Source organism: Aeromicrobium sp. P5_D10 (assembly GCF_054049535.1).
In genome coordinates this window covers 1-111,469 of sequence record NZ_JBFUME010000007.1, presented here as the reverse complement: position 1 = coordinate 111,469, position 111,469 = coordinate 1, and the positions used below count along the sequence as shown (strand labels likewise).

The 111,469-nt window shown below is 64.2% G+C and carries 116 protein-coding genes, 2 tRNA genes, 1 other RNA gene and 1 pseudogene (1 of these 120 cut by a window edge); 73 read left to right on the top strand and 47 right to left on the bottom strand.

Annotated features, from left to right (window positions below; all coding sequences use genetic code 11):
* The 8 genes from ACXJKC_RS15390 to ACXJKC_RS15355 all read left to right on the top strand — a co-directional run.
* Positions 1-494: the 3' portion of a GMC family oxidoreductase gene (locus ACXJKC_RS15390; protein ID WP_456697616.1), read on the top strand. The gene continues 1,141 nt to the left of window position 1, outside the view; only the last 494 of its 1,635 coding nucleotides appear in the window; the start codon falls outside the window, past its left edge; it ends in the stop codon at positions 492-494.
* Positions 491-925 carry a hypothetical protein gene (locus ACXJKC_RS15385; RefSeq protein ID WP_456697615.1) on the top strand — a complete coding sequence of 145 codons (435 nt, stop codon included), beginning with the start codon at positions 491-493 and terminating at the stop codon, positions 923-925. The genes ACXJKC_RS15390 and ACXJKC_RS15385 overlap by 4 nt, the downstream gene beginning before the upstream one ends.
* A gap of 34 nt (positions 926-959) precedes the next feature.
* On the top strand, positions 960-1,364 hold the full coding sequence (locus ACXJKC_RS15380) for a GlcG/HbpS family heme-binding protein (protein WP_456697614.1): 405 nt from the start codon (positions 960-962) through the stop codon (positions 1,362-1,364).
* A complete protein-coding gene (locus tag ACXJKC_RS15375) occupies positions 1,361-2,707 on the top strand; it encodes a hydroxyacid-oxoacid transhydrogenase (RefSeq protein WP_456697613.1) in 1,347 nt (448 codons plus the stop codon). Before ACXJKC_RS15380 ends, ACXJKC_RS15375 begins: the two co-directional genes overlap by 4 nt.
* Positions 2,708-2,722: 15 nt before the next feature.
* Positions 2,723-3,469, top strand: coding sequence for an RraA family protein (locus ACXJKC_RS15370; protein WP_456697612.1), 747 nt, complete (start codon positions 2,723-2,725; stop codon positions 3,467-3,469).
* A 78-nt stretch (positions 3,470-3,547) separates the two neighbouring features.
* Positions 3,548-4,774 (top strand): ATP-binding protein, encoded by a 1,227-nt coding sequence (locus ACXJKC_RS15365; RefSeq protein WP_456697611.1) that lies wholly within the window; start codon positions 3,548-3,550, stop codon positions 4,772-4,774.
* A 136-nt stretch (positions 4,775-4,910) separates the two neighbouring features.
* Complete coding sequence (locus ACXJKC_RS15360) at positions 4,911-6,014, top strand: hypothetical protein (protein ID WP_456697610.1); 1,104 nt, start codon at positions 4,911-4,913, stop codon at positions 6,012-6,014.
* A gap of 100 nt (positions 6,015-6,114) precedes the next feature.
* Positions 6,115-6,405, top strand: a complete 291-nt coding sequence (locus ACXJKC_RS15355; RefSeq protein ID WP_456697609.1) for a hypothetical protein — start codon at positions 6,115-6,117, stop codon at positions 6,403-6,405.
* Between the two features lie 59 nt (positions 6,406-6,464).
* On the opposite strand, the gene ACXJKC_RS15350 is transcribed toward ACXJKC_RS15355, so the two are convergent.
* Both ACXJKC_RS15350 and ACXJKC_RS15345 read right to left on the bottom strand, forming a co-directional pair.
* Complete coding sequence (locus ACXJKC_RS15350; protein ID WP_456697608.1) at positions 6,465-8,153, bottom strand: ELWxxDGT repeat protein; 1,689 nt, start codon at positions 8,151-8,153, stop codon at positions 6,465-6,467.
* 1 nt (position 8,154) lies between these two features.
* Entirely contained in the window at positions 8,155-9,795 is a 1,641-nt protein-coding gene (locus ACXJKC_RS15345) for an ELWxxDGT repeat protein (protein WP_456697607.1), read from the bottom strand.
* A 196-nt stretch (positions 9,796-9,991) separates the two neighbouring features.
* Here ACXJKC_RS15345 and ACXJKC_RS15340 point away from each other — a divergent pair, with 196 nt between their 5' ends.
* From ACXJKC_RS15340 to ACXJKC_RS15325, 4 genes are read left to right on the top strand one after another with little or no spacing between them, the layout of a single operon-like run.
* Complete coding sequence (locus ACXJKC_RS15340; RefSeq protein ID WP_456697606.1) at positions 9,992-10,579, top strand: TetR/AcrR family transcriptional regulator; 588 nt, start codon at positions 9,992-9,994, stop codon at positions 10,577-10,579.
* Between the two features lie 32 nt (positions 10,580-10,611).
* Positions 10,612-11,610, top strand: coding sequence for an ABC transporter substrate-binding protein (locus tag ACXJKC_RS15335; RefSeq protein ID WP_456697605.1), 999 nt, complete (start codon positions 10,612-10,614; stop codon positions 11,608-11,610).
* Positions 11,607-13,334: an ABC transporter ATP-binding protein gene (locus ACXJKC_RS15330; protein WP_456697604.1), complete on the top strand. Its 1,728-nt coding sequence runs from the start codon at positions 11,607-11,609 to the stop codon at positions 13,332-13,334. The genes ACXJKC_RS15335 and ACXJKC_RS15330 overlap by 4 nt, the downstream gene beginning before the upstream one ends.
* The gene (locus tag ACXJKC_RS15325) at positions 13,331-15,070 is read left to right on the top strand and encodes an ABC transporter ATP-binding protein (RefSeq protein ID WP_456697603.1); all 1,740 of its coding nucleotides are present in this window, start codon (positions 13,331-13,333) and stop codon (positions 15,068-15,070) included. Before ACXJKC_RS15330 ends, ACXJKC_RS15325 begins: the two co-directional genes overlap by 4 nt.
* Positions 15,071-15,078: 8 nt before the next feature.
* On the opposite strand, the gene ACXJKC_RS15320 is transcribed toward ACXJKC_RS15325, so the two are convergent.
* Both ACXJKC_RS15320 and ACXJKC_RS15315 read right to left on the bottom strand, forming a co-directional pair.
* The gene (locus ACXJKC_RS15320) at positions 15,079-15,819 is read right to left on the bottom strand and encodes a PIG-L deacetylase family protein (protein WP_456697602.1); all 741 of its coding nucleotides are present in this window, start codon (positions 15,817-15,819) and stop codon (positions 15,079-15,081) included.
* Positions 15,820-15,860: 41 nt separating this feature from the next.
* Complete coding sequence (locus ACXJKC_RS15315; RefSeq protein ID WP_456697601.1) at positions 15,861-16,442, bottom strand: pentapeptide repeat-containing protein; 582 nt, start codon at positions 16,440-16,442, stop codon at positions 15,861-15,863.
* A gap of 164 nt (positions 16,443-16,606) precedes the next feature.
* Here ACXJKC_RS15315 and ACXJKC_RS15310 point away from each other — a divergent pair, with 164 nt between their 5' ends.
* The 4 genes from ACXJKC_RS15310 to ACXJKC_RS15295 all read left to right on the top strand — a co-directional run bounded on the left by ACXJKC_RS15310 (position 16,607) and on the right by ACXJKC_RS15295 (position 17,885).
* A complete protein-coding gene (locus tag ACXJKC_RS15310; RefSeq protein WP_456697600.1) occupies positions 16,607-16,753 on the top strand; it encodes a hypothetical protein in 147 nt (48 codons plus the stop codon).
* Positions 16,754-16,791: 38 nt separating this feature from the next.
* Positions 16,792-17,502, top strand: coding sequence for an FkbM family methyltransferase (locus ACXJKC_RS15305; RefSeq protein WP_456697599.1), 711 nt, complete (start codon positions 16,792-16,794; stop codon positions 17,500-17,502).
* Between the two features lie 99 nt (positions 17,503-17,601).
* Positions 17,602-17,675 (top strand) — tRNA-Ile (locus ACXJKC_RS15300).
* A gap of 69 nt (positions 17,676-17,744) precedes the next feature.
* Positions 17,745-17,885 carry a hypothetical protein gene (locus ACXJKC_RS15295; protein WP_456697598.1) on the top strand — a complete coding sequence of 47 codons (141 nt, stop codon included), beginning with the start codon at positions 17,745-17,747 and terminating at the stop codon, positions 17,883-17,885.
* Here the strand turns inward: ACXJKC_RS15295 and ACXJKC_RS15290 are convergent.
* Positions 17,882-18,262, bottom strand: coding sequence for a hypothetical protein (locus tag ACXJKC_RS15290; RefSeq protein ID WP_456697597.1), 381 nt, complete (start codon positions 18,260-18,262; stop codon positions 17,882-17,884). The two genes, ACXJKC_RS15295 and ACXJKC_RS15290, sit on opposite strands and share 4 nt — an antisense overlap.
* A gap of 115 nt (positions 18,263-18,377) precedes the next feature.
* Between ACXJKC_RS15290 and ACXJKC_RS15285 the strand changes: the two genes are divergently transcribed.
* Positions 18,378-18,827: a phosphatase domain-containing protein gene (locus ACXJKC_RS15285; RefSeq protein ID WP_456697596.1), complete on the top strand. Its 450-nt coding sequence runs from the start codon at positions 18,378-18,380 to the stop codon at positions 18,825-18,827.
* Positions 18,828-18,843: 16 nt separating this feature from the next.
* Here ACXJKC_RS15285 and ACXJKC_RS15280 read toward each other — a convergent pair whose 3' ends face one another.
* Complete coding sequence (locus tag ACXJKC_RS15280) at positions 18,844-19,149, bottom strand: GNAT family N-acetyltransferase (RefSeq protein ID WP_456697595.1); 306 nt, start codon at positions 19,147-19,149, stop codon at positions 18,844-18,846.
* 126 nt (positions 19,150-19,275) lie between these two features.
* On the opposite strand from ACXJKC_RS15280, the gene ACXJKC_RS15275 reads away from it, so the two are divergent.
* The gene (locus ACXJKC_RS15275; protein WP_456697594.1) at positions 19,276-19,785 is read left to right on the top strand and encodes a DUF3145 domain-containing protein; all 510 of its coding nucleotides are present in this window, start codon (positions 19,276-19,278) and stop codon (positions 19,783-19,785) included.
* A 4-nt stretch (positions 19,786-19,789) separates the two neighbouring features.
* On the opposite strand, the gene ACXJKC_RS15270 is transcribed toward ACXJKC_RS15275, so the two are convergent.
* Entirely contained in the window at positions 19,790-20,617 is an 828-nt protein-coding gene (locus ACXJKC_RS15270) for a phosphopantetheine-binding protein (RefSeq protein ID WP_456697593.1), read from the bottom strand.
* A gap of 37 nt (positions 20,618-20,654) precedes the next feature.
* Between ACXJKC_RS15270 and ACXJKC_RS15265 the strand changes: the two genes are divergently transcribed.
* Positions 20,655-21,611, top strand: coding sequence for an alpha/beta fold hydrolase (locus ACXJKC_RS15265; protein ID WP_456697592.1), 957 nt, complete (start codon positions 20,655-20,657; stop codon positions 21,609-21,611).
* Here the strand turns inward: ACXJKC_RS15265 and ACXJKC_RS15260 are convergent.
* Both ACXJKC_RS15260 and aceE read right to left on the bottom strand, forming a co-directional pair.
* Positions 21,548-22,684 carry a phosphatase PAP2 family protein gene (locus ACXJKC_RS15260; protein WP_456697591.1) on the bottom strand — a complete coding sequence of 379 codons (1,137 nt, stop codon included), beginning with the start codon at positions 22,682-22,684 and terminating at the stop codon, positions 21,548-21,550. The two genes, ACXJKC_RS15265 and ACXJKC_RS15260, sit on opposite strands and share 64 nt — an antisense overlap.
* 50 nt (positions 22,685-22,734) lie before the next feature.
* A complete protein-coding gene (gene aceE / locus ACXJKC_RS15255; protein ID WP_456697590.1) occupies positions 22,735-25,491 on the bottom strand; it encodes a pyruvate dehydrogenase (acetyl-transferring), homodimeric type in 2,757 nt (918 codons plus the stop codon).
* 127 nt (positions 25,492-25,618) lie between these two features.
* On the opposite strand from aceE, the gene ACXJKC_RS15250 reads away from it, so the two are divergent.
* From ACXJKC_RS15250 to ACXJKC_RS15240, 3 genes are all read left to right on the top strand, one after another.
* Entirely contained in the window at positions 25,619-26,005 is a 387-nt protein-coding gene (locus tag ACXJKC_RS15250) for a DUF3052 domain-containing protein (protein ID WP_456697589.1), read from the top strand.
* A 24-nt stretch (positions 26,006-26,029) separates the two neighbouring features.
* Complete coding sequence (locus ACXJKC_RS15245; RefSeq protein ID WP_456697588.1) at positions 26,030-26,491, top strand: peroxiredoxin; 462 nt, start codon at positions 26,030-26,032, stop codon at positions 26,489-26,491.
* A gap of 181 nt (positions 26,492-26,672) precedes the next feature.
* Positions 26,673-26,749 (top strand) — tRNA-Val (locus tag ACXJKC_RS15240).
* Positions 26,750-26,805: 56 nt separating this feature from the next.
* Here ACXJKC_RS15240 and ACXJKC_RS15235 read toward each other — a convergent pair.
* Entirely contained in the window at positions 26,806-27,258 is a 453-nt protein-coding gene (locus ACXJKC_RS15235; protein ID WP_456697587.1) for a hypothetical protein, read from the bottom strand.
* 52 nt (positions 27,259-27,310) lie between these two features.
* Here ACXJKC_RS15235 and ACXJKC_RS15230 point away from each other — a divergent pair, with 52 nt between their 5' ends.
* Together ACXJKC_RS15230 and ACXJKC_RS15225 are read left to right on the top strand one after the other, a co-directional pair.
* Positions 27,311-27,997, top strand: a complete 687-nt coding sequence (locus ACXJKC_RS15230; RefSeq protein ID WP_456697586.1) for a HEAT repeat domain-containing protein — start codon at positions 27,311-27,313, stop codon at positions 27,995-27,997.
* 471 nt (positions 27,998-28,468) lie between these two features.
* A complete protein-coding gene (locus ACXJKC_RS15225; protein WP_456697585.1) occupies positions 28,469-28,765 on the top strand; it encodes a putative quinol monooxygenase in 297 nt (98 codons plus the stop codon).
* 45 nt (positions 28,766-28,810) lie between these two features.
* Here ACXJKC_RS15225 and ACXJKC_RS15220 read toward each other — a convergent pair whose 3' ends face one another.
* Positions 28,811-29,107, bottom strand: a complete 297-nt coding sequence (locus ACXJKC_RS15220) for a hypothetical protein (RefSeq protein WP_456697584.1) — start codon at positions 29,105-29,107, stop codon at positions 28,811-28,813.
* Between the two features lie 99 nt (positions 29,108-29,206).
* On the opposite strand from ACXJKC_RS15220, the gene ACXJKC_RS15215 reads away from it, so the two are divergent.
* Complete coding sequence (locus ACXJKC_RS15215) at positions 29,207-29,437, top strand: DUF2283 domain-containing protein (protein WP_456697583.1); 231 nt, start codon at positions 29,207-29,209, stop codon at positions 29,435-29,437.
* Between the two features lie 85 nt (positions 29,438-29,522).
* Here ACXJKC_RS15215 and ACXJKC_RS15210 read toward each other — a convergent pair whose 3' ends face one another.
* The gene (locus ACXJKC_RS15210; RefSeq protein ID WP_456697582.1) at positions 29,523-30,698 is read right to left on the bottom strand and encodes an MFS transporter; all 1,176 of its coding nucleotides are present in this window, start codon (positions 30,696-30,698) and stop codon (positions 29,523-29,525) included.
* Positions 30,699-30,860: 162 nt separating this feature from the next.
* Between ACXJKC_RS15210 and ACXJKC_RS15205 the strand changes: the two genes are divergently transcribed.
* From ACXJKC_RS15205 to ACXJKC_RS15155, 11 genes are all read left to right on the top strand, one after another.
* On the top strand, positions 30,861-31,544 hold the full coding sequence (locus ACXJKC_RS15205; RefSeq protein ID WP_456697581.1) for a FadR/GntR family transcriptional regulator: 684 nt from the start codon (positions 30,861-30,863) through the stop codon (positions 31,542-31,544).
* Between the two features lie 94 nt (positions 31,545-31,638).
* The gene (locus tag ACXJKC_RS15200; protein WP_456697580.1) at positions 31,639-32,433 is read left to right on the top strand and encodes an adenylate/guanylate cyclase domain-containing protein; all 795 of its coding nucleotides are present in this window, start codon (positions 31,639-31,641) and stop codon (positions 32,431-32,433) included.
* Positions 32,434-32,454: 21 nt separating this feature from the next.
* Entirely contained in the window at positions 32,455-33,975 is a 1,521-nt protein-coding gene (locus ACXJKC_RS15195) for an ABC1 kinase family protein (RefSeq protein WP_456697579.1), read from the top strand.
* A 65-nt stretch (positions 33,976-34,040) separates the two neighbouring features.
* Positions 34,041-34,829, top strand: coding sequence for a putative protein N(5)-glutamine methyltransferase (locus tag ACXJKC_RS15190; RefSeq protein WP_456697578.1), 789 nt, complete (start codon positions 34,041-34,043; stop codon positions 34,827-34,829).
* A 2-nt stretch (positions 34,830-34,831) separates the two neighbouring features.
* Positions 34,832-35,341, top strand: coding sequence for a ClbS/DfsB family four-helix bundle protein (locus ACXJKC_RS15185; protein ID WP_456697577.1), 510 nt, complete (start codon positions 34,832-34,834; stop codon positions 35,339-35,341).
* A gap of 37 nt (positions 35,342-35,378) precedes the next feature.
* Positions 35,379-36,515 (top strand): hypothetical protein, encoded by a 1,137-nt coding sequence (locus ACXJKC_RS15180; protein WP_456697576.1) that lies wholly within the window; start codon positions 35,379-35,381, stop codon positions 36,513-36,515.
* Between the two features lie 42 nt (positions 36,516-36,557).
* Positions 36,558-38,669 (top strand): RecQ family ATP-dependent DNA helicase, encoded by a 2,112-nt coding sequence (locus ACXJKC_RS15175; RefSeq protein ID WP_456697575.1) that lies wholly within the window; start codon positions 36,558-36,560, stop codon positions 38,667-38,669.
* Positions 38,670-38,692: 23 nt separating this feature from the next.
* Positions 38,693-39,703 carry an aldo/keto reductase family protein gene (locus ACXJKC_RS15170; RefSeq protein WP_456697574.1) on the top strand — a complete coding sequence of 337 codons (1,011 nt, stop codon included), beginning with the start codon at positions 38,693-38,695 and terminating at the stop codon, positions 39,701-39,703.
* A gap of 13 nt (positions 39,704-39,716) precedes the next feature.
* Positions 39,717-40,853, top strand: coding sequence for a Nif3-like dinuclear metal center hexameric protein (locus tag ACXJKC_RS15165; RefSeq protein WP_456697573.1), 1,137 nt, complete (start codon positions 39,717-39,719; stop codon positions 40,851-40,853).
* Complete coding sequence (locus tag ACXJKC_RS15160) at positions 40,850-41,593, top strand: zinc ribbon domain-containing protein (RefSeq protein ID WP_456697572.1); 744 nt, start codon at positions 40,850-40,852, stop codon at positions 41,591-41,593. The genes ACXJKC_RS15165 and ACXJKC_RS15160 overlap by 4 nt, the downstream gene beginning before the upstream one ends.
* The gene (locus ACXJKC_RS15155) at positions 41,590-42,639 is read left to right on the top strand and encodes a histidine phosphatase family protein (protein WP_456697571.1); all 1,050 of its coding nucleotides are present in this window, start codon (positions 41,590-41,592) and stop codon (positions 42,637-42,639) included. Before ACXJKC_RS15160 ends, ACXJKC_RS15155 begins: the two co-directional genes overlap by 4 nt.
* 14 nt (positions 42,640-42,653) lie before the next feature.
* Here the strand turns inward: ACXJKC_RS15155 and ACXJKC_RS15150 are convergent, their stop codons facing one another.
* The gene (locus ACXJKC_RS15150) at positions 42,654-43,427 is read right to left on the bottom strand and encodes a YaaA family protein (RefSeq protein ID WP_456697570.1); all 774 of its coding nucleotides are present in this window, start codon (positions 43,425-43,427) and stop codon (positions 42,654-42,656) included.
* Between the two features lie 9 nt (positions 43,428-43,436).
* A complete protein-coding gene (locus tag ACXJKC_RS15145) occupies positions 43,437-44,018 on the bottom strand; it encodes a TMEM165/GDT1 family protein (RefSeq protein WP_456697569.1) in 582 nt (193 codons plus the stop codon).
* Between the two features lie 257 nt (positions 44,019-44,275).
* Here ACXJKC_RS15145 and rnpB point away from each other — a divergent pair.
* The 5 genes from rnpB (at position 44,276) to ACXJKC_RS15120 (ending at position 47,358) form a co-directional block, all read left to right on the top strand.
* An RNA gene (gene rnpB, locus ACXJKC_RS15140) (RNase P RNA component class A) lies at positions 44,276-44,696 on the top strand.
* A gap of 52 nt (positions 44,697-44,748) precedes the next feature.
* Positions 44,749-44,979 (top strand): DUF433 domain-containing protein, encoded by a 231-nt coding sequence (locus tag ACXJKC_RS15135; RefSeq protein WP_456697568.1) that lies wholly within the window; start codon positions 44,749-44,751, stop codon positions 44,977-44,979.
* Positions 44,976-45,353, top strand: coding sequence for a DUF5615 family PIN-like protein (locus ACXJKC_RS15130; RefSeq protein WP_456697567.1), 378 nt, complete (start codon positions 44,976-44,978; stop codon positions 45,351-45,353). Before ACXJKC_RS15135 ends, ACXJKC_RS15130 begins: the two co-directional genes overlap by 4 nt.
* Positions 45,304-46,242, top strand: a complete 939-nt coding sequence (locus ACXJKC_RS15125; protein WP_456697566.1) for a potassium channel family protein — start codon at positions 45,304-45,306, stop codon at positions 46,240-46,242. Before ACXJKC_RS15130 ends, ACXJKC_RS15125 begins: the two co-directional genes overlap by 50 nt.
* Before the next feature lie 630 nt (positions 46,243-46,872).
* Positions 46,873-47,358, top strand: coding sequence for a hypothetical protein (locus tag ACXJKC_RS15120; RefSeq protein WP_456697565.1), 486 nt, complete (start codon positions 46,873-46,875; stop codon positions 47,356-47,358).
* A gap of 3 nt (positions 47,359-47,361) precedes the next feature.
* Here the strand turns inward: ACXJKC_RS15120 and ACXJKC_RS15115 are convergent, their stop codons facing one another.
* Positions 47,362-47,574, bottom strand: coding sequence for a hypothetical protein (locus tag ACXJKC_RS15115; RefSeq protein ID WP_456697564.1), 213 nt, complete (start codon positions 47,572-47,574; stop codon positions 47,362-47,364).
* A 117-nt stretch (positions 47,575-47,691) separates the two neighbouring features.
* On the opposite strand from ACXJKC_RS15115, the gene ACXJKC_RS15110 reads away from it, so the two are divergent.
* Positions 47,692-48,525, top strand: coding sequence for an aldo/keto reductase (locus ACXJKC_RS15110; protein WP_456697563.1), 834 nt, complete (start codon positions 47,692-47,694; stop codon positions 48,523-48,525).
* Positions 48,526-48,540: 15 nt separating this feature from the next.
* Here ACXJKC_RS15110 and map read toward each other — a convergent pair whose 3' ends face one another.
* Positions 48,541-49,389 (bottom strand): type I methionyl aminopeptidase, encoded by an 849-nt coding sequence (gene map / locus ACXJKC_RS15105; RefSeq protein WP_456697562.1) that lies wholly within the window; start codon positions 49,387-49,389, stop codon positions 48,541-48,543.
* 51 nt (positions 49,390-49,440) lie between these two features.
* On the opposite strand from map, the gene ACXJKC_RS15100 reads away from it, so the two are divergent.
* Both ACXJKC_RS15100 and ACXJKC_RS15095 read left to right on the top strand, forming a co-directional pair.
* Positions 49,441-49,632: a hypothetical protein gene (locus ACXJKC_RS15100; RefSeq protein WP_456697561.1), complete on the top strand. Its 192-nt coding sequence runs from the start codon at positions 49,441-49,443 to the stop codon at positions 49,630-49,632.
* Complete coding sequence (locus ACXJKC_RS15095; protein ID WP_456697560.1) at positions 49,629-49,913, top strand: hypothetical protein; 285 nt, start codon at positions 49,629-49,631, stop codon at positions 49,911-49,913. Before ACXJKC_RS15100 ends, ACXJKC_RS15095 begins: the two co-directional genes overlap by 4 nt.
* A gap of 7 nt (positions 49,914-49,920) precedes the next feature.
* Here the strand turns inward: ACXJKC_RS15095 and panB are convergent, their stop codons facing one another.
* A complete protein-coding gene (gene panB, locus ACXJKC_RS15090; protein WP_456697559.1) occupies positions 49,921-50,790 on the bottom strand; it encodes a 3-methyl-2-oxobutanoate hydroxymethyltransferase in 870 nt (289 codons plus the stop codon).
* A gap of 100 nt (positions 50,791-50,890) precedes the next feature.
* Positions 50,891-52,642: an NAD+ synthase gene (locus ACXJKC_RS15085; RefSeq protein WP_456697558.1), complete on the bottom strand. Its 1,752-nt coding sequence runs from the start codon at positions 52,640-52,642 to the stop codon at positions 50,891-50,893.
* A gap of 64 nt (positions 52,643-52,706) precedes the next feature.
* On the opposite strand from ACXJKC_RS15085, the gene glnA reads away from it, so the two are divergent.
* Entirely contained in the window at positions 52,707-54,044 is a 1,338-nt protein-coding gene (gene glnA / locus ACXJKC_RS15080; protein WP_456697557.1) for a type I glutamate--ammonia ligase, read from the top strand.
* Here the strand turns inward: glnA and ACXJKC_RS15075 are convergent.
* Both ACXJKC_RS15075 and ACXJKC_RS15070 read right to left on the bottom strand, forming a co-directional pair.
* Positions 54,028-55,311, bottom strand: coding sequence for an RNA polymerase sigma factor (locus ACXJKC_RS15075; protein WP_456697556.1), 1,284 nt, complete (start codon positions 55,309-55,311; stop codon positions 54,028-54,030). The two genes, glnA and ACXJKC_RS15075, sit on opposite strands and share 17 nt — an antisense overlap.
* Positions 55,289-55,702, bottom strand: coding sequence for a YciI family protein (locus ACXJKC_RS15070; protein ID WP_456697555.1), 414 nt, complete (start codon positions 55,700-55,702; stop codon positions 55,289-55,291). The genes ACXJKC_RS15075 and ACXJKC_RS15070 overlap by 23 nt, the downstream gene beginning before the upstream one ends.
* A 120-nt stretch (positions 55,703-55,822) precedes the next feature.
* Between ACXJKC_RS15070 and ACXJKC_RS15065 the strand changes: the two genes are divergently transcribed.
* Genes ACXJKC_RS15065 through ACXJKC_RS15055 form a run of 3 tightly spaced genes read left to right on the top strand, consistent with a single transcriptional unit; the run spans position 55,823 to position 60,217 of the window.
* Entirely contained in the window at positions 55,823-58,744 is a 2,922-nt protein-coding gene (locus ACXJKC_RS15065; protein WP_456697554.1) for a bifunctional [glutamine synthetase] adenylyltransferase/[glutamine synthetase]-adenylyl-L-tyrosine phosphorylase, read from the top strand.
* On the top strand, positions 58,737-59,879 hold the full coding sequence (locus tag ACXJKC_RS15060; RefSeq protein WP_456697553.1) for a DUF3152 domain-containing protein: 1,143 nt from the start codon (positions 58,737-58,739) through the stop codon (positions 59,877-59,879). Before ACXJKC_RS15065 ends, ACXJKC_RS15060 begins: the two co-directional genes overlap by 8 nt.
* Positions 59,834-60,217 carry a hypothetical protein gene (locus ACXJKC_RS15055; protein ID WP_456697552.1) on the top strand — a complete coding sequence of 128 codons (384 nt, stop codon included), beginning with the start codon at positions 59,834-59,836 and terminating at the stop codon, positions 60,215-60,217. The genes ACXJKC_RS15060 and ACXJKC_RS15055 overlap by 46 nt, the downstream gene beginning before the upstream one ends.
* Positions 60,218-60,298: 81 nt before the next feature.
* On the opposite strand, the gene ACXJKC_RS15050 is transcribed toward ACXJKC_RS15055, so the two are convergent.
* The 6 genes from ACXJKC_RS15050 to ACXJKC_RS15025 all read right to left on the bottom strand — a co-directional run bounded on the left by ACXJKC_RS15050 (position 60,299) and on the right by ACXJKC_RS15025 (position 66,325).
* Positions 60,299-60,583 carry a WhiB family transcriptional regulator gene (locus ACXJKC_RS15050; protein WP_456697551.1) on the bottom strand — a complete coding sequence of 95 codons (285 nt, stop codon included), beginning with the start codon at positions 60,581-60,583 and terminating at the stop codon, positions 60,299-60,301.
* Between the two features lie 3 nt (positions 60,584-60,586).
* Positions 60,587-61,816, bottom strand: coding sequence for a class I SAM-dependent methyltransferase (locus tag ACXJKC_RS15045; protein ID WP_456697550.1), 1,230 nt, complete (start codon positions 61,814-61,816; stop codon positions 60,587-60,589).
* The gene (locus ACXJKC_RS15040) at positions 61,813-62,556 is read right to left on the bottom strand and encodes a DUF1365 domain-containing protein (protein ID WP_456697549.1); all 744 of its coding nucleotides are present in this window, start codon (positions 62,554-62,556) and stop codon (positions 61,813-61,815) included. Before ACXJKC_RS15040 ends, ACXJKC_RS15045 begins: the two co-directional genes overlap by 4 nt.
* Positions 62,553-63,860, bottom strand: a complete 1,308-nt coding sequence (locus ACXJKC_RS15035; protein WP_456697548.1) for an NAD(P)/FAD-dependent oxidoreductase — start codon at positions 63,858-63,860, stop codon at positions 62,553-62,555. Before ACXJKC_RS15035 ends, ACXJKC_RS15040 begins: the two co-directional genes overlap by 4 nt.
* Before the next feature lie 70 nt (positions 63,861-63,930).
* The gene (locus ACXJKC_RS15030; protein WP_456697547.1) at positions 63,931-65,223 is read right to left on the bottom strand and encodes a fatty acid desaturase family protein; all 1,293 of its coding nucleotides are present in this window, start codon (positions 65,221-65,223) and stop codon (positions 63,931-63,933) included.
* 16 nt (positions 65,224-65,239) lie between these two features.
* Positions 65,240-66,325 (bottom strand): ferredoxin reductase, encoded by a 1,086-nt coding sequence (locus tag ACXJKC_RS15025; RefSeq protein ID WP_456697546.1) that lies wholly within the window; start codon positions 66,323-66,325, stop codon positions 65,240-65,242.
* A 155-nt stretch (positions 66,326-66,480) separates the two neighbouring features.
* Here ACXJKC_RS15025 and ACXJKC_RS15020 point away from each other — a divergent pair, with 155 nt between their 5' ends.
* Positions 66,481-67,113: a TetR family transcriptional regulator gene (locus tag ACXJKC_RS15020; protein ID WP_456697545.1), complete on the top strand. Its 633-nt coding sequence runs from the start codon at positions 66,481-66,483 to the stop codon at positions 67,111-67,113.
* Positions 67,114-67,211: 98 nt separating this feature from the next.
* Here the strand turns inward: ACXJKC_RS15020 and ACXJKC_RS15015 are convergent, their stop codons facing one another.
* Positions 67,212-67,625: an SRPBCC family protein gene (locus tag ACXJKC_RS15015; RefSeq protein ID WP_456697544.1), complete on the bottom strand. Its 414-nt coding sequence runs from the start codon at positions 67,623-67,625 to the stop codon at positions 67,212-67,214.
* 93 nt (positions 67,626-67,718) lie between these two features.
* Positions 67,719-68,438 (bottom strand): TetR/AcrR family transcriptional regulator, encoded by a 720-nt coding sequence (locus ACXJKC_RS15010; RefSeq protein ID WP_456697543.1) that lies wholly within the window; start codon positions 68,436-68,438, stop codon positions 67,719-67,721.
* A gap of 132 nt (positions 68,439-68,570) precedes the next feature.
* On the opposite strand from ACXJKC_RS15010, the gene ACXJKC_RS15005 reads away from it, so the two are divergent.
* The gene (locus ACXJKC_RS15005; protein WP_456697542.1) at positions 68,571-69,491 is read left to right on the top strand and encodes an NAD-dependent epimerase/dehydratase family protein; all 921 of its coding nucleotides are present in this window, start codon (positions 68,571-68,573) and stop codon (positions 69,489-69,491) included.
* Position 69,492: 1 nt separating this feature from the next.
* Here the strand turns inward: ACXJKC_RS15005 and ACXJKC_RS15000 are convergent, their stop codons facing one another.
* The 5 genes from ACXJKC_RS15000 to ACXJKC_RS14980 form a co-directional block, all read right to left on the bottom strand.
* Positions 69,493-70,131 (bottom strand): GNAT family N-acetyltransferase, encoded by a 639-nt coding sequence (locus ACXJKC_RS15000; RefSeq protein WP_456697541.1) that lies wholly within the window; start codon positions 70,129-70,131, stop codon positions 69,493-69,495.
* Positions 70,128-71,642 (bottom strand): acetyl-CoA hydrolase/transferase family protein, encoded by a 1,515-nt coding sequence (locus ACXJKC_RS14995; RefSeq protein WP_456697540.1) that lies wholly within the window; start codon positions 71,640-71,642, stop codon positions 70,128-70,130. The genes ACXJKC_RS15000 and ACXJKC_RS14995 overlap by 4 nt, the downstream gene beginning before the upstream one ends.
* 67 nt (positions 71,643-71,709) lie before the next feature.
* On the bottom strand, positions 71,710-73,299 hold the full coding sequence (locus tag ACXJKC_RS14990) for an ABC transporter permease (RefSeq protein WP_456697539.1): 1,590 nt from the start codon (positions 73,297-73,299) through the stop codon (positions 71,710-71,712).
* Complete coding sequence (locus tag ACXJKC_RS14985) at positions 73,296-74,207, bottom strand: ABC transporter ATP-binding protein (RefSeq protein ID WP_456697623.1); 912 nt, start codon at positions 74,205-74,207, stop codon at positions 73,296-73,298. Before ACXJKC_RS14985 ends, ACXJKC_RS14990 begins: the two co-directional genes overlap by 4 nt.
* Positions 74,208-74,245: 38 nt before the next feature.
* Positions 74,246-75,724: a PucR family transcriptional regulator gene (locus ACXJKC_RS14980; RefSeq protein WP_456697538.1), complete on the bottom strand. Its 1,479-nt coding sequence runs from the start codon at positions 75,722-75,724 to the stop codon at positions 74,246-74,248.
* Between the two features lie 108 nt (positions 75,725-75,832).
* Between ACXJKC_RS14980 and ACXJKC_RS14975 the strand changes: the two genes are divergently transcribed.
* Genes ACXJKC_RS14975 through speB form a run of 4 tightly spaced genes read left to right on the top strand, consistent with a single transcriptional unit; the run spans position 75,833 to position 80,230 of the window.
* Entirely contained in the window at positions 75,833-77,266 is a 1,434-nt protein-coding gene (locus ACXJKC_RS14975) for an APC family permease (RefSeq protein ID WP_456697537.1), read from the top strand.
* Positions 77,263-78,897, top strand: a complete 1,635-nt coding sequence (locus ACXJKC_RS14970; RefSeq protein ID WP_456697536.1) for a N,N-dimethylformamidase beta subunit family domain-containing protein — start codon at positions 77,263-77,265, stop codon at positions 78,895-78,897. Before ACXJKC_RS14975 ends, ACXJKC_RS14970 begins: the two co-directional genes overlap by 4 nt.
* Positions 78,894-79,271 (top strand): cupin domain-containing protein, encoded by a 378-nt coding sequence (locus tag ACXJKC_RS14965; RefSeq protein WP_456697535.1) that lies wholly within the window; start codon positions 78,894-78,896, stop codon positions 79,269-79,271. Before ACXJKC_RS14970 ends, ACXJKC_RS14965 begins: the two co-directional genes overlap by 4 nt.
* A complete protein-coding gene (gene speB / locus ACXJKC_RS14960) occupies positions 79,268-80,230 on the top strand; it encodes an agmatinase (RefSeq protein ID WP_456697534.1) in 963 nt (320 codons plus the stop codon). Before ACXJKC_RS14965 ends, speB begins: the two co-directional genes overlap by 4 nt.
* Positions 80,231-80,637: 407 nt before the next feature.
* On the opposite strand, the gene ACXJKC_RS14955 is transcribed toward speB, so the two are convergent.
* Positions 80,638-81,234, bottom strand: coding sequence for a helix-turn-helix domain-containing protein (locus tag ACXJKC_RS14955; RefSeq protein ID WP_456697533.1), 597 nt, complete (start codon positions 81,232-81,234; stop codon positions 80,638-80,640).
* 109 nt (positions 81,235-81,343) lie between these two features.
* Between ACXJKC_RS14955 and ACXJKC_RS14950 the strand changes: the two genes are divergently transcribed.
* The 6 genes and pseudogenes from ACXJKC_RS14950 (at position 81,344) to ACXJKC_RS14925 (ending at position 87,011) form a co-directional block, all read left to right on the top strand.
* Positions 81,344-81,715 carry an FAD-dependent oxidoreductase gene (locus tag ACXJKC_RS14950; RefSeq protein WP_456697532.1) on the top strand — a complete coding sequence of 124 codons (372 nt, stop codon included), beginning with the start codon at positions 81,344-81,346 and terminating at the stop codon, positions 81,713-81,715.
* Entirely contained in the window at positions 81,652-81,951 is a 300-nt protein-coding gene (locus ACXJKC_RS14945) for a hypothetical protein (protein ID WP_456697625.1), read from the top strand. Before ACXJKC_RS14950 ends, ACXJKC_RS14945 begins: the two co-directional genes overlap by 64 nt.
* Before the next feature lie 75 nt (positions 81,952-82,026).
* Positions 82,027-83,622 carry an MFS transporter gene (locus ACXJKC_RS14940; RefSeq protein WP_456697531.1) on the top strand — a complete coding sequence of 532 codons (1,596 nt, stop codon included), beginning with the start codon at positions 82,027-82,029 and terminating at the stop codon, positions 83,620-83,622.
* A 6-nt stretch (positions 83,623-83,628) separates the two neighbouring features.
* A pseudogene (locus ACXJKC_RS14935) lies at positions 83,629-84,934 on the top strand (ISL3 family transposase).
* Positions 84,935-85,019: 85 nt separating this feature from the next.
* The gene (locus tag ACXJKC_RS14930) at positions 85,020-86,315 is read left to right on the top strand and encodes a DUF1801 domain-containing protein (protein ID WP_456697530.1); all 1,296 of its coding nucleotides are present in this window, start codon (positions 85,020-85,022) and stop codon (positions 86,313-86,315) included.
* Between the two features lie 6 nt (positions 86,316-86,321).
* Positions 86,322-87,011 carry a YqeB family protein gene (locus ACXJKC_RS14925; RefSeq protein WP_456697529.1) on the top strand — a complete coding sequence of 230 codons (690 nt, stop codon included), beginning with the start codon at positions 86,322-86,324 and terminating at the stop codon, positions 87,009-87,011.
* A 9-nt stretch (positions 87,012-87,020) separates the two neighbouring features.
* Here the strand turns inward: ACXJKC_RS14925 and ACXJKC_RS14920 are convergent, their stop codons facing one another.
* The gene (locus ACXJKC_RS14920) at positions 87,021-87,149 is read right to left on the bottom strand and encodes a hypothetical protein (protein WP_456697528.1); all 129 of its coding nucleotides are present in this window, start codon (positions 87,147-87,149) and stop codon (positions 87,021-87,023) included.
* A 178-nt stretch (positions 87,150-87,327) separates the two neighbouring features.
* On the opposite strand from ACXJKC_RS14920, the gene ACXJKC_RS14915 reads away from it, so the two are divergent.
* The 11 genes from ACXJKC_RS14915 to ACXJKC_RS14865 all read left to right on the top strand — a co-directional run bounded on the left by ACXJKC_RS14915 (position 87,328) and on the right by ACXJKC_RS14865 (position 99,668).
* Entirely contained in the window at positions 87,328-87,981 is a 654-nt protein-coding gene (locus ACXJKC_RS14915; protein WP_456697527.1) for a cutinase family protein, read from the top strand.
* 101 nt (positions 87,982-88,082) lie between these two features.
* On the top strand, positions 88,083-88,460 hold the full coding sequence (locus ACXJKC_RS14910) for a TetR/AcrR family transcriptional regulator (protein WP_456697526.1): 378 nt from the start codon (positions 88,083-88,085) through the stop codon (positions 88,458-88,460).
* A gap of 9 nt (positions 88,461-88,469) precedes the next feature.
* Complete coding sequence (locus ACXJKC_RS14905; RefSeq protein WP_456697525.1) at positions 88,470-88,940, top strand: TspO/MBR family protein; 471 nt, start codon at positions 88,470-88,472, stop codon at positions 88,938-88,940.
* Positions 88,941-88,948: 8 nt separating this feature from the next.
* A complete protein-coding gene (locus ACXJKC_RS14900; protein WP_456697524.1) occupies positions 88,949-89,452 on the top strand; it encodes a DUF3253 domain-containing protein in 504 nt (167 codons plus the stop codon).
* 142 nt (positions 89,453-89,594) lie between these two features.
* The gene (locus ACXJKC_RS14895) at positions 89,595-90,824 is read left to right on the top strand and encodes an amidohydrolase family protein (RefSeq protein ID WP_456697523.1); all 1,230 of its coding nucleotides are present in this window, start codon (positions 89,595-89,597) and stop codon (positions 90,822-90,824) included.
* A gap of 402 nt (positions 90,825-91,226) precedes the next feature.
* Positions 91,227-92,687: an ABC transporter substrate-binding protein gene (locus ACXJKC_RS14890; protein WP_456697522.1), complete on the top strand. Its 1,461-nt coding sequence runs from the start codon at positions 91,227-91,229 to the stop codon at positions 92,685-92,687.
* A gap of 24 nt (positions 92,688-92,711) precedes the next feature.
* Positions 92,712-93,665 (top strand): ABC transporter permease, encoded by a 954-nt coding sequence (locus ACXJKC_RS14885; protein WP_456697521.1) that lies wholly within the window; start codon positions 92,712-92,714, stop codon positions 93,663-93,665.
* Positions 93,662-94,525 carry an ABC transporter permease gene (locus tag ACXJKC_RS14880; protein WP_456697520.1) on the top strand — a complete coding sequence of 288 codons (864 nt, stop codon included), beginning with the start codon at positions 93,662-93,664 and terminating at the stop codon, positions 94,523-94,525. The genes ACXJKC_RS14885 and ACXJKC_RS14880 overlap by 4 nt, the downstream gene beginning before the upstream one ends.
* Entirely contained in the window at positions 94,518-96,239 is a 1,722-nt protein-coding gene (locus ACXJKC_RS14875) for an ATP-binding cassette domain-containing protein (RefSeq protein ID WP_456697519.1), read from the top strand. The genes ACXJKC_RS14880 and ACXJKC_RS14875 overlap by 8 nt, the downstream gene beginning before the upstream one ends.
* On the top strand, positions 96,239-98,332 hold the full coding sequence (locus tag ACXJKC_RS14870; protein WP_456697518.1) for a prolyl oligopeptidase family serine peptidase: 2,094 nt from the start codon (positions 96,239-96,241) through the stop codon (positions 98,330-98,332). The genes ACXJKC_RS14875 and ACXJKC_RS14870 overlap by 1 nt, the downstream gene beginning before the upstream one ends.
* A gap of 121 nt (positions 98,333-98,453) precedes the next feature.
* Positions 98,454-99,668, top strand: coding sequence for a PucR family transcriptional regulator (locus ACXJKC_RS14865; RefSeq protein WP_456697517.1), 1,215 nt, complete (start codon positions 98,454-98,456; stop codon positions 99,666-99,668).
* Between the two features lie 4 nt (positions 99,669-99,672).
* Here the strand turns inward: ACXJKC_RS14865 and ACXJKC_RS14860 are convergent, their stop codons facing one another.
* From ACXJKC_RS14860 to ACXJKC_RS14840, 5 genes are all read right to left on the bottom strand, one after another.
* Positions 99,673-101,238, bottom strand: a complete 1,566-nt coding sequence (locus ACXJKC_RS14860) for a peptide chain release factor 3 (RefSeq protein WP_456697516.1) — start codon at positions 101,236-101,238, stop codon at positions 99,673-99,675.
* A 46-nt stretch (positions 101,239-101,284) separates the two neighbouring features.
* A complete protein-coding gene (locus ACXJKC_RS14855) occupies positions 101,285-101,599 on the bottom strand; it encodes a hypothetical protein (RefSeq protein WP_456697515.1) in 315 nt (104 codons plus the stop codon).
* A 2-nt stretch (positions 101,600-101,601) separates the two neighbouring features.
* Positions 101,602-102,183 carry a nucleotidyltransferase domain-containing protein gene (locus tag ACXJKC_RS14850; RefSeq protein WP_456697514.1) on the bottom strand — a complete coding sequence of 194 codons (582 nt, stop codon included), beginning with the start codon at positions 102,181-102,183 and terminating at the stop codon, positions 101,602-101,604.
* 59 nt (positions 102,184-102,242) lie between these two features.
* Positions 102,243-103,247 carry a 5'-3' exonuclease gene (locus tag ACXJKC_RS14845; RefSeq protein WP_456697513.1) on the bottom strand — a complete coding sequence of 335 codons (1,005 nt, stop codon included), beginning with the start codon at positions 103,245-103,247 and terminating at the stop codon, positions 102,243-102,245.
* A 79-nt stretch (positions 103,248-103,326) separates the two neighbouring features.
* Entirely contained in the window at positions 103,327-103,995 is a 669-nt protein-coding gene (locus ACXJKC_RS14840) for a 7-cyano-7-deazaguanine synthase (RefSeq protein WP_456697512.1), read from the bottom strand.
* A gap of 129 nt (positions 103,996-104,124) precedes the next feature.
* Here ACXJKC_RS14840 and ACXJKC_RS14835 point away from each other — a divergent pair, with 129 nt between their 5' ends.
* Complete coding sequence (locus ACXJKC_RS14835) at positions 104,125-104,508, top strand: VOC family protein (RefSeq protein WP_456697511.1); 384 nt, start codon at positions 104,125-104,127, stop codon at positions 104,506-104,508.
* A 370-nt stretch (positions 104,509-104,878) separates the two neighbouring features.
* On the opposite strand, the gene ACXJKC_RS14830 is transcribed toward ACXJKC_RS14835, so the two are convergent.
* The 7 genes from ACXJKC_RS14830 to ACXJKC_RS14800 all read right to left on the bottom strand — a co-directional run bounded on the left by ACXJKC_RS14830 (position 104,879) and on the right by ACXJKC_RS14800 (position 110,685).
* Complete coding sequence (locus ACXJKC_RS14830) at positions 104,879-105,910, bottom strand: arsenic resistance protein (protein ID WP_456697510.1); 1,032 nt, start codon at positions 105,908-105,910, stop codon at positions 104,879-104,881.
* An 81-nt stretch (positions 105,911-105,991) separates the two neighbouring features.
* Positions 105,992-106,300 carry a hypothetical protein gene (locus tag ACXJKC_RS14825; RefSeq protein WP_456697509.1) on the bottom strand — a complete coding sequence of 103 codons (309 nt, stop codon included), beginning with the start codon at positions 106,298-106,300 and terminating at the stop codon, positions 105,992-105,994.
* Positions 106,297-106,773, bottom strand: coding sequence for a MerR family transcriptional regulator (locus ACXJKC_RS14820; protein ID WP_456697508.1), 477 nt, complete (start codon positions 106,771-106,773; stop codon positions 106,297-106,299). Before ACXJKC_RS14820 ends, ACXJKC_RS14825 begins: the two co-directional genes overlap by 4 nt.
* A complete protein-coding gene (locus ACXJKC_RS14815; RefSeq protein ID WP_456697507.1) occupies positions 106,770-107,162 on the bottom strand; it encodes a hypothetical protein in 393 nt (130 codons plus the stop codon). The genes ACXJKC_RS14820 and ACXJKC_RS14815 overlap by 4 nt, the downstream gene beginning before the upstream one ends.
* Before the next feature lie 639 nt (positions 107,163-107,801).
* Positions 107,802-108,068, bottom strand: coding sequence for a tyrosine-type recombinase/integrase (locus tag ACXJKC_RS14810; RefSeq protein ID WP_456697622.1), 267 nt, complete (start codon positions 108,066-108,068; stop codon positions 107,802-107,804).
* 73 nt (positions 108,069-108,141) lie between these two features.
* A complete protein-coding gene (locus ACXJKC_RS14805; RefSeq protein ID WP_456697506.1) occupies positions 108,142-109,164 on the bottom strand; it encodes an NADP-dependent oxidoreductase in 1,023 nt (340 codons plus the stop codon).
* A gap of 99 nt (positions 109,165-109,263) precedes the next feature.
* On the bottom strand, positions 109,264-110,685 hold the full coding sequence (locus ACXJKC_RS14800; RefSeq protein WP_456697505.1) for an amidase: 1,422 nt from the start codon (positions 110,683-110,685) through the stop codon (positions 109,264-109,266).
* 575 nt (positions 110,686-111,260) lie between these two features.
* Here ACXJKC_RS14800 and ACXJKC_RS14795 point away from each other — a divergent pair.
* A partial coding sequence (locus ACXJKC_RS14795) for an alcohol dehydrogenase catalytic domain-containing protein (protein ID WP_456697504.1) occupies positions 111,261-111,469 on the top strand: 209 nt, incomplete at its 3' end.

Genomic DNA, 111,469 nt, shown 5'->3' with positions numbered 1-111,469 from the left:
CGTGGGGAGCGAACTTCCACCGTCGCATCCGCAAGACGGTCGGCCGTTCGTTCGAATGGGGTATTACGGCCGAGGACCTGCCCGACTCCGAGAACCGGGTCGCCATCGACGGCGAACTGACCGACTCCGACGGTGTTCCGTCGCCCAAGATCATCTACAAGTCGTCCGAGAACACCACGAAGCTGATGGCCTTCAACCTCGAACGTGCCAAGGAGGCCCATGAGGCGGCCGGCGCGACCGAGGTGCACCTGACGCCGCTCATGCGGGACTGCGGCTGGCACATCATGGGCACGGCCCGCATGGGGCTGGATCCGAAGGACTCCGTGATCGACGAGTGGCACCAGTCCCACGATGTTCCCAACCTCTACGTCATCGACGGCAGCGCGTTCGTCACCTCGGCCTCGGCGAATCCGACCGCCACCATCACGGCACTCACTCTTCGGGCGATGGAACACCTCATCGCCAACCGTTCCAGTCAGGAGATCCCCGTATGACCGACATCGACAGCTCGATCCTGACCGAGGAGGAGCGTGCCATCTACGGACCCCGTGCTGACATCCTCATCCCCGATGCCGAGGGGATGCCCTCGGCGACCCAGGTCGGCGTGCACACCGAGTGGATCGACGTCGCCCTCGCGGCGCGCCCCGACCTCGTCAACGACTTCCACGCCTCGTTGGCGGTCGGTACGCAGGACGATCCACAGGGGGCCATCGAGCAGCTGCATCAGCAGGCGGAGCTGTTCGACGCGTTCAGCGTGCTGACAGCCGGCGCCTACCTGATGATTCCCGAGATCAAACAGCGCATCGGATACCCCGGGCAGGAGTCCCGGCCCATCTCCGGCGACGACGTTCCCCACTACATCGACATGCTCGAGACAGTTGTGCTGCGCGGGACGATATTCCGTCCCACCATCCAGACCACGTGACCCGATCCATCACCACCACCGAAAGGCATCACCCATGACCAACCTCAGCCTCGAAGACGCCCAGAAGGTCCTGCAGGCGACGCTTGCCAAGGCCACCGAGCTCGGCGCGCCCTCCAGCGTCGCGATCCTCGACTCGGGTCGTGAGCTGCTGGCATTCTCGCGTCAGGACGGTGCGCTGCTGGCATCGACCGAGCTGTCGCAGAACAAGGCCTTCACCGCGATCTCGATGCAGATGGCCACCGGCGACCTGGGCGACCTCGTCCAACCGGGTGCTCCGCTGTTCGGGCTGGGCAACGCCCAGTCGCGCCCGTTTGTCACCTTCGGGGGCGGCGTACCCATCGTCGTCGGCGGTGAGGTCGTGGGATCGGTCGGCGTCGCCGGCGGCAGCGCCGATCAAGACGCCGAGGCAGCGGCGGCCGGAGCCGCAGCCGTCGCTTGACCGACGTCACGCTGACCTCCGAGGCGCGGGACGAGATCCTCTCCGGTCGTCGCGGCGAGTCGGTGTTCCCATGGAGTGCGCCCGACCTCCGGTTCGGCATCGGCGCGGGCCGGGAGGTCGGGCACGAGTGCCGTCGACTCGGCATCCGCCGAGCGCTGGTCGTGAGTGACGAGAATGTCGCCTCGTCAGGGGGACTCGACGATGTGCGGACGGCTCTGGCCCGTGAGGGCATCGGTTTCGAGGTGTGGACCGGTGCCCAAACGGAGCCGACCGAGGCCTCGATTCTGCGTGCGATCCAGACCGTCGCTGGCATCGGCTTCGACGGCGTTGTCGCGGTGGGAGGTGGCAGTGTCATCGACACCGCCAAGCTCATCAACCTCCTGACGACGTGCGGCGGCGAGGTCCGCGAGTACGTCGCACCACCCCACGGGCCCGGCCGGCCGGTCGACGGTCCGTTGATGCCGATGATCGCGATGCCCACGACGGCCGGAACCGGGTCGGAGTGCACGTCGGTCGCGATGGTCGACCTCGACGTGTCGCACGTGAAGGCGGCGGTCTCGTACCCGTGTCTGCGACCCGACCTCGCGATCATCGACCCGCTCAACACCGTGACCTGTCCGCCGTCCGTCACCGCGTCGGCCGGCTACGACGCCGTGGTCCAGGCCCTCGAGTCGCTGACGTCCCTGCCGTATGACCAGCGGCCGCCCAGTTCATCCCCGGCGGATCGGCCCCGCTATTCGGGTGCCAATCCCGTGACCAGCATGTGGTGCCGGGAGGCGGTCCGTCTGTCGGGGCGGTTCCTGCGCCGCGTCGTCCTGGACGGCACCGACCTGCAGGCGCGTGAAGGAATGTCGCTCGCCGCGCTGTGTTCACGGCTCGGCAACGCTGGTGTCCACATCCCACACGCCAATGCATATGCCGTGGCCGGTGCTGTCCGGGACTACCGACCAGACGGCTTCCGGGTCGATCGTCCACTGGTGCCGCACGGTCAGTCCGTCATCGTGACAGCACCTGCTGCCTTCGACGCGATCCACCCCGCCGCGGCCCAGCCGCTCGACCAGGCCGCTGAGTTGCTCGGGATCAGCGAGCACGACCGTCATGAGGCGGGTGCAGGGGCGATCGGCAGGTGGCTGCGACAACTTCTGGCCGACACCGGCGGGCCCCGCGACCTGGGGCACTTCGGTCTCACGGCCGCGGACCTGCCCTCTCTGATCGACCGCGCTCTCGACCAACGGCGACTGTTGGCCTGCAGTCCTCAGCCCGTCACGCGCGAGCTGCTCGAAGGCGTCTTCTCGCGCTCGTTCGCCACGGACGCCCCTTCTCCGCCGTCCCTCAGTACCTGACCCGAAGGATTCACCATGACAGTCAGCACCCCACCCGACGTCGACTCGGCCGAGCTCCTGCGACGACTCGCGGACGTCCCGGCCGCAGTCCTGGCTTCGGCCCTCCTGACTCGCGGCTTCCGTAACGTCAGTGTCGACGGGCTCACCCGGTTGACGGCGGGAGACCGCATGGTCGGCGAGGCCGTCACGTTGCGATTCGTCCCTGCGCGAGAGGACCGGACGACGGGGACCGTCATCAGCAGCGCCCAGTACCCACAGCGCGCAGCCATCGAGGCGTGCGGGCCTGGAAAGGTGCTCGTCGTGGACGGCCGCGGCGTGACGTCTGCCGCGATCGGCGGCGAGGTCTACCTGACGCGGGTGGCAAGACTGGGCGCCGCGGGATACGTCGTCGACGGCAGTGTCCGCGACTCCGACGGGCTACGCGCTCTCGACCTGCCGGTGTACGCACGATCGACGGCGACGGCGCCCCACCACTCCAAACATGTGGCGGCTGACTGGAACGTCACCATCGGCGTCGGGAACGTGCTTGTCGAGCCCGGTGACTTCCTCATCGGCGACGAAGACGGCGTCACAGTGGTGCCGCGTGCCGTCGCTGCCGAGGTCGTGGCCGCTGCGGAGGAGCTGCTCGCACTGGAGACGTTCGTCCTGGATCGCATCCGGGAAGGAGCGCCGTTGGACGGCACCTTTCCTCCTGACGAGGCCACGCGCGCCGCCTTCGCCGCATCGCGTGCCGTTGCAGCGTCTCAGGGCTTCGATGAGTGACGCCGAGAGACGTTTACAGAGTTTATCCCTGTTTATCGGAATCCGATAAACAGGGATAAAGAAGATAAACTGCCGAATATGGACCCGATCCTCAACCCCTATACGCCAAACGCTGGTGCCCAGCCGCCCGCCGTGCTCGGTCGCGATGCGCAGCTCAAGACTTTCGACCTACTTCTTCGCCGGATGAGTGCAGGGCGTACTGAGCAGTCGATGATCATCACGGGACTCCGCGGAGTCGGCAAGACCGTGCTGTTGGGACGGTTTCGCACCAAAGCTCATGAGCTCGATTGGGTCGTGGTTGAGCGTGAAGTGTCCAAGCACGACGACGAGCAATTTCGGCGGCAGATGGTGAGCGCCATCCGCACCTCACTATTCGAGATGTCGCCGAAGGCCCGCTGGAGTGACCGGATGCAGCGAGCCGCGGCAGTGCTGAAATCATTCAGCGTCTCGGTTGACCCCACTGGAACTTTGACCGGTGGGATCGAAGTCGATGCGGCCCAAGGCTTTGCCGACCAGCAAGAGCTGCAGGCTGATCTCACGGACCTTTTCGTGGCAGTGGGGGAAGCAGCAAAGGATGCCGACAAAGGACTCGTGCTGCTGTTCGACGAGGTTCAGTTCCTCTCGACGACCCAATGGGAGGCGCTGATCTCGGCACTTCATAAGACAGTTCAGCGGGGGCTTCCGGTGACGATGGTGGGTGCGGGCCTCCCGCAGATCGCCGAGCTGGCCGGCGACGCAAAGTCCTATTCCGAGCGACTGTTCAAGTTCCCACGGATAGGAAACCTTGAAGACCAAGACGCACGCGCTGCACTGGCTGAACCTGCCCAGGTCGAGGGCGCGGACTATAGCGACGAGGCCCTCGACCTGGCGATCGAGGTTACCGGCGGCTACCCGTACTTCCTCCAAGAGCTCGGCTACGCCGTATGGGCAGTTGCGGATGGACCGAAGATCACTAAAGAGGACATCGCCCTGGCCGTCCCGACCTACGAGGCGAAACTCGACGAGTCATTCTTTCGTGTGCGATTGGACCGTGCCACAGAAATGGAGCGTATCTACCTGCGAGCGATGGCAGAACTTGGTCCTGACGCCCAGAAGGCGCAAGACGTAGCCGCAGTCATTGGGCGCAAGTCGACCCAAATGGGTCCCACACGGGCCCAACTGATCAACATGGGGCTGCTCTACACCCCCGAGCACGGGTATGCAGCGTTTACTGTGCCGCACTTCGACAAGTTCCTGCTCCGGGCCATCCCGGAACTCATCATGCCCTCCGCCAGCTCGAAGAGGGTCCGGAGAGAGAGCGACTAGCTCTGCCCGGTGCGTAGCCAGGCAGCGAGCTCGACGTTCGCTGTTCAGAAGACACCGACCTCGCAGCGTGGTTCCATCAGGGGCAAGGATGTCCGGACGGGTGAAGTCGAGGTGCGCGGTGGGTAGGCGAGTCCTGGTGACAGATGCCAACGGCAGCTACGACCTCGTTGAGGCGCAGGCGCCGGATGAGGAGCACCTGAGGGAGACGATGAGAAGTCACCCGCTACTCGTTCCGCTGGACGATCTGGGGCTTGCTGGACCGCTGCTCGTCGTCGGGCGGGAGACCCAACTGGCCTCTGGGCGAATCGACCTTCTGGGACTGTCTCGCTCCGGTGAGGTGGTGATCGCCGAGTTCAAGACGGGGACTCAGAACAGCGACTTTCGCCACGTGCTCAGTCAACTGATCGACTATGGATCCGATCTGTGGCGTATGCCGGTCGTGGACTTCGAAGACGGCGTCGTGCGTCGCTACTTTCGGGAGGCTCCCTCCGAGGTGAAGTACGCCGGTAAGTCGCTTGCGGAGGTCGCGACACGTCACTGGGGGCTTTCGCCGACGGAGAAGGACGAGTTTCTGTCGAGGCTGGGTGCCGTGCTGGCAGACGGCGACTTCAACTTCGTGGTGGTGTCGCAGAACTACAGGGACTCCGTCATTACCAGCGCAGATTATCTCAACGCGACGTCGCGTGCTGGCCGGTTCCACCTGGTCCAGATGACGATGCTCAGCGGCGGAGAAATGACGGCGTACTCGGCGCAGGTCGTGGCCACGAGCCGGCCGATCAAGAGTGGGGCAGCAAGTCCACAGGCTGTCATCGATGAGGCAGAATTTCTGAACGCGCTCGATGGTGAGACATACCGGTCCGCCATGCGCGACTTCTTCGCTTCGCTGAGGTCGATGGGTATCAGGTTCAGATGGGGCTCGAAGGGCACATCGATCAGGATCGACAACCCCGACCGCACAGAACCGATCTCGATCGGCTGGGCATTCCCGGACGGTGCCAGTTGGCTGGGCGTGCGTCATCTCAGTCTCGGATACGACATCGCCTCTGCGCAGAGCACACCAACGATCTCGGAGGCGTTGAGGACTTATGTCTCCGAGATCGAAGCAATCGGGGCCGGCACTGAAATCAGAACCAAGAACGTGACAGGCAGAACATTTGTGCCGGCAGAGGTCCCGGGGGCGATGGCCGCAATCGTCGAAGCTATCGAACGGCTTCGGGATGCGGTGAACGAACTCATGTGAGAGACAGTCCTGGTAGGGGGGCAGTGCTGCCTCGGTACGCCTTTCCTCCGCGAAGAGGGTTGGAACGCTTCACGATTTGAATGGAAGTGAGATGCCGACGATGGACAACGAGATATCAGTACAGCTCAAGCGGCTCGACGAGCATCGAATTCGCGTGCTCGTGTCAGGCGCGCCTCCAGACGCAGTGGCGTGGGCGAATGGATGGGAAGCCGTCGGGAATGGGGACGGCCCCTTTTCCTTCAACTGCATGGCGTACAGCGATCTCACGGTGGGCATCGTGGTTACCGCGCACGGCCGTCGTTCGGGGTTCCATGCCTCGGTGGCCGATCTGCGCATGGGGGACACCCTCCGGGCCGCGCCGGACGGCTACAACCCGGCCACCCTCGATTGATCGCAAACGGGAGCAGGACCCAGCAAGACCCCCGCCTCGGCGGGGGTCTTGCTCTTGGCTCAGCGCGCGGACTTGACCCTGATCGTGAACGGCGATGAATACGAGCTGCGGGCGCGGACGCTGCCGTAGTAGTAGGCGCGGACCTTGTGCTTGCCCTTGCCGAGCTTCTTGGTGATGCGGATCTTGGCGTTGCCACCTGAGAGCGTCTTCGTGCCGATGACGCGGGTGCCCTTCTTGAGGACGACCTTGCCGATCGGAGTCGTCCCGGAGGCGCGGACCTTGACCGTCACGTAGACGCGTCGCTTCTTGTCGGTCTTCCTGGAGACAGTCTTCTTGTAGCCGTAGGTCCTCGACGGCAGGGTTGTGTAGGCCCAGAGTTCGTTGCCGTGCGTCGGGTCGCCAGCGGTGAAGAAGAGTGTGTTGCCGACGACGCTGATGGGGGAGGGGAACGAGCTTCCCGCGCCGGCTATGCCGTCTCCTCGGCGCACGGTTCCGGCCGACGTGCCGTTGCTCGACCACAGTTCGCCGCCGTGTGTTGTCGTGTAGGCAGGGAAGACGAGCGTCGAGCCGACTCGCCGGAAACTTCCGGGTTCGGCGTGACAGGCCCCGGGGCAGATGTCCTTGACCAGATGCGTCGTGCCTTGGGTTCCCTTGGTCGCCCACATCTCCGTCCCGGTGCCTGCGCTGTACGCCTGGAAGTAGACCGCGCCGTTGAATACCGTGAAATCGTGAGGATTGCTTCCCGCAGGGCCCGATTGGACCTCGAGGGGCATGGTTCCCAGCTGCGTGCCGTCGCTGATCCACGGCTCTTCTCCCACGCCGGGACTGCTCGCCTGGAACACCGCCCGACTGCCGTAGGCGACGATTTCGAACGGGTCGCTGCCAGCGGGTCCCGCTGCGAGATCGGCGACTCGGTGGGTGCTCAGGGAGCCGCCGTCGGTGACCCAGAGCTCATTGCCGTTGAGCACATCGGTCGCGGCGAAGAAGATCTTCGAGCCCACACGCGTCAGACCGTGCGGATTCGAATCCGCGCCGGCGTCCGGGTTGATGTTGTTGAGCTGCTTCGTGCCGGCCTCGGTGCCGTCACTGACCCAAGGCTCCTTGCCCGCTTTCGCATTGGCCTCAGCGCTGAAGATGACTCGGCCGTTACTGAGCGCGACGATCTCGGTGATGCCCGACTCGGCACCCACCGCAGTGTCGTTGATATCCCTGACGAGGCGTGTGCCGGTCGGGGTGCCATCTGTCTTCCAGAGTTCGCGGCCGGTGAACGTGGTTGTCGCTTCCATGAACAAGGTGGCACCGGAGACCGCGAAGCCTCGTGGGGACGAGCCCGCATTGCCGGGGGCGATGTCTTTGACGAGTTTGGTGCCGGCTGTGGTGCCGTCAGTGACCCACAGCTCAGTTCCGTGGGTCGAGTCCGACGCAGCGAAGTACACCTTGCCCCGAAAGGAGATGAAACTGGCGGGATTGGACGTGCCGAGCGGGTCGATGTCTTTGATCAACCTGGTGCCGGCCGCGGTTCCGTCAGTGATCCAGAGCTCTTTGCCGAGGCCGGCCTTCTGCGCAGCGAAGACCAGCTGATTGCCGAGCACCGCGGAGTCGTCTTCATCGACGCCCGAGGAGATGCCGCCGGGAACCAGATCCTTGAGCAGGTGCGGCACGGCGTCGAAGTCAGAAGCCGAGGCGGGGGTGGTCAAGAGACCGAATGTGAGCGCACCGACTGCGGCGGCTGAGAGGAGCTTCTTCATGTTATTTCACCTTGATCGTGATGGGGGATGAGTACGAGCTGCGGGCGCGGACGCTGCCGTAGTAGTAGGCGCGGACCTTGTGCTTGCCCTTGCCGAGCTTCTTGGTGATGCGGATCTTGGCGTTGCCGCCCGACAGCGTCTTCGTGCCGACGATGTGGGAGCCCTTCTTGAGGACGACCTTGCCGATCGGAGTTGTCCCGGAGGCGCGGACCTTGACCGTCACGTAGATCTTCCGCTTGGCAGCGCTCTTGCGGCTGACGGTCTTCTTGTAGCCCCTCGTCGTGGACGACAAGGTCGTGTACGCCCACAGCTCTTCACCGCGGGTACCGTCGTCGGCGGCGAAGAACAGTGTGTTGGCAACGGCAGCGAGAGGCCGTGGCTGTGAGCCGTTTCCGGTGCGGGACAGGTCTCGGGTCATCCGCGTGCCTGTCGCTGTGCCATTGGTCTGCCAGAGCTCTGTACCAGCCGTATCGCTGTGGGCCGAGAAGAACAAGGTGCCGCCGACCACCGACATCGGTTTCGGCTGGCTCTCCTGGGCGCCGTTGTCGGCGGTGACTCGGGTCGTCTTGGCCAGCGTGCCGTCGGTGACCCAGAGCCGGTTCTTTCCCGGTGCCTCGGACGCGGAGAAGTAGATTCTTCCGCGGAAGATCGTCAGGTCGCGGGGATCAGCTGACGCCGGGCCCTGACGGATGTCCTTGATCAGCGCGGTTCCCGCGTCGTCTCCGTCGGTGATCCACAACTCCTCGCCAGTAGAGGGGTTCTCGGCGGTGAAAATCAGCTTGCTGCCGTATGCCACGAGTCTCTTGGGATTGTTGAAGTTCGCCGTCGACGCCTGGAACGAGGTGTCTCCATCTGTCACGAAGAGGGTTCGACCACCGCCGCTAGGGTGCGCGGCGAAGTAGAGCTTGGTGCCGATCGGTGTGAACTCGTCGGGGAAGGAGCCTTGCGAGTCGACAGCGATATTGCCGACGCTGTGAGTTCCGGCGGGTGTTCCATCGCTGACCCAGGGTTCTGCACCGGCAGAATCCTTGGCTCGGAACGCCACCCGGTTGCCCCAGCGGGTCAGGTGCATGATCTCGGCGTCGGCCTGTCCTGGTGCGATTTCCTTGACGAGCTTCGGGGCAGCGGATGAGCCGTCGTACACCCAAAGTTCTTGGCCGAGGTCGACTGAGGACGCGGTGAAGAACAACTTGTTGCCCGCCACCACGAACTGTTCGGGATAGGAACTGTCATTTCCGCCGGCGATGTTGAGGACCAGTGTGGTGCCGCTGGCAGTGCCGTCGGTGCGCCAGAGCTCCGTGCCATGGGAGTCGTCGCCGGCCGAGAAGTAGACCTTGCCCTGAAAGGCGGTGAAGCCGATCGGCGAGGAATCGTTGAGGCCGCTGCGGACGTCGCGCAGCAGCTTGGTGCCGGCGGTGGTGCCGTCACTGATCCATGGCTCGTGCCCCGAGGAGACGGTTCCGGCGCGGTAGATGAGCTTGGAACCGAACGCAATGGCCTCGGCAGGGTGGGACCCTGCTGGGCCGGGGGCCCCGTCCCGGACGAGGTGGGGGATCGAGTCGAAGTCCCCGGCCGAGGCGGGGAGAGCGAGCGATCCGAGCGTGAGTGCGCCCAGAGCTAGCACCGACAGGGTTCTGCGCATGACGTGGCCTTTGATGGTTGATTTCAGCTCTGACTCAGGGGAAATCGCTGAGCAAAGGTCGTACTGGTTCGGTCACGCTAACAGGATTCAGAGCATTTGACTAGAGGAGCTCTGTATTCAATACATGATCTATGTAGTTAGTTGGCGGATCGCAACAATTGCCGACCCTCGAATCCGGTGGTGCGACGATGTATGCATGGCAAAGGCTCCTCTGGACCCAGAGACCGGACGTAGGCGTCGCGGACGTCCGCCGGCGCTGAATGTCGACATGATCGCGGCGGCGGCGCTGGCCGAACTCGAGCACCTGAGTGTCGCGGCGGTGGCGCGCCGACTGGGGGTCGCGCAGGGCGGGATCTACCATCACGTGGCGGGGCGGTCCGATCTCGTCCGGTTGGCGGCCGACGAGGCACTGCGTGACTGGCCCGGCCCCGATCGCGGTTTGCCGTGGCGTGATCTGCTGCACGCCTATGCCTACGCTCTGTGGCAATGTCTGTGGCAGCACCCTGGTCTGGAAGACGCTATCCAGGCTTTGACCGAACCGCCGCCTCGGTTGGCCGCCGTGGTGAGTGATGTCGTCGAGTTGCTCATGGCTGAGGGCGTCGAGCAGCAGACGGCGCGCGATGCCGTTTTGCTGGTCACCCATCTGGCCCACGACGAAGCGCGATGGGCGCGCATGTCTGACCCGCAGGAACCGAATACGGACCGCCTCCTGCGACGAGTCGACCTCGTGCTCGATGGCGTCCAGTTGCGGATCGAGAGACCGGGATCACACGACTCAAAGTGACAACTTAGGTAAACCTTCCCTATTATCGAGACATGTTCAATAAAGGCATGTCCCGGTTGTTCCCTGTCGTCCTCGCGCTCGTTGTCCTGTCCGCCTGTGGCTCAAGTGATGACAGGGAGGCAGGGCCTGCCAGCACGCGAACCGTCAGCGACGCGCTCGGCGAACAGACCATTCCGGCCGATCCGCAGCGAATCCTGGCGCTCGACGAGCACAGCGCGATGGCCATGATGGTTGTCGGAGTCAAGCCACAGCTCGTGTACGCCACCGTCAGTTCCCAAACGTCTGCTGCGATCCTGCGTGAGGCGGGTGTCGAGATTGTCGACGAACCCGAGTTCCTGAGCGCGCCCGATCTCGAGCAGGTTGTGGCCGACAAACCGGACCTGATCGTCATGAGCGAGGCAGGCCCGCTCCCGCAGTCGATCGACGCGTTCCGCAAGATCGCTCCAGCAGTGGTCCTGTCGTACGGCAAAGGCTGGCAGGCAGCTCTGGAAGAGTCGGCCGAGGTCTTCGACGCGCAGGCTGCCGGCAAGCGGGTCAAAGCAGTCATGGATCGGCGCATCGGACAGCTGAACCAAGCACTGCCCGACGATGGCTCGCTCTCCATCACATTCGGCTACCAGGACACCCTGGACTTCCCGTCCCCGTCGGCCCCGATGTCGCTGCTGATCGAAGAGCTGGGCCTGACCCGACCGGAGGCCGAACAGACCAGCACGGGGGAGAAGGCAGGTGAGTTCATCGTGCCGTTCTCGGCCGAACGGCTGGATGATCACGATGCGACACGCATGGCGATCCTGTCGGGCACCTACTACGACAGCGCGCTGGTGCGTGATCAACCGGTCTTCGCGACGATGGATGTTGCAGCCGACAAGCGTGCGGCCGACGTCGACGGCGAGACGTGGTGGGGCAACAGCGTCTTCACGAGCTGGTGGATCCTCGATGACGTCGAAGCCATGTTCCTCGGCAAGAGCAAGGTCGGCGCGGTGGACGATGCGGTGACCCGGTGGAATGGTCTTCAGGACGCGCTCTCATGACGGACGGCTCGGCCGCGCTGCGCGGCCTTCTACGCCCCGTGAGGACGTCGACCCGAGTGGCGGTCGGGGTACAGGTGATCGGCGCGATCGCCGAGATCGTCCCTTTCATCGCCATAGCGGCGATCGCCAGAGAGCTGTTGGCAGGAGGTGCGGACGAGTCGCGGCTGCGGATGATTGCGCTCATCGTCGTCGTGGCTCTGGGCGTGCGAGCGCTGTGTGCCGGCGGGGCCATCATGATCACGCATTTCTCCGATGCGGCTCTCCAGGCGATCTTGCGGCGCAGGCTTGTCGCGCACTTCGGCCGGATGCCGCTCGGCTGGTTCGACCGGCACGCGTCGGGCGAGGTGAAGAAGGCAACCGATGACGATATCCATGCCCTGCACTACCTCGTGGCCCATAGCGCGGTAGAGACCACCGCCGGAGTTGCCGTGCCTCTGGTCGGGCTGGGCTACTTGGTGACACTCGATTGGCGGCTCGCGCTCGTGGCAGTGCTGCCTCTGCCGTTATATGCGATCGCTTTCGCGATCATGATGCGCGACGGCACGGAGATGATGGCGCGAATGAGTGAGGGAACCTCACGCGTCAACACCGCGATCGTCGAGTTCGTTCAGGGCATCGCCGTGGTCAAGACCTTCGGCCGTGCGGGGGAGGCGCACGCCGCGTACCGGGACGCCACACGCGACTTCAGTGGCTTCTTCGCCGCGTGGGTCCGACCGATGATGCGGCTGGAGGCGGTGTCGTCGATGGTGCTCGCGCCAGCTGTCGTCCTCGTACTCAACCTGTCGCTCGGCTTGGCGTTCTGGTCGGCAGGCTGGGTCAGTGCGATCGATGTGCTGGCCGCATCGATGGTTGCGCTGGTCATTCCGGCGTCCGTCATGACGCTGAGCCGGGGGATGCAGGGGCGGGCACAGGCTCGTGAGGCGGCCATGCGGCTTGTACGACTACTCGACCAACCGCTGACGGTCGAGCCGATCCGACCCTCTGTCCCGGCGGACGCTGGTATTGAGATCAGTGGAGCTTCATTCTCCTACGACGACGGAGGTGAGGCGCTGACGGACGTGTCGATGCGACTGGATCCAGGCACTGTGACGGCGCTGGTCGGGCCGTCAGGATCAGGTAAGTCGACTCTGGCCGGACTGGTCTTGAGATTCCACGATCCCGACACCGGATCAGTCATGATCGGCGGCGTCGACGTGCGGCAGATCGCGGCTGCCGACCTCTATTCGAGGGTCGGGTTCGTCCTTCAGAATGTTCAACTGCTGGCGACGTCGATCGCCGACAACATCGCTCTGGGACGCCCTGAGGCAACGCGGGGCGAGGTGGAACACGTCGCGCGAGAGGCGCAGATTCACGATCGCATCATGGCGTTGCCGCGTGGCTACGACTCAGTCATAGGCGATGATGCGAATCTGTCGGGAGGTGAGGCGCAACGCGTATCGATCGCTCGTGCCATGCTGCACGATCCGGAGATCCTGGTGCTCGATGAGGCCACGGCCTTCGCCGATCCCGATGTCGAGGCCGCCGTGCAGGCCGGGCTGACCCGGCTGGTCGAGGGGCGCACGCTCCTGGTCATCGCACACCGGCTCGACACGATCGTCGGCGCCGACCAGATCGCCGTGCTCGACCGGGGGCGGCTGGTCGAATGCGGTCCTCACGATGTGCTCATGGAAAACCACGGAACCTATCGGTCGATGTGGACTTCGTTGGAAGGTGCCCGCGCATGATTCGGGATCTGTTGGCCGTACTCGATCCTGCTCAGCGCAAAGTCGCGTATGTGACTCTCGCCTGGATGGTGCTGGACGCCGTGCTTCAGGGGATCGCGGTATCGATGCTGGTGCCGATCCTTGTGGCTTTGTTCGACGGTGACACGAGCCGGGCGATCATGTGGTTGGCCGTCTCTGCGGGGTTCGCAGTTCTCGCCCTTGTCGCGCACTACGTGCAGGCGATGCGCAACTTCGAACTGGCGATCGCGATTCTCGACACGCTCCGTGACCGGCTGGGCGAGCACGTGACCCGGCTGCCTCTCGGCTGGTTCTCCGGCGGAACTGCGGGCCGGCTCAGTCGGATCGGCTCGAGCGGGGTCATGTCGGTGTGCCAGAGCATCGCGCACCTGCTGCAGCCGCTGGTCGCGGGAATTGCCACGCCTGCGGTGATCTGGGTGTTCCTGGTCGTGTACGAGTGGCGCCTGGCGCTGGTCGTCATCGTGGCCGTGCCGATCCTGTGGTGGTGTTTCCGGTTCTCTGCCCGTGCACTCGAGCGCTCCGACGAGGCCGCTCATGCTGCGGGGACGGCTGCCAGCTCGGCAGTATTGGAATTCGCGCGATGCCAGCAGGTTTTGCGGGCCTTCGGACGAACGTCGGGCGATACCTACGCACCTCTCGAGCAGGCGATCGAATGCCAGCACCGTGCAGGCAAGCACCAGCTCTGGATGACGATTCCGGGGATGGCGCTGACGGGCCTCACCCTGCAGGTGATGTTCTCCGTCGTGACGCTGCTCGGAGTGTGGCTGGCCGTGCGGGGAGAAGTTGACGACGTGGTGCTCGTGGCCGTGTTGGCGCTGCTCGCGCGGTTCATCGGGCCCCTCGCGATGGTCGCCGAACTGTCCGGCGGGCTGCGCATGGCACGCAGCGATCTGCGGCGCGTCCGTGAAGTGCTCGACGCGGATCTGTTGCCGGAACCGTCGGAGTCCGAGCAGAGGATCCGGCCCGGAATGGTCGAGCTCGATCAGGTGACGTTCTCGTATGGCGCCGCGGAGGTTCTCCACGGGGTCAGTTTGCGAGCTGAGCGCGGAACTGTCACCGCGATCGTCGGTGCTTCTGGCTCCGGGAAGTCGACAGTCACTCGCCTCATCGCCCGTTTCTGGGACGTCGATGGTGGAAGCGTCCGCGTCGGGGGCGTTGACGTCCGGCGACAACGCACAGAGGACCTGATGTCTCAGATCGCCTTGGTGTTCCAGGATGTCTATCTCTTCGACGGAACCTTGCGCGCGAACGTACTGCTCGGCCGTCCTGAAGCCAGCGCTGACGAGATCGAGGAGGTGGCCAGGCTCTCAGGCGTTGACGAGATCATCGCCAGGTTGCCGGACGGGTGGGACACGAGGGTCGGCGAGGGCGGATCCAGGTTGTCAGGCGGTGAACGCCAGCGGGTGTCGATCGCCCGCGCTCTGCTCAAATGTGCACAGGTCGTGATCCTGGATGAGGCGACCGCGGCACTGGACCCGGCCAATGAGTTCTTGATCCGCCGCTCGATCGCCGAACTGTCCCGACTCAGCACGGTGATTGTCGTGGCTCACACCCCAGCGATGATCATGCTGGCCGATCAGATCGTCGTGCTCGACAATGGCCACATCGTCGAACAGGGAACGCGCGAGAGGCTGCTCCACAGTGGTGGGGCGTTCGCCGAGATGTTCCGAGAACGTGAGCAGATCGCGTCGTGGCGACTGGCGGGTTCGGGGTCGTGACCCGTCGGTCATTCCCCCCAGGCCAACGAGAACACTTCGAAGGGTGCCGCGTGGGTGACTCCGAGACGTGATCCGTTCGGCTTCGACATCCCTTCGAGCATCTCTGCGGGGTCGAAGTTCTCCCAGCCGAGTCCGTCGATGTAGGCCTTGTGAGCCTTGAGCGATTCCACGCCACGCTCGAATGTGTCGGTGGTGTCGACTGCGTGTGCACTGTCGGGTGAGCCAGCCGCCCAGACCTGTTTGACCCCGCCCCACGGTTCAAGGCCCTCAACGATCTGTTCGGTGAAGACCCAGCGGTTGCCGGCATCACCTGCCGCGTTGAGGCTGGCCCGTCCGACCGCCATGTGATCGGGCTGATTGGGCGCCGAGCCGCCCCACGTCTCGCGGAAGTTGTTGGTGATGATGATCTCCGGCCGGTGGGTGCGCACAGCCCGAGTGATCGCGCGGCGCAGCGACACGCCGTATTCGAGCACGCCGTCGGGCAGGCCGAGGAAGTCGACGGTGTCGACGCCGACGATCTTGGCCGACGCGATTTGTTCGTCCATCCGGACCTTGCGGCATTCGTCGGGTGCGAGGCCGTCGATTCCCGCCTCGCCGCTTGTGACCATGCAGTACACGATCGTCTTGCCCTGGTCGGTCCAACGCGCGATCGCGGCCGCAGCGCCGAACTCGACGTCATCAGGATGTGCCACGACGACGAGCGCGCGTTCCCAGGTCTCGTCGACCGGCTCAAAAGGTTTCGGCTTCATGACGTCAGGCTAAGCCCGCAGAGGCCTGTTGGCAGCCTCATTCAGCCTTTTACGGCGATGCCAAGGTGTGCCGCCAGTAGTGGAGCAAGTAGCGACAGCTGCATATCGCTGATGGTGGCGCCCCTCAAGGACGCGATCCCGTCGATCTGCCGCAGCTCCAATCCTCGAAGGTCGACGTTGGACAGCGAGGCTCCGGTCAGGCTGAGGACGCCCACCTGACAATCGACGAACTGCACCCGTTCGAGTTTTGCCGACGCGAGGTCGAGCTCCTCGATCGTGCAGGAATCGAATCTGACGTCGACCAGTTCGGAGCCGCGCAGATTGATGAATCCGAGTTTGGAATGGGAGACTTCGACTGATCTCCACCGAGTGTCGTACAGATCGGCCGATCCCAACCGCGAGCGGCCGATCGAGACATCGGTGAACCGGGTGCGGGCGGCCGTGAACACCGGTGCATTGAGCTGCTCGATCGTGGCGTCGCTGAAACTTGCCGATCGAAAGTTGGTCTCGTGAGCCGACAGCCCGTCGATCGCGCACTCGGTGATCGTGACGGCGGCCAGATTTCGCCCGTCGAGCACCAGGCTCTCGAAGCTGAGTCCTTCAGCGAGGGCACCGGGCTCCAAATCATCGGCCGTGCCCGGTGAGAGATCGGCCAGTTTGACGGGGTCTATGCGGGGGAGAAGCGGGTTTCGGGAGGCGGGGGATGGTATGAGGGGACTCTAGGCGGCTCCGACGACAGATCAGCGAGCCATGTGTAGACAGCGCCGAATCGGGGTAAGGAGACAGTATGGTTTTAGTTCTTCTGCTGATTCTTCTGGCCCTCGTTACCGGCGTCCTCGGCGCGATCATCAAGGGCGCGTTCTGGCTGTTCATCTTGACCGTGGTCTTCCTGGTGGGCGCATTCTTCGTCGGTCGATCTTCGCGCGCTTCCTAGCCAATTTGTAGGAGCGGGAGTGCCGTACTCTTGCGGACATGCAGGTACCCGACCGCGTACAGCGAGTCCTCCGGAAGTTCAACGTGCAAATCACGCACTACACCTTCACCCCTGCATCGCGGCGTGCTCGAATTCTCGCCGACTATGGCATCGCCGACTTGATCGACGTCGGAGCCAACACCGGGCAGTACGCGCAGGAAGTGCGATCTCATGGGTATGCCGGCAGGCTGTGGTCATTCGAGCCGTTGGGGGCGCCCTACGCGCTACTCGCCGCATCGGCAGCGGAGGACCCCGCTTGGCGATCGTTCAAGACAGCCGTCAGTGACCGACGAGCTGATCTCGTGCTGCATGTCTCGGAGGACGACACGTTCTCGTCCGCGATCCCGCTGGCATCGTCCGAGGGTCGCCCTGCTGCAGTTCAAGTAGGAACCGAGACGGTCCAGGCCGATACTCTCGACAACATCGTGCCGACCTTGGGTGATCTCCAGGGCCCACTTGGACTCAAAGTCGACGTTCAGGGACACGAGAGCGCAGTATTCGCCGGCGCGACCGAGACGCTGAAGCGGGCTGAGTTCCTCGAGTTCGAAATGTCGTGTGTCGAGATCTATCAGGGTCAGGATCTCCTGCCCGCAATGATGCAGCAGATGTACGACCAGGGATTCGTACTTGCCCACCAAGATCCCGCTTGGGTGATGGACAACGGGCGCAGCCTGCAAATGAACGGCATCTTTGTGAGGTCGACAACCTGACGGCTGCTCGGTTGCCGGGGCACATGTCGACTCAAACCCCGCACCGGTACGCTCAATCTTGCGGAAACACCCTCGGTACTCAGAGGGGATTCTCGCCCAGGGGCGGTAGCTCAGCTGGTTAGAGCACGGGACTCATAATCCCTTGGTCGCGGGTTCGAGCCCCGCCCGCCCTACAAGTGTGGCCCCGCAAGGCCGGATCGACCTGATTTGCTTTCCCTGTGGAAGTGACTATGGTCCGGAGCATGTTGCCCCAACACCTCCAGGTCGGTATCGCGCTCTGGGTGCTCGGATTCGCCTTCGTCGTGGTTGATCTCGTGGCGTTGGGCGTGATCATGATCAGCGGTGCAGCATGCCTGACCCTCGCGGGTTGGGTCAGGCGCTAGGTCACCGGTGACGGAGGCCGCGTTGCGGGCGTTTCCTGGAACCAGCTCCAGAGTGTCTTCGCGCTGCCGAAGAGAACTGCCGCGAACAAGCTCTGGCATACGATGCCGAACAGCGAGATCCCGCCGATTGTCGTCATAACCGTCCAGTTCACAGTGACGTCGACTGTCATGACGGAGAGCGCCGCGACGATGCCGATTCGGCGCCGCAGCAGCAACAATGCTGCGGTCAAGGGGTCGAGGATCGTCAGTGAGAGCCAGAACAGACGTACCCCCGCCGGAAAGTCCGCATAGGTTTGGGTTCCGCCGGAAATCACGTCGATGGTGTGTGTGGCCGTGCCGACCAGGAATCCGGTGATCCACACGACGAGGATCGTCATTCGGAAGCGCTGGGATGGCATCTACTCCAACTTTCGAAACAAGCACGGTCGCCACCGTGGAAGGGTGACGACCGCTGTATCGGCTTAGAAAGGGCCGACCTGGTCTTAGCGTACCGTGACCCGTCACACTGGTGACATGCGCGATGCGGTGATCTTCGACATGGACGGCACACTGTGCGACACGGCGGGCGTCGTCCACCTGATCGAGGGTGACGACAAGGACTATGCGGCCTTCCATGCCGGCTCGGCCGACTGCCCACCGCATCAAGCTGTGGCCGAGGCGGCACGTGCCCAGCGTGACTTGGGCCGATCGGTCCTGGTCGTGACCTCGCGCGAATTCATCTGGCGAGATCTGACGCTCGACTGGCTCGTCGCGCATGAGATTCCGTACGACGGGCTCTACATGCGGATCGTCGGCGACTACCGCAAAGATGTCGCGATCAAGACCGACATCTTGAAGCAGATCGCCGACGATGGGTTCACAGTGCTCGAAGCCTGGGACGACAAGGCCGATGTGATCGAACTGTGGCGCGAGAACGGTATCGAGGTCCACGTCGTCGAGTGACGGGGGTCTCCAAGGGCTACAGATCGAACGTTGCGCGCTGATCGGCAGGCACGAGATCGAGGAATTCGGGGTTGTCCCGGATGACCTTGGGAACGAACGGGCAGTACGGGAGCACCGTGCCACCGCGTGCGGCGATCTGCGTCAATGCTCCGACGATGAGCTGGCCGCCGACTCCCCGCCCCTCGAATTGAGGGAACACCCGGGTGTGGGGGAGTGCATACTCGTCACCGTCTTTGCGGTAGTCGACGTACCCGGCGAGCTCTTCATCGATCGTGATCTCGAAGCGAGATGCTGCCGGATTGTCCTGCACGGTTGTCGTCATGCGACATTCTCCTGACGTGAGATGTTGTCCGCGAACACCAACGTACGTCACAATGGTCTCAGGTGCTCCCGAGACGCTGGGGAAGGCGACACTAGGGAGGCACCGATGGCTGTTACAACAAGAAATATGTCTTCGCCGACGATTCAGACGCGGGGAGTGCTGTTCGTGCACTCGTCCGCGTCGGCGCTGTGCCCGCATGTCGAGTGGGCCGTGGCCGGTGTGCTGGGTGGCACGCCTGATTTCGCCTGGGTGCCGCAGCCGGCAGAGCCCGGGACGTACCGGGCCGAACTTTCCTGGCAGGCAGCCGCCGGTACCGCTGCGACGCTGGCCTCAGCGCTGCGGGGGTGGGAGCAACTGCGATTCGAAGCCACGGAGGAGCCCACCGCGTCGACCGAGGGCGCGCGTTACTCCTACACCCCCAAGCTGGGCATTTTCCACGCCATGACCGGGCTGCACGGTGATGTCCTGATCCCTGAGGACCGCATCAAGGCATTCCGGGTCAAAGCAGCCCTGGGCGAGGTCGACCTGGAGACGGCGCTGGACGGCCTACTGGGCGTCGCGTGGGATGCCGAGCTGGAGCCGTTCCGTCACGCAGGCGACGGAGCCCCGGTGCGCTGGCTGCACCAGGTGATCTGAACCGTCAGCCGATCGTGACCTTCACGACGGGCGTCGACTTGTTTGTCGTCTTGTTGGTGACGCGGAACTCGCGCTGACCCGTCCGGGACGTGTAGAGCTCTGTTTTGAAGGCGCCGCCCTCACGGGTCGTCGTCTCGATCGGGAAGTCATCCCAGCCGGAGCCTGATTCGCGGACCTCGACCTGCAGCTTCTCGCCGGGGCTGCTGAGCGGGAACGTACCGGAAAGGATGAATCGTTGTCCGGGGGAGACCTGGTTGTCGGACGCTTCGATCGATGGCAGCGGAACCTGGGTGTCGGACGTCGGCTCGGGCGTGGGGGTCGGACTCGCCGACGGTGTCGTGGGTGCCGGCGTGGGGGCCGAGATCGGCGGCAGGTCGACCGACTTCAATCCGGTGGCACTGACCAGGGCCGCGCCACCGAATGCGACCAGAGCGCCGATGACGATGCCGATGAACGCGAACTTGGCTACGAAGCCGCCTGCCCGGAGACGTCTGCGGTTCACCTGCTCGGGACTCATGGTGCGGAGGACTTGTTGATTCGGCGGCTTCGGGGAGGTCGGGGCGGCAGCCTTCGGACCAGGCACGGCCTTGGCGCCGTCGTGATTGACTACGGCGTCGATTGCGTCCTGAACCGTGCGCAGCGAATCGATCGTCTCGTCCGAAAGATAGACGTTGAAGCGACGACCGAGCTCCTCACCGACTTCGACGATCGTCAAGGAGTCGGTTCCCAACTCCTTGAGCGATGCGTTCGGGGTGACGGCATCGGCACGACAGTTGACGACGCGTACGAGAATGTCTGTCAGCTGTTCGCGGACCGAGGACGAGGAGGGCACGACGTCATCTTACCGAGCCCACCTCTAGGATGGATCGATGCAGAGCGTCGAGGACGTCCAGTACGTCGTGGTGCACGGTTATCGCCGGGCATTTCGCGTCGCCGGGTCCGGACCGGCGCTGTTGCTGCTGCACGGACTCGCGTGTGATTCCTCCACGTGGTCCGAGGTCATGCCAGAGCTGGCCGAGCACTTCACGGTCATCGCCCCCGATCTCTTGGGGCACGGTGAGTCGGACAAACCGAATGCCGACTATTCGCTGGGCGGCTACGCCAACGGCATGCGCGACCTGCTGACGGTGCTGGGCATCGAGAAGGTCACCGTGGTCGGCCACAGTTTCGGCGGCGGGGTCGCGATGCAGTTCGCCTACCAGTTTCCCGATCGCACTGAGCGTGTCGTCCTGGTCTCGACCGGCGGGCTCGGCAAAGAAGTCTCGCCATTGATCCGGCTGCTGACCATCCCAGGCAGCGGTGCGGCGATCGCTGCCGCGACGTTCCGCCCGTGGCGGCCGTGGGTCAGTGGGGGACTGAAGACGCTGTCGCGCCTGCCCCTGAAGGCGACCCGTGATCTCGGCGAGGTGGCCCGGATCTACGAAGGACTGGCCGACCCGGCACAACGTACCGCGGTACAACGGGTCACGAGCCATGTGCTCGACTGGCGCGGCCAGTTCGTGACCATGACCGATCGCAGCTACTTGGCCCGGTTGATGCCCGTTCTGGTGATCTGGGGTCGCGACGACATGGTCATCCCGGTGTCCCACGCCGAACTTGCCCCGACCCAGATCTCCGATGTCCACGTCCTGGACGATTCAGGACATTTCCCGCATCAGGATCATCCGGCCGAGTTCAGCCGCATCGTCATGGACTTCATTGCCAGGAGCAGCCCGGCGACATATCACCGTGGCCGGTGGCGGGCGCTGCTGCGTCGCGGCGATCAGTTCGAGCTGGAGAGTGTGCCGGACGAGCCGCTCGAAGCGACCGGACCTGCGATCAGCTGAGCGTCGACCTCGACGGGTGTCGGCTCAGCAGCTTCGGTCGCGGCCAGGCGTTCGGCCTTCTTGCGCTTCTGGCGGCGGGTATTGCCCGTCACGAACGCGCCGACCCACACCGCGATACCGCCGATCGCGAGACCGCCGACATCATCGGCCACGTAATGCCAGCCGAGGTACAGCGTCGCGAGGATCGTGAAACCGAGGTAGACCCAAGCGATATAGCGGATCATCCGGGCGATGCCGGCGTAGTGCAGGAAGAGAGCCAGGGTGAAGACCACCGATACGTGCAATGACGCGAAGGCGGCAATTCCGTAGATCTTGTCGCCCTGTGGATCCGCGATGAACTTGGCACCGTTGCTGAACAACGAATATTGCAATTGAGTCGCACCGGTGTCGGGCAGGTCGTAGAACATCGTCGGCTGTGAGAACGCCGGCCCCGTCGAGGGCAGCATGTAGTAGCTCGCGGTCCCGAGCACCCAGTTGAGGCTCACCGCAGTGGCGTACCAGGCACCCACCGTGATGTCGCGGTGCAACACGAGGACGGCCGCGACCGTGATGGGAACGACCGGCAGATACAGGACATACAGCGCCGCCAGGATCTGCGACATGACATCGGTGCCGAAGAAGTTGTGCAGCACGTCGGCCGGATTGTTACCGAAGAACAGCCAGTGATCCATCGTGAGCAGATCGTGATCGTACTTCGTGTGATCAGTCAGCAGCGGCAGATAGCTTTTGAGATTGCGGTAGCTGACGTAGCAGACGTAGAACACCAACATGCCGGTCGTGACATAGCCGACGCGCTTGAGATCCCATTCGTTCCTGATGATCGACTTCAGACCCGAGAACGTGTTCTTGATCCCGTAGCGGTATGCCGCCTGCGGTCCGATCACCGCCGAGAAGATCAAGAGCCCTAGAAGAGGCAGACGGATGTACGCGGGCCCGAGGAACCCCTCGGGGTCCTTCAGGCCCACGTTCAGATCCTGTGAGTAGTAGATCGCAGTGGCACCGACCGCAATCGACAGGCAGAACGCAAATGCGTACGGCCAGCGGAGGAAGGCAGCAAAGGACCGTTGAAGCATGGAGGTCATCTTAAACCGCCCCACTGAGAGTTTGTTGTGAGGTGTGATCCTCAGGCGTCTCCGCCCACCTGTTCGACACCTGCAACGGCGGTCGGATCGTCGATGCGGAATCGCAAGAACGCCTCGCGGACTGTGTCAGGTGTCACAGAGCCCTGTTGGGCCAGCGACTGCAGCACGCTCACGACGATCGACTCGGTGTCGATCTGGAACTTGCGACGGGCCGCCGCGCGGGTATCGGCGAAACCGAATCCGTCAGCACCCAGCGACTGCCACGGACCGGGCACCCAACGAGCGATCTGGTCGGGGACAGCGCGCATGTAGTCGCTGACGGCGACCGTGACGGCGCTGGAGTCCATGAGCTTGACCGTGATGTACGGCATCCGGCTGTACTCGCCCGGGTGGTTGAGATTCCACTGCTCGGCAGCGATCGCGTCGCGGGCCAGCTCATTCCACGAGGTGACCGACCAGACGTCGGCGGCGACTCCGTAGTCCTCTGCCAGGATCTCCTGAGCTTTGAGGGCCCACGGGACCGCGATGCCCGAAGCCATGATCCGTGCGGGCAGCGTGCCGGCGGACGCCTTGCGGTAGATGTAGGCGCCCTTGAGGATTCCTTCGACGTCGACATTCTCCGGTTCGACCGGCTGGTGCAGTGCTTCGTTGTAGACCGTCAGGTAGTAGATGATGTCCTCGCCGTGCGGGAAGGCATCGGTCGAGCCGTACATACGCTCGAGTCCGTACTTGACGATGTGGCTGATCTCGAAGCTGAACGCCGGGTCGTAGTGCACGACAGCCGGGTTGGTCTGCGCGATGAGCGGTGAGTGACCGTCAGCGTGCTGCAGTCCCTCACCGGTCAGTGTCGTGCGGCCGGCGGTGGCACCGATCAGGAAGCCGCGGGCCAGCTGGTCGGCCATGGCCCAGATCGAGTCGGCGGTCCGCTGGAAGCCGAACATCGAGTAGAACATGTAGACCGGGATCATCGGTTCGCCGTGCGTCGAGTAGGCGCTTCCGGCCGCGATGGCCGAGGCCATTGCCCCGGCTTCGCTGATGCCTTCGTGCAGGAGCTGGCCTTGTGCCGACTCCTTGTAGGCGAGCAGCAGCTTGCGGTCGACCGACTCGTACGTCTGGCCGGCCGGGTTGTAGATCTTGGCCGACGGGAACATCGAATCCATCCCGAACGTCCGGTACTCGTCCGGCGCGATGGGCACGATCCGGCGACCCACCTCGGGGTCCTTCATCAGATCGCGAAGGAGCCGGACGAACGCCATCGTCGTGGCGATCTGCTGCTTGCCGGAGCCCTTCTTGAGCTCGTCGTAGACCGAGGCGTCGGGCAGCTTGACCGGCGTCGGGTTGACGACGCGCTTGGGCAGCGATCCACCAAGGGAGTCGCGCCGAGCCTTCATGTACTTGATTTCTTCGCTGTCCGGGCCGGGGTGGTAGTACGGCGGCAGTGCATCGCCGTCGATCTGCTCGTCGGTGATCGGGATGTTGAGACGGTCGCGGAAGCCCTTGAGGTCGTCCTTGGTCAGCTTCTTCATCTGGTGGGTCGCATTGCGGCCCGCGAACGATTCGAGGAGCCAGCCCTTGATCGTGTGCGCCAGGATGACGGTCGGCTGACCCGTGTGCTTCTGCGCGGCCTCGAAGGCGGCGTAGACCTTGCGGTAGTCGTGGCCGCCGCGGGGGAGACGCTCGATATCACCGTCGGTCAGGTGCTCGACCATCTTCTGCAGGCGCGGGTCCGGCCCGAAGAAGTTCTCGCGGTTGTACGCGCCGGTCTCGACCGAGAGGGTCTGGAACTCGCCGTCGGGCGTGCGGTTCATCTGGTTGACGAGCGCGCCGTCGGTGTCGCGGGCGAGCAGATCGTCCCACTCACGTCCCCACACGACCTTGATGACATTCCAGCCGGCGCCACGGAACGTCGACTCGAGTTCCTGGATGATCTTGCCGTTGCCTCGCACCGGTCCGTCGAGCTGCTGGAGGTTGCAGTTGACGACGAACGTCAGGTTGTCGAGCTCTTCGCGGGCAGCGATACCGATCGCGCCGAGCGACTCGGGCTCGCCCATCTCGCCATCACCGAGGAACGTCCAGACCTGCTGCTGGCTCGTGTCCTTGATGCCGCGGTTGTGCAGGTAGCGGTTGAACCGCGCCTGGTAGATCGAGTTGATCGCGCCGAGTCCCATCGAGACGGTCGGGAATTCCCAGTAGTCCTGCATGAGGCGTGGGTGCGGGTAGGACGACAGACCGTTGCCGGCGCCGTGCGAGTGCTCTTGGCGGAAGTTGTCGAGCTGCTTCTCGCTGATGCCGCCCTCGAGGAACGAGCGGGCGTAGATACCGGGCGCAGCGTGACCCTGGAAGTAGATCTGGTCGCCGCCGCCGGGATGGTCCTTGCCGCGGAAGAAGTGGTTGAAGCCGACTTCGTAGAGGCTCGCCGCTGACTGGTACGACGCGATGTGGCCACCCACGCCGAGACCGGGACGGTTGGCGCGCGACACCATGACGGCCGCGTTCCACCGGATGTACGACCGGATGCGGCGTTCGATCGCTTCATTGCCTGGGAACCAGGGTTCACGTTCGGGCGGGATCGTGTTGATGAAGTCGGTGCTGCGCAGACCGGGCACGCCCACGTTCTGTTCGCGGGCACGTTCCAAAAGCTTGAGCATGACGTAGCGCGCGCGGCTGCGACCGCGGCTGTCGATCATCTCGTCGAGCGAACTGACCCACTCCGATGTCTCATCGGGGTCAATGTCAGGCAACTGCGTCGGCAGACCCTCATGAATGACGGGTGGACGTTCCTGACCGGATTGCGGCATCTTTACTCCCAGGTTGTCTTGTGGACGTGTCCATCATTCCACCCCGGGTTCGCTACTGTGAGACCGGCAACATACTTCAACAACCTACTTTTCAGTAGGTTTCATCGAACTTGAGGAGATCACACCGGTGGACGCGGGCAAGCTGGGCTTTGGTGCTGACACCGTCATCCAGGAGCTGGGCTGGGACGAGGATGTCGAAGAAGAACTACGTCTCGACATCGAGCGCCAGACAGGTAACAACCTGGTCGACGGAGACTTTGGCGAAGACGTCGACGGCGTCATCTTGTGGTGGCGTGACGGAGACGGTGATCTGACTGATGCGCTGGTCGATTCACTGACAGATCTGGTCGAAGGCGGATCGGTCTGGTTGCTGACTCCCAAGGTGGGGCGTGACAACTACGTTCCGGGAGCCGATGTCGTCGAGGCGGCGGAAATCGCAGGGTTGTCGGTGACGACGACGTCGTCTGCAACCCCTGATTGGGCGGCTACGAGGCTTACTGCGCAGAAGCGCTAGATCTTTCATCGATACGCCTGGGACATGACTCTCAAGCTCGGGGAGCTGGCCCCGGAGTTCACGCTCAAGAGCCAGCACGGGGAGGACATCTCGTTGTCCTCTTACCGAGGCGACAAGTCTGTGGTCCTGGTTTTCTTCCCCTTCGCTTTCAGCGGCGTCTGCACCGGCGAGCTTGCCGAGTTGCGCGATAACGTCGACGAGTTCACATCCCGCGACGCCGAGATCATCGCGGTGTCGTGTGACTCATTTTTTTCGAATCGGGTCTTTTCCGATCGGGATGAGTTCGGCTTCGCGGTGCTGAGCGACTTCTGGCCGCACGGTGCGGTCTCGCGGGCCTACGGCACGTTCAACGAAGAAATCGGCGCGCCGAATCGCGGCAGTTTCGTGATCGATCGTGACGGGATCTTGCGGTGGCAGGTCATCAACGATCTCGGTGAATCACGTGATCTCGCGGCATATCTGACGGCGCTTTCGACACTCGCATGAGTTGGTTTCCGTCGATTCGATAATTCTTTTCAAAACCGCTGCGGGTGAGCCTGCGGATACGGTTTGATAGGCATGCTGCGGCTGCCAGGGACCCGAGACCTTGGCAGCCGCCGCTTGTGTGTGGCGGCTGTGCCAGTTGGTGCTTGTGTGGTTGATTGCGGTACTGTTCCGCTGGTTCTGCGGGCGAATAGCTCAGTTGGTTAGAGCATCCGGTTTACACCCGGAAGGTCGGGGGTTCGAGTCCCTCTTCGCCCACCATCAGGTCCGCACGTCGGGGTTGAACAGATGTTGAACGGCCCGGCTTTAGGCAGTCTCTAGTCGAGGTTGCGCGGAGCCGTCGCCGGCGATCGCCGCCCGAACGGCGTGGGCCAGGCGCCGAGCGCCAGCACGGCAAGAACCGTCTGGATCAGCCCGGTAGCAAAGTAGATGGCGTGCAGGGGTGACCAGGCGAGGATGATCGCGATCTCTGCAAAGATCCAGATCATCATGACCAGGCCGGCCGCGGCGTGCATGCCCCATGCCGCAGCAAAGCGTCCGCGCTGGGCGATGAGCGCGAGAGCCTGGCCGCCGCCGACGACGACGCCGAGGAACACGCCGGGCCAGAAGTAGGACGCGAATCCTGTCCCGTCGAGCCACTCCGGCGGTAGGCCGAGCCCGCCACCGACGGTGAGCCCCACCATCCCGATCAGCGCCGAGACCAGATTGAACCCGGCCACGACCGGTAGAGCGACGCGAAAGAAACGGACCGGGGACTGCTCAGCCTTCACGCCATCATGATAGGTCCAGGCGATGCCCCGGTTGGAGCAATAGCATGGCCTCATGGCAGTGACTGACGCCTGGGAGACCAGCTTGCAGGACATGGATCGCTCGGCGTGGCCGGCCTACGTGGAAGCAAACTCCGGGCTGCCCGGCCCTCGTGCGAACCTCTCACTGGTCGCCGCCGTGGCCCGACTCGCCGACGAGTCTGACATCGACGTCCTTATACGAGATGGCGGCGAGTACCAGTCGATGTGTGCGGCGGCTGCTCTTGGACGCCGCGCTGACCGGGCCGGATTCGAAGAACGGGCTCGCTCGCTGGCTGTTGACGATCGCTGGCGCGTGCGAGAGGGGGTCGTCATCGGTCTGCAGCTCCTGGGCGATGCGGCGCCTGGTGCGCTGATCGAACTCTTGCGGAAATGGGCGGACGATCCCGAGTTCCTGGTCCAGCGCGCAGCGATTGCAGCAATCTGTGAGCCGAGGCTGCTGAAGGCCGGAGGCGCCGCAGCTGTCGCAGTCGACCTCTGCCGCAGGTGCACGCTGAAACTCGCCACCCTTCCGACGGACAGCCGGACGAGCGCTGACGTCCGGACGCTGCGACAGGCGCTGGGCTATTGCTGGAGTGTGGCGGTCGCTGCTGACCCTTCGCCTGGACTAGCCGCGTTCAAGGCACTCGACATCGCTGATCCGGACGTCGGATGGATCGTGAAGGAGAATCTTCGAAAGAAGCGTCTCTCAGCGCTGTTGTAGCCCGTGACGGTTTCGGACCCTCAGGGCGCTTTCGCTGATGCTCAGATAGGGCACTCGGACTGCGTCGGGAAAGTATCGCGCCTCAACCTGCTCAACGAGCCATTGGTGGAACGCTTGCGCCCACTGCCTGGCCGTAACCGTCTCGTCGGACGACCACGGTTGCTGCCAAGGGCTAGACGGTAGCGGGACGTGCAGACCGAACCGCTCCCCGCTCGACCGCACGATGAACTGAATGTCAATCAGCCCGGAATGGTGCTCGCTGATGTCCGTCAGCTTGATTTTCGTATCGGAGCCCTCACTCATCGCGAGGTCGGCGAGTTCCGATACGACTGCGTCATCCGTAGGTGCCATGTTCGATGGTCCCACGGCGTCACTTGCCCCCCGCAGCAGTTGGCCTGCCGCGGGGTTGAGTGTCTCTTCGACCGCGTGACACGGGCGGCGGGGCATCTCCGCGTCTGGGAGCATGGGCGTATGGGTGATCAGTCGATCCGGGTTCTTGTGGAATGTCGTATCGAGTCTGAGGACCTGCAAGACGCCCTTGACGTCTACCGTGAGTTGATCTCCAAGACACGCCAAGAGGCTGGTTGCATCAGATACGAAATTCTCCAGCTGCGTGAGGATTCTCATGAGTTCTTGTTGGCCGAGGAGTGGGAGTCGCAGGAGCATCTCGACGCGCATACCCGCACCGAGCACTTCGTCCTCGCGATGGCCATGCTCGAAACGCTGGAAACGGCCAGACCTGCGTTGATCTATCAACCATTGTTGTGACGCCGACGGCTAATCCTGATTCCGGCTCGGGGGAAGCGGAGACAGCTATCGGTTCCACTGCCAGTCTTTGAGTCGTGAGTGGATGACCAAGTAGCTGAGGTGCAGTTCGGGGTATCCCCCTTCGGCTTCGAGTTGGGCTTTGCAAGCCTTCGCCACATCTTCGTCGAAAAAGGCACCCAATTGGACCGTGGCGCCGTCCTCGTCCTGGTATTCAACAGCGCACGCCAGAAGCGGCGTGCGATAGCCGTTGGGAAGTCTCATCACGAACGAACGCCACGTTCGGACGTTCCAACGGCCCACGCGTAGCCGTGCCCCATGCCTGTCGACGTCCAGTTCAATCACAGATGCAGACTACTCAGGCACAAGTACGCCGTGCCGGGGAAGCGCTTCGGGGTACTGGCGGCGTCGCAGATAGTTCTTCACCGCAGGTAGCGTTCACGTATGACCACATGCGATCGGACAGTTGTGGTGTCACACGATCAAGAAGCCGATGCCGCGTATGTCCAGTTCCCGGGGTTCGAGGGCGAGACGTACCCCACGCAAATTGTCGTTGAGGACGATCGCCTCGAATCCATGATCGTCCTGGATTTCACCGCGTCGGGGCAACTGGCTGGAGTGGAAGTTGTCGGCGTCTCGCCGGTTCTGGATGATCGGATGCTTCCGCCGAGCTGACGGATATCAGGCCTGCGGTCTACGTGGGTCGCCGAACGCGGCGATGGCCACTGAGGTCATCGCCGCGTCGACCGTGCGAGTGTTCCTAGGCACGCCGCTCTTTGAGCGTGAACGACATGGCGAATCCGATCACGAGTAGAGCCACGATGATGGCGAACACGGACTGCACATTGGTCCGGTCCGCGATCTGGCCCATCAGGGGGCTGACCAGCCCGCCCAGGGAGAGGGTCAGACCCAGAGTGACGCCGCTGGCCACGCCGATCCGGTTCGGCAGATACGAATGCGACAACGTGATCTGCGCGGCGAACGGGATGAACAGCGAGACACCGAGAACGGCCGTGGCGATCGTTACGAGCAGTGCGGACGGCGCCAGCACAATGGCCAGGGTCGAGATTGCCGCCGCCAGATAGCCCGCTCGGACGACACGCAGGCGTCCCAGATGATCGGCCAGCCAGCCACCCGACAGCGTCCCGATCGCACCGGCGGCGGGGAACAGCGACAAGGCGACGGCCGCCTGGCCGGGGGTCGAGTCGAATCGTTCGATCGAGTACAGCGAGATGAACGTCGACGTCCCGACGTACGCGATCGACCAAGTGGCCAATACCGCGGTGAGCCAGGCGAATGCCCGCCAATCGTCGGGCAACTCGCTCCTCGAGGACGTGCGGGTGGCAGCGGAAGTGTGGGCAGCGCTGAACAGGTCGCGCCAAGACACTGCGGCGTAGACCGCTCCGAGCGCGATCGCGGGAATCATCAGCAGGCCGGTGCCGGCCAGGCCGAACCAGCCGACGACGATGAATACTGCCGGAGGGGCGAGGGCGACACCGACGTTGCCGCCCACGGAGAACAGGCTCATCGCCTTGCTCGTGCCGCTGCCGGCTTCTCGGGCCTCGACCGTGGCTGCCGGGTGGTACGCGGCCACGCCGACGCCGGAGATCGCGATGACGAGCCACACAGCGATATAGGAGTCGGAGAGCATGCCGCTCAGCGACACCCCTGCTCCGGCCACGAGGAGGCCGGCCAGACTCATCCAGCGCATGCCGTATCTGTCGGTGAGGAAGCCGAAGCAGGGTTGGGCAATGCTCGATAATGCGGTCGCAGCCAAGGTGATACCGGCGATCGCGGCATAGCTGTAGTGGGCATGGAGCACGAAGTAGGGCAGTAGTGCCGCGACCGCCCCGGTGTAGAAGTCGTTGGCGGCATGGGTTGCGGTCAGCGCCCAGAGCGCTGCTCGGTTCTTGGTGGGCGGTGGTGCCAAGGTCACGGGAGTGATCCTCTCGGTCGTCTGAAGGAAGATGACCGGCGCCAGAACACACTCCGCAGCCAGGGAGGCCGGTCTGGCTAGTCCCTGCAGCGGCAACTAAGAAGGAGGATCACGGGGTAGACTGTACACAACTCCTCAGACAAGTAGCGAAGTAGGTATCTAGTGACACAAGTCAGGCGCGCTCCTTTGGCCGATCAGGCCGCCGATCTCCTCCTGGAACGCATCCGCTCCGGAGAGTGGCCGTTGGGCGCCAAGCTTCCGGGCGAGACGACATTGGGTCCCCAGTTGGGGGTGGGGCGGTCGACGGTCCGTGAGGCGATCCGACAGCTCGCAGGCAGGGGAGTGCTGGCCACCCGGCAGGGCGCAGGCGTGTTCGTCACGGCTCTCGACGTCGCGGAGGACTGGGATGTCGTCTTGCGTCGCACCGACATCGTGTCGGTCATCGAGGCGCGTGTCGCGATCGAAACGGAGGCCGCCGCGCTGGCGGCCGAGCGGCGGACCCCGCAGGATCTACGTGCGATCCGCCGAGCGCTGGCCCAGCGGGAGGGGCATCGAGAGCTGGCCGACTACGTCGATGCCGACATGCGTTTCCATCGTGCCGTGGTTGCCGCGGCGCACAATCTGATCTTGCTGGAACTGTTCGACAGCTTCGTGCCGAGGTTGCGAGAGGCGATGATCGAGATGTTGCGGATCAATCGTCCTCTGGACGATCAGACCGACCACGGGGCGCATGCCGAACTTGTCGAGGCGATCGCGGATCGGGACGAGCAGCGGGCGGCGCGTTCGAGCCGCGAGCATTTGGCGCTACTCAAGCAGGGACTTCAAGGGCAGGGGCGCTCGCGATAGTCGGGGTGCAGGAAGGTCCCGGTGATCAAACCCGTCGGCACCTGATCCGTCGAAAAGCCGCTGAACGCCTCGAACGGGCCGATACCGTGGGCGCGTGACCGTGCTCGAGATCGTCCTCGCCGTGCTGGCGGGTGCACTGAGCATCGCCCTGGCGGCGGTGAGCGTGATGCTCGTGAAGACCCGGAAGCAGGTGGGTCAACTCACCGAGCGGCTCGAACGTCCCAGATTGGTGCCGAGACCGTCGGATGCTGTGCGGACCGTGGTCGGCACAGCGATCAAGGTCAGGGATCGTGGCATCGGCGGCGCGATCCGCAGTTCGATCGACGACCTTGCTCTCTGGGCCGATGTCGAACGTCCCGACCTGGCTCGGCTGGGATCGGACGACGGCACCGTGACGATCTTGTTCTCCGACATCGAGGACTCGACGAGTCGTAACCACGACCTGGGTGATCGTCGGTGGGTCCGGCTGCTGGCCAAGCACGATCGGGTGTTGCGCAAGGCGATCGATGCGCACGCGGGACACGTGATCAAGACCCAAGGGGATGGGTTCATGGTTGCCTTCGCCGAACCGACCGAGGCGCTCGGCGCGGCGTGCGATATCCAGCGTCAGCTCGCCAAGGTGCGGCCCGGATCGTCGTTGTCCGGTGTTTCGGTGAGGATCGGGGTGCACAAGGGTTCGGCCATCCAACGTGATGGAGATCTGTTCGGGCGCAATGTCGCCTATGCGGCGCGGGTCGCCGCCCAGGCTGCCGGTGGCGAAATCATGATCAGCAGCGCCCTGCGCGAGTCGCTGCCGCACGATGCCGGCCTACTCGAGATGCGGGAAGCAGAGCTGAAAGGCGTGCCCGGTATCCAACGGTTGTATGTCGTGGACTGGCCACATACCTAGAGTATGTGACATTCTTCCGGTATGACCTCATCAGTCGTCACCCCGACCGTCCTGCCGTTGCCGCGCATCGATGTGCTGATCAGACGATCGAGCCGTCTCGCCCAGATCGAGGGCCTGTCCGAACAGGCCCTCCGCTGGCACGACGACGCCGCTGCACGCCGTGTCGTCGTCGCGCGGGATGCGCAGCGATTGGCCGCGCCTCGGTTGTGGCCCGACACGATCGGCTCATTCGTGTCGACCGGTTGGCGGTTGATCACCCTCGCGGCGCCCGGCGCGCCATTTCAACTGCTGGCCGCGGCGTCGGCGTCGGTCGGCCTGCGAGTCGAACCGCCGAATGCGACTGCGGCGACCCTTGCGAGCCCCCAACGCCTCGTCCGCGCGGGCGGGCCGGCCTACGTCAAGCTGGGCCAGTTCATCGCCACCGCCGAGGGCTTGCTGCCGGATGAGTGGGTCAAGGCATTCGCGTGGTGCCGTGACGAGGCGCCGCCCTTGGAAGAGGGGGTCGCGCTGCAGGTCATCGAGCGTGAGCTGGGGGAGCTGCGGCAACGGATCGCATGGATAGACGACGAACCGCTAGCGGCCGGCTCGATCGGCCAGGTGCATCGCGGTCGACTCACCGACGGGACCGACGTCGTGGTCAAAGTCCGCCGCCCCGGCCTGTACCGCAGGTTCCGGGCCGACATCGAGACCCTGGCGTTGGCAGCGGCCATGGCCGAGAAATTTCACGGGACTGCCCGTGCAGCCAATCTGAGCGGATTCGTCGAGCTGTTCGCCCAGCTCGCGCTCGAAGAGCTCGACTTCCGTCTGGAGGCGGCGAATCTCGTCGACTCGACGGCTGTCCTGGAAGACCTCGGTGCCGACCAGATGATCGCGCCGCGGCCGATTCCGGGCATGGTCACCGAACGCGTCCTGGTCATGGAGTACCTGCCTGGCGTCTCGTACGCGCGTCTCGACCCCACCCTCGAGCGCGATGGCGAGAGGTTGCTGCGGCTCGGCATCCAGGGTGTCGTCGAAGCGACTCTCAAGCACGGCGTGTTCCACGGCGACCTGCACGCCGGAAATGTGCTCATCGACCAGCTGACGGGCAGCTTCTCGTTGGTCGACTTCGGCATCACTGGCCGGCTCGACGCCCGTCAACGCGCGGGTCTGGTGCAGTTCCTAGCTTCATGGGCGGTCAACGACGCGGCAGGTCAGATCGAGTCGATGAGGGCATTCGGTGCGATCGACGCGGAGGCCGACGTCGACACTCTGACAGCACAGTTGCAGATCGAGCTCGACCTGCTCGGCGAACGTGCTCACGGTGCGGTGACATTCGACCAACTGGGCATCACCTTGGGCCGTCTGCTGCAGGTGCTCGCCAGCAATGGATTCAGGATGCCCAAGGACCTCGTCCTGTTCTTCAAGAACCTGCTCTACCTGTCGGGCTTTGCTGCCAGCGTCGCACCGCACGCCGACGTACTGGAGGTCGTCCAGGGCATCCTCGAAGACCTCTTCGCAGATCCGGGGTTCGGGGCGCTCGACGGTATCGTCGCTGCTTCTTGACCGAGTCCCGTCGGTGCACCACGCTGCCCGTCGACTTCGGACGTGGTGCTGGGAGAGTGGTGCCCATGGACGCCGGTCAAGTCGTTGCGCGGTTGCGGGCCAGCGGCAGCGTGTACGCCGAGGATGAGGCGGCACTGTTGATCGAAGCGGCGCGTGCACCGGCTGAGCTCGAACAGCTGGTGGTTCGCAGGACGGCCGGAGAACCCATCGAAGTCATCGTCGGGTGGGCTGATTTCTGCGGGCACCGGATCCAGGTCGATCCCGATGTCTTCGTGCCGCGTACGCGGACGGGCATCCTGGTCGAGGAAGGTGCGCGGCTGATCGGGCCCGGCTCGGTCGTGGTCGACCTCTGCTGCGGAACGGGTGCCGTCGGATTCGCCCTGCACTCTCGGGTCGAGGGCATCGCGCTTTACGCCAGCGACCTCGATCCGTCGGCCGTGCGGTGCGCGCGTCGCAATATCGAGCCACTCGACGGTCGTGTTTTCGAGGGCGATCTCCTGTCGGCACTGCCGCCTGACTTGGCCGGGACGATCGACCTGCTCGTCGTGAACGCCCCGTATGTGCCGTCCGACGCGATTGCACTCATGCCGCCCGAAGCGCGCGAACACGAGCCGAATTCGGCATTGGACGGCGGAGCCGACGGGGTCGACTTCCACCGCCGCATCGCTGCCGAGGCGGCGAGCTGGCTCGCACCGAGCGGACATCTGTTGATCGAGACGAGTCCACGCCAGGCGGCACTGACCGAAGATGCGTTCCGGTCCGCAGGGCTGACGACAAGGACGATCGCGTCGGCCGCGATAGATGGCACCGCCGTCCTCGGATACCGTGACGCGCGACGAGAGGACGGGATGTAGTCGTGGCGGTTCCGCAGAACAAGGACGAACTGCTGCACGCCGTCACAGACTCCTATGACAAGCTCGTCGCCGATTTGGGGCGGGTGCCTCCAGAACGCGCGCGTGATGCCTCGATGCCCGGGCACAAAGCCGGTACCGAGATGAGTCCGGCAGATCTGGTGGCCTATCTGATCGGATGGAACGAACTCGTCCTTTCGTGGCACGCCTTGCGGGCTGAAGGCGTCGAGCCGGAATTTCCCGCACCGGGTTATGCCTGGAACGAACTGGGCGAATTGGCACAGCAGTTCTACGCCGATCACGCGGACGCTTCCTGGCCTGAGCTGTTGGACCGATTCGCCTCGGCGAAGGCTCGGATCGTCGAGTTGATCGAGGGGCTCAGCGATGTCGAGCTGTACGGATCGCCGTGGTACGGCAAGTACACGGCCGGGCGGATGATCCAATTCAACACCTCGTCGCCGTATGTGAACGCTCGTGGGCGCCTGAGGACTTGGCTGCGCCAGAACGCTCTCTGAACCTCCCCGGCGGCAGCTCTGTGCCATCATTCGAGACATGAGGTCACCGGCAGTCGTGTCCGTTCTTGTTGCCGTCATGCTGGGCGGATGCGCAGCCGGCTCGCAGGAGGCGCCGCCGTCGAAGACCTCCGCTTCTCCGACCGCCGAGGCGATGATGGATCCGGCCACCGCCACCGCGCTGCGGGAGGGTACGGATTTCGATGTTGTCGGCGAGCTTCCGGGCATGGTCGACGGAAGCCCGACCTATTGGTCGGCCGCGGATTCGGAGGGATCGGTCTTCGGCCAGATCATGGTGCCCGACCCGAAGGCCGATCCAGGCAGTATGGGGGAGGTCGGCTACTACGCCCAACCGGTCCTGCTCGACCCGGCGTCGAAAAAGCTCACCCGTCTGACCCCAGTGCGTGACAGTGGACGGACGATGCAGATCACCGGTGCTGACGTCGACGACACCTGGGTCACCTGGCTGGAATCGGCTGTCGCACATGTCGGCAGTGGCCAATGGAAGCTCTATTCGTACGAACGAAGCACAAAGAAGGTACGGTTGCTCGGCTCGTACCAGGAACCGGTTGCCGGCACTGATTCGACTCTCGACTACGAAGCAAAGCCGGAGATCGTCGGCAGCGATGTCGTCATGAGCATCATGTCGGACAGAGGAACTGATCGGCGCAACACCATACTCAGCGCCCCGCTCGACGGATCGAAGCCGCTGGCCGTCCTGATCGACGGGGCAGTCGATCCGGACGCCGACGAGGGCGGATTCAGCTACGTCCAGGGCAAAAACGACCTGATGTACCGCGATGGCCGAACAGGCGAGTCGAAGCGGATCCACGCCGGTGCCGGCCGGTGCCAGTTCTATCGGGCCGGCATCCTCCTGACGTGCGATCAGAAGGCTGGACGTACCGAAGTCACGGTAGGCACTACTACGGATTCGGATGTGTATGGTCCGTTCGGGTCAGACGTCGGCTATGTCGACCTCACGGGTGGCTGGGCGACACTGGTGGATCACCGTGACAACGCGGACACGACCTACGCGATCAACATCGCCACGTCGAAGATTTATCTGGCGACGAAATCACAGGTCGGCTGGGATCTCCTGGGCCATGGTTTCGCGAGTGTCAGGCCGCCGGGCGGGAAGGACTCGTCCAAGGGAGGCGAACTCATCAAGCTGCGCTGACGCCGCGGTGCCGTTGTCGGAGCCGCCTGACACGATGCACCTATGCCCTCGATGACGACAACCGAGACCGATGCCACCGCCGCGCTGCGTCAACTGACGGGGCGTGACGACGCGGTCTTCCACGACGGCCAGCTCGAAGCCATCGAAGCGCTCGTCGACGCTCACCGTCGCGCGCTGGTCGTGCAGCGCACGGGTTGGGGGAAGTCCGCGGTCTACTTCATCTCGACACTGCTGTTGCGGCAGCGAGGCGCCGGACCGACGCTGCTCGTCTCACCCTTGCTGGCGTTGATGCGCGACCAGGTCGCTGCGGCGGCACGCGCGGGAGTACGTGCCGTGGCGATCAACTCGGCCAACGCACATGAATGGGAAGAGACCCGGGCCAAGCTGGCCGCGGACGAAGTCGACATCTTGCTGGTATCGCCTGAGCGACTCAACAACCCGCGATTCCGTGACGAACAGCTGCCTGCGCTGATCGAACGGATGGGCATGCTCGTCGTCGATGAGGCGCACTGCATCTCCGACTGGGGCCATGACTTCCGCCCGGATTACCGGCGTCTGGCCGAACTGATCACGCAACTGCCAGCTGACTTGCCCGTGCTCGCGACCACCGCGACGGCCAATGAGCGCGTCGTCACCGATGTCGCCGAGCAACTGGGCGGTGCCGAGCAGGTGCTGACCATCCGGGGCTCGCTGGCGAGACAGTCCCTGCGACTGGGCGTTCTCGAACTTCCCGGAGCGCGCGACCGTCTCGGCTGGTTGTTGAGCCACCTGGCCGATATGCCGGGCAGCGGAATCATCTACGCCCTGACGGTCTCGGCAGCCGAAGACACCGCCCGGCTGCTCCGCGAGGGTGGGCATGCCGTGCGCGCGTACACCGGTCGCACCGATCCGGAGGAGCGCGAAGAGCTCGAGCGGCAGCTCAAGGACAACGAGATCAAAGCACTGGTGGCGACCAGCGCGCTCGGAATGGGCTTCGACAAACCGGATCTCGGATTCGTCATCCATCTCGGTGCGCCGTCGTCGCCGGTGGCCTACTACCAGCAGGTAGGCCGTGCCGGACGCGCCACGGACCACGCCGACGTCCTGCTCTTGCCCGGACGTGAGGACAAGGACATCTGGACCTACTTCGCGACGTCCTCGATGCCGAGCGAGGAGCGGGCGGCCGCCGTGATCGGAGCCCTCGGCGAGGCCCCACTCTCGACCCCGGCACTCGAAGCGCGAGTCAACCTGCGCCGTACCCCGCTCGAGTTGCTGCTGAAGGTCCTCGATGTCGATGGCGCGGTCCGACGTGTGCAGGGCGGCTGGGTCTCGACGGGAGTGCCGTGGGTCTATGACCGTGAACGCTACGAACGGATCTCGGCGGCCAGATCGGCCGAGCAGCAGTCGATGCTGACCTATCAGCATGCCAAGACGTGCCGGATGGAGATGCTCCAGCACGATCTGGACGACAGCACCGCAGCGGCATGTGGGCGATGCGACAGCTGCACGGGTCCCTGGTATCCCACAGATCTCGACGCGCGCGCGACTCAGGCGGCCTCCAGCACGCTCGACAAGGTCGGCGTCGAACTCGAACCGCGCGCCCAGTGGCCGTCGGGCGCGCAGCGCCTCGGAGTCGACGCCAAGGGCAAGATCGCCATCGATGAACGCGCCGAGACAGGACGCGCTGTCGCCCGGCTGACTGATCTCGGCTGGGGCGGGGTGCTGCGTGATCTCTTTGCGGCAGGCAGCGCCGACGCCCCGATCACCGACGAGCTGCTGGGCGCCTGCGTGCGGGTACTCAAGGATTGGGAGTGGACCGAACGTCCGGCCGCCGTGGTGAGTCTGCCCTCGCGCTCACGCCCGCAGCTCGTCGATTCGATGGCACGCGGCATCGCCCGGATCGGTCGGCTGACCGATCTCGGTTCCCTCGACTTCGTGGGGGAGCGGGCGAGCAGCGGTCCCGGTGGCAACAGTGCTTACCGGTTGGCCGATGTGTGGGGCACGTTCTCCGTCGGGCCGGCGCTGGCCGACGGATTGCAGAATCTGGCCGGCAAACCCGTGCTGCTGATTGACGACCGGGCCGACAGCCGGTGGACCATGACGGTGGCCGCACGTGAGCTGCGCAGGAATGGTGCGGGTTCGGTCCTGCCCTTGGCGTTGGCTGTGGTCGGCTGACGTGCGGTTGTACGTTGGACGGTATGGAGCATAGATACCTCGGCAGCAGCGGCCTCAAGATTTCCGAGATCGCGTATGGAAATTGGCTCACCCACGGCTCACAGGTGGAGGAGGACGCTGCGACGGCCTGTGTCAGACAGGCTCTCGAAGAGGGCATCACGACGTTCGACACGGCCGATATCTACGCCAACACCAAGGCCGAGTCGGTTCTGGGTCGAGCGTTGGCGGGGCAGCGGCGTGAGTCGCTGGAGATCTTCACCAAGGTCTACTGGCCGACCGGCCCGGGCGGCCCGAATGACTCGGGCCTGTCGCGCAAGCACATCATGGAGTCGATCAACGGCTCGCTGACCCGGTTGCAGACCGACTACGTCGATCTGTACCAGGCTCATCGGTTCGACATCGAGACGCCGCTCGAAGAGACCATGCAGGCCTTCGCCGACGTCGTGCGTTCGGGCAAGGTGCTCTACATCGGCGTCTCGGAGTGGACGGCCGAGCAGATCCGCGATGGCCAGGCGTTGGCTCGCGACCTCGGCTTCAGCCTGATCTCGAGTCAGCCGCAGTACTCGATGCTGTGGCGGGTCATCGAGGACGAGGTCGTGCCGACGTGCGAAGAACTCGGCATCGGCCAGATCGTCTGGTCGCCCATCGCGCAGGGCGTGCTGACCGGCAAGTACAAGCCCGGACAGCCCCTGCCCGAAGGCTCACGCGCGACCGACGACCAGGGCGGAGCCGAGAACATCGGCCGTTGGCTGCGCGATGACGTGCTCGAGGCCGTCGCGCGCCTCGAACCGATCGCGGCCGCGGCTGATCTGACGATGGCCCAGCTGGCCGTTGCCTGGGTGCTACGCAATCCCAATGTCTCGGCCGCGATCATCGGCGCATCCCGGCCCGAGCAGGTCACCGACAACGTGCGGGCGTCAGGAGTGCTCCTCGGCGATGACGTGATGTCGGCGATCGACGATGCTCTCGGCGATGTCGTGATCCGTGACGCCTCGCTGACTGCCAAGCAGACGCCACAGTCCCGGCCGTCCTGACTAGAGTTCGATCATGCCCACCCTGCGCGACGTCGTCGCGGTACTCGACCATCTGTACGACCCCCGATGGGCCGACGACTGGGACGCGGTCGGCACGGTGGCCGGCGACTTGGACGCGGCTGTGTCCAAGGTGCTGTTCGCGGTCGATCCGGTGCAGGCCGTGGTCGACGAGGCGATTGTCACTGGTGCCGACCTGCTCGTGACACACCATCCGTTGTGGCTCAAAGGGGTCACATCGGTCGCGGCAGCGTCGCCCAAAGGGCGAGTCGTGCACACGTTGATCAGCAACGGCATCGCTTTGCACACCTGCCACACCAATGCCGATTGTCCTCCGCTCGGAGTCTCCGAGTCGATGGCTTTCGCTTTGGGGCTGGAAGAAGTTCGCCCGCTCGAAACCGATCCCGCAGATCCGGTCGACAAGTGGATCGTGTTCGCCCCCAGCCCGGCGGCCGACGAGGTGGCGGCAGCGATGCACGCCGCGGGCGCCGGTGCGATCGGCGACTACGACTCAGCGCAGTTCCAGTCAGCCGGGGTCGGCTCGTTTCGTCCGCTCGCCGGAGCAGACCCGGCAATCGGTTCAGCCGGCGTCGTCGAGCATGTCGACGAGATCCGCATCGAACTCGTGGCTGCTCGCCATCTTCGCGAACGGATTCGCGCCGCGATGCTGGCCGCTCATCCGTATGAGGAAGTCGCGCATGACGTCATCGAGACCGCACCCGCCGGCTCCGACCGGGGCAGCGGCCGCGTCGGCAGATTGCCCAGCGCGATGAGCCTGACCGAGTTCTCCGAACACGTGGCACGCCGTCTGCCGGCGCATCACAGTGCTGTGCGGGTCGCCGGTGACGCTGATCGTCTGATCGAGACTGTCGCTCTGTGTGGTGGTTCGGGCGACTTCCTACTGCCGACGGCCCAACGGGCGGGCGCCGATGTCTACGTCACGTCAGACCTGAAACATCATCCGGTCAGCGAGCACCTGGAGCAGCCCGGAGCGTGCGCCGTGATCGACGTTCCGCACTGGGCAGCGGAGTGGACGTGGCTTCCAGTCGCCGCTGCTGCACTGGCACAACAACTGCCGGAACTGGAGGTCGAGGTCTCCACGATCGTGACCGATCCGTGGACCGCGAGCGTGGCGGGTACGGTAGGACTGTGAAATCCGACCCCATCGTCCAGGCTGTGCTCCTCGAGCTGCAGTCGAAGGATTCGATCCTCGCCCAGCTCCAGCACCGCAAGAAATCGCTCCCTGAGCATGCCCAGGTCGTCGATCTGGAGGCGAAGTACAAGGAGATTGACGGTCATCGCATCGAGGCCGAGACCAAGGTCGCCGATCTGACTCGTGAGCAGAAGAAGGCCGACGCCGAGGTCGAAATGGTCAAGGCGCGTCGCGCACGGGACGAAGAACGGCTCAATTCCGGCGCGATTACCAATCCGAAGGATCTGGAGAGCATCCAGCACGAGCTGGTCGCCCTCGAACGTCGTATCTCGACCCTCGAAGACGCCGAACTCGAAGTCATGGAGTCGTTGGAGGCCGCGCAGACCGAGCTGTCGGCGGCCGAAGGCGATCTGCATGCGGTCAAGACCGATCTGGATCAGGTCATCGCCGCGCGCGATGCCGCGCTCGTGGTGATCGAGGAGCAGACTGCTGAGGCGCAGGACGAGCGCGAATCCTCAGCTGCCGGTATCCCGGCCGATCTGATGGCACTGTACGACAAGATCCGCGGCCAGTACGGCGGGCTCGGCGCTGCCGCGCTTCGTGCCAGGCGTTGCGAGGGCTGCCGGCTAGAGCTCAACGGAGCTGATCTTCGGGAGTTGGCCGCCGCGCCGGCCGATGAGGTGCTGCGCTGTCCCGAATGCTCGCGCATCCTCGTGCGCACCCCCGAATCAGGCCTGTGACCTCACGGGTCATTCTCGAGGCTGACGGTGGTTCGCGCGGTAATCCGGGCCCCGCAGCGTACGGCGCACTGATCCGCGATGCCGCGACCGGCATTGTCATCGCCGAACGTGGCGAGACGATCGGTGTGGCGACCAACAACGTCGCCGAGTACAGCGGACTGATCGCCGGGCTCGAACTGTTCCGCGAACACACACCTCGTGCCGAACTCGAGATTCGTATGGACTCCAAACTCGTCATCGAACAGATGGCGGGCCGCTGGAAGATCAAACATCCCGACATGGTGCCGCTCGCCGCAGCAGCACGAGAACTCATGCCGGCCGGGGCGGTCCTCACGTGGGTGCCACGCGAACGCAATCAAGCCGCCGATGCCCTCGCGAATGGGGCCCTGGATCGACAGCGCGACGGTGGCACGACGGGCTGGAGTGGGACGCAAGGTCCGCCGACGGTCCTGATCCTACTCAGGCACGGTGTGACGACGGCGACCGAGCGCAAGGCTTTCAGCGGCTCCAGCGGCTCGGACCCGGAACTGACGGCGGCCGGTGAGCAGCAGGCCCGGGCGGCCGGCGAGTGGATCCGCGATCACGGCGGCGCTGATGTCATCCTGACGTCACCCCTGCAGCGAACCCGTCAGACCGCAGCGGCCGTCGCAGACGCCTTGGGTATCCCTGTCGCGGTCGAGCCAGGTCTGATCGAAACGTCGTTCGGAGACTGGGACGGCTACACCTTCGCCGAGATCCAGGAACGCTGGCCTGCCGAGATGCGCGATTGGCTGGCGTCGACCGCGGTCGGACCGCCAGGAGGCGAGTCATTCGACTTCGTCGATCAACGGGTGGCTGCTGCCCGCGACAAGATCCTGCGCACGTACGGCGGAAAGACAGTTGTCGCGGTCAGCCACGTGACCCCGATCAAACTCATGATGCGGCAGGCGCTCGGGGCGCCGATCGGGATCATCTACAAAATGGAGCTTGCGCCGGCGTCCATCACGACAATCGCCTGGTGGCCGGACGGCAATGCTTCGTTGCGCAACTTCAATATCGTCCCGTAGCCTCCGGGCGAACGTCAGACGTGGGCGATTTCGGCCACCACGACGTCGAGGCGTCCGCCGTCACGTTCGACCGTCCAGCCCAGGCTGACCAGTACATCGTGCAGTTCGGCGATGGTCTGCGGGTCTGCGCCTGATTCCATGAGGTCGCGCACGATCCGGCCCTTGGTCGCCTTGTTGAAGTGGCTGACGACTTTGCGCTGCCCGTTGTGCTCGTGCAGGACCCGCATCGTGGCCGTACGGTCAGCCAGTTCGACGGGCGGCTTGCCGAGTGCCGTATAGGTACCGGAGCGCAGATCGATCAACAGGCCGTCGCCGACGACGTCGGACATGACCTTGGGCAGGGGAGCGCGCCACCGTCCTGCGATCGTGCCGAGGCGCGGCAGGGTCACATTGCCTGACAGGCGGTAGGCCGGAATCGGATCGCTCGGACGGACCAGACCGAACAGCGCGCTTGCGATCGCGATCGAACTGTCGGCGCGAGAGCGGGCCGCGATGTCGAGGGTCTGCAGGTCGAGCGCCGAGAACAGCACTCCGGTGTAGATTGCGTCGGCCCTAGCTGTCGGTTCGGCGGTCAGCCCCGCATTGATCTCGATTGCGTCGGCCTGCGTCGGGCCCAGGCCCAGCACCTCGGCGGCACGCTTGGGATTGCCGTTCGACAGCTTCACAAGCGTGCGCAACAACAAGGCGCGCACCGGGGTGAGAGCAGGAAACGAGAGCGTTTCGAGATCGAGGGGTGTTCCGGCGGCCGGCCGGGTCTTGCCTTCGGACGGGGGAAGCAGGATCAGCACTCCGCGACCCTATCCGATGACCTTGGTGCCCTCGAGGATCAGCAGGATGCCGAAGACCAGGAAGGCCAGAGTCGCGCCGATCTTGATCACACTCTCAGGCAGGTGCTTGCCCAGCATCGCGCCGGCGATGATCGCGAGGGCGTCCGCGGCGACCATGCCGACGGTGCTGCCGATCCACGTACCGAGCCAGCCTTCCTGGGTGGCCAGCGTGATGGTCGCCAGCATCGTCTTGTCGCCGAGTTCGGCGAGGAAGAAGGCGACGCCCACAGCGAGAATCGCGGCGCCGTGGCTCAGTCCGGCCTTGTTGGCCTCGTCTTCGCTGAGCTCGTCGCCACGCCAGGTCCAGGCCGCGAACAGGAGGAAGGCGACACCCGCGACAATCGAAATAGTGTGTTGGCTCTCGGCGAAACTGTCGCCGATCCAAGCGCCGATACCTACTGATGCCAGGTGGACTATCGCGGTGGCGAGCGTGATGCCGATCAGGACGTGTCTGACCTTGTAGCGGGTGGCGAATGTCATCGCCATCAGCTGACTCTTGTCGCCAAGTTCCGCCACGAAGATCACGGCAGTGCTCAGCAGGAACGCATACATCAAAAAAGCCCTTCGTCGCCTGGACGAAGAGCCTGGGATGACGAGTCTTCGACCAGGAATGTCACAGTGCACATGCGTGTGGCACATCTGGTCGAAAGTCTCGTCCGCCAGCCGAAGCTGGCCTGCTGTACCGGACTCCCACAAGCTACATGAGCGTCAGTATGTCGATACAACCGTTGGGGACTACTCCCTTTCGTGCCTTCAGCCTAGCGGACGTGCCCGCGGAGGGCTGGGACGGGTAGGATCAAGCCCGCGAGTGAGTCGGCCGGGCGGCCGCGGCGTGCCCCTCAGGGTGTACGTCGAGGAAAGTCCGGACTCCACAGAGCAACGGTGGTGGCTAACGGCCACCCACGGCGACGTGCGGGACAGTGCCACAGAAATCAAACCGCCAGCGGCCTGCACTTTTCGGAGTGCGGGTGCGGGTAAGGGTGAAACGGTGAGGTAAGAGCTCACCAGCGTTTCGGGTGACCGGAGCGGCTAGGTAAACCCCACCGGGAGCAAGACCAAGAGGACCTGTTTCGTTTCGGCGAAGGAGGTCTGCGCTGACGGGCTGCTCGTCCTTTGTCAGCGGGTAGGTTGCACGAGGCGTCCAGCAATGGACGTCCCAGATGGATGGTCGCCCGGGCGTCGGAGAGATCCGACGCCCGACAGGATCCGGCTTATAGGCCGACTCACTCGCCCTAGAGTCCAAGGGGATAGGTCTGTCAGCGTTCTCGCCTAGACTGTCGATATGACTGGCTACCGAGTCACCGTCGACCATCTCGTGATGGGTGGCGTTCCCTGCATTCGTGGCACCCGTATTCCGGTGTCCACGATTGTCGGTTTGGTCGGGCAGGGGCTATCCGTCGAGGACGTCCTGGCTGAATACCCGACGTTGGAGGTGGCAGACGTACTTTCGGCGCTGGAGTTCGCGGCCGCAGCAGTAGCCGAACGTCAGCTTCCTCTTCGTCAACCGGCGTGAAATTCCTTCTCGATGAGTGCATCAGCGCTCGGCTTGCGACCATGTTGACCGACGCCGGACACGTGGTCGCGCATGTGTTTGAACTCAACCTTCAAGGACGTCCCGATGTTGAAGTGATGTCATCCGCGCGTGATGAGGGGCGCATCTTGATTTCCGCTGACACCGATTTTGGTGAACTGCTTGCTAACAGCGGCGATGTCCTGCCGAGCCTGGTGCTGTTCCGGCAGGGGAATCGAGGGCCGGAGCACCAGGCCGCAGTCCTCCTTGCGAATCTGGAAACGGTGTCTGACGACCTCAACAGTGGTTCGATTGTCGTGTTCACGGATGACCGAATCCGAATCAGAAAGCTCCCGATTTTACCTCGCCAGACATGATGCGCTCGGGCGAGGTTCAGGTCCAGCAATGGACGTCCCAGATGGATGGTCGCCCGGGCGTCGGAGAGATCCGACGCCCGACAGGATCCGGCTTATAGGCCGACTCACTCGCCCTATCGCAAAGAAGTTCGAAGTCGCGTCGAGCTGGATTGCACCATGCGACGATGCGGTCATGTCACATAGCGTTCGTCGCTGGGATCGGGCTTTGGATGCCCCGCTCACCATCTCCACTGTCCTGTTTCTGATCGCATATGCCTGGCCCATTCTGGACGTTGGATTGAGCGAAGGCTGGCAGCGCTTCTGCAGCGTCGTCGTGTGGGGTACGTGGGTCTTGCTGTGCGTCGATTTTGTCGTGCGGCTCGTGATGTCCAGTGACCGAGGGGCGTTCCTACGCAGCAACCCGATCGATCTGGCGACAGTTGTATTGCCCTTGCTTCGACCTCTACGGTTGCTTCGTCTGGTGACCCTACTCAGTGCATTGAACCGCTATGCAGGGAACTCCCTGCGAGGCAAAGTCGGCATCTACCTCGTCGGCTCGGTTGTGCTGCTCGTGTTCGTCGGTGCGCTGGCAGTGCTCGATGCTGAACGCGGTGGCGAGGGCTCGATCCAGTCGTTCGGGGACGCGATCTGGTGGGCTCTCGCGACCATCACAACCGTGGGCTACGGAGACATCTATCCGGTCACGACGGTAGGGCGTAGTGTCGCCGTCTTGCTGATGTTCGGTGGCATCGCGACGTTGGGCGTTGTGACCGCATCATTTGCATCGTGGCTGGTACAGCGTGTCAGTGAGATCGAGGAATCCTCCCAAACCGCGACACGTGCGGACGTCGAGCGTCTCGCGGCTGAGGTCAAGGCGCTCCGTGAAGTGATTGCTGACCGGCGGGCCTGACTGACGGCGCGCCCCTGGACTGATTGCTAAGTCAGCCTGTGGAAATCCCCGCTGACTGACGCATCTCACATGGCAGGATGGATGTCGTCGGCGATTAGTAGGAGGCGTCAATGACCGGAGATTCAACGGTTAGGTCAGCGAGCGACTTGGCCCGCAGTGTCAACGACGAGATAATTCGGGCCGCGCCCGCAGTGACAGACCTCAGCGAGTGGGCAGTGCCTGAGTTCTTTGAATCTGACAAGGAGCTGCTTGAGTTTCAGCGGTGGGTACGAACTCAACGGGAGGGCAATCTCGGGTGAGTCTCGGCGGCGCGATTTTGGTTGACACCAATGTTGTGTCTGACTTGATCAAGGGTCGGCTTCCAGGCGGTTTGGCCCGCCAACTGAAGGGCCGCGAACTCCTCATCTCGTTCGTGACGGTAGGAGAGCTGACGAAATGGCTTCATACCCGCGATCTGAGCCAGAAGCGGCGAGCGGCAATTGGGCGGTGGATTGAGTCGCATTCGTGCTTATTGGGCGATGTCGAGGTTGCTCGGATGTGGGGTGAGGTCGACGCCTATGCGTGGCGACGGGGACGACCACGGCCCGCAAACGACAGCTCTACCAGGAGACCCGGCCCTAGACTGACGTCATGACGACGGGGGAGCAGGCTGTGGCCCGACAGGCCACGATCGGCGGACGATTCCTACGCGGGTGGCTGCGGGGAAGTGCGCTGTTCTGTTGGCTGTTCATTGCCGTCATCCCGGCGATGCTGTGGACCGGCGAGATCGACATGCCGTGGTGGGGAGCGGTGCTCACCACAGTGGGTGTGGGACTGATCTTGTTGCTGGTCGGCGCTTTGATCTGGTCCATCGCCGTCGAAGCCAGACAGGACACCGAGCGTCTCAAGCGAGCTGGTCGCGTCGCCGTCGCTGAGGTACTGAGCGTGGAGGTCATCGACCCGGGAGACGGATCGTCCGACATCGCACGGATGGAACTGACGATCTCTGGGGAGGGCGTGCCGTCATTCCCGGCGATCTGTCGCATGGACTACGACAAGCATGCGCACCGCGAAGGCGCCAAGTTCACGGCGATCGTCGATCCCTCAGACAATCTCTTCACGCTGCAACAGTTCTGAACGTCAGCTCGCGATGCCCAGGTGCAGCGAGTGCTGGATCGCGAGCGGATCGAACTGCCACGTGATTTCGCGGACGATATCGACGACGTCGGGATCGTCGGTGTGGATCGTGACCATGAGGTGTCGCTCCTCGATCCAACTCGGCGTGTCGAGGCCGACGTCCGGAATGGCATGAAGCGCCGTGACGACGGTATCGAAGGCGGCATCGCTACTCATCTGCATATCGAGCGTTACCTGGTGCATGTGGCTCCCACCCTTCTTGAAGTGGGTAACGAGCGTTGATGCGATTCGTTAGGCAGTTTGGGCGCAAGGTGTCGTGGGTAGTCTCGAAACATGACTGTGCCTGTAGTAGCTCTCAATAACGGTGTGTCGATTCCCCAACTGGGATTCGGGGTCTACCAAGTCGAACCCGAGAAGACCAAGGCCGCGACGTTGACCGCGTTCGAAGTCGGCTATCGCCACATCGACACGGCCCAGATGTACAGGAATGAGAAGGGCGTTGGCGATGCGCTGGCCGAATCAGGGCTGGCTCGCGACGAGGTTTTCATCACGAGCAAACTCAACAACGGCTTTCACGCCCACGATGACGCACTCGTGGCGTTCGATGAATCCCTGGAACGGCTCGGTATCGAGGCAATCGATCTGTTCCTGATCCACTGGCCGCTTCCGGGAATCGACGTCGATTTCGTGGAGACATGGAAGGCGCTCGAAGAGATCTATGCCTCGGGGCGCGCGCGCTCGATCGGCGTCTCGAACTTCCAGCCGCACCACCTGCGCCGACTGATCCAGGAGTCCGACGTCATCCCGGCCGTCAACCAGATCGAGGTGCATCCCTTCCTGACGCAGGACGAGGTGCGTGCGATCAACGCCGAGCACGGCGTCGCGACCGAAGCGTGGTCCCCGATCGCTCAAGGTTTGGTCCTGGATCATCCGGTGATCGTCGGGATCGCCGCCGAACACGACAAGACACCGGCCCAAATCGTGCTGCGCTGGCACATCCAGCGTGGCGATATCGTCTTCCCCAAGTCGGTGACCCGAAGCCGCGTCGAGGAGAATTTCGACATCTTCGACTTCGAGCTCACGGGTGCCGAGGTGGGCTTCATCTCGGCTCTCGACAAGGGCCAGCGCACGGGACCTGACCCTGACGAGTTCAATTGGATCCCGTGACCGGACGGGCGTCGACTACGGCAGCGTGAGGATCTCGGCACCGTCGGAGGTGACGAGCAGGGTGTGTTCGAACTGCGCGGTGCGTGACTTGTCCTGAGTCGTCGCGGTCCAGCCGTCGTCCCACATGTCCCATTCGATCGAGCCGAGCGTCAGCATGGGTTCGATCGTGAACGTCATGCCGGGCTGGATCACGGTGTCGTACGCCGGGTCGTCGTAGTGTGGGATGACGAGGCCGTCATGAAATGCGGGTCCGACGCCGTGGCCCGTGAAATCGCGGACGACGCCGTAGCCGAATCGCTTGGCGTACGTCTCGATGACCCGTCCGATGACGTTGATCTCGCGCCCTGGTTTCACCGCGCGGATGGCCCGCATGGTCGCTTCGCGGGTGCGTTCGACAAGTAGCCGCGATTCCTGGTCGACCTCGCCGACAAGGTAGGTCTTGTTGGTGTCACCGTGCACCTGCCCGATATACGCCGTGATGTCGATATTGAGGATGTCGCCGTCCTCGAGGGGACGGTCGTCGGGGATGCCGTGGCAGATGACCTCGTTGACGCTGCTGCACAGCGACTTGGGGTAGCCGCGGTAACCCAGGGTCGACGGATAGGCGCCGTGGTCGATCAGGAATTCGTGTCCCACCCGGTCGAGTTCGTCGGTGGTGACGCCCGGTGCGATGGCGGCTTCGACCGCATCGAGCGCTTGCGCGGCGAGTCGCCCGGCGATGCGCATCGCGGCGATCGTCTCGGTGTCGCGTACCGAAGGGCCCTTGTACGGAAGCGGGGTGATCTGGCCCACGTACTCGGGACGGTCGATCGAATCCGGAACAGCGCGTTGGGCTGATACTCGGCCAGCAGTCAGGGCAGTCACCCGGAGAGTTTAGAGGGCGCGTTCAGACGCGACGTGGGGCACTATGGAGGTATGAGCGACGAGAAGTTCTACTACTGCACGAAACACTCACGGGTCGAAGGTGAGAAGGGGTGCCGGGCCGCCGATCGGCTCGGCCCGTACGACACGGAGGACCAGGCTGCCCACGCCTACGAGATCGCGGCCGCACGGACCAAGAGCTGGGACGAGGATCCGGAATGGAATGACGAGCCGCCGAAGGAATGAGGCGTCGCCGTCGTAGGAGAGGTCTCAAGCTCGAGCGTTCAGGGCCTTGGATCGGTGTTGTCGGGCTGTTGATGGTCCTGTGGTGCTCGGTCTCGACAGTTCTGTTCGCGCCGTGGTGGGGCGTCGTGATCGCGATGGCCCTGCTGATCCCGCAGGTGTGGTTGGTCGCCCGGTGGGCGCGCACCCGCCCGACGTGGTGCATGTGGGTGCCGGTCGCCGGCGTGGCGGTGTGGGTCGCCTACGCCGTCTCGGGTGCGCGCCTCCTGGACTGGACTGCCTGAGGGGCGTCTACTCCAGGAAGGAATGCTCCTCAGCGGGGAAGACACCAGACTTGACCTCGTGGACGTACGTCTCGGTGGCCTTGAGAATGACGTCGTGCAGGTTGGCATAGCGCTTGACGAAACGCGGGGCCTTGCCGGTGTTGAGGCCCAGCATGTCCTGCCAGACGAGTACCTGGGCATCGCAGTCGATGCCGGCACCAATACCCACCGTGGAGATGCTCAGGGCCTTGGTGACCTCCGCCGCGACGGGCGCCGGGACCATCTCCATGACGATCGCGAACGCTCCGGCTGCTTCGAGTGCCTTCGCCTCCTCGATGACCTGGGCACCGCCGTCGCCGCGGCCCTGCACCCGGTAGCCGCCGAGGTTGTGCTCTGCCTGTGGCGTGAAGCCGATATGCGCGCACACCGGGATGCCTGCATCGGTCAGCAGTTTGACCTGGGGCACCATCGCCAGTCCGCCTTCAAGCTTGACGGCGTGAGCGCCGGCTTCCTTCATGAACCGTACGGCCGTGTGGAAGGCCTGTTCGGGTGAGGCCTGGTAGGAGCCGAAAGGCAGATCGGCCAGCACGAGCGAGTGTTTCGCAGACCGCGACACGGCGCGTACGAGCGGGATCAGCTCGTCGACCGTCACGGGCAGTGAGGTGTCATTGCCGTAGACGTTGTTTGACGCCGAGTCGCCCACCAGCAGTACTTCGACTCCGGCTTCATCGAACGTCGCGGCGGTGTATTGGTCGTACGCCGTCAGCATCGTCCACTTCTGACCCTGCTGTTTCATCTGCTGCAGGGTATGGGTGCGTACCCGTTTGCGCGGTGTGGGCGCTGCAGCGGTGGGGCCGCTGCCGTATGGTGCGGTCTCTTCAGGGGTGGCGTCAGCCATGATGATTCTCCTGTTCGTCTCGCGGCTTCTGATGAAGTCCACGGATGAATCCAGCGTGCCAGAATCTGGACCCGTCGGCGGTGTGAGGCTTGTTACAGCTTCAGAGCTTCTCGCGCCAGCGGTGGGTGATCGGCACCCGACGGTCGCGGCCGAAGTTGCGGCGCGAGACCTTGGGCCCCGGCGGGTACTGGCGACGCTTGTATTCGGCTCGGTCGACGAGCCCGATGACCCGTTCGATCAGCGCGGGGTCGAACCCTTCGGCGATCAGATCGGCTGATCCCAGGTCACGTTCGACGTAGGCATCTAGCACCGCATCGAGAAGCTCGTACGGCGGCAGGGAATCTGAGTCGAACTGGCCAGGACGCAGTTCTGCCGACGGCGGTTTGGTAATGGTGTCCTCGGGGATCGGAGGCGTCTCCCCGCGCGCGATCGCCTGTTCATTGCGCCAGGACGCGAGCTCCCACACCAGGGTCTTGGGGACGTCCTTGATCGGAGCGTAGCCGCCGACAGCGTCGCCGTAGATCGTCGAGTAGCCGGTCGCAAGCTCAGACTTGTTGCCGCAGGCCAACACCAGATGACCATGCTGATTGGACAGGCCCATCCAGATCACGGCGCGGATGCGAGCCTGCAGATTCTCCTCCGCGACGCCGTCGAGGCGCAGCGCCTCTTGGTACTGGTCGAAGATCGGCGCGATCGGGACGGTCTGCAAATTCAGTCCGGTGCGGCGCGCCATCTCGGCGGCATCGGACTTGGAGTGTTCGCTCGACCAGGCGCTCGGATTGGAGACGCCGAAGACCTTGTCGGGTCCGAGCGCGTCGACGGCGATCGCGGCCACCAACGTCGAGTCGATTCCGCCGGACATGCCGAACAGGACCGACGAGAAGCCGTTCTTCTGCACATAGTCGCGCAGGCCCGTCACGAGCGCGGTGTAGATCTCCTCATTGCGCGAGATCCGCTCCGACACGACAACCGGGCGGGGCTCGTACGACTCATGAGGCGTCGAACCGATGATGGTTCTCTTGATCGCCAGACCGCCGAATCGCTCGTCAGCGTCGGGCATCGTCGGCGTCGCGGCAGGCAGGTCGAGATCGACGACCAGCAGCTCCGGCGCGAACTGTCCCGAGCGACCGAGGACGGTGCCCGCCTGGTCGACGACGATCGAGTCACCGTCGAAGACGAGTTCATCTTGGCCGCCGACGAGGTTGACGTAGGCCAGCACGCACTCGCCCTCACGAGCCCGGCGGGCGCAGAGGTCGAGCCGAACGTCGTCCTTGTCGGCCTCGTAGGGGGAGCCGTTCGGCACGACGAGCAGCGCCGCCTCGGCGGCCTTGGCAGCGGCTGACGGGCCGTCTCGCCACAGGTCTTCGCAGATCGCGAGCGCCACGTCGATGCCGCCGATCTGGACGACGTTGATGGTGTGACCGGCGACGAAGTTGCGGATTTCGTCGCCGACACCGTAATTCCACAGATGGTGCTTGGCCTGTCGGGCCACGATCTTGCCGCCGTGGATCACCGCGACGGAGTTGAGGGGTGCGTTCTTCGGGACGCCGAGCACGTCCGTGACATCGTCGGCCTGGTCGAGGAAGCCGACGACCGCCACGACGTCGCCGCAACCCTCGTTCTGAAGGCGTTCGGCCAGCTCTTCGATAGCCTTCTGCGAAGCCTTGATGAACGACTGCCGCATGGCCAGGTCCTCGATCGGATAGCCCGTCAGCACCATCTCGGGGAACACCACGAGGTGGACGTCCTGGGCCGCCGCTTCCTTGCAGTACTCGACGACGAGATCGGCGTTCCCCGCCAGATCACCGACCGTCGCATTGACCTGGGCAAGGGCAAGACGCAACTGAGGCATGTGACAACCCTAATGCGGACCGCTTGTTACATGGACGTAACAATCCGCGTGGGAGACTTGGCCCATGGGAAAACAGGAAGCATTCGTCCTCCGCGCGCTCGAAGAGCGCGACGTGCGTTTCGTCCGTCTGTGGTTCACCGATGTCCTGGGATCCCTGAAGTCGGTTGCTATCGCGCCGGCAGAACTCGAAGGCGCCTTCGCTGAAGGAATCGGCTTCGACGGATCGGCGATCGAAGGCTTCGCACGCGTGCACGAGGCCGACATGCTGGCCATGCCGGACCCCTCGACGTTCCAGATTCTGCCCTGGCGCGGCGAGACGCCGGCTACCGCGCGCATGTTCTGCGACATCCTCATGCCCGACGGGACGCCGTCGTACGCCGACCCGCGCCACGTCCTGAAGCGCGCGCTGCAGAAAGCGGCCGAGGCGGGCTTCACGTTCTACACACATCCCGAGATCGAGTTCTTCTTGTTCAAGGGCAAGCCCGAGAAGGGCGATCGGCCGGTGCCTGTCGACGACAGCGGCTACTTCGACCACACGGCGCAAGGCGGCGGCCAGGACTTCCGGCGCGAGGTCATCACGATGCTCGAGAACATGGGCATCTCCGTCGAGTTCAGCCACCACGAAGGCGGGCCCGGGCAGCAGGAGATCGACCTGCGCTACGCCGATGCGCTCTCGACGGCCGACAACATCATGACGTTCCGTACCGTCGTGCGCGAGGTCGCTCTGAGCCAGGGCAAATGGGCCTCGTTCATGCCCAAGCCGTTCACCGAACATCCCGGATCGGGTATGCACACCCACGTCTCGCTGTTCGAGGGCGATGAGAACGCCTTCTACGAGGCCGGCGCCGAGTATCAGCTGTCGCAGACCGGTCGCGCGTTCATCGCCGGCGTCCTGCACCACACCCCGGAGATCACGGCTGTCACGAATCAGTGGGTCAACTCCTACAAGCGCCTCGCAGGCGGGGGAGAGGCGCCCAACTACGTGTGCTGGGGCCACAACAACCGTTCCGCGCTGATCCGGGTGCCGATGTACAAGCCGCACAAGGGCAACTCGGCCAGGATCGAGAACCGCGCGATCGACGCGGCCTGCAATCCGTACCTCGCCTTCGCGCTCGTGCTGGCAGCAGGCCTCAAGGGAATCGAAGAGAAGTACGTCCTGCCGCCAGAGGCCGAGGACGACGTCTGGTCGCTGTCGGAGAATGAACGCCGCGCCATGGGCATCCAGCCGCTGCCGCGCAACCTCGACGAAGCGATCCGGACCATGGAGACCAGCGAGCTCGTGGCCGAGACGCTGGGCGAGCACGTCTTCGACTTCTTCTTGCGCAATAAGCGATCCGAATGGCAGGACTATCGTTCACAGGTCACGCAGTTCGAGATCGACCGCCTCATGCCGATGGTCTAGTTGTTGCGTTTCTGGCCGCTTTCGCCACGAGCACGGACTTTTCTTGTGCGTTGCGGGTGAGTTCGGCAGCGGCCAGGAACTCGGTTCTGGCCTCGTTGTGCCGGCCGAGGCGAGCCAGCAGCTCTCCGCGGACGCTCGGCAGAATCGCGTATCCGGCCAGAGCGTCGGACGCGACCAACTCGTCGATCAGCGGAATCGCTGCGGCGGGTCCACGTGCCATCGACATCGCGACGGCCCGGTTGACCTCGATGATCGGTGACGGCGTCAGGCTGCCGAGCGTCGTGTAGAGCGAGACGATCTGTTCCCAGTCGGTCTCGTCGGTCGAGCTTGCGACGGCATGGCATTCGGCGATCGCGGCCTGCAGCGCGTATGCGCCCCGGCCCCGACCCATCGCATCGGCTCTGGCCAATGCGGCCCGTCCCCGGTGGATCTGGTGATGATCCCAACGTGACCGGTCCTGATCGGCCAGCATGATGGGTACGCCGTCGGCGTCGAGGCGAGCGGCGAACCGCGACGCCTGCAATTCGAGCAGCGCGAGCAACGCGTGGGCATCGGGCTCCTGCGGCACCAGGGCACTGACGGTACGCGCCAACCTGATCGCTTCTTGGGCCAGATCCGTGCGCATCCAGCTGGCACCCGATGTTGCCGCGTAGCCCTCGTTGAAGATCAGGTAGATGACATTGAGGATCGAGTCGAGCCTGGTGCCGAATTCGCTCCGGTCGGGAACTTCGAATGGCACCCCCGCGGCCGCAATCGTCTTCTTGGCCCGGACGACTCGTTGCTGCACCGTGCTGACCGGGACCATGAAAGCGCGAGCGATCTCGTCGGTGGTCAGTCCGCCCACGACACGGAGAGTCAACGCGATCTGAGCCTCGCGAGGCAGGATCGGATGACATGCGGTGAACAGCAACGGGAGCACGTCGTCGGCGATCTCATCCGGGTCTGCGAGAACCTCGGCAGTGTCCAGCCGTTGTTGCTCCGACAAGGAGTGGGCGATCGCGGCGTGACGGTCGTCCAGCCGCTCGACGCGACGCCGGCGATCGATCGCCTTGCGTTTGGCCACGGTGGTCAGCCAAGCACCGGGATTGGGCGGCACTCCGTCACGTGGCCATTGCGCCAATGCGTCCAGAAGGGCGTCCTGAGTGACGTCCTCGGCAATGCCGAAGTCGCCGACGATCCGCGTCAGGGTGGAGACGATCCGGGCGGATTCGATCCGCCAGACCGCTTCCACCTGACGACGGACATCATCGGTTTTCGAGCTGCTCACGCCACTCGTATTCCTTCTGGACATACTCGTTGGACTGGTCGAAATCTTCTGTCTCGGTGACCCGGCGTACCTCCAGGCGCGTTCCGGGGCCCAAGGGGCAGCGCTTGGCCCACTCCGCGGCCTCCTCCTTGGACGAGGTCTGGATGATCCAGAAGCCGTTGAACAACTCCTTGGCCTCGGCATAGGGTCCATCGGTGACGACGGGTGGAGTGGAGTCGAAGTCGACGACGAAGCCGTCTTCGGCGGGAGCGAGCCCTTCGCCGGCGAGCAGGACGCCGGCCTTGATCAGGGATTCGTTGTACGCGCCCATCGCGTTGATGATCTCGTTGAAGTCGAAATCCTCGGGGATCTCGAACTCGACGGGGGAACGCATGATCAGCATGTACCTCATGATGGTGACTCCTTAGATATGGGCCGTGGATCGACCCTCTCATCCATGCTTCGAACGAGCGAGACCCAGATCGACACATTCGGTGGAATTCTTTTCATGATCGGCAGGTAGCCTGCTGAGGTGGCAACTGACGCACGCGATCTGGCGGTAGCACTGGCTCGTAAGGGATTCCGTGATGGCGAGGTCGCCGTGATGAATCTGCGGGCGTTGGGTGAGGTTCCAGAGGATCTGCTCGACCAGATCACGTCGGTCGCGAGTCCCGACACGGCCCTGTCGTCACTCGGCATGATCGCATCCAAGATGGGCGCGGAGCCCTTGCTGACGTTGCTCAGCGGCGACAGCGTGCTGCGGATGCGGCTGCTGGTCGTCCTCGGCACGAGCGAGGCACTCGGTGTGTTCTTGGCCCGTCACCCGGAATATCTCACCGATCTGGCAGCCAAGAACCTGTCGGCGACGCCGATCGACCTGACGGTGCGCCGTGACGTCATGGAACAGGCGACGTCGGCCGATGAACTGCGGGTCGCCTACTACCGGATGCTGCTGAGTATCGCGGCTCGCGATCTGACTGCGCTCACACGATTCGAACAGTCGTCGGCCGAATTGTCCGATCTGGCGGTCGCGACTCTCGGCGGCGCTCTGCGTATCGCTCAAGAAGGTGAACCCGGAGCCGATCGGTGCCGACTCACCATCATGGCGATGGGCAAGACAGGTGGCCATGAACTCAACTACCTGAGCGACGTCGATGTGATCTTCGTTTATGAACCCCGTGAGGGTGCAGACGAGCAGGACGCTGCATCTGTGGCCTCACGTCTGGCGTCGACGGTCATGAGGCTGTGCCGCGATCACACCGGTGAGGGCACGATCTGGGAGGTCGATGCCGAGCTGCGGCCCGAAGGCAAGAACGGCCCATTGGTGCGATCTCTGGCCAGCCATGTCGCGTACTACCAGAAGTGGGCCAGTACATGGGAGTTCCAGGCCCTTCTGAAGGCCCGCTATGCAGCCGGCGATGAGGAGCTCGGTCAGGCGTACATCGACGCCTTGAATCCGATGGTCTGGTTCGCCAGCACCCGCGAGCATTTTGTGACGGATGTGCGTGCGATGCGCCGCAGGGTCATCGACCACATCCCGGCCGCTCATAGGGATCGACAGCTCAAACTCGGTGCCGGTGGGCTGCGCGATGTCGAGTTCGCGGTCCAGTTGCTGCAACTCGTGCACGGTCGGGCCGATGAGTCCCTGCGTTCGCCGACAACCGTCGAAGCTCTGCGGGCGTTGATCGAAGGTGGATACGTCGGCCGCCGCGACGGTGCGGCGATGGAGGAGGCGTACGAGTTCCTGCGCACGTTGGAGCACCGCATCCAGTTGTTCAAACTGCGCCGCAGCCATATCGTGCCCGATGATCCCGAAGACCTGCGCCGCATCGGCCGCAGTATGGGATATCGGCAGTCTCCTGCGGAGAATCTGACCAAGGACTGGCAGGCCCACCGGCGTAGCGTGCGGCGGCTGCACGAGAAGCTGTTCTACCAGCCGCTTCTCGAGGCCGTCGCTTCCTTGCCGACCGATGGGCTCCGTCTCACACCCCTGGCCGCCGAGCAGCGTCTCACGGCGCTCGGATTCGTCGATCCCAAAGGTGCACTCGCCCATATCCAGGCGCTTACGTCCGGGGTGTCGCGACGTGCGGCGATCCAGAAGTCGCTACTTCCCGCGATGCTCGCGTGGTTCGCGGAGTCCCCGGATCCGGACGCCGGACTGCTCGCCTTCCGCAAGATCTCCGAGGGGCTTGGCGGGACGCACTGGTATCTGCGCAAGCTCCGCGATGAGGGCGAGGGCGCCGAGCAACTCGCGCACGTGCTGTCGTCCAGCCGCTATGTCACCGACCTGATCCTGCGGGCCCCGGATTCGGTCGCGCTCCTCGGCGACAATGCCGAACTCCGTCCACTGGACCGTGACCGGCTGATGACCGAAGTCGACTTGGCGGCCGGGCGACACCGTGAATCCGCCGACGCGATCCGCGCGGTGCGGCGGGTCCGACGACGTGAACTGTCGCGCATCGGCATCGCTGACGTGTTGGGTCGGCTCGACATCTTGGAGGTCGGCGACGCGCTGACAGATGTTTCCACCGCGACGCTCGCCGGGGCGCTCAAGGCGTCCACGTCGGCGGTGGAGGCCGAGCGCGGGGAGATGCCGACTCGGATGGCCATCGTCCTGATGGGCCGGCTCGGCGGTGGAGAGGCAGGCTACGGATCCGACGCCGACGTCATGTTCGTCCACGATCCCTATGACGGCGCCGACCCGGGGGAGGCAGCGACCGCGGCGATGGCAGTGGCACAGGGCCTGCGCAAGATGTTGGCCGCGGCCGGCGATGATCCTGCCCTTGAGGTGGACGCGGAACTGCGTCCCGAAGGCAAGAACGGCCCGCTCGTGCGGAGCTTCACGTCGTATCAGGCCTATTACGAGAAATGGTCCGCGGTCTGGGAGGCGCAGGCGCTGCTGAGGGCGAATGCGACGGTCGGTGATATCGGACTACGCGAACGCTTCACGGCGCTGATCGATCCTCTGCGGTGGCCCGAGGGCGGCGCAACGGCTGCGGAGGTACGCGAGATCCGCAGGATCAAAGCCCGCGTCGATTCCGAGCGGCTGCCGCGTGGCGCCAACCCGAAGACACATCTCAAGCTCGGTCGGGGCGGTCTGGCCGACGTCGAGTGGACAGTTCAGTTGCTGCAGATGCAGCATGCCCACGCCGTTCCGGGACTGCGGACGACCCGCACGCTGGACGCGCTGCACGCTGCGGTCGAGGCCGAACTGGTCAGCACGAGCGATGCCGAGGCGCTGGAAGCAGCATGGCGCCTGGTGAGCCGCATCCGGAACGCAGTCGTCCTGATGCGTGGAAAGTCGGCAGAATCGATGGTCGAGCATGCGGGTGACCGTGCCGGTGTGGCCCACCTGCTCGGCTACGGCATGGACCAAGGCGAACGGCTCAACGATGACTACCTGCGTACGACGCGCCATGCTCGTAAGGTGGTCGAGAGGATTTTCTATGAATGACCTGCACAAGTTCGGCCGTCGGGCACTTGTCTGCCTGGTGAGCGCCTTGCTCGGAACCTCCCTGCTCTATGCGGCACCCGCGCAGGCGGCTGAACCGGTCATCACGCCGGGGTCGCCGACGATCTCGGGCACGGCTCAGTTCGGCAAGACCTTGGTGGCTGTCCCTGGCGTGTGGTCGCCGAGCGATGTCACGTTGTCGTACCAGTGGTTTCGCGGAACGACGCCGGTAGGTGCCAACTCGTCGACCCACCCGCTCTCCAGTGCGGCTGACATCGGTTCGTCGTTCACCGTGCGGGTCACTGGCTCGCGGCCGGGCTCAGCCCCGGTGGCTGTGACCGCACCTCGGACGGGCAAGGTGGCGCCGGCTCGCTTCACCAACACCGTGCGTCCGAAGATCACCGGAAGTGCCAAGTACGGTCGCAAACTCACTGCATCGTCGGGACGTTGGTCGAACAAGGTCAGCAAGTACGAGTACCGCTGGCTGCGCGACGGCAAGCCGATTAGGGGTGCCACGAGCCGTACTTATCGGGTCGGGGTCTCTGACGTCGGGGCGAAACTCCGGTTCCGGGTCACGGTTCGGCGCACGGGATTCGCCACGACCTCCGTCCAGTCGACTGCCAAGGCCGGTCAGCATGTGCGAGGTGTACGAAAGACCGTGACCTACAGCGTCAAAACACGTGGCAAGGTCACTGCCAGTCTCTCGAAATTCAAGAAGCTCGCGCAGCAGACCTATGACGATCCGCGTGGTTGGCGGGCCATGGGGGTCAAGTTCAAGCGAGTGTCGAAGGGCGGCGATTTCACTCTCGTACTGAGCCAGGCCTCGAAGGTGCCGACGTTCTCCTCCGCCTGCAGCTCTACTTACAGCTGCCGGGTGGGTCGCAACGTCATCATCAACCAGACCCGTTGGCAGAAGGCGACTCCGGCCTGGAATGCCAAGAAGGGGTCGCTGCGCAACTACCGCCACATGGTGGTCAACCACGAGACCGGTCACTGGTTCGAACGGGGTCATGCCTCGTGCGGCGGCAAGGGCCAGTTGGCGCCGGTCATGCAGCAGCAGTCGAAAGGCTTGCAGGGCTGCAAGATCAATCCGTGGCCGAAGAAGAGGGAGCTGCACACCTCGCGGTTCGGGTTCTGACCTTGGTCTCGCGACTGCTGTTCCTGCTGAACGGTGCGGCGCAGGTCTTCGCCTTCGTGGCTTTCGCACTCCTGATGCTTGAGTGGTGGGGCCCGTGGGGTGCAGCGGCCATTGGAGTGACCCTGCTGGCGTACTGGGTGTTCGTGCCTCGGCCGGTGTTGCCCGCAGCACTGTGCGCAAAGTGCGATCACGCCCAGGAGCATCACCACGGCAATTGCCAGGAGTGCCTGCGTGCGTCCGTCCGGGGTGATGGGGATGCTTTGGCAGTGCCGTGCTCGAAGTTCAAGCGCAGCGAAGCGCCGACGCCGTGGAAGACCTTCGCGGCGAGTCGCACCTGACGGAGGACGGAAGAATCGGGTCTTATCCGCACCGTCGCGGACAAAACCCGATTCCTTCGTCAGCCTGGCGGAACGGGCAGGTCAGCCGGCTTGCTTGGCCTGCAGCAGGTTCTCGCGCTCATTGATATTGAGTCCGCCCCAGACGCCGTACGGTTCGCGCACCGTGAGTGCGTGTTCGAGGCATTCGCGCACCACCGGGCACGTGGCGCACAGCGCTTTGGCGGCGGCTTCTCGCGATCGTCTGCGGGGTCCGCGTTCGGCGTCGGGGGAGAAGAACGTCTCAGGGTCCACGGTTCGGCAGGCCCCGCGGTACTGCCATTCGTATGTCTCCTGGATCGGCATCGGCAGGCGGGAGATCGAAGCCATGTGTCAACCCTCCGTAGGCCGCGACAGGTGGAGCTGGAACACGTCGATGTAGCCGACGCTGAAGCCTGCCTGGCAATAGGCCAGATAGAACTCCCACATCCGGCGGAACGTCTCATCGAAGCCTTGTGTCCTGATGGTGTCCCAATTGGCGTTGAACTGATCGCGCCACCTCTGCAGCGTCAATGCGTAGTGCTGACCCAGCGAATGCTTGTCGGTGACCGCGAGCGAGGTGTGCGCCGCCAGGGTGGAATCGATCGCTTCGAGTGACGGAATCAGTCCGCCGGGGAAGATGTACTTCTGGATCCAGCCATACGAGTTGCGGGTCGCAAGGTATCGGTGGTGCGCCATCGTGATCGCCTGGATCGAGACGTGACCACCGGGGGCCAAGAGTTTGTCGATCGTGGCGAAGTACGTCGGCCAGTACTCCTCGCCGACCGCCTCGATCATCTCGACGCTGACGATTGCGTCGTATTCGCCGGTGACCTCGCGGTAGTCGACGAGCTGCAGATCCACTTCGACACCGGCCAGGGCGAAGCGTTCCTCCGCGAGGGCGGCTTGCTCCTTGGAGATCGTGATCGTGGTGACTTTCGCACCGCGCTGGGCTGCCCGGATAGCGAGAGCACCCCAGCCGCTGCCGATCTCCAGCAATCTCGTGCCGGTCGTGACACGGGCCTGGTCAAGGATCCCGTCGATCTTGCGCATCTGCGCGGCTTCGAGGTCCTCGGTGGGTGAATCGAACCAGGCTGCCGAATAGCTCATCGACGGGTCGAGGAACTGAGCGAACAACTCGTTGGAGAGGTCGTAGTGGGCTTCGATGTTCTTGCGGGATCCCGAGACGGAATTGCGTTGATGGTGCGGCAGTTTCTTGTCGACGAAGGTGCGGAACTTCTGCAATGGCACGGGGACGAGATGGGCCATGCGATTCGCGAACGGCGACAGGAGGTCGGCCAGATCGGTATCGGTCCCTGTGGTCCAGTCGCCGGCCATATACGCCTCGCCGAGACCGATCTTGCTCTCGGCGCCGAGGCGGGCGAAGAATGCCTTGGGCCGCACGATCCGCATCTCCGGAGAGTCGGCGTCACCTGCGCCCCACTGGGTGCCGTCAGCAAATGACACCCGCACCGGGATGCTGTTCACAGCGGGTTTGAGAATTGCTTTGGCGGCGCGCGCCTTCATGGGTGTGCGCGGGGTGTGCGCGATACCTGGCCAGCGGGCAGTGGCGATCTGCGTCATCGTGTGCCTTCCTGTGGTGCATGTGCCGGTCGGGGGATCACCGGCAGCTTTCGGATCCAGAGCCATACACCATGTATTCGGATCAGCAAGCTGGTTCGATGGGTCATCAAAGGCATTTTGATGAGAAGTTTTGTGAGCCGCCGTCTTGTTGCGGGTCGAGGCGTTCCTCGGAAGGCCGCGGTGAACATCGCCTCGCCGTTTTGTCGCAGGATGATGCTCGATGAAACTCGTTGCGGTGTCAGGGTGAATTGCAGATCGTACTTGCCTTCGACGGTGAAGAAGGGCGAGACGTAGAACGCCTTGTCGACCTCGGCGCGTCCGGCCTCGTCCGGCCGCAGAAGGTAGGCATGACGCTCGCCGTACGTGTTGTGCACCTCTGCGACGATGCAGGTCAGCGACCCGTCGGGCGCAATGGCCCAGAACACGCTGAGTGGGTCGAAGGTGTGTCCCAGGATCCGGGCGTTGGCCAGCATCAGCACCCGATGTCCTGAGATATCGACGCCTTGAGCCTTGCAGAATCGCTCGATATTGGCCCGGATCGAGTCGTCGGGATCGCCGATGTGATCGGCGGCCTTGAACGACGAGAAGGCTCGAAGCGGCCGGGCCATGCGTGGAAGATCGTCGACGTCGACGAGCCATTGATAGACCTTGTAGGAGAACCTGTGGCGTAGGGGAGTGCGGCGCGTGTGCGCGACGGTCCCCTCGACGAGGGCCGGCAGAGCGGGCAGCGGCGCACTCACCATGGCGTCCCCAGAGCGGCCGCGGCGTCGACCCCGGAGCGACAACCGTCCTCGTGGAATCCCCAACCGTGGTACGCGCCGGCGAATACCGTCTGCTCGGTGAACAATCCACTGAGTTCGCGTTGGGCAGCGACCGAGACCGGGGTGTAGATCGGGTGGGTGTAGGCCATCGTCGCCACGATCGTGGCCGGGTCGATCTGCTCGGTCGCATTGAGCGTGACCAGGAACGGATCCCTGCTTTCGATACCTTGCAACAGGTTCATCCAGTAGGTGACGGCGGAGTGCTCGCTGCGTTCGGCACAACCGTCCATCCGGTAGTTCCAAGCCGACCGTGCCGCCCGAGTATGCGGCAGGATGGCCGGGTCGCGGTGCAGCACGACCTCGTTGTGGGAGTAAGCGAAGGTGCCGAGGATGCGTCGCTCATCGTCGGTCGGATCGGTCAGCAGAGCGAGGGCATCGTCGGCATGTGTCGCGATCACGACCGCGTCGACGGTGTGCAGATCCCCGTGGGAGTCGATGAGCTCCACCCCGTCCGGCTTGCGGGTGATCGCTCGAACGCCAGTCGCAACGCGGACGTCGCCAACTGCCGCCGTGACCTTGGCGATGTAACTGCCCGAGCCGCCGACGACGGTGAACCACTGCGGGGAACCCTTGATCGACAAGAATCCGTGGTGCTTGAGGAACTCGAACAGATAGCGCGCGGGATACTCCAGCGCCGTCTCGTGCCCCGACGACCACACGCACGACACGACGGGGATCGCGTAGTGCGAGATGAAGTACTCGCTGAAACCGTGGATACGGAGGAAGTCGCCGTACGTCTGAGGATCGGTCGGCGATTCTTCGGCGTCGAGCAGGGCATGAGCGAGGCGGCCGAACTTCTTGACGCCCCACAGCATTGCGAGATAGCGCGGGTCGAACAGGCGACGGCGCTGCGCGAAGACGCCTTTGCCGCCGCGTCCCCCGGCGTACTCCAAGCCGCATCCGTCGCAGTGGATGCTCATGCTCATCTCGGTCGGGTGGACCTCGACGTCGAGCTCGGCGAACAACCGGCGCAGCAGGGGATAGGTGCGATCGTTGTGGACGATGAAGCCGCTGTCGACCCGGTGGGTCACGTCACCGTCGTCGACCGAGTGCGTATGGGCGTGACCGCCGATCCGCGCGTCGGACTCGAAGACCGTGACATCCCAGTCACGGCGCAGGACATAGGCAGCTGAAAGACCCGCGACGCCGGAGCCGACTACGGCTACTCGACGTCGCAGGGAAGTGCGTCGCAGGGAAGTGCGTCGCGGGGAAGACGTGGTCATGACCGTGGTTCGTTGCTAACCGGCAACCGGATGGGTGGCTAAGGCAACTACTACGTCATCGACCATGTGTTCAGTGTGACGCACTTACCTCTTCGAGGCGACGAGTTGCCTCTTCCCGCTTGGCGCGGCGCAACGCCTTCGATTCGGGGCTGTTGCCGATCTTGTACGGATCGCTGGGCTTCTTGCCGTGTTTGGCGAGCTGACGCACGACCGAGAACATCTGCTTGGAGAAGCGACCCGTGTTGTACTGCAGGCCGTATTTCTCGACCAGGAGCTTCACATCTTCGGCGACCTCGGGGTAGCGACGGGCCGGGATGTCAGGAAACAGGTGGTGTTCGATCTGGTAGCTCAGGTTGCCGGTCAGGACGTGGAACGGCGCATGTCCGGTGATGTTGGCCGAGCCGAGGATCTGGCGGAAGTACCACTGGCCGCGGTTCTCGTTCTGTGCGTCCTCTTCGGCGAAGGTCTGCACCTCGGCCGGGAAGTGGCCGCAGAAGATGATGCAGAACGTCCAGATGTTGCGGATGACGTTGGCGACCAGGTTGGCACCTAGGATCGCGAGCGGCGCCCACCAGCCGACGAACGGTACGAGCGCGAGACCCAGCAGCGGGTAGGCGAGGTAGTCCTTGGCGATCTGGCCGCGGATCTTCTTCATGGCGCGCTTCTTGCGGGCCTGGAAATCGGCCTTGGAGATCTTGCCCTGGAGGTACTGATCGAGCTCGATGCCGTGGTACATCACGCCCCACTCGAAGAACAGCATCAGGACGAAGGCGAACGGCAGGTTGAACCGGTGCGTGCCGTACCAGGGCTGATCGGCATCGATCCGCAGCAGGTTGTAGCCGATGTCGCGATCCATGCCGTGGATGTTGGTGTACGTGTGGTGGATGTAGTTGTGGCCGTGCTTCCAGTCCTCGCCCGGAGCGACGTTGTCCCAGTCGTACTTGGAGCCGTCGATCATGGGGTCGTTCATCCAGTCGTACTGGCCGTGCATGACGTTGTGGCCGATCTCCATGTTGTCGAGGATCTTGGCCAGGCCCAGCAGCACGATTCCGGCGATGAAAACCGGCGGGAAGAACGGCATGAAGATGCCGATACGGCCCAGGACCTCGCACGCACGCTGAGCCTTGATGACACGACGGATGTAGTCGGCGTCCTTCTGGCCCAGGTCGTCGAGCACGCGCTGGCGCACGGCGTCGAGTTCGTGGCCGAACTCGTCGAGCTGTTCGTACGTCATGTAGTCGAGGCCGATCGTGGCCGGCTTGTCGGTGAGGGGGTTGATCAGGGTCAGCGGCGCGGCGTTGTGGTTGCTGGCGCTGCGGGGTTTGATCGGGGCGTTCTTGGTCTTCTTGAACTTGATGGCCATGCGGGTTCTCCCTAGCTCAGAGTGCGACGCTGACGTCGCCGATGGGGACCTGGACACAGATCTTGATGGTCTCGTCGGTGTCGGCGCAGATCTCGCGCGACACGACGTGGCGTACGGCGCCGCTGTTCTTCTTGACGGCGCAGGTGTTGCAGACGCCCATGCGGCAGCCGAAGGCGGGCTTGAGGCCAGCGGCTTCGGCCTGTTCGAGGATCGTCGCGCCGGAATTGGGCGCCTCGATCGATGCATCGTCGAACGTGAGAGTTCCGGTGGCATCGGCGGCGTTGACGTCGACGCTCGGAACCTTGAAATACTCCTGGCGCAGTTGCTCCGCGGCACCGAGTTCTTCGTATGTGTCGCGCACCGAGGCGATGAGTCCCGCCGGGCCGCACACGTAGGTGAGCGTCTCGGTCGGGTCGACACCCAGGTGCTTGAGGTGGTCGACGTGGAAGCGTCCCTCGATCTCGGCGCCGGGCTCGGGTTGCCTCGTGTACACCCTGACGACGTCGATGTTGCTGGCCGCGAGTTCGTCGAGGTCTGCGGTGAACATCTCGTCATCGCGGCTGCGGGCGTAGTGCAAAAAGGTGACCTGGCCGCGGTGCCCGGTGTCGCGCAGGGTGCGGGCCATCGACATTACAGGCGTGATCCCGGAGCCGCCGCTGACGAGCAGAAGGTGATCGGGGATTTCGCGGGGGAGGACGAAATCGCCCTCGGCCTGCGACAAGAACACGATGGTGCCGGGCTTGAGTTCGTTGTGCAGGTACTGCGATACATAACCGTCGGGATGCGCCTTGACCGAGACGCTGAACGTCTTGTCTTTGTTGGCCTTGGAGCTGGACACCGAGAAGCACCGGATGCGGCGGGTGCCGTCGACCTCGACCCCGAACTGCACGTGCTGTCCGGGGACGAAGCCGTTCCAGGCTCCGTTGGGCCGCATCACTACGGTGCTGGCGGCGCCGGTCTCGTGGATGACCTCGATGACCTTGGCGCGCACGTTGGCCGCTGCAAGCATCGGGTGGATCTGTTCGAGGAAGTGGTCGACGGTGAAGGGTGAAGTCAAGGACGCGACGGGCCGAGAGGTCAATGCCTTGCGGACGATGCCCATCGTTACCCCCTGTCAGGATCGAATCTCAGAACTGAGTGAACGTGCGTACACTCAAAGTCTGCACGAAGGCTCCCGATCACGCAACCGACACACCGCGTGACCTGGCGCACGAGCGAAACACGTGTGCACTCAAATCTTCGCGATAGGGTGTTCGCATGACTGAGTCGGCGCACACGGCCTCGCGCCAGGAGCAAAAGGAGCGCACCCGGCAGGCGATCCTGGCTGCGGCTCTCGAACTCGCGCAGACGCAAGGATTCGCTCAGATCAGCCTGCGGCAGGTGGCCCGACATGCGGGCGTCGTTCCCACGGCGTTCTATCGCCACTTCGAGTCCAAGGACGAATTGGGGCTCGCGCTCGTCGAGCAGTCGTTCTCGACTCTGCGCCGGATGATCCGCGACGCGCAGCGTGATCCGCAGGTTTTCGAGCACATCATCGACGCGGCCGCCGAAGTCCTGGTCGAAACCGTCAAGCAGAGCAAGGCGCATTTCGCCTTCGTCGCCCGAGAGCGAGTCGGGGGTTCAGACGCCGTGCGACAGGCCATCCGTCATGAACTCGAGCTGTTCGTCAGCGAGCTCGCGGTTGTGCTCGCGCGATTGCCCAATATCGAGAACTGGACGTCTGAGGACGTGCACATGGTCTCGCGGCTGTTCGTCCGCAATATGGTCTCGAACGCCGAGGAGGTCGTCGAGATGCCCGATGGACGCCCCGACCTCGAAGAGCAGATCAAGGAAGGGGCCAGGCGTCAGATGCGCCTAATCGTCCTCGGGTTCCGGGACTGGAAGAGCTAGCGCGGCTTCGCCGCGCCAGCGGCTTCGCCGCTGCTGGGCTTCGCCCAGGCGCTTTTGCCTCGCTTCGCTCGACCAATGGTTACTCAAGGGCGGTCGTGTCAGGCCAATGCGGCGACTTGGGCGTTGCCGAAGGTGTCCTGCGCCGCGGTGGCCAGGTTGTCGAGCGCCTGTGCGAAGACGTCGTCACCGATCGAGTCCTCGAGCTCGGCGAGATCTGCGGGTTCGGCGTTGAATTCAGCGAACCAGGTGACGTAGGAGCAGGCTTCGCCGGCGTCTTCGACGGTGATCGTCGCGCGGTGGTCCTTGATCGGGAACGGCGGCTCGGGCATGTGGTACGACAATGTCCGTGCGTCGTGATCCTTGGCTACGACCGTCACGACAAGCTCAGCGGAGGCCTCGGGGCCGTCGGCGTAGATCGGGAGCTTGGGGTGCCACTGTGCGAAGTCGTCGGTGAGCGACCAGACGACGTCGGCGGGAGCCGCTACGAACGTGCGTCGAGAGATGCGGGGCATGTATATCCTCACGTGCTGCGATTTGATATCTCCTCATTCAACCGCTTTACGTGGACCTGCGCCGCATTCTGGGAGTGAGGCATTTCTCACTTGTCAGGCCTGTCGAGGTGCCGTCAGGTCGGCCCAAAGCCGCGAGATCACGCTGTCGAAGTAGTCCTCATGGTCGTTGACCGAGCCCACCAGGTGGCCCCACAGCTCGAATGAGATCGTGCCGAAGACCGTGCTCCAGGCCATGAGCGTGCGACCGATGGTCTCCGCGGGGATGTCGTGCTCGGCGGGGCCGCCAAGGTCTGCGATGGCCTGCATGGCGCCTCGGACCGACGAATCGAAAGGGTACGCCGACGAGGTGGTGGCCGGACGGGTCGGATCGGTCGCGACGACGATCGTGACCAGGCGCACGATTACCCGAGTCGCGGGCGTCACGGTGTCCTGGGGCGCTGCGTAGCCCGTGACGGGGGAGCCGTACAGCAGGGCGTAATCATGCGGATGGGCGATCGCCCATGCCCGGATCGCCCGGCAGGTCGCCAGCCAGCGGCCGGCCAGGTCGCTGGGATCGTCCACGGCATCGTCGGCGTCCTCGACGGCCTGGCCGAGCTCGTCGTACGCCTCGATGAGCAGAGCTGTCAGCAGTTCGTCACGGCTCGGAAAATAGCGGTAGACCGCGGACGACACCATTCCGACGTCGCGGGCGACGGCGCGCAGGGACAGCTCGCCGGGACCGGTGTCGGCGAGCCGCGCGCGGGCCGCGCTCAAGATCTCGGCGGTGATCTCCGCACGGGCGCGCTGTCTCGCGGTACGGGCCTTGTTCTCCATGTGTCCACTCTGGCGCAGATGGAGAGCAGTTGCAACAACCAAGAGCACTGCTCTTGCAATGCGTGGAATCTCCTGACACACTCGACTTGAGAGCAGTGCTCTCGATGACATCTCTTTCCGAAAGGACATCCCATGTCTGACCGCCATCTCGTGATCGGCGCAGGTCCTGTCGGCCGGCACACCGCTCAGCTGCTCGCTGCTCGCGGCTCCGAAGTCGTCGTCGCCACTCGATCCGGCACCGACACCGGAATCGCCGGAGTGACCCATCTGGCCTTGGACGCATCCGACGTCGATGCGCTCAGCGCCGCGGCACACGGCGTGTCGGTGCTCTACAACTGCGCCAATCCGGGCGACTACACCTCATGGCAACAGGTGTGGCCCCCGCTCGCGTCGGCCCTCCTGGTCGCAGCCGAACGCTCGGGTGCCGTCTATGCGATCACCGGCAACCTGTATCCGTACGGCCCCGTCGAAGGCCCGATGCGCGAGGAGCTGCCCGACGCGGCGACCGACCACAAAGGCGTTCTTCGTGCCCGTATGTGGGCCGAGGCGCTGGCCCTGCACGATGCAGGACGAATTCGCACCGTCGAGGTGCGCGGATCGGACTACATGGGGCTCGGCGTCGGTGCCAATGGGCACGTGACCCGTCAAGTGCCCGGCTTGCTGGCCGGAAAGCGTGCCTGGGTGCTGGGACGCAAGGATCAGCCGCACACCTTCACCGACGTGCTCGACACGGCCCGGTTGCTCATCGTCGCTGCCGATGACCCGACCTCGCACGGGCGCACCTGGCACGTCCCGAGCAATGCGCCTCGCACCCAGCAGCAGGCGCTGACCGACGTCATGGCCGCAATCGGCCGCCCTGCCCCGAAAGTGTCGGCCGTGCCGGACCTCGTGTTCGGAGCATCGGCACGATTCATCCCGATGATGCGGGAACTACGGGAGTTGTCGTACCAGTGGACGCGCCCGTATGTGCTGGACGACAGCGCCGCGCGTGAGCACTTCACGATGGAACCCACACCCTGGGACGAGGTCTGCCGACGTTCGGCCGAGCAGTGAGTCAGGCACCCATCAGCGACAGCATCTCCAGCTCGGGAGTCCAACCCATCGCGAGATAGAGCTGTCGCCCTTGGTCGCTCGCCGCCAGGACGCCGCGACGTGCGCCACGTCCCATGGCTTGCTGGGTCAGCGTTGTCATGACATGTCGCCCGAGACCGCGTCGCTGGAACGCCGGAGTCGTTTCGACTGCGTCGAATGTCGCGGTATCGCCGAGCACGCCCACCGTGCCTGCGGCCGCGATCCGTTGGCCGGACTCGACGGTGTACGTCATCCGGTGGTCCTCGATGTCCCACCGGAACGTGAATTCGTCGTCGAGTCGGGGGATGGGCGCCTCGACGAACTGTGTCGTCATCAATGTCTCGTCGTCGCGGTCGATCCGAGTTCCTGCGGGCAGGTCGAGGAGACGATAGGGCGTGATGTCGTCGGCCACGACGGTCAGCATCGCCCGCGGGTCGGCTGAGATATGGCTGCTCAGGACGATGAATCGATCCGTTCCCGGGTCGAGGCAGACCAATTCGGTCTCGCGGGTCGGCGAGGCCACCGGGATGAGCGGCCAGCCGTCGAGTTCGCTTCTCAAGAGTCCCCTGACGTGGGTCCAGGTGTCGACCCAATCGTCGAAGACCTGCTGGGCCCGGCTCACGTCGACATGCTTCCGGTGTCGAGATAGCGCTGGTGCCAGCTCAGGGCCTCGCCGAGCAGGTGGGGTGTGTGGCGAGCGGTGGGCCGGTCGGCCCAAGCGCGTTCGACGTAATCCAGCAGCGCCGGACGGAACCGGGGATCGGCGCAGTTCTCGATGACTCTGACTGCCCGTGCCCGAGGGGACAGGCCACGCAGATCGGCGAGCCCGTGCTCGGTGACGATGACGTGCACGTCGTGCTCGGTGTGGTCGACATGGCTGACCATCGGCACAATCGCCGAGATGGCGCCATCCTTGGCAGTCGACGGTGTGAGGAAGAAGTTGAGGAATGCATTGCGGGCGAAGTCGCCGCTGCCCCCGATCCCGTTCATGATCGCGCTGCCCATGATGTGGGTCGAGTTGACGTTGCCGTAGATGTCGGCCTCGATCAGACCGTTCATCGCGATGACGCCGAGGCGTCGGACGAGCTCCGGGTGATTGGAGATCTCCTCGCTGCGCAGCAGGATGCGGCCCTTGTAGGTGTCAATGTTGTCCATGAAGCGCTGGACGCCCAGATCGGACAGTCCGAACGAGGTCGCCGACGCCGCCCGCAAGGTGCCGCTGTCAATCAGATCGAGCATGCCGTCCTGGATGACCTCGGTGAAGGCGACCAGATCGGTGAAATCGCTGGCGTCGAGCCCGGCCAGGACGGCATTCGCGACATTGCCGACCCCGGACTGCAATGGCAGCAATTCCGGTGGCATACGGCCGGCGTCGACTTCGTGCTGCAAGAAGTCCACGACGTGTTCTGCGATGGCCGATGACGTGGCGTCCGGCGCGGTGAAGGGGGAATTGCGATCCGGGCTGTTGGTTTCGACGACGGCGATGACCTTGTCGAGGTCGACCCGAAGGTACGGCTCGCCGATACGCTGCATCGCATCGGTCAGTTCGATCGGACGGCGGCCTGGTGGCAGCGCCGTGCCGTAGTAGACGTCGTGGAAGCCTTCCAGCTCACGCGGTTGCCAATGATTGACCTCGAGGATGATCCGGTCGGCCTGGTCGAGCCAGGTCTTGTTGTTGCCGACCGAACTGCTCGGGACCAGGATTCCGCCGGGCAGGATCGCGGTCACCTCGACTACGGCGACGTCGAGGTTGCCGTAGAAGCCGAACCACATGTGCTGGGCGGAGTGGCTCAGGTGTGCGTCGATGTAGTCGACCTGGCCGGCGTTGATGAGCCTACGGAGGGTCGGATCGGAGTTGTACGGCAGACGCGTTGAAATGCCCTCCGCCTCAGCGAGGGTGCCGTCGGCATCCGGTGCTGTCGAGGCGCCGGTCCACAGGCCGATACGAAATTCCTCGCCGCGGCGATGCGCTTCGGTCATACGGCTGGCCATGGCCTCTGGAAGCGCCTTGGGATAACCCGCCCCGGTGAACCCGCTGAACCCGACATTGTCGCCGTGACGGATGTGTGCCGCCGCCGTCTCCGCCGATTGAATTCTCGACTGCAGGACCGGACAGGTGATGCGAGGCGTCATGCGCCCATTGTCCAGGGTCGGCCGGCACGGTTCGACCGGTGGCGCCGGTCCATGGGCCGGTCCCGGGTCACTGGCCGACGTCGCGGCGTCGGTAGCACCAGGCGGCAGCAAGGATCACTAGGGCCGTCAGCGCCATCAGACTTCCTGCGGTGCGTAGGTCGAAGCTCTCGACGGGCATCAGCGCGGCGTGGGAATAGGGCGACAGATCGGTGATCCAGGCGGGGAGGTCGAGCAGTTCGCCGAACTGGCCGATCGACACGAATGTCGTCAGCAGGATCCAACCCGCCACAGTCCAGGCATTGCGGTAGGCCCAGGCGACCAGCGCAAACGAGAGGACGAGCCAGACGGCAGGGGCCTGGGCGAGGGTGGCGGCGATCAGGCGGGGAGCCAGCGTCCCGTCGGCGACGAGGTAGCCAAGCGTCAACGCCGCGCCGGTCACGACCAGCAGCCATAGGGTGCCGCCGAGCGCGGTCAAGGCGGTGGCCGAGAATGGCGCGCTGCGCGATGTCGCCGTGGCGAGAACGTGGTCAGTGCGGCCGTCCCGCTCATCGGCCGAGCTGTGATTCACGACGCTGACCCCGAATGCCGTCAGAACGACGGCCAGGATCGACACGACCGCGGCGAACACCGTATCCTCCACCGCGCCGACACCACCGAGTCGTTCGAGGGCGGCGCGCGCGCCGGGGGAGTCGAGCAAACCGCTGACTTGGGGAACTATCGCGCCGAACAAGCCTGCCAGGATCGCGGTCGCAGCCGTCCACGACAACAGCGACGGCGTATTCAGACGCAGCGTGAGGGCCAAGACGTTGCTGAGCCGCGGAGCGCCCGAACGTGGCCCCGGACGACTGGGGAACATGCCCGATCCGAGGTCGCGTCGTGCGTTCAGGCTGACGGCGGAACCCACGAACGCGGCGCCGAGAAGCACGAAGAGAAGCAGCACCCAGTGACGCGGCGCGGACCAGGCGCTCAATTGGGTCGACCAGCCGAAGGGCGAGAACCAACTGAGCCAGGTGTTGGCGGAACTGTCGCCCAGAGCCCGCAGGACGTAGAAGAACCCGATGACGGCGGCGGCGATCTCGGCGCAGGTTCGTGAGCTGGGCGAGAGCTGGCAGGCGAATGCGGTCACACCGACTGCGACCCAGCCGATGCCGATCCAGGAAGCACCGAACAGAATCGAGCCCTCGGTCGGCAGACCCGCGGCGAGGTTGGCCGCAGCGGCAAGCAGCCCGACCGCGACAGATGCGGCAGCACCCACCGTGACGGCCGTCGCCATCGGGGCGAGCCGTCCCACAGCGGTGGCAGCGATCAGCTCGGCACGCCCGGCTTCCTCTTCGGTCCGAGTGTGCCGGCGCACGAGCACGATGCACATCGCGGCGACGAAGACCGCGTACAGCACAGTCATCTTGGTCATGGCCAGCTCGCCGAGACTGTGGACGTCGAGGATCGGCCCGTACAGCGCCACGATGGCCGAACTCGAGTTGATTCCTTCGGCCGCAGCGGCCCGGTCGGCGGCGGTCGGGTACAGCGACGCGGTGGCGGCACCGCTCGCGTAACAGGTTGCAGTGAGTATCGCGATCCACGTCGGAGCAAGGAATCGGTCGCGTGCCAGGGCCTGACGGGTCAGCAGGGCGGTTCCTCGCAGCGCGTCGTTGCTCATGCCCGTGACGACGTCCGATAGGCGTCCAAAAACAGTTCCTCGAGCGAGGGCGGAGCGCTTGTCAGCCCGGTGACGTCGGCGTCTGCGAGGATGCGTAGCACTGGAGCGAGGGCTTCGGGGTCGACCGTGAATGTGAGCGCACCATCGTCGACGGTGAGGTCGTGGACGCCGACGATCTGGGCGAGTTCCGGGGTCTCGCCGGTGACCTGCGCGCGGACCCGGCTGCGCCGCAGATGGCGCAGATCAGACAACGTGCCGGTCTCGATCGTGCGACCGTCACGGATGATCGTGACGCGTTGGGCGAGGTGCTCGACCTCGCCGAGGATATGGCTCGACAGCAGAACCGTCGCTCCGCGTGCAGTGTGCTCGGCCACACACTGGTTGAAGACCTGCTCCATCAACGGATCGAGACCCGACGTCGGCTCATCGAGGATCAGTAGATCCGGATCGGTCGCGAACGCCGCGACCAGTGCGACCTTCTGCCGGTTTCCCTTGGAATAGGCGCGGCCCCTTTTGGTCGGATCGAGGGCGAATCGCTCCAGCATCTCTGCCTTGCGAGAAGTCGCAGGATCCGCGCCGCGCATCCGGATCAACAGATCCACTGTCTCTCCGCCGCTCAGATTCGGCCACAGAGCGACGTCGCCCGGGACATACGCGAGCCGTCGATGGATTGCCACGGCATCACGCCAAGGATCCAGGCCGAACACGGTCGCTGTTCCCCCATTGATCCGCAGCAGGCCTAGCAGGGCTTTGAGGGTTGTGGACTTGCCGGCGCCGTTGGGTCCCAGGAAGCCGTGTACCTCGCCGGCGCGTACGTCGAGGTCGAGGCCGTTCAGCGCATGGACCTGGCCGTAGGTCTTGACCAGGCCCTGGACCTGGACGACGTGCTCGGGATCTCGGCCGGCCATTGTCATATCTGGACCCTAACGCCGGGAGCGGCCAATTCTCACGATCGTGCCCGGGCTTTCAGGGCCAACCACATTTCGCACTGGTGATCGACGCTGTCCAAGCTGCGGTGGGTCAGCTCGGTGATTTTGTGGATCCGGTTGCGAACAGTGTGTCGGTGTACGCCGAGTGCCTCCGCGGTGGCGTCGATCGAGCAGTTCTGGGTCAGGTAGGTCTCAAGCGTCTCGATGAGGGTGTCGCCGCGCTCGGCGGAGGCCAGCGGGGCCAGGACCGAGCTGGAGTAGTTGAGCAGGAACTCCGGATCGGCCAGGTCCAGCAGGAACCGGTGTGCGCCGCCGTCGGTGAACTCGACAGCCTCTCCGGTGTGACGGCTGACCTCCAGCGCGGTGTAGGCCTGCCGTAGCGAGGCGTGCAGTCCGCCCGGTGTCACCGCCACGCCGAAGCCGGTGGGCAGCCCCGCGAGCAAGGACTCGATCGAGGCACGGAGCGCTGCGTCATGTTCGACGACGAGCTCGAGACGGTCGCCGATGCGCCGGATCAGGCCGCCGGGCAACCGCAAGGCCAGGTCGATCAGGAGCTGCGCGGCATTGGGCGAACTGGACACGTCGACGACACACATCTGGGTTCGGTCGGATTGGATCCCGAACGACATGAGCGCCGAGGTGGCGCGGACATCGTCCTCGGTCTGCAACAGCCGCCGCAGCGCCTCAGCCCGGCGTTCGCGCTCGGGCGCATCGACGAGCCAGCGCCGGTCGAGCTCAAGCGAGACGAGTGCGATCAGCACTGACAGCGAGTGTTCATCGGGTTGGCGGTGCGAGGCGAACGAGAGGCAGCCGTGAATCTCGCTGGTCGCCAACGGTCGGGCCGCCAGAGTGAATCCTGATTCGGGGTCAGTCCGGGTCTGACTCGTGCCGGTGCGCAGTACCTCGTCCCGCATCTGCGTCAACGTCAGCTCGATCTCGAGATCTGCTGGAGCTCCGGCGACCAGCGGTCTGCCCAGTCGGTCGTGCACCTGGGCATTAGTGTCGGCCGCAGCGGACCAGGTCCGGGTCATGGCTTCCAGCCCTCCGCCTGACGCTGCAGCCAAGGTCAGGTCCCGGCCGAGCTCGGCAGAACCGCGAAGCACTTCTTGTTGCTCATCGGCCAATCCCGCAAAGACAGCCTTGGTGACGGCGATGAACGGCACTGCCGGTGACACGCTCAGCAGCGGCAGGTCACGTTCGGCGCAGGCTGCGATCAGGCTCGCCGGGACGAAGGAGTGGGGAAGGTCGTCACCCAGACCCAGCGCCAGCGCGCTGATGCCACCTGCGGCGATCTCGGCGACGAAAGCCGCCCAATCGGCGGGAGCGTTCGGCACGAGCCAGCCCGTCGTCATGAGCAGCTCGCCGCCCTCGAGCCAGGGCCCCGGATGCGGCAGCTCGCTGACGTGAGCGGCGAGGACCGCTGTCGCTCGATGTCGGTCAGCGCTCAACAGTCGCAGACCCAGGGCAGGATCGTCCAGCAGGTCAGCGAGGATCATTGAATCGCCTCCGTGGATAGTTCAGATTCCAAAAATCGCCATCTCGGCGATAGTACGCGGCGTCAAGCGTCACTAGGATCCGGGGATCGACTTCTTTGGAGGAACCCGATGAGCACACCTACCGCGAGCCCCCCGGCCAGCCACTCTGCCGGTGATGGCAGCGCGCTGAAGTCCAATTCGATTTCGGCGCGTCACTTGGTCTTCTTCGTTGTGGCCGCTGCTGCCCCGCTGACCGTGATGGCCGGATTCGCCCCACTTGCGTTTTTAGTGGGCGGGCAGGTGGCACCCGTTGGCTACCTGGCGGCGGGGCTGGTTTACATGTTGTTCGCAGTCGGCTTCGTCACGATGAGTCGCCACGTCCGCAATGCAGGAGCGTTTTACGGCTACATCCGAGAGGGCCTCGGCAAGGAAGCCGGCGGCGGTGCTGCGGCCGTGGCCTGGACGGCCTACACGCTCGGCCAGATCGGTTTTTGCGCGGCAGCAGGCCTGTTCGCCTCGAACGCGCTTGATCAGTTCCTCGGCCTGACCATCAGCTGGGGAGTGTGTGCTCTGGTGCTCGGGGCCGCCGTTGTCGCGGTGTCCTGGGCCAATGTCATGGTCGGCGCCCGAGTAGCTGCGGTGCTGCTGATCACCGAAATCGGCATCCTGGTGGTCCTGCTGATCGCGATTGTCGTCAAGGGCACCCCGGCTGGATACAGCCTGGAAGGATTCAACCCGTCCAACTGGACCGCGAGCCTGCTCGGCGGGCTGTTCGTCATCACGTTCGTGGTCTACATCGGCTTCGAGCAGACCGCGGTCTACAGCGAGGAGGTCAAGGATCCAGCCCGAACGATCCCACGTGCCACCTACATCGCCGTGGGGCTCCTGGCGCTGATCTACACCGTCGCGTCGTGGCTGCTGCTCATGGCGCTCGGCCCGGACGGTCTGGCCAAGGCTTTGTCAGGCGATGTCTCGACGTTGGTTTTCGACGTCAACAATGACTACGTCGGCAAGCTCGCCACCGACGTGATGCAGATTCTGGTCGTGACAAGCTTCATCGCCGGAGTGCTGGCCCTGCAGAACGCGGGTGCTCGCTACCTGTTCTCGATGGGACGCGACGGACTGCTGCCGGCCAGGCTGACCCACACGGGTCCCACCGGCAGCCCGCGCACCGCAGTGCTCGTGCAAGGCGCGGTGTTCCTGGCGGTCCTGGCCGGATTCATCATCGCCGATCGCGATCCCTACACCGAGGTCGTCATCTGGACCAACACCCCGACGCTGGTCGGCGTTCTGGCCTTGCAGATCGTCACGTCGATCGCGATCGTGAAGTACTTCGCGTCGGACCGACGTGGTGAGGGCATGTGGAAGACCTCAATCGCTCCGACGGCCGCAACAGTCGTTCTCGCGGTGATCTTCTGGCTGGTGTGCACCAAGATGGGCACCCTGACCGCGCTCGGCACCGCTGGCAACATCTGGATCAACGTCCCGCTGGTCGTAGGCCTGATCGTCGGCGTGGTCCGTGCTCGCAGCGCAACTCCTCATGAACAGGTCGTGACTCGATGACCGCCCAGACCACGCCTCATCCCGCCGGTCCCGGCGCGACTGCCCGCTATGCCTGGTCGATTCCCGGCTTCGTGGTCGAGAAGCCTGGAATGGGTGGGCCGGAGGCCTGGTGTTACACCGATCGGTGGTCGTATGAGGCCGGTGAATCGATCTCCGTGCACACCCACACCACCGAGGGCACGTACTCCCTGACCTTGACCCGCGACGGGCTGCGGCCCGAAGTCGTGTGGTCCCGGTCGGGCTTGACCGGTCAGGCACAGGAGACACCCGGTGACGCATACGCGGTCGGCTGCGGCTGGCCGCAGGCCTTGCAGATCGAGGTCGACCCGAGCTGGGAGTCAGGTTTCTACCTCTTGACCATCGAGACCGAATCTGGTGGCAGGACCATCAGCAACGATCACTTCGTCGTGATCAAGGCAACGGCTCACCGCCGCGCGCCGTACGTGCTGATCCACACCACGTCGACCCTCACCTCCTACAACGACTGGGGCGGAGCGAACGCCTATCGAGGCTTGGGCGACGGTCCTGGCCACGACATCCCCTCGCCGAGACTGTCGCTGCAGCGGCCGATCGCCCGCGGGATGCTTCGCCAGCCGCCTGAGGCGCCGCGTAGCTCCAATCCGCACACGCCGGCCATGCACGAGCTGCCCCGCCACCCAGCCTATGAGTGGGCCCATGCCCACGGCTATTCCCGGCACTACGCCGACGCCGGGTGGGCGACCTATGAGCGTCCCTTTGCGGTCTGGGCCGAGCGGGAAGGCTACCGTCTCGACCACCTGACCCAAGTCGACCTTCACACCGACCCGCTCGCGTTGGAAGGCTACGCGGGGGCGATCTTCGTCGGGCATGACGAGTACTGGACCTGGGAGATGCGCGACACAGTTGATGCGTTCGTCGACAACGGCGGCCACATTGCGCGGTTCGGCGGTAACTTCTTGTGGCAGGTACGTCTGGAAGACGATGCGACCACGCAGGTCTGCTACAAGAATCCGTTCGACGACCCGGCGCTCGAGACCAACCCCACCCGGGTCACGACAGCCTGGGACGCGCCCATCATCGGCCGCCCCGGCGCTCAGACGATGGGGCTGACCGGCATGGGCGGGGTCTACAACCGCTACGGCTCAGCAGCGCCCCGATCGAGTGGCGGGTTCACGGTGAGCCGGCCGAATCACTGGGCATTCGCCGACACCGATCTGAGCTATGGCGATGTCTTCGGCGGCGCACCGATCTGCGTCGCGGCGTTCGAACTCGACGGAGTCGACTACGGCGTGCGGCGCGGAATGCCATACGCCACCGGCATGGACGGCGCGCCTGTGGATCTGGAGATCCTGGCCATGGCTCCGGCCACGGTCGGCGAGGTCGACCGCTGGAACGGCGGAGTGCCGCTGGGGGCTCCGATCAACGAGGTGATCGAGCTGATCGGGGCAATGTACGGCGACGACATCCCTGATCGCTTCACCGACGAGTTCTACGGCTCGGGCATGGTCGCCTACTTCGAACGCGGTGCCGGTTCGGTGTTCACCGCAGGCACCACGGAATGGGTCAACGGACTAAGGCTCAATGACCCGTTCACTCAGCAGATCACCCGCAACGTCCTTGACCGCATCAACCCGACGGAGACCACGGCGTGAGCGTCGACACCATCAAGACCATTGCCGTCGGCGTCGGAACGCCCATCATCCCGGTGTGGGGTGACGGCGACGCGAGCGCCGACTGGCAGGAGACCGAGTGGCGCACCTTCGGTGACGAGGCCGCCGGCGAGACGTTCGGGGGAGCGTGGGAAGGACATCCCGGCTCGCTCGTGCTGCGGGACCAGCCTTATACCGAGGTCTGCATCATGCTGCTCGGCGCTGTCGCGCTGATCGACGAGGACGGCGGTCAGCGCACGTTCACCGCCGGTGACGCCTTTGTGGTACCGAAGGGATTCAATGGCGTGTGGAAGACCTTGGAGTACTCCCGCAAAGTCTTCATCGCCGTCGACCCGCAGATCGTGGAGGCCGCATGAACGGCAGCGAGCCGGGGGGCCGGACCGAGCCGGTCGGCCCGGTCGACAGCAGTAAGGTGCCCCGCTTTTCGGGCGCGGCGACGTTCGCCCGCCTGCCCCGCCTCGACCAGGTCGAGCGGGCCGACATCAATGTCGTCGGCATACCCTTCGACTCAGGCGTCAGCTACCGGCCCGGTGCTCGCTTCGGGCCGGCCCACATTCGTGAGGCGTCCCGGCTGCTGCGGCCCTATAACCCGGCTCAGGACGTCTCGCCGTTCGCAGTGCAGCAGGTAGCCGATGCCGGTGACCTGTCGGTGACTCCCTACAACATCGAGCAGGCCATCGAGCAGATCGAGCAGGGTGCCCGTGAGCTGACCCGGGACGGCGGTCGGCTCCTGACACTGGGCGGTGACCACACGATCGCCCTGCCGTTGCTTCGCGTTGCGGCGGAACGCCATGGACCCGTCGCAGTCGTCCATTTCGATGCCCACCTCGACACCTGGGACACCTATTTCGAAGCGCCGCACACCCACGGGACGCCATTTCGGCGCGCGTCCGAGGAAGGTCTGATCGACCAGACTGCGAGCATGCACATCGGCATTCGCGGCCCGCTCTACAGCGATCAGGATCTACGCGACGACGAGCGCCTCGGCTTCGCTGTGATCCATGCGCGCGAGTTTCAACGCGAGAGCATCGATGACATCATCGACCGGCTGCACGCACGCATCGGTAGCTGCCCGACGTATGTCTCGGTCGACATCGACGTTCTGGACCCGGCGCATGCTCCCGGCACCGGCACACCCGAAGCGGGTGGACTGACGAGTCGCGAGCTCTTGGAGATATTGCGGTCATTCCGCAGGACGCAGCTCGTGGGTGCAGATGTCGTCGAGGTGTCGCCGGCCTATGACCATGCCCAGATCACGGCGGTGGCAGCATCGCACGTCGCCTATGAGCTGTTGAGCTCGTTCGCGCCGTTGTAGGGCCGGTACTGCGGTCGACTGAGGGTCGCCAGCGGTGGTTGCGTTGCCGCAGAGTTGATCCGGGTGGGCGGTATTCCGTGAATCCTGCGGTGTTGAGTCGGATCGACCAGGGTGCGGAGTGGACCAGCCGGTGGTGGTGTGGACAGATCAGTAGCCGGTCGTCGAGTTTTGTGGTGGGCCTTTTGCGGCTCATCACAATTGAGGGTGTGAACTAGTCAGCGTGCCTCGGATCGTCGATGGCTGCCGCCCAATGGGGTGCGGCGGGTGCGCGAGGGGGTCGCAACATGCAGCGATCTCGACCAACGTGCCTGGCCCGTGAATCAGAGACGGTGACCGCTTCGGGCACCGCTCTCTGGATGTCTACTCCGGTGCTCACCGGATGCAAGGGTCGCTACAACGGTGACCCTCTAATTCGATCCGTGCTTTTTGGGTGCGGTGCGGACGTGCGCGCGCTCTCCCTGTTTGCCGACAAGGCTGAGGAACTCCACGGGTCCTGAGCTGGTGGCGCCGAACCAGTGCGGAGTGCGGGTGTCGAACTCGGCGGTCTCACCGGGTTCGAGGATCAGGTCGTGCTCGCCGAGGACTAGTCGGAGTTTGCCGTTGAGGACGAAGGCCCAGTCGTAGCCTGCGTGGGTGCGCAGGTCGGGCTCGGCGTCGTCGCGTCCGGAGGGGAGGATGAATTTGTAGGCCTGGATGCCTCCGGGCCTGCGGGTCAGGGGCAGGATGGTGCGGCCGTCGCTGGTGGGGATCGGGCGCAGGTTGATGCGCGGGTCGCCGGTTGGCGGGGCATCTACGAGTTCATCCAGGGTGACGCCGTACGCGCGTGCCAACGGCAGCAACTGTTCCAAAGTGGGACGTCGGAGACCGGCCTCGAGCCTGGACAGCGTGCTGGTCGAGATGCCGGTCTCCTCTGCGAGGTCGTTCAAGGTGATGTCGCGGCGCTGTCGCAGCTGCTTCAACCGTGGCCCCACGGCGTCGAGTGTGCGGTCCGGTGAGTGATCCATTCGTCGAGTTTGCCATTCGGCAACAACGTTTGCGATTCCGCCTGCCGGTGGCCATTCTTGGAGAGCGGGGCTTCGAACTGGCCGCCGCAAATCCATCGAGAGGGCAGACATGGCAGAGCAAACGGAGGCTATTCGCGACGTGGTGGTCGTCGGGGGCGGCGCCAGCGGCCTCAGCGCCGCGTTGGCACTGGCGCGGGCGCGCCGATCGGTGACGGTCGTGGACGCCGGTGAGCCGAGGAACGCGCCGGCTCACGGCGTACACGGGTTGCTGGGCCTGGAGGGCGTGGTGGTGTCGACGCAGATGGCCACCCGCGCCGAGCCCTTCGCCGGAATCGGCATCGAGCCGACTCCCCATCCCGCCGGCGCGTTCATCGAGACCGACCAGTTCGGCGCCACCTCGGTGCCGGGGGCCCCTCGATGCCCCAGTTGGAGTTCTACGACCGCGCCGCCGCGTGGGTGGCCCCTAGAGGCACCCTCCTGATCGTTGGCCACCTCCACCAAGACGCCACCGAGGACGGACACGAGCACGGACATGGGCATGACTCCGATGGGCCGTCCGCCTCGGCGTCGGCGACCGCGGCCACCATCACCGCGCGCCTTGACTCCGCCCAGTGGGACGTCGTGACCGCCCAGGAGTCACACCGGACCATGTCCGGTCACGGAGGCCACAAGACCACGATCCACGACGTCGTCATCAGGGTCACCCGCCGCCACTGACACCCACCATCCGCGCAGCGCCACCCCGACACGGGTTGTGGCGCGTCCTCTTCCTGCCCTCCTGAAAGGTCCCACATGAGCACGAACCCACCGTCGACCGCGGCCGAACCCGCCGACTCGACGATCCACGACGCACGTCATCGTCGCACGGTCCTGATCGCGGTCTGCATCGCACTGATGGCCGTGATCGCCTCGGTGACAGGCCTCAACGTCGCCCAACCCGAGCTCGCCGTCGAGTTCGACGCCTCGCAGAGCGAGGTGCTGTGGTTCATCAACCTCTACACGATCAGTCTCGCCGCCCTGCTCCTCCCGCTGGGGGCGCTCGGGGACCGGTGGGGCCGCAAGCCCATGCTGCTGATCGGCCTTACCATCTTCGGTGTTTCCAACGTGGCCGCGGGCATGGCCGAGTCCTCGGAGCTGATGCTCGCTTCCCGGTTCCTGTCCGGTGTGGGGGCGGCGATGATCATGCCCGTGACGCTCGCCGTGATCACCTCGACCTTTCCCGAAGCCGAGCGCTCCAAGGGGATCGGTGTCTGGACCGCGGTGGCTGGCGGCGGTGGCATCCTTGGCATGTACCTGTCCGCGCTGCTGGTCGACGTCGCCACCTGGCGGTGGCTCTTCGTCCTGCCGGTCGCGCTCGTCCTGGTCTCGCTCGCGATGGTCGTGCGATCGGTCCCCAACTCCCGCGAACTGGCTGCGCACAGGTTTGACAACGTCGGCTCGGCCACCGCGGTCATCGCCGTGCTCGGACTGATCTTCGCTCTCCACGAGGGCCCGGTGAACGGGTGGACCGAACCCGCAACGCTGTTCGCCCTCATCGGTGGTGTACTCGCTGCGGTCGGCTTCGTGGCGTGGGAGCTGCGCCAGCCGGCCCCGCTGCTCGACGTGCGGCTCTTCGGTGAACGAGGCCTGGCCAGCGGATCGCTCACGCTGCTGACGGTCTTCGGTGTCCAGGCTGGGATCTTCGTCGTGCTCTTCCCGTTCCTCCAGGCCGTCCTCGGCTGGTCCGCGCTACGCGCCACCCTGGCGATGATGCCGATGGCCCTGCTGATGATGCTCGCCTCCGTCCTCGCCCCGCGGCTAGCCGCCCACATCGGAAGCCGCTCGACCATGGCTACTGGCATCTTCCTCGGGGGGACCGGCCTCGCTCTGATGGCAGTCTTCGTCTCCGTCGACGGCGGCTTCCTCTCCGTGCTACCCGGCATGCTCGCCATGGGACTGGGCATGGGCCTGTCCATGACGCCCTCGACCGAGGCGATCACCAGCTCGCTGCCACGCGAGCGTCAAGGCGTGGCCTCCGCGCTCAACGACGTGACCCGCGAGTTCGGCACCGCCCTCGGCGTCGCCCTACTCGGCGCCGTCCTCTCCGCCGGCTACAAGAACTCGATCGATTCACGCCTCGACGGCGTCCCGAACGACCTGGCCAACACCGCCCGCGAGGGTGTCGCGAACGCGATCGCGGCCGCCGACGCTGGAGGTCCTCAGGCGCAGGCACTCGTACGGGCCGCGCAAGAGTCGTTCGTCGACGGTTGGCAACACGCCATGTGGGCCGGCGCCGCAGTCATGGCCGTCCTGTTCGTCTACGTGCTCGCCCGCGGCCCACAACGAGCCGCCCTTGTCGAAGCCAGGGACGAGAGTGACTCAGATGTTCCGGATGTGGTCACCGGTTGATGTCGAGTGCTCAAGGCTACCTTCGCCTGTCCTGACCTCACCACGTTCTGCCGTGTTGACGAGCTCGGTCTTGAGGTCACCGGTCAACGCCTCGAGCGCGACCGGGCAGTGCTGGCGTGCCGGGTCCTCGAGCCGGACCAATGGTGTCGCCGATGTGGTTGCGAGGGGTCGCCTCGCGACACCATAATCCGACGCCTGGCACACGAGCCGCTGGGCTGGCGGCCCACGACGCTGGTGGTCACGATCCGTCGTTACCGGTGCACCGGCTGCGGCCACGTGTGGCGCCAAGACACCACCCTGGCAGCTAAACCACGAGCCAAGCTCTCGCGCCGTGGGTTGCGGTGGGCGCTGGAAGGGATCGCTGTCCAGCACCTCACCGTCGCCCGGGTCGCCGAAGGACTTGGCGTCGCGTGGAACACCGCCAACGACCCTGTCCTGGCCGAGGGCAAGCGGATCCTGATCGACGACTCGACCCGTCTCGAAGGGGTCACGGTCCTTGGGGTCGATGAGCACGTGTGGCGACATACCCGACGCGGCGACAAGTACGTCACCGTGATCATCGACCTCACCGGCATCCGTGACGGCACCGGGCCGGCCAGGTTGCTCGACATGGTTGAAGGCCGCTCCAAGCAAGCATTAAAGCACTGGTTGATGGAGCGGACAAAGGCTTGGCGTGACGCGGTCGAGGTGGTCGCGATTGACGGGTTCACCGGGTTCAAGACCGCCACCACCGAGGAACTGCCCGGCGCGGTAGCGGTGATGGACCCCTTCCACGTCGTGCGTCTGGCCGGTGACGCCCTGGACCGGTGCCGGCGCCGGGTCCAGCAGGGCACCCACGGTCACCGCGGCCGCAAGGACGACCCGCTCTACCGTGCACGGCGGACCCTGCATACCGGAGCCGGCCTGCTTACCGACAAGCAGAAGGACCGCCTGGTCGACCTGTTCGCTTCCGAGGAGCACGTGCAGGTGCAGGCGACCTGGGGGATCCACCAGCGCATGATCGCCGCCTACCGCGAACCTGACCGGGGCAAGGGCCGCGACCTAATAGCCAAGCTGATCGAGTCGGTCAACCACGACGTCCCGGCTGTGCTGAGCGAGATCGTCACGCTCGGGCGGACACTGAAGAAGCGCGCTGACGACGTCCTAGCCTATTTCGAGAGACCCGGCACCAGCAACGGACCAACCGAGGCCATCAACGGACGACTCGAGCATCTACGCGGCTCCGCACTCGGGTTCCGCAACCACAAACTACATCGCCAGATCACTGCTCGAGACCGGCGGCTTCAGACCCCGGCTACACCCTGGTCTGTGAAGAGCCCCTTTTGCCCAGCCTGTTTGTGGTTGACGCGAGCTCATGAGGGGTACTTCGCGCCGAACACACTCGGAGGAGGGCATGCATGGCCCGCGTACGGCTCAGACGGACCTCGCCGCAGTCTCCAGGATGGGAGCGGCGACGTCACGGACGCGGGTTCCGCTACCTCGACGAGGACGGCCGTCCCCTCGAAGCGGCAGATGTCGAACGATGTAAGCAGCTCGTCATCCCGCCCGCCTGGACCGACGTATGGATCTGCTCGGTGCCGAACGGTCACCTCCAGGCAGTGGGCACCGACGCGGCCGGCCGGCGACAGTACATCTACCACCCGGCGTGGCGCGAACGGCGCGATGCCGAGAAGTTCGACCGTATCGTCGAATTCGCCGACGAGTTGTTGCGCCGCCGGACGCGCGCGAGACGGGCGTTGGGCGCCGCCGACTTCGGTCTTGAGCAGGTCAGTGCTGCGGCGTTCGGTCTGCTCGACCTCGGCATGTTCCGGATCGGATCTGATGTCTATGTGCAGGAGAACGGTTCCTATGGACTGACGACATTGGAGAAGTCCCACGTGGCCATCGCGGGCGACCGGGCGACGTTCTCCTATGCCGCGAAGTCGGGCCAAGAAGTCGACGTGACACTGCGTGATCGGCAACTCGTGAACGTCCTGACGGGACTTCGTCGAAGGCGCGGAGGCAGCGAACGTCTGCTTGCGTACCGTGCTGGTCGTCGTTGGCACGATCTGAGTGCCGAGGACGTCAACGCTTACATCAAGGACCTCCTGGGTGACGACTATTCGGCCAAGGACTTCCGTACCTGGCGCGGCACGACGGTGGGCGCGTTGGCTCTCGCCAAGGCCGATGCGGCAACCGACACCCAACGTAAACGGGCTGTCAGCGCGGCCATGCGCACCGTGGCCGAGCATCTGGGCAACACCCCGGCGATCGCGCGGTATCGCCGGGAGCACCGATGGGACGGTCGTTGGAACGCGAGGTCGCGGCGCTGCTGCGTGCCGAGTAACGGCTGCCGCGAGTATCGTGCCTGTGTGAGCAATGACTGGCGAAGCGAAACGGTCGACCGGCTGCGATCCCTGATCCTGGCAACCGATCCCGAAATAGTCGAAGAGGCCAAGTGGCGCAAAGCATCGAATCCCGATGGTGTGCCGACGTTCTCCTGCGACGGGCTGGTGTGCACGGTCGAGACGTACAAGGACAAGGTCAAAGTCACGTTCGCGAAGGGCGCCTCACTGGCCGACCCGGCCGGTGTGTTCAATGCCAGCCTGGACGCCGGCACTCGTCGTGCCATCGATCTTCACCAGGGTGATGCGCTCGATGAGGACGCCTTCAGTGAACTGGTTCGGAACGCCATCGCGCGCAACCGGGCGTGAGAAAACATGACTGATCACGGCGATTCTGCCGTCGTCCGCCACCCGTGGGGTTATCACGTCTTCTTGTGGACGGTGTTTCCGCTCGCCGGCGTGCTCGTAGCCTGGATTCTGACTCTTGTGCCCTCATGGATCGACGGACTGTCGTGGGTGCCGTTCCAAGGGCCGATCGATCTGCTCGATCAGTTGACCGGGCGGGTCGGAACCAGCGTTCTGCTGGTGATCGGGGCGGTTCTCGGTGGAGTGGTCGCGTTGACGGCCTACGACGAAGTCATCCGGGTCGACGTCGGCACCGATACGGTGACGATCACGCACGGTGATGACGTCACGACCGCGACTCGTTCGTCCGTCGGAGGCGTGTTCGCGGACGGGAAGGACCTCGTTCTGATCGATCCTTCCGGCGGTGAGATGGCCCGCAAGACCAATGACTTGGCCGCAGACAAACTCAAGCAGGCGTTCTTGTCGAAGGGCTACCCCTGGCACGACGTAGATCCCTTCGCCGGTCAGTATGTGCGCTGGGTCGACGGCGTCCCGGGTCTGCCGGATGGCGCCGATGCCTACCTTCAGGCTCGCCAGCGTGCGATCGAGAAGGGCGACAAGGACGATGCGCGCGACCTGCGCACCGAACTGGCGGGGCTCGGCGTGGTCGTGCGCGATGAGAAGAAGAAGCAGTACTGGCGGTCTGTCGGACGTAGTTGAGCCCGGGTCTCAGCTCACCCGCACCGGCAAGGGGCTTGATGCGGTCTGTCCGTTGCCGAGTTCGCCTGACCCGCTGTCGCCCCAGCACCGCTGACTGCCGTCGTTCTTGACCCCGCAGGCGAATCTGTCGCCTGCCACGACTGTCTTCCCGCCATCGGCCTCATGGCAGCTTCGTCATAGAAAGTCACGGGATGGACCTAATCCGTTGACATGGCCGGAAATTTTCTGGACCCGAATGATGGCGTTCGGCTGTCACATCTGGTTCACTGCTTGCTAACGTCTAATTGAGGCGTTTGTACAAGTATTGGAGAGCATCATGAAAATACGCAAAGCCATGGCGCTGTTGGTGCCGTTGTTGATAGCCGGGGGACTCACGCTCGCAACGGGTTCGGCGGCCCAGGCCGCCTCGTGTAGCGGCACGTACTCGATCGTCGTCGGCGGGCTGGGTGATCCCAATTCCATGATCTTCACAGGCAATCCGTCGCAGCGTGTGGGGTACTCGGCGGCGCTCAACAGCCAGAGCGCGCGCGAGGGAGTCAACGAACTCAACCGACTCATCCGCGATCAACGCGCGGCCTGCCCCTCGCAACATGCCAAGGTCATCGGATTCTCCGAGGGTGCCGCAGTCGCCCACATCTGGGTCTCCGAGAACTGGCGGACCTTCAACAATGTCAATGCGGTCCTGATCTCCGATCCAAAGCGAGCAGCGGGCCCGGGAGCTGCGGGTCTGGCCGGGCAGTTCTACTCGGGCATCGTCGGTTCGCCCTTGTCGGGCGCTGACTCCAATTTCGGCAATATCCCGACTGTGACGATCTGTACCAATGACGTCATCTGCGACAGTGCAGCCCAATCGGGCTGGATCGGATACTTCTGGAACCCGTCTGCTCACCTGAACTACAGCTTCAACGTCAATGACTATTCGGACGATGGAAATGGTCAGTGGTTCAACGGGCAGTTCATACCGCGGTAGGCGCGAGGCCATGGATTCGGTAGCTCGGGCGTAGAAATGTGGTGCTGTGGGGATGGGTGTTCGTGCCGAGATTCCTGGCGGTATCGCTCTACGATGACCCCATGACTGGGGAAGCCGGCTTTCCGACGGTGGGACGAAGTCCGAAACGGCGCCAGGAAATTCTGGCAGCGACCCGGGCCTTGTTCGATGAGTCGGGATCGCGGTACGCGCAAGTCGATGACGTCGCGCGGGCCGTAGGCATCAGTCGGGCCATCATCTATCGCCACTTCTCCAGCAAAGAAGAGCTGTTCGCCGAGGTCCTTGTGACGTACCTGCGGGAGCTGAAGGTCAGCTTCTCTCAGGCTGCTGCGCTGGGCGGTTCGGCTGAGCAGCGGCTCGAGAATCTGACCGACGCGATCCTCGACTTCGGATTGGCGCATCCGGCATTCGTCGACTGTGCTCTGACGTTGGTGCGACTGGGCCCCTCGGTTGCTGCCTAGGCTGGCTGCATGGAGATTCGAACGATCGTCAGCAGTGTGGGACTGCCTGTGACCGCCGCAGTTCTCGGGTCGGTTGCCACGACAACGGGTACGAAAAGCACCTGGTACCGCTCGCTGCGCAAGCCGGTCATCCAGCCGCCGCCGGTGGTCTTCCCTATCGTCTGGACGGCTCTCTACACGCAGACCGCGCTGTCGTCCGCCGATGCGCAGTCGCACATGACCCCCGCGGACGCTCGAATCTATCGGCGCAAGCTTGCAGCCAATATGACGCTCAACGCGGGCTGGTGCTGGTCATTCTTCCGGGGGCACCGGATCGTTCCGTCGATCGTCGTGGCGGGTGTGCTGGCTGTCAGTTCAGCCGATCTTGCCCGCACCGCAGGTCAGGCCTCACGTCGGGCGGGATGGTCATTGATTCCCTATGCGGCGTGGAACACCTTCGCGACAGTGTTGACCACGGCGATCTGGCGCGAGAACCGCTGAGACGCGCGATGCCTGAGATGCCTGAACGAACTCCTGACGGTCACTTCCTGATCATCGACGGACGCCGATGGCGTGCCAGCGATCCGGGTATCCCGGACAAGTTGAGGCATGAGCTCGTCGACGAACTCATGAGCGCTCGACGCGGAGTCAAGGCTCGCGCTGAGATGTCACGAGGTCGGGTCGACGATGCCAAGGTCGCTCTCGGTGAGCGCGGTGACCCGTGGTGGGGCGAACCATCGACTGAGAGCCTGGACGCGCGGATCGAAGCCGCGATCAGGACACTTCTGAGACATCGAGGCGGCTCCTCGATCTGCCCTAGCGACGTCGCCCGAGTCGTGGGCGGCGAACAGTGGCGCGAGCGGATGGACGAGGTGCGACGCGTCGCGGGTGTACTTGCCGACGCAGAACAGGTCGTGGTGACCCAACGCGGTCAGGTCGTAGACATCGCATCCGCAAGGGGACCGGTCAGGATCGTGAAGGGCGAAGGGTTCGACGTGCCGTACGGGTGTTGAAAACGTGACTGCCTTATTTCGACATCTTGATCTGATTCGGTCGTGATCCAGACGACAGGATGACTCGAAGGGTGCGAAGCAGCACCATCTTCGGGTTGTCACTGCGGCTTCCGGAAGCTTCCAGAAGACGGGGTGACAGATCATGGGCTATTGGCTGGCTGGGGCAACGGTCGTTGACGGACAGGGTGGGGAGCCGATCGGCGACACCACGGTTCAGGTCGAGGACGGACGGATTGCAAGTCTTGGTGAACGACCGTCGGGCGGCGAGGAGATTATCGACGCCGCCGGCTTGACGCTGACCCCGGGACTCATCGACGCGCACGTACATCTTGGCCTGTCCAGCGATCTGGCCGCGATGCAGAACGATGAATTGTCGGTCGCCGAGCTGGCCGCCGATATGTTCGAGAACTGCCGCACGACAGTTGGTGCCGGATTCACGACGGTGCGCGATGTCGGAGGTATCGACGGTGGCCTCGCCAAAGTCGTCGCCGACGGCAAGGTGCTGGGACCCCGGATCCTGCCGAGCGGCCCATTGCACTGCCAGACCGGTGGACACGGACATCTCGCAGCCGTTTGGGAACCGACCGGGGACTACTACGGTCGACATGTGCCAGGTCTGCTGGCCTTCTCGTTCCTGTCTGACGGCCCGGACGAGATGCGTAAGAACGTCCGCGAGGGTTTCCGCCGCGGCGCCAAGTTCCTGAAGCTGTGTGTGACCGGTGGAGTGGTCTCGACCCACGACGAGCTCACCGATACCCAGTTCACCGTAGAAGAGATCTCCGTCGCGGTGCAGGAGGCCAGTGCGCGTGGAACCTATGTGACGGTGCATGCCCACAACAAGGAGGGCATCGTGAATGCGATAGCTGCCGGGGTCAAGTGCATTGAGCACGGATCGGGAATCGATCAGGAGATTGCCGAGCTGATGGCGGCCAACGGGGTGGCCCTCGTGCCGACCCTTTCGGTCGTCGACCGTATCGCGCAGAGCAGCTCCGCAGCCGTCATGTTTCCCGAAGCCGCCGGGCGAGCCGCGCTGGTCCGCGACCATCAGATCGCCGGCCTGCTTGCTGCCCGCGTGGCTGGTGTGCGGGTGGGGTCGGGATCGGACCGGATCGGACGGGATCAAGGCGATCGTGGCTTCGAGCTGGTTTTGCGTGCCGAGCTCGAGACGCCTATGGACGCGCTCGTGGCGGCAACCAGGGTCAACGCCGACATCTTGGGGCTAGGCGATCAGATCGGGACGGTGGAGGTCGGCAAGAGGGCGGACCTGGTGCTGTTCGACGGCAATCCGCTGGATGATCCCAGCTTGTTCAACGAGCTGAGCAAGATCGCGCTCGTCATCAAGGACGGCCAGATCGTGCAGGACCGTCGGTAGCTCGACGACGTCCCGTGCGAGGGACAAATGTAGGGAGAACTGCCGGGATCTCCTCAACAGACATATATATCGAGCCGGCGTCCGATCCCCGTAGATTCCCTGCTCACCGCCCGATCGCGATAGATCGATCCAGAGTGTGCGGCCAGGTGAATCGTCGTCGAAACCAGTTCCAATGTGGAGGTTGCTATGAGAGCACCATGGCCAAATCGTTCGTCGCAGCACAAGCGCTACGGGCCCGCTCGGCCGAGCCGCCGCGGGGGGCTGATGACGTTGTCCGCCTCGTTGGCTGTCGTCATGATGCTGACGGCGTGTTCGTCGACGAAGCGCAGCGCGTCGGATGGTTCGGAAACCTCACAACCTTCGAGGGGCACTGATTCACCGATCTCGAAACTGACCTGGGGCGTGCCGTCTGGTCCTCGCAGCCTGGATTCTCAGCACGGATACGACGGAGCCACCTGGACGGTCTACGGCGAGCTGGCCGAACCGCTGCTGACGATCGACAACGCCGCGAAACTGAAGCCGAAACTCGCGAGCTCCTGGAAACAGCCGACTCCGTCGAGCATCGTGTTCACATTGCGCGACGACGTCAAGTTCTGGGATGGCAAGCCTCTGACGGCAGAGGACGTGGTCTGGTCGCTGAACCGCACGAGCGATCCTGAGGTGGCATCGGAATTCGCCTCGTTCTGGACCGCCGTGAAATCGGTCGAAGCCACCGCCGAGAACCAGGTCACCGTGACGCTGACCGGACCGGACCCCATGTTCATCTACAACTTCCGGTTCCCGGTGATCTACCAGAAAGCGCACGGTGTTGACGCAGGAGCCGATTTCGGAGGCCCGAGCGGTCTCATCATGGGCACCGGCCCCTACAAGATCGACAAGTTCTCACCGACCACGGGTGCTTCGATGACCCGGTTCGAAGGCTATTGGGGTGCCAGACCGACCGCCAAGAAGATCGATGTCAAGGTCATCTCCGACCCCGACACCTTGCGGTTGGCGGTGCAATCAGGCGAGGTCGACGGAATGTTCGGCCTGCCTCTGGACAACGCCGGGGACTGGGAAGGTCTCGACTCGGCGAAGGTGGGCTTCGGCCCCTCCAGCTTGACGAGCCTGCTCATTCTCGACACGACCAAGCCCCCGTTCAATGACGTCCACGCGAGGCGGGCGATCGCCTATGCGCTGGACCGGCCGGGCATCGTGAAAGCTCTCCTGAGCGGCCACGGAGTTCCGGCGCAGAGCATCTCGGCGCCATTCCTGTGGAACAACGTCGCCACAAAAGAGGAGGTCAAGAAGTTCTACTCGACGCTTCCAGACCTGAATCTGGATCTGGACAAGGCCAAGGCCGAACTCGCGAAGTCGGCGACGCCCGACGGCTTCACCGTGACGGTCAACGCGCCGAACGAACGTCCGGAGTACAGCAAAGTTCTGGAGACCCTCAAGGAAAACGCCAAGGGACTCGGCATAGATATCGTCATCAAGCCGACGCCGCTGGCGACCTGGCTCGCCGAGCTCCGCGCGCCCGCGAAATCGCCGATGGGCATCATCGGATTCACGGTGACGTCCCCCGATCCCATCTCGCTTGTCACCTCGTTGGTCACGGGAACAGACGTTCCGGGCGGTTACACCGCATACGCTCCGCCGGAAATGATGAAGCTGATGGGGGAGTACAAGGCCGCCACGCCCACACAGCAGTTGGATATCGCCAAGACCATCGTGGGACAGCTCTCCGAGGATCTACCTTTCGTCCCGATCACGACATCGGACTACGGCATGGTGCTGAACAAGAAGTATGTCTACACCGAGCCCGTGAGCTCCTGGCTCATATTCGGTGACTCGTGGGCGCACTGGATTCGTGCAGCGTCATAGCCGGGATCGAGTCAAGGAGTGAAGATGCGAGTTCTATCGTGGCTTGTCCGGCGGCTGGCGATCATCGCGGCGCAACTGATGGCTGTCTCAGTCGTGATCTTCGGCGTGCTGTTCATGACCCCGGGCAAGCCTGAGCAGATCCTGCTGGGTTCTCAGACCGCGAGTCCAGAAGCTCTGGAAGCAGTTCGAGCCAAGTATCACTTGGACGAGACGCTTGCCGAACAGTACTGGATATGGGTCAAGCAGGCCGCGCACTTGGATTTCGGTAGGTCCATCCAAACTGGCCAGACGGTCACCAGTGTCATCGCCGAACGTCTGCCGACGACGCTGTTCCTGGCAGTCTTCGCGATACTCCTGGTGGTCCTGATCGCGATACCTCTCGGTTTGATCGCGGGTGTCCGTCCGGGTGCGTGGGCGGATCGGATGATCACGATCAGCACCACGATCGGGGTCAGTGCCCCGTCATTCGCGGTGGGCATCGCTGCCTTGTACGTCTTCGGTGTCGTCCTCGGCTGGTTCCCCGTCTACGGCGCGGGAGAAGGTTTCGTCGACCGGCTGTGGCATCTGACGCTGCCCGCAGCGACCTTGGCGTTGACGGTTATCGCACTCGTCGCCCGGCAGACGCGGGCCTCGGTGTTGGCTGTCAATACGCAGGACTTCATGACGTTCGCGAGGGTTCGGGGTCTGCCCGCTCGCCACATCTGGATGAGATACCTGCTGAGGAACAGTTCGTTGCCGGTCGTGACGTCGATCGGCTTGGTTCTCGCCTACTTCCTGACCGGCGCGGTGATCGTGGAGCAGACCTTCGCGCTCCAGGGCATCGGCTCCCTCATCTTGTCTTCGATCAACACCAAGGACGTGCCCGTCGTGCAGGCGGTCGGCATGCTCGCCGCGCTGTTCGTGTTGATGTCGAATCTGATTGCCGACCTGTCCTATGCCGTGCTCGATCCACGTCTTCGAAAGCAGATCTTCTCGTGAGCGTTGAATTGTTGCCCCCCGTCGTTCCTGCGGCAGCGAGATCAGGACGAATCCAGGCCGTGGTCCTGCTGTGCTTCTGCCTGACGTTCGTCCTGCTGAGCGCAGCCGTGATCGGAGGGTGGCTGGCCCCGCAGGATCCGTCCCGGCAGAGCTTGGTCAACGCCAGCAGCCCACCGAACGGCGAGTTCTGGCTGGGCACCGATGGCCTTGGCCGAGATATCTTGTCGAGGGTCCTGGTGGGTGCGCGCCCCGCCTTGCAGGGGCCGGCCGTCGTCGCGCTGGGAGCGACGACGTTGGCGCTGGCTCTGGGTTTGCTCGCGGGGTTCCGGGGCGGATGGATCGAGACGGTCATCATGCGGGGAACCGACATGCTGTTCGCGATCCCGTCGCTGCTGGTCGTCATCGTGGCGGTCGGGCTGTTCGGCGGCGGCTATTGGCTGGCGGTCTTGATGCTGATCTTGCTCTCGGCGCCCGGCGGCGTGAGGATGATCCGTTCGGCGACACTCGCGCAACGGAATCTGCCGTATATCGAGGCGGCTCGGACCTTGGGAGTCCCGGGCCGCAAGCTCATGTTCGTTCACATCCTTCCCAACATCATGCCGAACGTGGTGGCCACCGTTCTTCTCGACTTCGTCGGTGGACTGGTCGCCCTGTCCGCGTTGTCTTTTCTGGGCCTCGGCTCGCCTCCCGGCGCATCGGATTGGGGACTCATGTTGGCCGAGAACCGGAGCCTGCTGCAGCAGAACCCGTGGGCGGCCATCACGCCGGCCGTCCTCCTGATCATCGCCGCCTTCTCCGTGACAGTGCTCGGAGACTGGCTGCATGAGCGGCTCATGGAACGGAAGGATGCTCGTGGCTAGTCAAGGTGGGTACGTCGAATCGGCAGCGCCCGGATTGCTGTCTGTTCGGGATCTTCGAGTCACCAGCGCGGAATCGGGCCGCGAGCTCGTCAAGGGGATCAGCTTCGACGTCCGGCGGGGCGAGACTGTGGCGCTGGTCGGCGAGTCCGGTTCGGGCAAGTCATTGACGGGCAAGGCGTTGGTGGGTCTGCTGCCCAAGGGGCTCGCGGCGTCCGGAGCCGCGATGCTCGCATCAGATGACCTGATCGCCGCATCCACCCAACGGATGCGAAGCCTGCGCGGCAATGACATCGGCATGTTGTTGCAAGACCCCTTCACGATGCTGAATCCATTGATCCGGATCAAGACGCTCCTGGCCGAGACACTTCTTGCCACACCGGAGGGCGCCTCGCGTCGCTCGAGGTCCGAACTGACGGTCGAGATCGACCGGCGACTCGCAGAAGTCGGCATCACGGCAACCGGCGTGGCGCAGAGGTATCCGTGGGAGCTCTCGGGAGGGATGCGCCAACGGGCCGGGATGGCTGCGTCGCTCGCGAAGGATCCCGACCTGTTGATCGCGGATGAGCCGACGACGGCGCTCGACGCGACCACGCAGCGCGAGGTGCTGTTGTTGCTTCGCCGTATCCAGCAGGCCCGCGGCATGGGGCTGTTGCTGATCACGCATGATCTCCGCGTGGCGTTCTCGATGAGCGATCGCGTCCTGGTGATGTCACAGGGCGAGATACTCGAGGAAGCTGATCCAGACAGGTTGCGTGCCCACCCGGTGACGGCCTACACGAAGCGACTCTTGGCGGCTGATCTGCCGCTCGACCGTCGCCTGGCGAGTCTGACCGGCGCACCGAGTCCCGAAGGCGCTGAGCCGGTTTCGGGAGACGGTTCCGCGCGGTCTCTCCTGCGGGTGCGTGATGTGCGTAAGCAGTTCGGGACAAAGCGGACCGTAGCGGGGACGATCGACTCGTGGGCGCTCAAAGGCGTGGATGTGGACCTTCGAGATGGCACCAACGTCGGCATCATCGGGGAATCGGGTTCGGGCAAGACCACGCTCGCGCGCTGTCTCCTGGGGTTGGAGACAGCGACCTCGGGAAGCATTGAGATCGACGGCCTCCAGGTCGGTGGTCCAGCGCAATTGACGCGTATCGAGAAGCGTCGGGTCCAGGGCCTGGTCCAGTGTGTGTTCCAGGATCCGTACTCGTCGCTGAACCCCTCGCATCGGATCGGCTTCATCCTGGCCGAGGCGGTCAGATTGCGCGATGGTGGCTCGAAGCGCGACGACGAGGCCGTCAGGGCCGAGGTGGCCCAGCTTCTGGCCGAGGTGCATCTTCCGGGCGATTTCGCCGCACGTCGGCCCGGAACGCTGTCTGGCGGTCAACGGCAACGTGTCGCGATCGCGCGGGCGCTTGCCATGCGTCCCAAGATCCTGGTCTGCGACGAACCCGTCGCAGCCCTCGATCTCTCGGTCCAATCGCAGGTGCTCCAAGTGTTGCGCGATGTCCAGGCCAAGGGCGTCAATCTGTTGTTCATCACCCATGACCTCGCCGTGGTCCGCCAGATGACCGAGGAAGTCGTCGTGCTGTTCCACGGCGAGATCGTCGAGCGTGGCAAGACCTCCGATGTGATCGACAATCCGCAGCACAGCTACACCAAACGCCTTCTGACCGCGGTGCCCACAGGTACCTCTGAGTGGCTCGACAAAGACCTTGAAGGGAATCACTGATGGACAATTCTCATCCGCCGACTCGGACCGTCGATGTCACCGACCGACTCGCAGGGATCGACTTCGCCGACCCTTACCGGTGGCTAGAGGGGGATACGGACGAAGTGCGTCGATGGCAGACGCACCAAGGTGCGGTCGCGCAATCCCATGTACGGCAATGGCCGCACTTCGAGCGCTTGAAGTCTCAGGTCGACAGCTACACCACGCCAAGGCTGGGAGCCGTGCCTCGCTTCGCCGCAGGCCAGTGGTTCCGCATGGAGGTCCTGCCGGGTGCCAGTCAGGCGCAGGTCATCGTCGCTCCGGAGCCGTTCGGCGCCGGTCGGGTCCTGTTCGATCCTGCTGTGGAGGATCCTGCGCGACCTCCGTTCGTTTCGTGGATCTCGCCGTCGCCTGACGCCACGATTCTGGCCATCGGAGTGTGCTCCGACGGCAGCGAACAGAACGTGATGCGGCTTATCGCGGTTGCGACGGGCGAGACGATCGACGATGGGCCGACCGAGACGTTGATGGACAACTGGACGGGCGGAGCCCAATGGCTGTCCGACTCCAGTGGCTTCTTCTACACCGCGATCGACGGCGAGTCGATTGACTTCGAACAGCAGGTCTTTCTGCATATTCGTCGCGCAGCGCCACAGAGCCGCAAGCTCGAGATCCCGTGGACCACCGAGCGGGACTACAAGGCGGTGGTCGTCTCCGCCGACGGCGCGTATGCGGTGGCCATCGAACGTCTGACGAGCGCGATCCCCGTGGCGGTCGCCGCGCTCGACGCGGACGATCTGGAGTGGAAGCCCTTCATCACGCAGGTCGAAGGCACAGTGTGCGGCCAGCTCGTGGGGGAGCGGTTCATCGCCGTGACGGATGTGGACGCACCACGAGGCCGGGTCGTCGCAATCGAGCTGGACGGTCCGAACCCGAATGATCCAGCCAGCTGGGTCGAGCTGGTCGCCGAGTCAGAAGCGGTGATCCAATCGGTGACGGTGGTGGGCGGCTCGCTCTATCTTTCGGAGTTCGTCGATACGTACGCGCGAGTGCGCGTCGTCGACCACACGGGAATGTTCGTCTTGCCGTTGCCGGGGTTGGGGGCGATCGCCGAGGTGCCGTTTCCGCTGATGACGATGGCCAGCAAAGTCCACTCGGGCCAGTTCCTGTTTGCATTCTCATCCCTGACGGCTTCGTGGGGAATCTACTCCCACCATCCGGGGGCAGATGCCGTCGTGACGATACGGGAACCGGACGTCAGCATGTCCGATGTGACCGTCGAGGACAGGTGGGCGACTTCGTCTGATGGGACCAGGATCCCGTACCACCTGGTGCATCGTGCTGATGTCGACATCAGCAGGCCTCAGCCGGTTCTGATGAATGCCTACGGCGGCTTCAACGTTCCATGGATACCGCAGTTTCCCGGTCCGATGGCAGCGGTCGTGGCTGCCGGAGGGATATTCGTTCATGGCCATGTGCGGGGTGGTTCCGAGTTCGGTACCGAGTGGTGGAGCGCCGGGCGCCTCGAGAACAAGCAGAACTGCTACCAGGATCTCTACGCCATCGCCGAGGACCTCATCGCCGCCGGCAACACGACGTCATCACAGCTCGCGTTCACCGGAGGCTCGAATGGCGGCCTCATGGCCGGCGTTGCGCTCACTCAACGGCCCGACTTGTGGGCCGCGGTGATTCCTCGGGTCCCGCTGCTGGATCTGATCGGTGCCTACCGCTACAGCTATGGGCACACCGTCTGTGCGACCGAGTACGGCGACCCCACAGATCCTGAGGATGTCCTCAGGGTGGCCGGGTTCTCGCCCTATCACCTGGTGGAACGCGGCACGGAGTATCCGGCGGTCTATCTCGACGCGGGTGACACCGATCCGCGTTGCCCGCCCTGGCACGTTCGCAAATTCGGTGCCCGGCTCCAGGCGTCGACATCGAGTCAAGCCCCTGTGCTGATCCGGATCTGGGACAACGTGGGCCACGGCTGGGCGACGGACCGTGATGTTGCGATCTTGCAGAACGCCGAATGGCTTGCGTTCACGATGCAGACGCTCGGACTGGAGCCTTGTACCGAAGCAGCATCCCGTCAGATGTCGGGATTTCGTCGATAAGTCCCGAACGAGGATGCTGTTGGCTTCTCCCGCACGTTGCGAAGGTGGGCAGATGGCCCTGCACGATCAAGGGGCCGGAGCTTCCTGTCCATGATCGACGGCAACGCTGAGGGAACACTCCTTGTTCGAAGAACTGCAAGATATCGCCGAAACCCTCGCCAATCGTTTGGGCCGGTCAGTCACGATCGAAGATCCCAGCATCCGGCTGCTGGTCCACACGGCTCACGAGTCCGGAGCATTCGACCGCCTTCGCGTGGAGTCGATCATGCAGAAGCAATGCGGCAGCGAAGTCGTCGAGTGGATCCGCACGAAAGGGATAGCCCAGGCAGTCGAACCCGTGCGGTTGCCGGCCAACACCGACCTCGGGATGATGCCGCGGATCTGCGTTCCGATCCGCTGCCAGGGCTACCTCTTCGGCTATCTCTGGCTCCTGGATTCAGACTCCTCGACGACGGATGAGGAGTTGGCTGCGGCGATCCAGGCCGCCACGTCGGCAGGCGAGGTGCTGTTCCGCGCACAACTTCTGGGCGACCTGAAACGCCGGCATGAGCGACAGCTCCTCCGAGACCTTCTGGCCGATGACACCGCGGTTCGCGAGCATGCGGCCCGGCAATTCGTCACGGACGAACGATTCGCTGCCGACTCGTCAGCTGCGGTGATGGTCCTGCATGTCGAGGAACCGGGTGAAAGACCCGACACCGTCATCGATCTGGCTCTGCAGCATATGATCCGACAGCTGGCGCCGATGAGGGCCGTGTCCACAGCGGGCAGGGGAGACGGTGCGATCTTGTTGGTGGCCGACCGGCGGCCGCCGGAGCTGAAAAGGATGCGTGCAGCCGCCCACGAGATAGTCAGGGAGCTGACGGGCGCGCTCGGTGACCGGGCCGAGGTGACGGTCGGGATCGGCACTGTTGTCGCGTCCATTGCCGACGCGCAGCAAAGTCATATGTGCGCCGAGGATGCGGTACGGGTCGCTATGGCCGTTCCGGGGCATGGTTCGGTGGTCAGCTGGGACGAGCTCGGCGTCTACCGTGTGCTGGTCCAGCTGCCGCTCGGACAGTTGCGGGACAGTGCGATCCCCGGAGGCCTGCTCAGGCTCTTCGATCTGGACCGTGCGAGAGTCCTGATCGAGACACTGGAGGTCTACCTCGATGAAGCCGGCAGCGTCTCCAAGAGCATCGAGCGCCTGAGCGTCCACAGAACCAGCTTGTACTACCGGCTCGGCCGGATAGAAGAGATCACTGGGATGCGACTTGGCGACGGCAAGGATCGGCTGGCTCTTCATCTCGGGATGAAACTGGCCAGGCTCGTCGGTATCGGTGCGGCCGCCGGGTGAAGCGTCAGTTCCCGCCCGCGGGCAGCTCTTCGAGCAGGACGTCTGGATTGTCGCGGGCCGCATTGTTGGCCCGCCATTTGTCGATGAACAGCGCCAGGTAAGTGCCGTCGGTGCGCTGCAACACCTCGGCGCCGCGTACACCCCGGAGCTCCAGGGCGCCGTCGGCGTCAGTGCGGCGAGCCACCTGGTAGTCCAGGCGGGTCAGTCTGATCGGCGAGTTGAATTCGTGGGTCATGCGCTCTTCGACCACTTCGAACTGCAGCGGCCCGACCGCCGCGAGAACCGGGCTCTGGTCGCCGCGGAGGTCCGAACGCAGGACCTGGACGACGCCTTCTTGGTCGAGCTGTTCGATCCCGCGACGAAATTGCTTGTAGCGGCCGATATCTCGAGCAGTCGCGGTCATGAAGTGCTCGGGCGCGAAGCTCGGCACCGGGGGATAGTCGATCCGATCACCCTCGTAGACCGTGTCGCCGACCCGCAGGGCCTGTGCGTTGACGAACCCGATGATGTCGCCCGGTGAGGCGTGCTCGACCGCGCTGGTTTCGCGACCGAACAGCGATTGTGCGTACTTCGTCGCGAAAGGTCGACCGGTCGAGGCGTGGGTGACGATCATTCCTCGCTCGAACGTCCCTGACACCACTCGGGCGTAGGCCATCCGGTCGCGGTGCGAGCTGTTCATGCCGGACTGCACCTTGAACACGAAGGCGCTGAAGTCGTCCTCGACCTCACGGACCGAACCGTCGACGCCGGCCGTCGCGCTGGGAGCAGGGGCGAGGTCGAGCAGCAGGTCGAGCAGTTGTGCAACGCCGAAGTTCTGCAGCGCCGAGGCGAACATGACCGGCGTCGTCTCGCCGGCGAGGAACCGATCCTGGTCGTGGTCTGCATCGTCGAGACCCAACAGTTCGTGCTCGTCCATCGCGACGGACCAGGCAGCGGCGTCGACCTCCTCGACCTCGGACGCCGACATCCGGCGCTCGGGCGCGCGGGTGGCACCGCCGGCAGTACGGGTGTACTTCACGAACTCGCCGGTACGGCGATCCAGGACGCCCCGGAAGTCACCGGCCTCGCCCACCGGCCAGGTCAGGGGGGTCGGTCGGAGTTTGATCTCCTTCTCGATCTCGTCCATGAGACCGAGTGGAGACAGGCCCGGACGGTCCCACTTGTTGATGACCGTGATGACGGGAATGCCACGAAGTGCGCACACCCGGAAGAGCTTGAGGGTCTGGGGTTCGAGACCCTTACCGGCGTCGACCAGCATCACGGCCGAGTCGACCGCTGACAGTACCCGGTAGGTGTCCTCGGAGAAGTCGCTGTGGCCAGGTGTGTCGACCAGGTTGACCACATGGTCGCGGTAGACGAACTGCAGTGCCGCGGACGTGATCGAGATGCCACGCGCCTTCTCCATCGCCATCCAGTCCGAGACCGTGGCACGCCGGTCGCCCTTGCCGTGCGTGGCACCGGCTTCGGTGATGACTCGGGCGTGCAGCGCGAGCGCTTCGGTTAGCGTGGACTTGCCGGCATCGGGGTGGCTGATGACGGCAAAGGTACGGCGGGGGCGGTTGTCGGACACCTATTGAATTTACCCGGGTCAGCCCACTGCGGCGGAGGCGGGATCGTCATGGACTGCGTGTTACTACTTGGGTGGCCAGTTCGACCAAAGCGCGCGCACGGCGTACCAAAGGCTCAGCTTTGGTGAGAGTTATGAGAGTTGTGCCGTACTCGACATCGCCTTTCGCGGCGATGAGTTCGCGCAGCGCCTTCTCGGCTGCGGCGGCCCCAGGGTGCACGCCAAGTGCTTGCCGAAGTTCGCGAGCTGACTTGGCATGGTCTTTGGCCTTGCTGGTGGTACCGGTCAGGATTGTGACGATGGCATCTTTGGCGCTGATTCCAGCATGAATAGCGTCGCCAGCGGCAGGGGTTGCGCGCTCCATCTCTAGGTTGTCGTCGGCCGAGCCAAGGTACCGACCAGGGGGATACCGTCCCGGATGATTTCGCCGACCACCGGCTCACGCTCCGAAGGGCTGCGGGTGAACTCTTCTGGGGTGAAGTGCAGGACATCGCATTCATTTCCGATTCGTCTCAGCACAGCGTCCTCGAGGTCGGCTCGACCGTTCCAGGAATCCGGTGCGATGACTGCAAGGTCGATGTCGCTGTCAGCGCGCGCCTCGCCACGTGCAACGGAACCAAAAACGATGACGGCCTCGACGCCTTGCGACGATTCCTGCACCACGTGGGCAAGCATGTCGATCGGGCTGACCAGCGAACGCAGAGGAGTGATCGCATCGTGTGCTTCATTGATGTGGTGCAAGCCTGCTCGGCCGACTGACTCGGTAGTGATCAGCCCCAGTGCTTGTAGGTCTCGAAGAGCCTGTTGCACCGCTCCAAGGCTGTGGTGATCACGCACGAGCGCGTGGATACGGCGTCCGGTCATGGGCATGCCAGTGCGCAGAAGAATGGCGAGTGTCGCACCGCGGGCGCCAGGCATGAGGCCACCGAAAGGCTCAGCGAAGTTCATATGAACAATCTAGTGTTCATATGACCATAAATCTAGTCATGCCGCGTTCTCGACTCGTGTCAGCCCACTGCGGCGGAGGCGGGATCGGTGCTGAGCACCCGGATCGCGAGTGACGTCGTGGTCTCGATGCCCAGGAAGCTCACGACCTTGTGGACTCGATGAGGATCCAGCGGGAGAAGTCCCGGTGTGCCGGGGACGTCGGGCGTGATGCCGAGGTCGAGGTCGTCGCGTCCCGACATGATCTGCACATTGAAGTCGTAGCGTTCGCGCGCATCCGGCGCCGTGAGCCGGCGGACGACCGTGGCGCCGATGCGTCGCGCGCCTGTCTCGGTTGCCCACGAGTCGAGGGTCGCGGCAACGACGCGTCCCTCGTTCTGGTCGATGTCGGCCCAGACGGTCCGCATCGACCCGGCCTGGGTGAGGAGTGCCGCTGCGGTCTTCTCCCCGATGCCGGCCACTCCTGGCAGATTGTCGCTGGCATCACCGCGCAGGGCGGCGAAGTCGAGGTAGTGCTCGGCGGCGACGCCGTACATCGCGGTGAGCCGCGCTGGGTTGAGCAGGGGAGACCCGCTGATGCCGCCGTTGATCAGCCTGAGCACTTGCGTGTGCTCGCTGATGTGCGCGAAAGCGTCGCGATCGGATGTGATGATGACGCAGTTCCAGCCGTTGTCGCGCGCCCAAGTGGCCCCTGAGGCGCTGACGTCGTCTGCTTCGAGGCCCGGGGGAGTCAGCGTGGCGAGGCCGAGCGCGTCGAGCAAGGCGCCCGCACGTTCGAGCTGATCGATCAGCATCGCGTCCTTCTCGGACCGACCCGCCTTGTAGTCGGGGTAGAAATCTCGGCGCAGGGACGAGCTGCGGTCGTCGAGTCCGAAGATCACGGCGTCGGGCGCGAATCCGTCGATCGCCTCGAGGATCTGGGACAACATGCCGTGCAGTGCCCAGGCAGGTCGCCCCGATCGGTCCGTCATCCCGGTGTGCGCCCGAGCATGATGATTGCGATGCAGGAGCGAGGGAGCGTCCACGACGAGCAGCAGCTTGCGGGGACGTGCGTCTGAGGCGGGCATGTGAATCCTGGCCATCGTAAGGCCCGCGCACATCAGGATGTGCGCGGCACTTCGTGCCCGGGGTTGGGCGGCCAGGTGGCTAAGCGCTCACCACGTCCCTCGCCCGCCCGAATGCCAGTTCGCGGCGGCCACATTGCGAGCAGCGTCCGCACGGGTGGTCTCCGATCGGGGACGAGCAACTTACAGTCGATTTGAGATCCGCTCCCAGCTGCGTACCTAGTTCGATGACCGCGGCCTTGTCCATGTCGATGAAGGGCATCACCAGGCGAGTGGAAACGCCGTAACGCTCCTGGACCCACGTCGACCAATTAGCCGCGTACTCGTCCCACATCGCGCGCTCGGTGCTGGGGTATTCGTCGCTGTTGAGTGCCCACACCAACTCGTCCGCGCCCGAGCTGGCAGCGTGCATGAGCCCGCACACGTGCAACATCTCCAGCGACAGGGGCACAGCACGTTCGCCGTCGTCATCGTCGCCCTGCGGTTTGATGCAATCGCCTGCGGAGCCCCCGACGGACAGGGTCCCGCCCTTGATCGCCGGGAACAACACGTTCAGGAAGCTCAGGTCGAGGACGACCTGATCCACACCGAGTCTCATGCACAATGCTGCGGCGCAGTCCGTCTCAGCGATGTTGGTCGCTGCATCTGACTTCTTGACCGTCAGGGCCGAGACGGCATGACCATCGAGGATGCGCTGGTGCAGAGCCACAGTCGAGTCGATGCCACCTGATAACAGAACGATTGATCGCATGTGCTTCTCCAATCAGTAGTTCAGCCCAGACTGGCCCGCCCTTCGTCATTGCGCAATAGTCAAACCGCGCTGGCGGTATTACCTTGGATTGGAGGCGACTCGGGCACTTCATGACCCCAAGGAGAAGCCATGTTGAACGACTGCAAAGTGACCGCGAACGTTCCGGTGTCAGACATCGACCGGGCGCGAAATTTCTACGCCGACACGTTAGGTCTCACGCCTACGGGTGAGAACCCGGGCGGACTCATCTACACCACCTCTGGCGGGACGACCTTCTTCCTCTACCAGACCGAGTACGCCGGGCAGGCAGGTCACACGATCGCGCAGTGGCATGTCGACAATGTGGACGACGAGGTGCGAGAGCTGAAAGCCAAGGGGCTCGAGTTCGAGCACTACGACATGCCGGGCATGACCTGGGACGGCGATGTCGCCAGGATGGAGGGGATGGGCAGCGCCGCCTGGTTCAGGGACAGCGAGGGCAACATCATGTGCCTGGACGACGCCTCAGCCTAGGCCGACCGAGCGGGTAGTGGGTCGGCGTGGACGTCGAGCACGAGCCCCGGAATCTTGCGATCCCGGGGCTTTGTGACGTTTTCGACTCAGATGGCGTAGTGCAGCTCGAACAGTTCAGACGATGTTGGAGCTGGTTGAACGGCACCGATTGGGCTGCAATGACCGTGAATCTGACGTATGTCTTTGTTGGTCGGCCCGAAACGAACCTTCTGCGGAATCACTGCGGAGTTTTGTAACTCATGGCTGGCGGCGCTCGAGCAGAATGGTGTCGCGCCAGACGTCGTTGAGCTGGGCGATCCGCTCGCGGCGGCGATCCCAGACCCGGGGAGGGTCGGCAGGGACCTGGCTTTCGATGCCGCCTACGACGAGCTCAGTCGGCGAGTCGGCGGATGGGCCCCCCGCCTCGTTGCGTCCTGACCAGGACGGGGATCGCTCGCACGTAGATGACCATCGCGACGAGCTCGACGAGGGTCTGGGTGACCACGACGATGGCGGCCAGCGAGTACGTGGCCGGCAGTGCCAGCGCCAGGGGTAGCACGACCAGGGAGTTGCGGGTGGCGCCGGAGAACACGAGCGCGATGGAGCGGGGTTGGTCGAGCTGGGCGACCCGGCCGAGTGCGATGCCGGCGGCGGCCATGATGACGAACCAGGCGACGTAGACCGGCACGGCGCCAGCGATGTCGCCGAAGCGGTCGGTGATGTCGGTGACCTGGGACGCGACGACCGCGAACAAGGTACCCATCATGAGCGGCACCATCAGCGCGGCCATCAGGTCCTCGAGCGCCTTCGCGGCCGCGAACTTCGGCGACAGCGCCTGGGTGAGCGCCGCGAGCGCGAGCGGGATGGCGATGAGGACGATGAACGCGTGAAGGAATGGGCCGGGCTCGACGATGTCGGCCAGATCGGACCCGACGAACAGGTACAGGTACAGCGGCAGCAGCAACAACTGGAGCAGCATCAGTAGTGGGGCTGCCGCGACCAGTCGGTCGGATGCGCCGCCGGCGAGGCCGGAGAAGACGATGACGTAGTCGATACAGGGCGTCAGCAGGACCAGCAGGACACCGACGAGGACGGCCTGGTCGTCAGGCAGGAACTGGACCAGGCCCCACACGACGAGCGGGCCGCCGATGAAGTTGAGGCCGAGCACGGCGCCGAGGAAGCGGACGTCGCGGAAGCTGGCTGCCATCTCCAGGAACGGGACCTGAAGGAACGTTGCGAACAGCAGGCCTGCCAGGACGGGTTCGATGGCGTGCTCGAGGGACTTGCCCGCCCCGTCGGGGGTGGCGAGTCCGAACAGGACGGCTGCGGCGATCGCGACCAAGTAGAGCGCGATCTGGTGCTTGTCAGCCGCTTCGATGGTCCGGCGCAGGCGGGTGGGCGGGGGCGTCTGGGCAGACGTCACAGTTAGGGTCCGTTCGTGGGTCGCGGTCAGGGCTCTGCAGTGGACCGTAGTCGGGTGGGTTGGCCGCCTCTCGGTGCTGACCTATACGTCGTTGGTCCGCGTGGGCAACAGATCGATCGTTGCCGGGCCACCTGCCAGCACAGTCAGACGATGACGCCGCCTGTGTTGCTGTGACCGCCGCAGGATCGCGGCGCCAATCGTGGCGGCCACTACGACAAGTGCGAACACGATGCCCGAAAGGGCCAGCGCCGCTGCTGTGGCACTTGCGCCAGTGACCCCGATGCCCACCAGGCCAAGGACCGGCGCCGCGCAGCAGACGGCGCAGGCCGCCGCACTCGCACCAACCATCCCGCCTCTGACCTTGGGGAAGCGCAGACGGCCCGCGGTCATGGGGATGTCTTCTCTGTGAGGAGCGGACGTGCGGTGATGGTGGCGAACGGGATGGGGCAGCACTCGCTGCCGGCGCACGTGATCAGGTCGTCGCACCCTGCGTCGGCGGCAGCGGTGAGCGTGCGACGGATGACGTTCAGGTCGGCGATGCGTTCATCTACCTCAGCCAGCTTCGCTTGGACACGCGACTGAAGTCCCACGGTCCGCGTCCCCAACCGGTGGTGATGTCGGCCGACCTCGATGAGCTCGGCGGTCTCGTCGAGAGTGAATCCGAGGCGCTGAGCAGCTTTGATGACCCGGAGCGTGGTGACAGTCTCGGGCGGGTACAAGCGGTGTCCGCCCAAACTGCGGTTCGGCTCTTCCAGAAGCCCCCGGCGCTCGTAGTAGCGCAGCGTCTCGGTGTTGACGTCGGCTGCCGCGGCGACCTGACCGATACGAAGCCCCGAGCCAGCTTCGGAGCCCAGCCCAGTCATGGCAGCCGCCCGTGGACCACGGCACGCTCAACGAGGGCGTCCAACACCGCGACACGCTCAGCCGGCACCTCCACCGCGAGGTCGACCCTTGTCGCGCCCGGCCCGCTCGCCGTTGAGGCCCTCACGTCGAACGTGAAGAACGAACAGCAGGAGGACTCGGCGGCCGCCAGCGACCGGACGAGACCTGGAAGATCGGCCGCGCCTTCGAGTACTAGCGTTGCGCTCGATGCCCCTGCGAGGTATTTCACCCCGACCAGCGACGAGGTAAACAGCTCGTCGAACTCCAACAGACGCAAGGGCTGTTCAGACGTAGGCAGCGTGCAGGCGTCAGCGGCCACCCAGTCGGATGTACCTTTCGTCCCGCTGAGGGTGACCGATGTCAGGTTCATGAATCAACCGTAAACCCGTACCCAGGTACGGGGTGCAAGCTCAGTTCGAACAGACCTACGTCTCGAGCGCAGAACCAGCGGACCTTGCACAAGACCACGAACATCGACACACCTCTTTCATTCAGGTGACCCAAGTGGCCGCTCACGACTTCCCGGCGGCCATGAGGGGACGTGACTATGACGCTGCACAAGCTCTCGGCCGGGACACCCTTGCTGTCCTCGATGGCGATGAAATCGATCTTCGGGAGGCCGCGGCTCGCTGGATTTTTCGCCGTTCGGCCGGAGACGTGCAGGACGCGAGCTCGCGACTCAGAGGGATTTCCCGCATCAGACATGAACCGATCCTCCGCTATTGGCGGGCGGCATCCGACGCGATGCGCCGTTTCAGATCATGGCTGCCGAATGGCCGGTTCCAATGCTGCTGCGGAATCCCTGCGGAATCAACGAGGTCGTCGAAACGTAAAACCCCCGGGATGCATTGCAATCCCGGGGGTTTCGTGACGTCTGAGAATCAGATGTCGTAGTAGTGGTGGGAATAGCCGCTTGACCTGCACAGATGCCTAGTCAGCGCTGTTGGGGGCCACGGTGGGGCCACGCGGAGTCGAGTTCTCGTGGCGCTGGCTGAAGTCCAAGGTGTCCTCATTCCGCTTGCACCTCGCGCTCGGCTGGGTCTTCATCGGCTGAAGCCTTCCTTAGGAACACGGTGTCAATGGCCGTCTTCGTACGCTCAGCGCTGCCTTCCAGCAGGTGTGTGTAGGTGCGCAGTGTGAAACCCGGATCTGCGTGGCCGAGATACTCGCTCACAGCCTTGATCGTCTCTCCTTCATGGAGCGCGGCGCTGGCGTAGAAGTGCCGCAGGGCATGGCAGCCGTTCTCGCGCCTGTCGGGCACGCCAGCGCGTTCAATTGCGGGGCGCCATATATACGTGTTGAAGTCAGCTTCCGACTCGCCGCTCAGGACCGACGCAGACTCAACGGTCTCAGTCGGATGTGGCGCCGACGCGAATGAGGAGCTTGCCGAAGTTCCTGCCCTTCAGCAGACCGATGAATGCCTCGGGCGCGTTCTCGAGACCTTCGATGATGTCCTCACGATGTCGCAGTTCGCCTGAGGCGATCCATGCCGCTGCGTCGCTCTGAAAGTCCTTGTAGTGGGCTCGGAACTCATCTTGTATGAAGCCCCGCATCGTGATGCTTTTGGTCAGGATCGAGTTCATCAGGTATGGCGTACGGTCAGGGCCGGAGGGCAGCTCAGTCGCGTTGTAGTTGGCGACGAGGCCGCATGCTGGCACACGAGCGTACCTATTGAGGTGCGGCAGCACGGCGTCCCATACGTGACCTCCGACGTTCTCGAAGTAGACGTCGATGCCATTGGGGACAGCTGCCTTCAGATCAGCCTTGAACGTCGGCGACCGGTGATCAAGCGCCACGTCGAAGCCGAGTTGGGCCAGCCAGGTGACCTTCTCCGGCCCGCCGGCGATCCCGACGGCTCGAGCCCCCTTGATTTTTGCGATCTGCCCCACGGCCGAGCCGACCGGACCGGCGGCGGCCGCAACGACGACGGTCTCGTCGGGCTGCGGCTTACCGATCTGCAGGAGTCCCGCATACGCGGTGAACCCTGGCATGCCGAGCACCCCGAGCGCTGTCGAGATGGGTGCGCGCGATGGATCGAGCTTGCGGGTGTGCTTGGCCGGCAGGACCGCGTACGACTGCCAGCCGTGGAACGTGAGCACGAAGTCGCCCGGCGCGAGCGACGGGTCGTTGGACTCGACCACCTCGGCGACGGTCCCGCCCTGCATCACCTCGTCAAGTGGCTGCGGCGCCGCGTAGGACTTAGCATCGTTCATCCGGCCGCGCATGTAGGGATCGAGCGACAGGTAGATCGTGCGGAGCAGCACCTCGCCATCGCCGGGCGTCGGCATTGGCGAGGTCTTGAAGTGGAAGTTCTCGGGGGTTGGCTCTCCGTGAGGGCGGGAGGCGAGCAAAATTTGGGTGTTCTCGGTCACAGAGTCTCGATTCCAAGTGTTGACGAGTCGTTGGGTTAGCGGTGTAGGCGCGGACAAGCAGACGTTTGGTGCCAGTGGTTTGCGCACGATCAATGACACCTAGCCTGAAGCGGTGGGTACGTGTGCAATCTCTGGAGGTGTTCGAAGATGCCAGTCCGTTTGCAACTGGTAGGCATGCGCAACTTGAAGAACCTTGTTCTCTTCGAAGGGCCGGCCTATGACCTGAAATGACAGCGGCAGTCCTGAGTCGCTGAGGCCGCAGGGGAGCGAAATTGCTGGAAGTCCGATCAGGTTCCATTGGCCGGTGAACCCAGGCGCGGTGAACAGAGTAGCTAGGTCCCGCTCGCTAGCAGGCGGAACTAGTGACGCGGCTACTGGCGTGACGATCACGTCGACCGACTCGAATGCCTCCGCGACCTCGTGAGTAAATTGACGCCTGACTCTCTGGGCTTGCACATAGTCGGCCCCGTTGAACAGCGCGGCCCGTGCGAGCAAATCCCGCATGGAGACGCCGTAATCATTCCACCTCGCAATCAGGTTCTCGCGATGGTAGGCGAAGGCCTCCGCTAGGTAGGTGAGGCTATTGGCGTCGTTGGCTGCGCTTGCATGCGGCAACTCGATATCGATGATCGATGCACCGGCGTCCCTGAGTCGGTCGACCGACTCCATGACACCATCTCGCACCACACCCGAAAGATCTATGTTGTCTAGAAAGTACGCTGTAGGCACTCCGACACGCACGTCGGAGATCCCCTGTCCGATCTGAGAAGCGTACGGCGGAACCCCGCGGTCGACACTGGATGGATCGGTGGAATCGAAGCCGGCCATCGCCTCGAGCAGAAGCGCGCAGTCGTATGCGCTTCTCGCCATTGGACCGACCGAATCGAGCGAGTATGCAAGGGGGACCACGCCAGATTTGGACACGCGACCGTATGTAACCTTCAGGCCGGTAATGCCAGTTGCCGCCGCCGGAAGTCGGACTGAACCGCCGGTGTCGGTCCCAATGCCGCCCAGAGCCTGGCCCGCTGCTACGGCAATCGCGCTACCCGAGCTGGATCCGGAAGCAGAATGGTCGCGGTTCCACGGATTGCGTGGAATCGGGAAGGACCTTGTGATGTCAGGTAGTCCGAAGGCAAACTCACTCGTCGTTGACTTGCCCAGAATCACAGCACCTGACGAGCGGAGACGGGCTACTACTGGTGAATCGAACCCGGCGAACTGGCCCGAATTGAAGGCGTCGCTGCCGGCGCGCGTGACGGAATCTTGGGTGGCGATGATGTCCTTCACAACAATGGGAATGCCTTGAAGTGGTCCTCGGTCCGTTCCGGCAGCGAAGGCGGCGTCTGCCTGCTCGGCCGCTTCCAAGGCCGATCGTGCTGAAACAGTCGTTAAAGCACCCAAATCGGCATTGGAGGATTCGATCGTTGTCAGAAGCATCTCGGTCAACGACGAGGAAGTTAGCGTCCCCGCACGAAGCTCATGCGCGGTGGTTTCGATTGTTCTTACCGGCGTGCCGGTCATCTCGGAGTCCTAGACATTAGTACGGGGACTGGTCTGAACAATGGCTCGAGGCCATCGGAGCCGACTGAATAGAGACCGTCGATGCGAGACCTGAATCCTGAATAGCTGTCTGCCAGACGATGGAGGTCCAAGAGGTCCGGCGACAACCCAGCGGCGACCAGTAGAGCGCTCACGGTCTCAGCTGAACCTTCGGATTGCCTCATCTCTCTGCTCTAGTCGGGAGTGCGCGGGAGTCCCGTGTTTCGAGCAGGCTGATGGACGAGCGGTTCTCCAGAAACGGCACGCCCAGCTCATCGACGAGTTTCATGTGTTCCACTTCAACTCCAGGGTGTCGAACGGTGGTGATGGGGAGATCGCGACCATTGATTGAGTAAACGATCGAGTCGCTTGGCGACGGCACTGGTTGTCATACGCCGCGACGTACGGAACCGACCAATCTGCAGAAGGCCTTCGGTGAGTGGCACCTTTTTTGCTGCGATGCTTCACAAACCGCGTGGCTCACACAAACTGAATGCACTCAGCGTGTAGTCTTCTCGATAATCTGTCAAGCCCCCTTTCTGATCGGAGAAATGCACATGAGAGCAACCGTGCTACATGGCGTCCGCGATATYCGGCTCGATATCGTTGACGACCCRCGACTTGTTGTCGATTCCGATGCTGTGGTGCGGGCAGTCGCATCGTGCGTCTGCGGCTCTGATCTGTGGCCGTATCGCGGCGAGAACCCGTTCAACGGGCCGACTCGCACCGGGCACGAACTGGTCGGTGTTGTCGAGCAGGTCGGCTC

Coding starts and splice junctions, on each gene's coding strand:
- ACXJKC_RS15385 (WP_456697615.1), top strand. CDS start 491: ATGACCGACATCGACAGCTCGATCCTGACCGAGGAGGAGCGTGCCATC.
- ACXJKC_RS15380 (WP_456697614.1), top strand. CDS start 960: ATGACCAACCTCAGCCTCGAAGACGCCCAGAAGGTCCTGCAGGCGACG.
- ACXJKC_RS15370 (WP_456697612.1), top strand. CDS start 2,723: ATGACAGTCAGCACCCCACCCGACGTCGACTCGGCCGAGCTCCTGCGA.
- ACXJKC_RS15365 (WP_456697611.1), top strand. CDS start 3,548: ATGGACCCGATCCTCAACCCCTATACGCCAAACGCTGGTGCCCAGCCG.
- ACXJKC_RS15355 (WP_456697609.1), top strand. CDS start 6,115: ATGGACAACGAGATATCAGTACAGCTCAAGCGGCTCGACGAGCATCGA.
- ACXJKC_RS15350 (WP_456697608.1), bottom strand. CDS start 8,153: ATGAAGAAGCTCCTCTCAGCCGCCGCAGTCGGTGCGCTCACATTCGGT.
- ACXJKC_RS15345 (WP_456697607.1), bottom strand. CDS start 9,795: ATGCGCAGAACCCTGTCGGTGCTAGCTCTGGGCGCACTCACGCTCGGA.
- ACXJKC_RS15340 (WP_456697606.1), top strand. CDS start 9,992: ATGGCAAAGGCTCCTCTGGACCCAGAGACCGGACGTAGGCGTCGCGGA.
- ACXJKC_RS15335 (WP_456697605.1), top strand. CDS start 10,612: ATGTTCAATAAAGGCATGTCCCGGTTGTTCCCTGTCGTCCTCGCGCTC.
- ACXJKC_RS15330 (WP_456697604.1), top strand. CDS start 11,607: ATGACGGACGGCTCGGCCGCGCTGCGCGGCCTTCTACGCCCCGTGAGG.
- ACXJKC_RS15325 (WP_456697603.1), top strand. CDS start 13,331: ATGATTCGGGATCTGTTGGCCGTACTCGATCCTGCTCAGCGCAAAGTC.
- ACXJKC_RS15320 (WP_456697602.1), bottom strand. CDS start 15,819: ATGAAGCCGAAACCTTTTGAGCCGGTCGACGAGACCTGGGAACGCGCG.
- ACXJKC_RS15310 (WP_456697600.1), top strand. CDS start 16,607: ATGGTTTTAGTTCTTCTGCTGATTCTTCTGGCCCTCGTTACCGGCGTC.
- ACXJKC_RS15305 (WP_456697599.1), top strand. CDS start 16,792: ATGCAGGTACCCGACCGCGTACAGCGAGTCCTCCGGAAGTTCAACGTG.
- ACXJKC_RS15295 (WP_456697598.1), top strand. CDS start 17,745: ATGTTGCCCCAACACCTCCAGGTCGGTATCGCGCTCTGGGTGCTCGGA.
- ACXJKC_RS15290 (WP_456697597.1), bottom strand. CDS start 18,262: ATGACGATCCTCGTCGTGTGGATCACCGGATTCCTGGTCGGCACGGCC.
- ACXJKC_RS15280 (WP_456697595.1), bottom strand. CDS start 19,149: ATGACGACAACCGTGCAGGACAATCCGGCAGCATCTCGCTTCGAGATC.
- ACXJKC_RS15275 (WP_456697594.1), top strand. CDS start 19,276: ATGTCTTCGCCGACGATTCAGACGCGGGGAGTGCTGTTCGTGCACTCG.
- ACXJKC_RS15265 (WP_456697592.1), top strand. CDS start 20,655: ATGCAGAGCGTCGAGGACGTCCAGTACGTCGTGGTGCACGGTTATCGC.
- ACXJKC_RS15260 (WP_456697591.1), bottom strand. CDS start 22,684: ATGCTTCAACGGTCCTTTGCTGCCTTCCTCCGCTGGCCGTACGCATTT.
- aceE (WP_456697590.1), bottom strand. CDS start 25,491: ATGCCGCAATCCGGTCAGGAACGTCCACCCGTCATTCATGAGGGTCTG.
- ACXJKC_RS15245 (WP_456697588.1), top strand. CDS start 26,030: ATGACTCTCAAGCTCGGGGAGCTGGCCCCGGAGTTCACGCTCAAGAGC.
- ACXJKC_RS15230 (WP_456697586.1), top strand. CDS start 27,311: ATGGCAGTGACTGACGCCTGGGAGACCAGCTTGCAGGACATGGATCGC.
- ACXJKC_RS15225 (WP_456697585.1), top strand. CDS start 28,469: ATGGGTGATCAGTCGATCCGGGTTCTTGTGGAATGTCGTATCGAGTCT.
- ACXJKC_RS15215 (WP_456697583.1), top strand. CDS start 29,207: ATGACCACATGCGATCGGACAGTTGTGGTGTCACACGATCAAGAAGCC.
- ACXJKC_RS15195 (WP_456697579.1), top strand. CDS start 32,455: ATGACCTCATCAGTCGTCACCCCGACCGTCCTGCCGTTGCCGCGCATC.
- ACXJKC_RS15190 (WP_456697578.1), top strand. CDS start 34,041: ATGGACGCCGGTCAAGTCGTTGCGCGGTTGCGGGCCAGCGGCAGCGTG.
- ACXJKC_RS15180 (WP_456697576.1), top strand. CDS start 35,379: ATGAGGTCACCGGCAGTCGTGTCCGTTCTTGTTGCCGTCATGCTGGGC.
- ACXJKC_RS15175 (WP_456697575.1), top strand. CDS start 36,558: ATGCCCTCGATGACGACAACCGAGACCGATGCCACCGCCGCGCTGCGT.
- ACXJKC_RS15170 (WP_456697574.1), top strand. CDS start 38,693: ATGGAGCATAGATACCTCGGCAGCAGCGGCCTCAAGATTTCCGAGATC.
- ACXJKC_RS15165 (WP_456697573.1), top strand. CDS start 39,717: ATGCCCACCCTGCGCGACGTCGTCGCGGTACTCGACCATCTGTACGAC.
- ACXJKC_RS15145 (WP_456697569.1), bottom strand. CDS start 44,018: ATGTATGCGTTCCTGCTGAGCACTGCCGTGATCTTCGTGGCGGAACTT.
- ACXJKC_RS15135 (WP_456697568.1), top strand. CDS start 44,749: ATGACTGGCTACCGAGTCACCGTCGACCATCTCGTGATGGGTGGCGTT.
- ACXJKC_RS15125 (WP_456697566.1), top strand. CDS start 45,304: ATGACCGAATCCGAATCAGAAAGCTCCCGATTTTACCTCGCCAGACAT.
- ACXJKC_RS15120 (WP_456697565.1), top strand. CDS start 46,873: ATGACGACGGGGGAGCAGGCTGTGGCCCGACAGGCCACGATCGGCGGA.
- ACXJKC_RS15115 (WP_456697564.1), bottom strand. CDS start 47,574: ATGAGTAGCGATGCCGCCTTCGATACCGTCGTCACGGCGCTTCATGCC.
- ACXJKC_RS15110 (WP_456697563.1), top strand. CDS start 47,692: ATGACTGTGCCTGTAGTAGCTCTCAATAACGGTGTGTCGATTCCCCAA.
- ACXJKC_RS15100 (WP_456697561.1), top strand. CDS start 49,441: ATGAGCGACGAGAAGTTCTACTACTGCACGAAACACTCACGGGTCGAA.
- ACXJKC_RS15095 (WP_456697560.1), top strand. CDS start 49,629: ATGAGGCGTCGCCGTCGTAGGAGAGGTCTCAAGCTCGAGCGTTCAGGG.
- panB (WP_456697559.1), bottom strand. CDS start 50,790: ATGGCTGACGCCACCCCTGAAGAGACCGCACCATACGGCAGCGGCCCC.
- ACXJKC_RS15085 (WP_456697558.1), bottom strand. CDS start 52,642: ATGCCTCAGTTGCGTCTTGCCCTTGCCCAGGTCAATGCGACGGTCGGT.
- glnA (WP_456697557.1), top strand. CDS start 52,707: ATGGGAAAACAGGAAGCATTCGTCCTCCGCGCGCTCGAAGAGCGCGAC.
- ACXJKC_RS15070 (WP_456697555.1), bottom strand. CDS start 55,702: ATGAGGTACATGCTGATCATGCGTTCCCCCGTCGAGTTCGAGATCCCC.
- ACXJKC_RS15060 (WP_456697553.1), top strand. CDS start 58,737: ATGAATGACCTGCACAAGTTCGGCCGTCGGGCACTTGTCTGCCTGGTG.
- ACXJKC_RS15050 (WP_456697551.1), bottom strand. CDS start 60,583: ATGGCTTCGATCTCCCGCCTGCCGATGCCGATCCAGGAGACATACGAA.
- ACXJKC_RS15045 (WP_456697550.1), bottom strand. CDS start 61,816: ATGACGCAGATCGCCACTGCCCGCTGGCCAGGTATCGCGCACACCCCG.
- ACXJKC_RS15035 (WP_456697548.1), bottom strand. CDS start 63,860: ATGACCACGTCTTCCCCGCGACGCACTTCCCTGCGACGCACTTCCCTG.
- ACXJKC_RS15030 (WP_456697547.1), bottom strand. CDS start 65,223: ATGGCCATCAAGTTCAAGAAGACCAAGAACGCCCCGATCAAACCCCGC.
- ACXJKC_RS15025 (WP_456697546.1), bottom strand. CDS start 66,325: ATGGGCATCGTCCGCAAGGCATTGACCTCTCGGCCCGTCGCGTCCTTG.
- ACXJKC_RS15020 (WP_456697545.1), top strand. CDS start 66,481: ATGACTGAGTCGGCGCACACGGCCTCGCGCCAGGAGCAAAAGGAGCGC.
- ACXJKC_RS15015 (WP_456697544.1), bottom strand. CDS start 67,625: ATGCCCCGCATCTCTCGACGCACGTTCGTAGCGGCTCCCGCCGACGTC.
- ACXJKC_RS15010 (WP_456697543.1), bottom strand. CDS start 68,438: ATGGAGAACAAGGCCCGTACCGCGAGACAGCGCGCCCGTGCGGAGATC.
- ACXJKC_RS15005 (WP_456697542.1), top strand. CDS start 68,571: ATGTCTGACCGCCATCTCGTGATCGGCGCAGGTCCTGTCGGCCGGCAC.
- ACXJKC_RS14995 (WP_456697540.1), bottom strand. CDS start 71,642: ATGACGCCTCGCATCACCTGTCCGGTCCTGCAGTCGAGAATTCAATCG.
- ACXJKC_RS14990 (WP_456697539.1), bottom strand. CDS start 73,299: ATGAGCAACGACGCGCTGCGAGGAACCGCCCTGCTGACCCGTCAGGCC.
- ACXJKC_RS14985 (WP_456697623.1), bottom strand. CDS start 74,207: ATGGCCGGCCGAGATCCCGAGCACGTCGTCCAGGTCCAGGGCCTGGTC.
- ACXJKC_RS14980 (WP_456697538.1), bottom strand. CDS start 75,724: ATGATCCTCGCTGACCTGCTGGACGATCCTGCCCTGGGTCTGCGACTG.
- ACXJKC_RS14975 (WP_456697537.1), top strand. CDS start 75,833: ATGAGCACACCTACCGCGAGCCCCCCGGCCAGCCACTCTGCCGGTGAT.
- ACXJKC_RS14970 (WP_456697536.1), top strand. CDS start 77,263: ATGACCGCCCAGACCACGCCTCATCCCGCCGGTCCCGGCGCGACTGCC.
- speB (WP_456697534.1), top strand. CDS start 79,268: ATGAACGGCAGCGAGCCGGGGGGCCGGACCGAGCCGGTCGGCCCGGTC.
- ACXJKC_RS14955 (WP_456697533.1), bottom strand. CDS start 81,234: ATGGATCACTCACCGGACCGCACACTCGACGCCGTGGGGCCACGGTTG.
- ACXJKC_RS14950 (WP_456697532.1), top strand. CDS start 81,344: ATGGCAGAGCAAACGGAGGCTATTCGCGACGTGGTGGTCGTCGGGGGC.
- ACXJKC_RS14945 (WP_456697625.1), top strand. CDS start 81,652: ATGCCCCAGTTGGAGTTCTACGACCGCGCCGCCGCGTGGGTGGCCCCT.
- ACXJKC_RS14940 (WP_456697531.1), top strand. CDS start 82,027: ATGAGCACGAACCCACCGTCGACCGCGGCCGAACCCGCCGACTCGACG.
- ACXJKC_RS14930 (WP_456697530.1), top strand. CDS start 85,020: ATGGCCCGCGTACGGCTCAGACGGACCTCGCCGCAGTCTCCAGGATGG.
- ACXJKC_RS14925 (WP_456697529.1), top strand. CDS start 86,322: ATGACTGATCACGGCGATTCTGCCGTCGTCCGCCACCCGTGGGGTTAT.
- ACXJKC_RS14915 (WP_456697527.1), top strand. CDS start 87,328: ATGAAAATACGCAAAGCCATGGCGCTGTTGGTGCCGTTGTTGATAGCC.
- ACXJKC_RS14910 (WP_456697526.1), top strand. CDS start 88,083: ATGACTGGGGAAGCCGGCTTTCCGACGGTGGGACGAAGTCCGAAACGG.
- ACXJKC_RS14905 (WP_456697525.1), top strand. CDS start 88,470: ATGGAGATTCGAACGATCGTCAGCAGTGTGGGACTGCCTGTGACCGCC.
- ACXJKC_RS14900 (WP_456697524.1), top strand. CDS start 88,949: ATGCCTGAGATGCCTGAACGAACTCCTGACGGTCACTTCCTGATCATC.
- ACXJKC_RS14895 (WP_456697523.1), top strand. CDS start 89,595: ATGGGCTATTGGCTGGCTGGGGCAACGGTCGTTGACGGACAGGGTGGG.
- ACXJKC_RS14885 (WP_456697521.1), top strand. CDS start 92,712: ATGCGAGTTCTATCGTGGCTTGTCCGGCGGCTGGCGATCATCGCGGCG.
- ACXJKC_RS14870 (WP_456697518.1), top strand. CDS start 96,239: ATGGACAATTCTCATCCGCCGACTCGGACCGTCGATGTCACCGACCGA.
- ACXJKC_RS14855 (WP_456697515.1), bottom strand. CDS start 101,599: ATGGAGCGCGCAACCCCTGCCGCTGGCGACGCTATTCATGCTGGAATC.
- ACXJKC_RS14850 (WP_456697514.1), bottom strand. CDS start 102,183: ATGAACTTCGCTGAGCCTTTCGGTGGCCTCATGCCTGGCGCCCGCGGT.
- ACXJKC_RS14845 (WP_456697513.1), bottom strand. CDS start 103,247: ATGCCCGCCTCAGACGCACGTCCCCGCAAGCTGCTGCTCGTCGTGGAC.
- ACXJKC_RS14840 (WP_456697512.1), bottom strand. CDS start 103,995: ATGCGATCAATCGTTCTGTTATCAGGTGGCATCGACTCGACTGTGGCT.
- ACXJKC_RS14835 (WP_456697511.1), top strand. CDS start 104,125: ATGTTGAACGACTGCAAAGTGACCGCGAACGTTCCGGTGTCAGACATC.
- ACXJKC_RS14825 (WP_456697509.1), bottom strand. CDS start 106,300: ATGACCGCGGGCCGTCTGCGCTTCCCCAAGGTCAGAGGCGGGATGGTT.
- ACXJKC_RS14820 (WP_456697508.1), bottom strand. CDS start 106,773: ATGACTGGGCTGGGCTCCGAAGCTGGCTCGGGGCTTCGTATCGGTCAG.
- ACXJKC_RS14815 (WP_456697507.1), bottom strand. CDS start 107,162: ATGAACCTGACATCGGTCACCCTCAGCGGGACGAAAGGTACATCCGAC.
- ACXJKC_RS14800 (WP_456697505.1), bottom strand. CDS start 110,685: ATGACCGGCACGCCGGTAAGAACAATCGAAACCACCGCGCATGAGCTT.